109 protein-coding genes, 2 tRNA genes and 3 pseudogenes (1 of these 114 only partly in view) are annotated in these 112,374 nt (G+C 67.6%); 66 read left to right on the top strand and 48 right to left on the bottom strand.

Annotated features, from left to right (window positions below):
* Positions 1-590: the 3' portion of a heme o synthase gene (locus B3611_RS03145; RefSeq protein WP_291313615.1), read on the top strand. 322 nt of this gene lie to the left of the window's left edge; 590 of the gene's 912 nt are visible here — the last part of the coding sequence; the start codon falls outside the window, past its left edge; its stop codon occupies positions 588-590.
* 62 nt (positions 591-652) lie between these two features.
* Here B3611_RS03145 and B3611_RS03140 read toward each other — a convergent pair whose 3' ends face one another.
* The 4 genes from B3611_RS03140 to mptB all read right to left on the bottom strand — a co-directional run bounded on the left by B3611_RS03140 (position 653) and on the right by mptB (position 5,108).
* Positions 653-1,555: a COX15/CtaA family protein gene (locus B3611_RS03140; RefSeq protein WP_291313614.1), complete on the bottom strand. Its 903-nt coding sequence runs from the start codon at positions 1,553-1,555 to the stop codon at positions 653-655.
* Between the two features lie 189 nt (positions 1,556-1,744).
* On the bottom strand, positions 1,745-2,506 hold the full coding sequence (locus B3611_RS03135) for an ABC transporter permease (protein ID WP_291313613.1): 762 nt from the start codon (positions 2,504-2,506) through the stop codon (positions 1,745-1,747).
* Positions 2,507-2,510: 4 nt separating this feature from the next.
* A complete protein-coding gene (locus B3611_RS03130) occupies positions 2,511-3,470 on the bottom strand; it encodes an ABC transporter ATP-binding protein (protein ID WP_291313612.1) in 960 nt (319 codons plus the stop codon).
* A 54-nt stretch (positions 3,471-3,524) separates the two neighbouring features.
* Positions 3,525-5,108, bottom strand: coding sequence for a polyprenol phosphomannose-dependent alpha 1,6 mannosyltransferase MptB (gene mptB, locus B3611_RS03125; RefSeq protein ID WP_291313804.1), 1,584 nt, complete (start codon positions 5,106-5,108; stop codon positions 3,525-3,527).
* A 190-nt stretch (positions 5,109-5,298) separates the two neighbouring features.
* On the opposite strand from mptB, the gene B3611_RS03120 reads away from it, so the two are divergent.
* The 8 genes from B3611_RS03120 to B3611_RS03085 all read left to right on the top strand — a co-directional run bounded on the left by B3611_RS03120 (position 5,299) and on the right by B3611_RS03085 (position 13,254).
* Entirely contained in the window at positions 5,299-6,024 is a 726-nt protein-coding gene (locus tag B3611_RS03120) for a helix-turn-helix transcriptional regulator (protein WP_291313611.1), read from the top strand.
* Between the two features lie 34 nt (positions 6,025-6,058).
* Entirely contained in the window at positions 6,059-7,465 is a 1,407-nt protein-coding gene (gene sufB, locus B3611_RS03115; protein WP_291313803.1) for a Fe-S cluster assembly protein SufB, read from the top strand.
* A gap of 3 nt (positions 7,466-7,468) precedes the next feature.
* The gene (gene sufD, locus B3611_RS03110; RefSeq protein ID WP_291313610.1) at positions 7,469-8,644 is read left to right on the top strand and encodes a Fe-S cluster assembly protein SufD; all 1,176 of its coding nucleotides are present in this window, start codon (positions 7,469-7,471) and stop codon (positions 8,642-8,644) included.
* Between the two features lie 41 nt (positions 8,645-8,685).
* Positions 8,686-9,441, top strand: coding sequence for a Fe-S cluster assembly ATPase SufC (gene sufC / locus B3611_RS03105; protein WP_291313609.1), 756 nt, complete (start codon positions 8,686-8,688; stop codon positions 9,439-9,441).
* Positions 9,441-10,700: a SufS family cysteine desulfurase gene (locus tag B3611_RS03100; RefSeq protein ID WP_414646290.1), complete on the top strand. Its 1,260-nt coding sequence runs from the start codon at positions 9,441-9,443 to the stop codon at positions 10,698-10,700. Before sufC ends, B3611_RS03100 begins: the two co-directional genes overlap by 1 nt.
* Positions 10,701-10,703: 3 nt before the next feature.
* Positions 10,704-11,156, top strand: coding sequence for a Fe-S cluster assembly sulfur transfer protein SufU (sufU, locus tag B3611_RS03095; protein ID WP_291313608.1), 453 nt, complete (start codon positions 10,704-10,706; stop codon positions 11,154-11,156).
* Positions 11,157-11,172: 16 nt separating this feature from the next.
* A complete protein-coding gene (locus tag B3611_RS03090) occupies positions 11,173-11,553 on the top strand; it encodes a metal-sulfur cluster assembly factor (RefSeq protein WP_291313607.1) in 381 nt (126 codons plus the stop codon).
* A gap of 72 nt (positions 11,554-11,625) precedes the next feature.
* A complete protein-coding gene (locus B3611_RS03085) occupies positions 11,626-13,254 on the top strand; it encodes an ABC-F family ATP-binding cassette domain-containing protein (RefSeq protein ID WP_291313606.1) in 1,629 nt (542 codons plus the stop codon).
* A 7-nt stretch (positions 13,255-13,261) separates the two neighbouring features.
* Here B3611_RS03085 and B3611_RS03080 read toward each other — a convergent pair whose 3' ends face one another.
* Together B3611_RS03080 and B3611_RS03075 are read right to left on the bottom strand one after the other, a co-directional pair.
* A complete protein-coding gene (locus B3611_RS03080) occupies positions 13,262-14,131 on the bottom strand; it encodes a hypothetical protein (protein ID WP_291313605.1) in 870 nt (289 codons plus the stop codon).
* Positions 14,132-14,144: 13 nt separating this feature from the next.
* On the bottom strand, positions 14,145-14,882 hold the full coding sequence (locus B3611_RS03075; protein ID WP_291313604.1) for a glutamine amidotransferase: 738 nt from the start codon (positions 14,880-14,882) through the stop codon (positions 14,145-14,147).
* Positions 14,883-14,938: 56 nt separating this feature from the next.
* Here B3611_RS03075 and B3611_RS03070 point away from each other — a divergent pair, with 56 nt between their 5' ends.
* Positions 14,939-15,187 (top strand): PLDc N-terminal domain-containing protein, encoded by a 249-nt coding sequence (locus B3611_RS03070; RefSeq protein ID WP_291313603.1) that lies wholly within the window; start codon positions 14,939-14,941, stop codon positions 15,185-15,187.
* On the opposite strand, the gene B3611_RS03065 is transcribed toward B3611_RS03070, so the two are convergent.
* The 5 genes from B3611_RS03065 to acnA form a co-directional block, all read right to left on the bottom strand.
* Positions 15,188-16,552, bottom strand: a complete 1,365-nt coding sequence (locus B3611_RS03065) for a PFL family protein (RefSeq protein WP_291313602.1) — start codon at positions 16,550-16,552, stop codon at positions 15,188-15,190.
* 9 nt (positions 16,553-16,561) lie between these two features.
* Positions 16,562-16,831, bottom strand: coding sequence for an ACT domain-containing protein (locus B3611_RS03060; RefSeq protein WP_291313601.1), 270 nt, complete (start codon positions 16,829-16,831; stop codon positions 16,562-16,564).
* 10 nt (positions 16,832-16,841) lie between these two features.
* Positions 16,842-17,594, bottom strand: a complete 753-nt coding sequence (locus B3611_RS03055; RefSeq protein ID WP_291313600.1) for a glutamine amidotransferase — start codon at positions 17,592-17,594, stop codon at positions 16,842-16,844.
* Positions 17,595-17,618: 24 nt separating this feature from the next.
* Positions 17,619-18,185: a TetR/AcrR family transcriptional regulator gene (locus tag B3611_RS03050; protein WP_291313599.1), complete on the bottom strand. Its 567-nt coding sequence runs from the start codon at positions 18,183-18,185 to the stop codon at positions 17,619-17,621.
* A 79-nt stretch (positions 18,186-18,264) separates the two neighbouring features.
* The gene (gene acnA, locus B3611_RS03045; RefSeq protein ID WP_291313598.1) at positions 18,265-21,045 is read right to left on the bottom strand and encodes an aconitate hydratase AcnA; all 2,781 of its coding nucleotides are present in this window, start codon (positions 21,043-21,045) and stop codon (positions 18,265-18,267) included.
* Between the two features lie 174 nt (positions 21,046-21,219).
* On the opposite strand from acnA, the gene B3611_RS03040 reads away from it, so the two are divergent.
* The 3 genes and pseudogenes from B3611_RS03040 (at position 21,220) to B3611_RS03030 (ending at position 24,880) form a co-directional block, all read left to right on the top strand.
* Positions 21,220-21,705 carry a DUF6676 family protein gene (locus tag B3611_RS03040; protein WP_291313597.1) on the top strand — a complete coding sequence of 162 codons (486 nt, stop codon included), beginning with the start codon at positions 21,220-21,222 and terminating at the stop codon, positions 21,703-21,705.
* Between the two features lie 444 nt (positions 21,706-22,149).
* The gene (locus B3611_RS03035; RefSeq protein ID WP_291313596.1) at positions 22,150-23,799 is read left to right on the top strand and encodes a DIP1281 family NlpC/P60 protein; all 1,650 of its coding nucleotides are present in this window, start codon (positions 22,150-22,152) and stop codon (positions 23,797-23,799) included.
* 30 nt (positions 23,800-23,829) lie between these two features.
* Positions 23,830-24,880 (top strand): annotated as a pseudogene (locus B3611_RS03030) (ferrochelatase).
* Here B3611_RS03030 and B3611_RS03025 read toward each other — a convergent pair.
* Complete coding sequence (locus B3611_RS03025) at positions 24,877-25,638, bottom strand: hypothetical protein (protein ID WP_291313801.1); 762 nt, start codon at positions 25,636-25,638, stop codon at positions 24,877-24,879. The pseudogene B3611_RS03030 and the gene B3611_RS03025 overlap by 4 nt on opposite strands.
* A 33-nt stretch (positions 25,639-25,671) precedes the next feature.
* Here B3611_RS03025 and B3611_RS03020 point away from each other — a divergent pair, with 33 nt between their 5' ends.
* From B3611_RS03020 to B3611_RS03010, 3 genes are read left to right on the top strand one after another with little or no spacing between them, the layout of a single operon-like run.
* The gene (locus tag B3611_RS03020) at positions 25,672-26,517 is read left to right on the top strand and encodes a DUF3097 domain-containing protein (RefSeq protein ID WP_291313595.1); all 846 of its coding nucleotides are present in this window, start codon (positions 25,672-25,674) and stop codon (positions 26,515-26,517) included.
* A gap of 9 nt (positions 26,518-26,526) precedes the next feature.
* A complete protein-coding gene (locus B3611_RS03015; RefSeq protein ID WP_291313594.1) occupies positions 26,527-26,952 on the top strand; it encodes an NfeD family protein in 426 nt (141 codons plus the stop codon).
* Positions 26,952-28,127 carry an SPFH domain-containing protein gene (locus B3611_RS03010; protein ID WP_291313593.1) on the top strand — a complete coding sequence of 392 codons (1,176 nt, stop codon included), beginning with the start codon at positions 26,952-26,954 and terminating at the stop codon, positions 28,125-28,127. The genes B3611_RS03015 and B3611_RS03010 overlap by 1 nt, the downstream gene beginning before the upstream one ends.
* Here B3611_RS03010 and B3611_RS03005 read toward each other — a convergent pair.
* The gene (locus B3611_RS03005; RefSeq protein ID WP_291313592.1) at positions 28,105-28,656 is read right to left on the bottom strand and encodes a MarR family transcriptional regulator; all 552 of its coding nucleotides are present in this window, start codon (positions 28,654-28,656) and stop codon (positions 28,105-28,107) included. The genes B3611_RS03010 and B3611_RS03005 overlap by 23 nt on opposite strands.
* 17 nt (positions 28,657-28,673) lie before the next feature.
* Positions 28,674-29,351 (bottom strand): TVP38/TMEM64 family protein, encoded by a 678-nt coding sequence (locus B3611_RS03000; RefSeq protein WP_291313591.1) that lies wholly within the window; start codon positions 29,349-29,351, stop codon positions 28,674-28,676.
* 77 nt (positions 29,352-29,428) lie between these two features.
* Here B3611_RS03000 and B3611_RS02995 point away from each other — a divergent pair, with 77 nt between their 5' ends.
* Positions 29,429-30,046 carry a LysE family translocator gene (locus B3611_RS02995; RefSeq protein WP_291313590.1) on the top strand — a complete coding sequence of 206 codons (618 nt, stop codon included), beginning with the start codon at positions 29,429-29,431 and terminating at the stop codon, positions 30,044-30,046.
* 528 nt (positions 30,047-30,574) lie between these two features.
* Here B3611_RS02995 and B3611_RS02990 read toward each other — a convergent pair.
* Positions 30,575-30,660 (bottom strand) — tRNA-Leu (locus B3611_RS02990).
* Positions 30,661-30,801: 141 nt separating this feature from the next.
* Between B3611_RS02990 and B3611_RS02985 the strand changes: the two genes are divergently transcribed.
* Both B3611_RS02985 and B3611_RS02980 read left to right on the top strand, forming a co-directional pair.
* A complete protein-coding gene (locus tag B3611_RS02985) occupies positions 30,802-31,341 on the top strand; it encodes a YbhB/YbcL family Raf kinase inhibitor-like protein (RefSeq protein ID WP_291313589.1) in 540 nt (179 codons plus the stop codon).
* Positions 31,338-31,685, top strand: a complete 348-nt coding sequence (locus B3611_RS02980; RefSeq protein WP_291313588.1) for a hypothetical protein — start codon at positions 31,338-31,340, stop codon at positions 31,683-31,685. The genes B3611_RS02985 and B3611_RS02980 overlap by 4 nt, the downstream gene beginning before the upstream one ends.
* On the opposite strand, the gene B3611_RS02975 is transcribed toward B3611_RS02980, so the two are convergent.
* A complete protein-coding gene (locus tag B3611_RS02975; RefSeq protein ID WP_291313587.1) occupies positions 31,660-32,745 on the bottom strand; it encodes a quinone-dependent dihydroorotate dehydrogenase in 1,086 nt (361 codons plus the stop codon). The genes B3611_RS02980 and B3611_RS02975 overlap by 26 nt on opposite strands.
* Before the next feature lie 15 nt (positions 32,746-32,760).
* Positions 32,761-33,783 carry a hypothetical protein gene (locus tag B3611_RS02970; RefSeq protein WP_291313586.1) on the bottom strand — a complete coding sequence of 341 codons (1,023 nt, stop codon included), beginning with the start codon at positions 33,781-33,783 and terminating at the stop codon, positions 32,761-32,763.
* 58 nt (positions 33,784-33,841) lie between these two features.
* On the opposite strand from B3611_RS02970, the gene B3611_RS02965 reads away from it, so the two are divergent.
* The 9 genes from B3611_RS02965 (at position 33,842) to B3611_RS02925 (ending at position 42,653) form a co-directional block, all read left to right on the top strand.
* A complete protein-coding gene (locus B3611_RS02965; protein ID WP_291313585.1) occupies positions 33,842-34,690 on the top strand; it encodes an undecaprenyl-diphosphate phosphatase in 849 nt (282 codons plus the stop codon).
* A gap of 22 nt (positions 34,691-34,712) precedes the next feature.
* Complete coding sequence (gene mshC / locus B3611_RS02960; protein ID WP_291313584.1) at positions 34,713-35,954, top strand: cysteine--1-D-myo-inosityl 2-amino-2-deoxy-alpha-D-glucopyranoside ligase; 1,242 nt, start codon at positions 34,713-34,715, stop codon at positions 35,952-35,954.
* Positions 35,951-36,331: a hypothetical protein gene (locus tag B3611_RS02955; RefSeq protein ID WP_291313583.1), complete on the top strand. Its 381-nt coding sequence runs from the start codon at positions 35,951-35,953 to the stop codon at positions 36,329-36,331. The genes mshC and B3611_RS02955 overlap by 4 nt, the downstream gene beginning before the upstream one ends.
* On the top strand, positions 36,324-37,010 hold the full coding sequence (locus tag B3611_RS02950; RefSeq protein WP_349676568.1) for an HAD family phosphatase: 687 nt from the start codon (positions 36,324-36,326) through the stop codon (positions 37,008-37,010). The genes B3611_RS02955 and B3611_RS02950 overlap by 8 nt, the downstream gene beginning before the upstream one ends.
* 6 nt (positions 37,011-37,016) lie before the next feature.
* The gene (locus tag B3611_RS02945) at positions 37,017-37,280 is read left to right on the top strand and encodes a phosphoribosyl-ATP diphosphatase (protein WP_291313582.1); all 264 of its coding nucleotides are present in this window, start codon (positions 37,017-37,019) and stop codon (positions 37,278-37,280) included.
* A 10-nt stretch (positions 37,281-37,290) separates the two neighbouring features.
* The gene (gene hisG / locus B3611_RS02940; RefSeq protein ID WP_291313581.1) at positions 37,291-38,139 is read left to right on the top strand and encodes an ATP phosphoribosyltransferase; all 849 of its coding nucleotides are present in this window, start codon (positions 37,291-37,293) and stop codon (positions 38,137-38,139) included.
* A 32-nt stretch (positions 38,140-38,171) separates the two neighbouring features.
* Positions 38,172-39,602, top strand: coding sequence for an aspartate ammonia-lyase (aspA, locus tag B3611_RS02935; RefSeq protein WP_291313580.1), 1,431 nt, complete (start codon positions 38,172-38,174; stop codon positions 39,600-39,602).
* An 80-nt stretch (positions 39,603-39,682) separates the two neighbouring features.
* A complete protein-coding gene (locus B3611_RS02930) occupies positions 39,683-40,993 on the top strand; it encodes an anaerobic C4-dicarboxylate transporter (RefSeq protein ID WP_291313579.1) in 1,311 nt (436 codons plus the stop codon).
* A 4-nt stretch (positions 40,994-40,997) separates the two neighbouring features.
* A complete protein-coding gene (locus B3611_RS02925) occupies positions 40,998-42,653 on the top strand; it encodes a formate--tetrahydrofolate ligase (RefSeq protein WP_291313578.1) in 1,656 nt (551 codons plus the stop codon).
* Here the strand turns inward: B3611_RS02925 and B3611_RS02920 are convergent.
* Genes B3611_RS02920 through B3611_RS02910 form a run of 3 tightly spaced genes read right to left on the bottom strand, consistent with a single transcriptional unit; the run spans position 42,650 to position 44,930 of the window.
* Positions 42,650-43,396, bottom strand: coding sequence for an ABC transporter permease (locus B3611_RS02920; protein ID WP_291313577.1), 747 nt, complete (start codon positions 43,394-43,396; stop codon positions 42,650-42,652). The two genes, B3611_RS02925 and B3611_RS02920, sit on opposite strands and share 4 nt — an antisense overlap.
* Entirely contained in the window at positions 43,393-44,115 is a 723-nt protein-coding gene (locus tag B3611_RS02915) for an ABC transporter ATP-binding protein (protein WP_291313576.1), read from the bottom strand. The genes B3611_RS02920 and B3611_RS02915 overlap by 4 nt, the downstream gene beginning before the upstream one ends.
* On the bottom strand, positions 44,112-44,930 hold the full coding sequence (locus B3611_RS02910; protein WP_291313575.1) for a RecB family exonuclease: 819 nt from the start codon (positions 44,928-44,930) through the stop codon (positions 44,112-44,114). Before B3611_RS02910 ends, B3611_RS02915 begins: the two co-directional genes overlap by 4 nt.
* Before the next feature lie 26 nt (positions 44,931-44,956).
* On the opposite strand from B3611_RS02910, the gene B3611_RS02905 reads away from it, so the two are divergent.
* The 4 genes from B3611_RS02905 (at position 44,957) to B3611_RS02890 (ending at position 50,064) form a co-directional block, all read left to right on the top strand.
* Positions 44,957-46,156, top strand: coding sequence for a M18 family aminopeptidase (locus tag B3611_RS02905; protein ID WP_291313574.1), 1,200 nt, complete (start codon positions 44,957-44,959; stop codon positions 46,154-46,156).
* Positions 46,157-46,207: 51 nt separating this feature from the next.
* Entirely contained in the window at positions 46,208-47,041 is an 834-nt protein-coding gene (locus tag B3611_RS02900; protein WP_291313573.1) for a tRNA (adenine-N1)-methyltransferase, read from the top strand.
* A gap of 9 nt (positions 47,042-47,050) precedes the next feature.
* On the top strand, positions 47,051-48,565 hold the full coding sequence (arc, locus tag B3611_RS02895; RefSeq protein ID WP_291313572.1) for a proteasome ATPase: 1,515 nt from the start codon (positions 47,051-47,053) through the stop codon (positions 48,563-48,565).
* 257 nt (positions 48,566-48,822) lie between these two features.
* The gene (locus B3611_RS02890) at positions 48,823-50,064 is read left to right on the top strand and encodes an HNH endonuclease signature motif containing protein (protein WP_291313571.1); all 1,242 of its coding nucleotides are present in this window, start codon (positions 48,823-48,825) and stop codon (positions 50,062-50,064) included.
* Here B3611_RS02890 and B3611_RS02885 read toward each other — a convergent pair.
* Positions 50,054-51,424 carry a PLP-dependent aminotransferase family protein gene (locus B3611_RS02885; RefSeq protein WP_291313570.1) on the bottom strand — a complete coding sequence of 457 codons (1,371 nt, stop codon included), beginning with the start codon at positions 51,422-51,424 and terminating at the stop codon, positions 50,054-50,056. The two genes, B3611_RS02890 and B3611_RS02885, sit on opposite strands and share 11 nt — an antisense overlap.
* Before the next feature lie 69 nt (positions 51,425-51,493).
* On the opposite strand from B3611_RS02885, the gene pdxS reads away from it, so the two are divergent.
* Genes pdxS through B3611_RS02805 form a run of 16 tightly spaced genes read left to right on the top strand, consistent with a single transcriptional unit; the run spans position 51,494 to position 68,148 of the window.
* On the top strand, positions 51,494-52,384 hold the full coding sequence (pdxS, locus tag B3611_RS02880; protein ID WP_291313569.1) for a pyridoxal 5'-phosphate synthase lyase subunit PdxS: 891 nt from the start codon (positions 51,494-51,496) through the stop codon (positions 52,382-52,384).
* Positions 52,378-52,959: a pyridoxal 5'-phosphate synthase glutaminase subunit PdxT gene (gene pdxT, locus B3611_RS02875; RefSeq protein WP_291313568.1), complete on the top strand. Its 582-nt coding sequence runs from the start codon at positions 52,378-52,380 to the stop codon at positions 52,957-52,959. The genes pdxS and pdxT overlap by 7 nt, the downstream gene beginning before the upstream one ends.
* Positions 52,956-54,446, top strand: coding sequence for a depupylase/deamidase Dop (gene dop / locus B3611_RS02870; RefSeq protein WP_291313567.1), 1,491 nt, complete (start codon positions 52,956-52,958; stop codon positions 54,444-54,446). Before pdxT ends, dop begins: the two co-directional genes overlap by 4 nt.
* Positions 54,447-54,455: 9 nt before the next feature.
* Positions 54,456-54,638 carry a ubiquitin-like protein Pup gene (locus tag B3611_RS02865; RefSeq protein ID WP_291313566.1) on the top strand — a complete coding sequence of 61 codons (183 nt, stop codon included), beginning with the start codon at positions 54,456-54,458 and terminating at the stop codon, positions 54,636-54,638.
* Positions 54,639-54,644: 6 nt separating this feature from the next.
* Positions 54,645-56,030, top strand: coding sequence for a Pup--protein ligase (gene pafA, locus B3611_RS02860; RefSeq protein ID WP_291313565.1), 1,386 nt, complete (start codon positions 54,645-54,647; stop codon positions 56,028-56,030).
* 35 nt (positions 56,031-56,065) lie between these two features.
* Positions 56,066-56,983 (top strand): helix-turn-helix transcriptional regulator, encoded by a 918-nt coding sequence (locus B3611_RS02855; protein WP_291313564.1) that lies wholly within the window; start codon positions 56,066-56,068, stop codon positions 56,981-56,983.
* Entirely contained in the window at positions 56,980-57,906 is a 927-nt protein-coding gene (locus B3611_RS02850) for a helix-turn-helix transcriptional regulator (RefSeq protein ID WP_291313563.1), read from the top strand. Before B3611_RS02855 ends, B3611_RS02850 begins: the two co-directional genes overlap by 4 nt.
* A 35-nt stretch (positions 57,907-57,941) precedes the next feature.
* Complete coding sequence (gene tatA / locus B3611_RS02845) at positions 57,942-58,217, top strand: Sec-independent protein translocase subunit TatA (protein ID WP_291313562.1); 276 nt, start codon at positions 57,942-57,944, stop codon at positions 58,215-58,217.
* A gap of 4 nt (positions 58,218-58,221) precedes the next feature.
* A complete protein-coding gene (tatC, locus tag B3611_RS02840; RefSeq protein WP_291313561.1) occupies positions 58,222-59,202 on the top strand; it encodes a twin-arginine translocase subunit TatC in 981 nt (326 codons plus the stop codon).
* Positions 59,203-59,207: 5 nt separating this feature from the next.
* Positions 59,208-61,964, top strand: coding sequence for a DEAD/DEAH box helicase (locus B3611_RS02835; RefSeq protein ID WP_291313560.1), 2,757 nt, complete (start codon positions 59,208-59,210; stop codon positions 61,962-61,964).
* A 16-nt stretch (positions 61,965-61,980) separates the two neighbouring features.
* Positions 61,981-63,069, top strand: coding sequence for a M24 family metallopeptidase (locus B3611_RS02830; protein ID WP_291313559.1), 1,089 nt, complete (start codon positions 61,981-61,983; stop codon positions 63,067-63,069).
* A gap of 33 nt (positions 63,070-63,102) precedes the next feature.
* Positions 63,103-63,825, top strand: coding sequence for an SDR family NAD(P)-dependent oxidoreductase (locus B3611_RS02825; protein WP_291313558.1), 723 nt, complete (start codon positions 63,103-63,105; stop codon positions 63,823-63,825).
* Positions 63,826-63,836: 11 nt separating this feature from the next.
* Positions 63,837-65,039: a lipase family protein gene (locus B3611_RS02820; RefSeq protein ID WP_291313557.1), complete on the top strand. Its 1,203-nt coding sequence runs from the start codon at positions 63,837-63,839 to the stop codon at positions 65,037-65,039.
* A 9-nt stretch (positions 65,040-65,048) separates the two neighbouring features.
* Positions 65,049-65,576 (top strand): FxsA family protein, encoded by a 528-nt coding sequence (locus B3611_RS02815; protein ID WP_291313556.1) that lies wholly within the window; start codon positions 65,049-65,051, stop codon positions 65,574-65,576.
* A complete protein-coding gene (gene lnt, locus B3611_RS02810; RefSeq protein WP_291313555.1) occupies positions 65,577-67,148 on the top strand; it encodes an apolipoprotein N-acyltransferase in 1,572 nt (523 codons plus the stop codon).
* A 13-nt stretch (positions 67,149-67,161) separates the two neighbouring features.
* Positions 67,162-68,148 (top strand): polyprenol monophosphomannose synthase, encoded by a 987-nt coding sequence (locus tag B3611_RS02805; protein ID WP_291313554.1) that lies wholly within the window; start codon positions 67,162-67,164, stop codon positions 68,146-68,148.
* A 58-nt stretch (positions 68,149-68,206) separates the two neighbouring features.
* Here the strand turns inward: B3611_RS02805 and B3611_RS02800 are convergent, their stop codons facing one another.
* Positions 68,207-68,587, bottom strand: coding sequence for an RNA polymerase-binding protein RbpA (locus B3611_RS02800; protein ID WP_291313553.1), 381 nt, complete (start codon positions 68,585-68,587; stop codon positions 68,207-68,209).
* A 92-nt stretch (positions 68,588-68,679) separates the two neighbouring features.
* Here B3611_RS02800 and B3611_RS02795 point away from each other — a divergent pair, with 92 nt between their 5' ends.
* From B3611_RS02795 to B3611_RS02785, 3 genes are read left to right on the top strand one after another with little or no spacing between them, the layout of a single operon-like run.
* Positions 68,680-69,018: a hypothetical protein gene (locus tag B3611_RS02795; protein ID WP_414646289.1), complete on the top strand. Its 339-nt coding sequence runs from the start codon at positions 68,680-68,682 to the stop codon at positions 69,016-69,018.
* Entirely contained in the window at positions 69,015-69,728 is a 714-nt protein-coding gene (locus B3611_RS02790; RefSeq protein WP_291313552.1) for a YceI family protein, read from the top strand. The genes B3611_RS02795 and B3611_RS02790 overlap by 4 nt, the downstream gene beginning before the upstream one ends.
* Before the next feature lie 56 nt (positions 69,729-69,784).
* On the top strand, positions 69,785-70,039 hold the full coding sequence (locus B3611_RS02785) for a DUF6968 family protein (protein ID WP_414646295.1): 255 nt from the start codon (positions 69,785-69,787) through the stop codon (positions 70,037-70,039).
* 68 nt (positions 70,040-70,107) lie between these two features.
* On the opposite strand, the gene B3611_RS02780 is transcribed toward B3611_RS02785, so the two are convergent.
* Positions 70,108-70,953: an alpha/beta fold hydrolase gene (locus B3611_RS02780; protein ID WP_291313550.1), complete on the bottom strand. Its 846-nt coding sequence runs from the start codon at positions 70,951-70,953 to the stop codon at positions 70,108-70,110.
* Between the two features lie 119 nt (positions 70,954-71,072).
* Between B3611_RS02780 and B3611_RS02775 the strand changes: the two genes are divergently transcribed.
* Positions 71,073-71,993: an NAD-dependent epimerase/dehydratase family protein gene (locus tag B3611_RS02775; RefSeq protein WP_291313549.1), complete on the top strand. Its 921-nt coding sequence runs from the start codon at positions 71,073-71,075 to the stop codon at positions 71,991-71,993.
* Here the strand turns inward: B3611_RS02775 and B3611_RS02770 are convergent.
* Positions 71,990-73,294 carry an SAM-dependent methyltransferase gene (locus tag B3611_RS02770; RefSeq protein WP_291313548.1) on the bottom strand — a complete coding sequence of 435 codons (1,305 nt, stop codon included), beginning with the start codon at positions 73,292-73,294 and terminating at the stop codon, positions 71,990-71,992. The two genes, B3611_RS02775 and B3611_RS02770, sit on opposite strands and share 4 nt — an antisense overlap.
* Positions 73,295-73,423: 129 nt before the next feature.
* On the opposite strand from B3611_RS02770, the gene B3611_RS02765 reads away from it, so the two are divergent.
* The 5 genes and pseudogenes from B3611_RS02765 to corA all read left to right on the top strand — a co-directional run bounded on the left by B3611_RS02765 (position 73,424) and on the right by corA (position 79,609).
* A complete protein-coding gene (locus B3611_RS02765; protein ID WP_291313547.1) occupies positions 73,424-74,824 on the top strand; it encodes an NAD(P)/FAD-dependent oxidoreductase in 1,401 nt (466 codons plus the stop codon).
* Between the two features lie 64 nt (positions 74,825-74,888).
* Positions 74,889-76,877, top strand: a pseudogene (locus B3611_RS02760) (pyruvate formate lyase family protein); the annotation flags it as partial.
* Positions 76,857-77,450 (top strand): annotated as a pseudogene (grcA2, locus tag B3611_RS10170) (autonomous glycyl radical cofactor GrcA2). The pseudogenes B3611_RS02760 and grcA2, both read left to right, overlap by 21 nt.
* A 63-nt stretch (positions 77,451-77,513) precedes the next feature.
* On the top strand, positions 77,514-78,389 hold the full coding sequence (pflA, locus tag B3611_RS02750; protein ID WP_291313545.1) for a pyruvate formate-lyase-activating protein: 876 nt from the start codon (positions 77,514-77,516) through the stop codon (positions 78,387-78,389).
* 146 nt (positions 78,390-78,535) lie between these two features.
* On the top strand, positions 78,536-79,609 hold the full coding sequence (corA, locus tag B3611_RS02745; protein ID WP_291313544.1) for a magnesium/cobalt transporter CorA: 1,074 nt from the start codon (positions 78,536-78,538) through the stop codon (positions 79,607-79,609).
* A gap of 9 nt (positions 79,610-79,618) precedes the next feature.
* Here the strand turns inward: corA and B3611_RS02740 are convergent, their stop codons facing one another.
* Positions 79,619-80,056 (bottom strand): PaaI family thioesterase, encoded by a 438-nt coding sequence (locus B3611_RS02740; protein WP_291313543.1) that lies wholly within the window; start codon positions 80,054-80,056, stop codon positions 79,619-79,621.
* 80 nt (positions 80,057-80,136) lie between these two features.
* Between B3611_RS02740 and gndA the strand changes: the two genes are divergently transcribed.
* The 6 genes from gndA (at position 80,137) to B3611_RS02710 (ending at position 87,825) form a co-directional block, all read left to right on the top strand.
* The gene (gndA, locus tag B3611_RS02735) at positions 80,137-81,615 is read left to right on the top strand and encodes an NADP-dependent phosphogluconate dehydrogenase (RefSeq protein WP_291313542.1); all 1,479 of its coding nucleotides are present in this window, start codon (positions 80,137-80,139) and stop codon (positions 81,613-81,615) included.
* Positions 81,616-81,684: 69 nt separating this feature from the next.
* Complete coding sequence (locus tag B3611_RS02730) at positions 81,685-82,998, top strand: DEAD/DEAH box helicase (RefSeq protein ID WP_291313541.1); 1,314 nt, start codon at positions 81,685-81,687, stop codon at positions 82,996-82,998.
* A gap of 34 nt (positions 82,999-83,032) precedes the next feature.
* Complete coding sequence (locus B3611_RS02725) at positions 83,033-84,439, top strand: hemolysin family protein (protein ID WP_291313540.1); 1,407 nt, start codon at positions 83,033-83,035, stop codon at positions 84,437-84,439.
* Positions 84,439-85,497 (top strand): hemolysin family protein, encoded by a 1,059-nt coding sequence (locus B3611_RS02720; protein ID WP_291313797.1) that lies wholly within the window; start codon positions 84,439-84,441, stop codon positions 85,495-85,497. The genes B3611_RS02725 and B3611_RS02720 overlap by 1 nt, the downstream gene beginning before the upstream one ends.
* A 1-nt stretch (position 85,498) precedes the next feature.
* Positions 85,499-86,386: a 3-methyladenine DNA glycosylase gene (locus B3611_RS02715; RefSeq protein ID WP_291313539.1), complete on the top strand. Its 888-nt coding sequence runs from the start codon at positions 85,499-85,501 to the stop codon at positions 86,384-86,386.
* Positions 86,387-86,415: 29 nt separating this feature from the next.
* Positions 86,416-87,825, top strand: coding sequence for a vWA domain-containing protein (locus tag B3611_RS02710; protein WP_291313538.1), 1,410 nt, complete (start codon positions 86,416-86,418; stop codon positions 87,823-87,825).
* A 52-nt stretch (positions 87,826-87,877) separates the two neighbouring features.
* Here B3611_RS02710 and B3611_RS02705 read toward each other — a convergent pair whose 3' ends face one another.
* From B3611_RS02705 to secA2, 5 genes are all read right to left on the bottom strand, one after another.
* Positions 87,878-88,438 carry a MerR family transcriptional regulator gene (locus tag B3611_RS02705; protein ID WP_291313796.1) on the bottom strand — a complete coding sequence of 187 codons (561 nt, stop codon included), beginning with the start codon at positions 88,436-88,438 and terminating at the stop codon, positions 87,878-87,880.
* 122 nt (positions 88,439-88,560) lie between these two features.
* Positions 88,561-89,121: a bifunctional nuclease family protein gene (locus B3611_RS02700; RefSeq protein WP_291313537.1), complete on the bottom strand. Its 561-nt coding sequence runs from the start codon at positions 89,119-89,121 to the stop codon at positions 88,561-88,563.
* A gap of 3 nt (positions 89,122-89,124) precedes the next feature.
* On the bottom strand, positions 89,125-89,871 hold the full coding sequence (locus B3611_RS02695; protein ID WP_291313536.1) for a MerR family transcriptional regulator: 747 nt from the start codon (positions 89,869-89,871) through the stop codon (positions 89,125-89,127).
* 121 nt (positions 89,872-89,992) lie between these two features.
* On the bottom strand, positions 89,993-90,421 hold the full coding sequence (gene odhI, locus B3611_RS02690) for an oxoglutarate dehydrogenase inhibitor Odhl (RefSeq protein WP_291313535.1): 429 nt from the start codon (positions 90,419-90,421) through the stop codon (positions 89,993-89,995).
* 148 nt (positions 90,422-90,569) lie between these two features.
* Entirely contained in the window at positions 90,570-92,870 is a 2,301-nt protein-coding gene (gene secA2 / locus B3611_RS02685) for an accessory Sec system translocase SecA2 (RefSeq protein WP_291313534.1), read from the bottom strand.
* A gap of 142 nt (positions 92,871-93,012) precedes the next feature.
* Between secA2 and B3611_RS02680 the strand changes: the two genes are divergently transcribed.
* Together B3611_RS02680 and B3611_RS02675 are read left to right on the top strand one after the other, a co-directional pair.
* Positions 93,013-94,191 carry an alpha/beta fold hydrolase gene (locus B3611_RS02680; protein WP_291313795.1) on the top strand — a complete coding sequence of 393 codons (1,179 nt, stop codon included), beginning with the start codon at positions 93,013-93,015 and terminating at the stop codon, positions 94,189-94,191.
* 114 nt (positions 94,192-94,305) lie between these two features.
* Positions 94,306-94,382, top strand: a tRNA-Pro gene (locus B3611_RS02675).
* Between the two features lie 59 nt (positions 94,383-94,441).
* Here B3611_RS02675 and B3611_RS02670 read toward each other — a convergent pair.
* The gene (locus B3611_RS02670) at positions 94,442-95,434 is read right to left on the bottom strand and encodes a diacylglycerol/lipid kinase family protein (protein ID WP_291313533.1); all 993 of its coding nucleotides are present in this window, start codon (positions 95,432-95,434) and stop codon (positions 94,442-94,444) included.
* A gap of 53 nt (positions 95,435-95,487) precedes the next feature.
* Between B3611_RS02670 and B3611_RS02665 the strand changes: the two genes are divergently transcribed.
* Complete coding sequence (locus B3611_RS02665; protein WP_291313532.1) at positions 95,488-96,249, top strand: class I SAM-dependent methyltransferase; 762 nt, start codon at positions 95,488-95,490, stop codon at positions 96,247-96,249.
* On the opposite strand, the gene der is transcribed toward B3611_RS02665, so the two are convergent.
* The 17 genes from der to B3611_RS02580 form a co-directional block, all read right to left on the bottom strand.
* A complete protein-coding gene (der, locus tag B3611_RS02660) occupies positions 96,246-97,787 on the bottom strand; it encodes a ribosome biogenesis GTPase Der (protein ID WP_291313531.1) in 1,542 nt (513 codons plus the stop codon). The two genes, B3611_RS02665 and der, sit on opposite strands and share 4 nt — an antisense overlap.
* Positions 97,784-98,479 carry a (d)CMP kinase gene (gene cmk, locus B3611_RS02655; protein WP_291313794.1) on the bottom strand — a complete coding sequence of 232 codons (696 nt, stop codon included), beginning with the start codon at positions 98,477-98,479 and terminating at the stop codon, positions 97,784-97,786. The genes der and cmk overlap by 4 nt, the downstream gene beginning before the upstream one ends.
* Positions 98,479-99,408 (bottom strand): pseudouridine synthase, encoded by a 930-nt coding sequence (locus tag B3611_RS02650; protein ID WP_291313530.1) that lies wholly within the window; start codon positions 99,406-99,408, stop codon positions 98,479-98,481. The genes cmk and B3611_RS02650 overlap by 1 nt, the downstream gene beginning before the upstream one ends.
* A 63-nt stretch (positions 99,409-99,471) precedes the next feature.
* Positions 99,472-100,044 carry an SMC-Scp complex subunit ScpB gene (gene scpB / locus B3611_RS02645; RefSeq protein ID WP_291313529.1) on the bottom strand — a complete coding sequence of 191 codons (573 nt, stop codon included), beginning with the start codon at positions 100,042-100,044 and terminating at the stop codon, positions 99,472-99,474.
* Positions 100,045-100,055: 11 nt separating this feature from the next.
* Complete coding sequence (locus B3611_RS02640; protein ID WP_291313528.1) at positions 100,056-100,880, bottom strand: segregation and condensation protein A; 825 nt, start codon at positions 100,878-100,880, stop codon at positions 100,056-100,058.
* Positions 100,880-101,749, bottom strand: a complete 870-nt coding sequence (locus B3611_RS02635) for a ParA family protein (RefSeq protein WP_291313527.1) — start codon at positions 101,747-101,749, stop codon at positions 100,880-100,882. The genes B3611_RS02640 and B3611_RS02635 overlap by 1 nt, the downstream gene beginning before the upstream one ends.
* A 34-nt stretch (positions 101,750-101,783) precedes the next feature.
* A complete protein-coding gene (locus tag B3611_RS02630; RefSeq protein WP_291313526.1) occupies positions 101,784-102,866 on the bottom strand; it encodes a hypothetical protein in 1,083 nt (360 codons plus the stop codon).
* A gap of 53 nt (positions 102,867-102,919) precedes the next feature.
* Positions 102,920-103,828 carry a site-specific tyrosine recombinase XerD gene (gene xerD, locus B3611_RS02625; RefSeq protein WP_291313525.1) on the bottom strand — a complete coding sequence of 303 codons (909 nt, stop codon included), beginning with the start codon at positions 103,826-103,828 and terminating at the stop codon, positions 102,920-102,922.
* The gene (locus B3611_RS02620) at positions 103,828-104,475 is read right to left on the bottom strand and encodes an NUDIX domain-containing protein (protein ID WP_291313524.1); all 648 of its coding nucleotides are present in this window, start codon (positions 104,473-104,475) and stop codon (positions 103,828-103,830) included. Before B3611_RS02620 ends, xerD begins: the two co-directional genes overlap by 1 nt.
* Positions 104,476-104,486: 11 nt before the next feature.
* The gene (locus B3611_RS02615; protein WP_291313523.1) at positions 104,487-105,338 is read right to left on the bottom strand and encodes a copper transporter; all 852 of its coding nucleotides are present in this window, start codon (positions 105,336-105,338) and stop codon (positions 104,487-104,489) included.
* 69 nt (positions 105,339-105,407) lie between these two features.
* A complete protein-coding gene (steA, locus tag B3611_RS02610) occupies positions 105,408-106,637 on the bottom strand; it encodes a putative cytokinetic ring protein SteA (protein WP_414646288.1) in 1,230 nt (409 codons plus the stop codon).
* Positions 106,638-106,711: 74 nt separating this feature from the next.
* Positions 106,712-108,439, bottom strand: a complete 1,728-nt coding sequence (recN, locus tag B3611_RS02605) for a DNA repair protein RecN (RefSeq protein WP_291313521.1) — start codon at positions 108,437-108,439, stop codon at positions 106,712-106,714.
* Complete coding sequence (locus B3611_RS02600) at positions 108,439-109,359, bottom strand: NAD kinase (RefSeq protein ID WP_291313520.1); 921 nt, start codon at positions 109,357-109,359, stop codon at positions 108,439-108,441. Before B3611_RS02600 ends, recN begins: the two co-directional genes overlap by 1 nt.
* Positions 109,359-110,186, bottom strand: a complete 828-nt coding sequence (locus tag B3611_RS02595) for a TlyA family RNA methyltransferase (RefSeq protein ID WP_291313519.1) — start codon at positions 110,184-110,186, stop codon at positions 109,359-109,361. The genes B3611_RS02600 and B3611_RS02595 overlap by 1 nt, the downstream gene beginning before the upstream one ends.
* Before the next feature lie 36 nt (positions 110,187-110,222).
* Positions 110,223-110,390, bottom strand: a complete 168-nt coding sequence (locus tag B3611_RS02590; protein ID WP_291313518.1) for a hypothetical protein — start codon at positions 110,388-110,390, stop codon at positions 110,223-110,225.
* Positions 110,391-110,395: 5 nt separating this feature from the next.
* Positions 110,396-111,379, bottom strand: coding sequence for an HAD hydrolase-like protein (locus B3611_RS02585; protein ID WP_291313517.1), 984 nt, complete (start codon positions 111,377-111,379; stop codon positions 110,396-110,398).
* Positions 111,380-111,382: 3 nt separating this feature from the next.
* Positions 111,383-112,060 carry a tetratricopeptide repeat protein gene (locus tag B3611_RS02580; protein ID WP_291313516.1) on the bottom strand — a complete coding sequence of 226 codons (678 nt, stop codon included), beginning with the start codon at positions 112,058-112,060 and terminating at the stop codon, positions 111,383-111,385.
* Between the last annotated feature and the right edge of the window lie 314 nt (positions 112,061-112,374).

The following is a 112,374-nucleotide window of genomic DNA, read 5'->3' as shown; positions in this document are numbered from 1 at the left end:
CGTGGCTCGCGGCGTTCTTCATCGCTCTGACCAACTGGTTCTACATCTTCGTCTACACCAAGTGGCTGAAGCGCCGTACCTGGCAGAACGTCATCTGGGGCGGTGCAGCAGGCTGCATGCCCGTGCTCGTCGGCTGGGCCGTCATCCGCGACAACGTCCATGACGGCACACCCGACCGCTGGTGGCAGGCCGTCGTCCTGTTCCTCATCATCTTCTTCTGGACGCCCCCGCACACGTGGGCTCTGGCGATGAAGTACCGCGACGACTACGCCAAGGCGGAGGTTCCCATGCTTCCCGTGGTGGCCTCGGCGGAGCACACGACGCGCCAGATCCTCATCTACTCCTGGGTCACCGTGGCCACCTCACTGGCGCTCATCCCCGCGGCCTCGTGGATCTACCTCGGGGTCGCCCTGGCCTCCGGCGCCGCGTTCCTGGTCATGGCGACGCGCCTGCACAACGACGTCAAGCGCGGCGTCAAGGTCAAGCCACTGAAACTTTTCATCCTGTCGAACAACTACCTGGCCGTGCTCTTCCTCGCCCTGTCCGTGGACGCGGTTCTGGGGCTGCAGACCATCGCGGACATGATGTAGGCCCGCGCCCCGATGAGGGGACACGGGCCGGGTGGGGGCGTCGCCAAGCGTGGCGCCCTTTTCTACGCCTCCTTCGCCTTGTCGGGCACCAGAAGCGGCAGCCTGCGCACGCCGTGGGCGAAGAGGAAGGAGCTGAAGGTGACCACCACCGAGGACATCGCAATGTGCATCGGAACCGTCCAACGTGGCACGCCAAGACGGAACTGGGTGACTCCGATGGCCCACTGGACCACGATCATGGCTACGAGGACAAGCGCGGTGCGGTAGGCATCCTTCGGCGCGTTGCTGCGGCGCAAAATGTAGACGGTGACGAGGGTGGAGATCAGATAGACGTACATGCACACGGCGTGCGTGTAGGCGAGAAGCCTGGTGTCCATGTTGAGGCGGCCTTCCATTCCGACTCCCGAGTCGCCGGGGTGGGGGCCCGAGCCCGTGACCATGGTGCCGGTGACCAAAACGACGCACAGCGCCAGGGCCGCCACGACGGTGAGCGCGCGGGCGCCGGGGGCGTAGCGCCGCTGCGGGGCTGCCCCGTCGTTTTCCGCGACGCGCATGTAGAGCAGGGCGGCGATCCACACGAGGATCATCGAGGGCAGGAAGTGCAGGGCGACGACCCACCAGCGCAGGTCGACGAGCACGGAAATGCCGCCGATGACGGCCTGGAGCACGATGCCCAGGACGGAGGCGACGGCGAGGGCCTTGACCTCTGTGCGGCGCCCGGCGCGGAACACCGCCACCAGAAGCGCCACCGCGACGGCGGTGAGGACGAAGGTGAGCATGCGGTTGCCGAACTCAACCGCCTGGTGCACCCACGGAGCGGCCCCGGCGACGGGGACCAGCGAACCCGGGTGGCACAGCGGCCACGTGTCGCAGCCCAGCCCGGATCCGGTGACGCGCACAAGGGACCCGGTCACGGTTATTCCGCCCTGCCCGATGAGCAGAAGGAGCGCGAGAAGGCGTTGCATGCCGATGCTCGGGTGGGCCCAGGCACCGCCTTTCGCGCGATCTTCGCGGGGTGAATGTGTCGGCGAGTTTGTCGTGGTGCTCACTGCGGTACCGGTGCCTTCCAATCCAACTTAAGTTCGAGGTCAAGCTTAACGGACGGCACCGCGAACGTCGTCATCGAATCGGCGCCGTACGCCGTCGGGTTCCCGTCAGTCGTCGAAGCGGAACCAGCGCGTCGCCGCGACCATCGCGGCCGCGGCCCACGCGACGAGGGAACCCCACGCCGCCGGGTTGAAGGCCAGGTGCAGGGCCTGGGTCAGCGCGCCCGCCAGAGCCACGGTGGGCACGGCGTTCCACCAGCCGGCGTCGGCGATGCCACCGGAGTAGGCGACCCAGCCGACCACACCCATGAGGACGAGCCAGATGAGGTTGGCCAGCGCGAGCACGAGCTCGGAGCTGAGGGTGCCGCCCATGAGCAGGCCGAGGGCGGTGAAGGCGGCCACACCGAGAAGCAGCGCGACCAGGCCCGCGAGGGCGCCGGCGATGCCGACGTGCCAGCCGAGGAAGAGCGCGATCGCGCCCAGCACCGCGATCTGGACCACCACGGTGGCCAGGACGCCGAGGATCTTGCCGGCGATGATGGTCCACGCGGGTACACCCGAGGCACCGGCGCGCTTCAGCGCCCCGTAGCGGCGGTCGAAGGCCAGTGAGATCGCCTGGCCCGTGAAGCCCGCGCTGCTCGCGGCGACGGCGAAAACCATCGGCACGATGTGGTCCAGGCTCCCCCGTGAGCCGAAGATGGGCAGCTTCGCCGCGGCAATGAGCAGGGCGGCGGGCACAACTACGTTGATGAGCAGCTGCTCGCCGTGCCGGAGCATGAGCTTCGCCTCAATCTTCCCCTGGGCGAGGGCCATGCGGGCGAGGGGGGCGCGGCGCGGGCGCGGGGTGAAGGTGCCGGTAGAGACATCCATGGTGTTAGCTCCTTAGTTCGCGTCCGGTGATGTCCAGGAAGACATCCTCGAGGTTGCGGTGGGACACGCCGAGTTCGCGGATCTGCACGTTCTGCGCGGCTGCCTCGTCGGCAATCTCGGCGATGACCTCCGGGGTAGCGGAACCACCCACCTGGTAGTGGAGCGGGCGGGAGGCCTCGGCGGTGACCCCGTGGCTGCGTAGTGCCGCGTTGAGGCGCGCCAGATCGAGCGCCTCAGCGGTCTCGACGGAAACGAGCGGGGAGCGCTCGTGGCTGGTCAACTCGGCCGGGGTGCCCTGGGCCACGACCCTGCCCTGGTCCACGATGACGACCTTGTCCGCCAGAGCCTCAGCCTCGTCCATCAGGTGGGTCGTCAACAGCACCGTCACGCCGTCGCGGCGCATCGCGGAGATGATGTCCCACACCGCGAGGCGGGACTGCGCGTCCATCCCGGCGGTGGGCTCGTCCAGGAAGATCAGCTCCGGCCGGCCGATCATGGCGAGGGCCAGGGACAGGCGCTGCTTCTGGCCGCCGGAGAGACGTCGATACGTGGTTTTTTCCACGCCCCCCAGCCCAAGGAGCTCGATGAGCCAGTCGATGTCCATCGGGTCCTCGTTGTAGGACGCGGTGAGCTCGAGCATCTCCCGGACCTTGATGCCGGAGTAGGAACCCCCGCCCTGGAGCATGATGCCGATGCGCTCACGCACCTGCTCGGGGCGCGAGACGGGGTCGAGGCCGAGCACCGAGATGGAACCGGACGTGGGGGAGAGAAACCCCTCGCACATCTCCACCGTGGTGGTCTTGCCTGCGCCGTTCGGCCCGAGGAGGGCCAGTACCTCGCCGCGGCGGGCGGTGAAGGACATGCCGTCAACGGCCGTTTTCGGCCCGAACTTCTTGGTGACGTTATCCACCACCAGCGCGTCGGACGAAGTGGGTGGCGTCTCTCCGCCAAAAGTTGTACTCATGGCGTGTCAGTCTAGACCCTTCCGGGCGCTCTACAGGTGCAACGCCCCGCCGCTTCAGTTCAGGCTCCGCCGGCCGCGGCGGATGTACCACACCCACGACAGGGCCGCGAGCACGGCGAAGCAGAGGGCCGTGGAGGCGTAGATGGTGAACACGGTGCCGGGTGGCAGCGCGAGGCCGCGGGGGAGTACGAGGAAGCTGAACGTCGCGCAGTAGGCCGCGACGGCGGCGCGGAAGGCGAAGCGGTTCGCCCACGCGGCGAGGGGGAGGATCGCCCACAGCGGGTACCAGGGGTGGACCACGGGGAACAGGACGACGAGCACCAGCGTGGCGACGCCCAACCCTCCCACCGGGTGAATCGTCCCGCGGTAGGTGGCCCAGAGCATGCGGGCCATGAACGCGGCGGCGACGAGGAGCCCCGTGCCGCGCGTGAAGGTCATCATCGCGTCAGTGTGGTCCCCCAACCCGAGGAGCATGCCCGCGAACCCCGCGGCCACACCGAGATCTGTGGTGGCCGACAGCCAGCTGCGGATGGTCGCGGCCCCGCCCTGCCCGGTGACCCAGCCGAATCCGATTCCGGTGAGCAGGGAGGCGAGGGCGACGGTGGCCACGAGAAGCAGGGACTGCACCGCCGCGGCAGCGGGCAGCGCCCACACCCCGAACCGGCGCCTCAGCGCGCGGGCGAGCACAGCGCCCGTGAATCCGAGGGCGATGAAACCCGTGACCTTGACCATTCCCCCGCACGAGATGAGCGCGCCGGACGCGGTGATCAGGAGGGTGGCGCGGCGGCGGTCGGCGCGGAGCGCGTCGATACCGCGCAGCCCCAGCTCCAGCCCGACGAGGACGAACCCGAGGAGCAGGGCCTCGTTGTGGATGCCCCCGATGAGGTGGAGCAGGGTGAGCGGGTTGAGAAATCCCAGCCACACCGCGGCCGCCGTGGCCACACCGCAGCGCCGCGAAAGGGCGATGACGGCCCACATTGCCGCCGCTATGCCGAGCAGTGAGACCGCGCGGTGCGCCAGCACGCCGAGGATTATCGAGTCGCCGGTGATCCGGGAAATCACCGCGGCGACGCCCAGGGCCACCGGACCGTAGGGGCTCGGAGAGTGGGCCCAGATGAACGGTACGGAACGGGCCAGGTGGTTTTCCGTGCCGAGGATCTCGACCGGGCCCGCGGCGTAGGGGTCCAGGCCCTGGCGCACGATCGAGCCCTGGGCCAGGTAGGAGTAGATGTCCTGGGTGAAAAGGGGGGCTGTGAACAGCAGCGGGATCACCCACGCCACGAACGTGCGCAGCAGGACACCGGTGCGCACGCGCGCCGGTGCGCGGCCCGCCCCGACAAACGGGCCCATGAGCAGCCAGGCGGTGACCAGCAGGCCGATGCCAAGCAGCACGATCGCGGAGGAGGCCTGAAGCATCCTGCCCATGAACGCCCCGCCGGGCAACTGCCCGTACGGGTTTCCCACGACGGGCAGCGCGCCACCGCCGAGCCCGCCCAGCCCCATCAGCAGGGTGCCCACCACACCCAGCCAGCGGAGCAGCGAGAAACGGTTGAGTTCGCTTATCGACGCCCGGGCGCGCGTCACCCCTCCCCGCGGCCGTTCGTGCAGCTCGGCGGATCGCGACCCGGGCCGACCCATGCGGGGGAGCACCCCGGCGACGGCGGGGGCGGCGGGAAGGCGGGGGGGTCTCACGGCAGCACAGTGTATCGGAGGGGGTGCCCCGGGAGGGTGGAATGAATAACGGCACACTAGTGTTGTAAAAAGATGGCGGTGGAAGTGTGCGGAAGAACACACCCCACCGTGGCGGGAGTCGGAGAGAGGTGAGGATATGACGCAACGGCAGGAGCAGGTCAGCCAGCCGCGCGCTGTCGGTGGCGACACCCGGCGTGAGGTCATGTCGCTGCTGCTCAAGCTCGGCCCCGTCACGGCGTCCGAGATCGGGGAGTCCCTCGGGCTCTCCGCCGCGGGCGTTAGGCGCCATCTGGACAAACTGGTTGACGAGGGCTTCGCCGAGACTTGCGGCCGCCACGCCGTCGCCGGTGAGGGCGCGGGCCGTGGACGCCCCGCGAAGCATTACCGCCTCACGGACACCGGCCGGGAGCAGTTCGGCAGCAGCTACGACTCACTTGCAGCCGATGCGCTCGGTGTGATCCGGGAGATCGGCGGCGACGAGGCTGTGCGGGCCCTTGCCCGGGAGAGGATCCGCAAGATCCTCGCCGGTGTGGAGGGTGTCGCCGACCCCGCCGGCGAGGAAGTCGAAGAGGTGGCCCGGGAACTCGCCGGGGCCCTGGACGACAACGGGTACGCTGCGACAGTGACGCGGGCCGGATCCGGAATCCAGATCTGCCAGCACCACTGCCCGGTCGCCTCCGTCGCCGCCGAGCACCCCGAGATCTGCGAGGCGGAGCACGAAGCCATTTCGGCACTTGTCGGGAGGCACGTTCAGCCGCTGGCGCTCATCGCCGACGGCAACGGCATCTGCACGACCAACATTCCCCTGGCTGCGGTTACGCCGGCCAGGTCTTTACCTGAAAGGAGCGGAGAACGTGACTGAAACACCTACTCCCGCACCCGGCCTGGAACGGCCGATGAACGACGACGAAATCATCGAGTCCATTGGTGCCTACAATTACGGGTGGCACGATTCCGACGTTGCCGGCGCCTCCGCGCGTCGCGGCCTGAGCGAGGATGTCGTCCGCGACATCTCCGGGATCAAGAACGAGCCGGAGTGGATGCTGAACCAGCGCCTCAAGGCCCTGGAGATGTTCGAGAAGAAGCCGATGCCGACGTGGGGTGCCGACCTCTCCGACATCGACTTCGACAACATCAAGTACTACGTCCGCTCCACCGAGAAGCAGGCCGCCTCCTGGGAGGAGCTGCCCGAGGACATCAAGAACACCTACGACAAGCTCGGTATCCCCGAGGCGGAGAAGCAGCGCCTCGTCGCGGGCGTCGCCGCGCAGTACGAGTCCGAGGTCGTCTACCACCAGATCCGCGAGGACCTGGAGGCAAAGGGCGTCATCTTCCTCGACACGGACACGGCTCTGCGCGAGCACGAGGATCTGTTCAAGGAGTACTTCGGCTCGGTCATCCCGGCCGGCGACAACAAGTTCTCCGCGCTGAACTCCGCGGTCTGGTCGGGCGGGTCCTTCATCTACGTCCCGCCGGGGGTCCACGTGGACATCCCGCTGCAGGCCTATTTCCGCATTAACACGGAGAACATGGGCCAGTTCGAGCGCACGCTCATCATCGTCGACGAGGACGCCTACGTCCACTACGTCGAGGGCTGCACCGCCCCGATCTACAAGTCGGACTCGCTGCACTCCGCCGTTGTGGAGATCATCGTCAAGAAGGGTGGCCGGTGCCGCTACACCACCATCCAGAACTGGTCGAACAACGTCTACAACCTGGTGACCAAGCGCGCCAAGGCCGAAGAGGGCGCGACAATGGAATGGGTCGACGGCAACATCGGCTCCAAGGTGACCATGAAGTACCCGGCTGTGTGGATGACCGGCGAGCACGCCCGCGGCGAGGTTCTCTCCGTCGCCTTCGCCGGTGAGGGCCAGTTCCAGGACACGGGCGCCAAGATGAACCACATGGCCCCGCACACGTCCTCGACGATCGTGTCCAAGTCGGTTGCCCGCGGCGGCGGCCGCGCGGCCTACCGCGGCCTGGTGCAGATCCACCCGAACGCCCACCACTCGGCCTCCAACGTCGAGTGCGACGCGCTCCTCGTGGACAACATCTCCCGCTCCGACACCTACCCCTACAACGACATCCGAAACGACCACGTGACCCTGGGCCACGAGGCGAAGGTGTCGAAGGTCTCGGAGGAGCAGCTGTTCTACCTCATGTCCCGCGGCATCGAGGAGGAGGAGGCCATGGCGATGATCGTCCGCGGCTTCGTCGAGCCCATCGCCAAGGAGCTCCCGATGGAGTACGCGCTGGAGCTCAACCGTCTTATCGAACTGCAAATGGAAGGATCGGTGGGTTAAGCAATGACCCAAGCTTCGGTAGATACCGTCAAGGCGGCAACGCCCCACAACAACAAGGGCGACCTCTTCTCCTCCTTTAACGTCGACGACTTCGAGGTCCCCGGCGGCCGCGACGAGGTGTGGCGCTTCATCCCGTTGCGCCGCATCCGCGGCCTCCACAACGGCACCTTCGCGCCCGCCGCGGAGGCGCGGATCACCGTCGAGGGCCCGTCCGAGGTCACCGTCGAAAAGGTTTCGCCCGACGACGAGCGTCTCAGGGCCGCCGGTGCCCCCGTTGACCGCGTCGCCGCGCAGGCGTGGAGCTCGGCGGCCTCCGGGACCATTGTCACCATCCCGGACAACGCCCAGCTGAGCGAGCCCGTCACCATCACGGTCACGGGCGCGGGCGCGGACGTGACCACCTTCGGCACCATCCTGGTAACTTCCGGGGCGAACTCCTCCGCCACCGTCCTTGTGGATTACGAAGGCAGCGGTACCCACGCCGACAACGTCAACTGGGTCCTCGGCGACGGTTCGCGCATCCACGCGGTCGTGGACGCGGAGTGGGAGGTGGACGCGGTGCACCTCGGCGCCCAAGCGATCGTCCTCGGCCGCGATGCCACCCTGCGCCACACCGTCACCACCTTCGGCGGCGAGGTTGTGCGCATCACCCCGCGAGTGAGCTTCACCGCCCCGGGCGGTGACGCCGAGTTGACCGGTGTGTACTTCGCCGACGACGGCCAGTACATCGAGAACCGCCTGCTGGTGGACCACTCCGTGCCGAACTGCCGGTCCAACGTCCTGTACAAGGGCGCTCTGCAGGGGCAGAAGTCCTCCGACAAGCCCGACGCGCACACCTGCTGGGTGGGCGATGTCCTCATCCGCGCCGAGGCGCAGGGCACCGACACCTACGAGACCAACCGCAACATGGTGCTCACCGACGGCGCCCGCGCCGACGCGATCCCGAACCTGGAGATCGAGACCGGTGAGATCGCCGGTGCAGGCCACGCCGCCACCGTTGGCCGCTTCGACGAGGAGCAGGTGTTCTACCTGCGCTCCCGCGGCATCCCGGAGGAGGAGGCGACCCGCCTGATCATCCGCGGCTTCTTCAACGAGGTGTTGAACCTCATCCCGGTTGAGTCTGTCCGCAAGGAGCTCATCGCCCGCGTCTCGGGCGAGCTCGAGCAGGCCAACCTCTAAGACGACACCCGATCCGACAGAAAGCAGACGGAATACCACCCATGTCCACCTTGGAAATCAAGAACCTCCACGCCAACGTCCTCCCCTCCGAGGAGGGCCAGGAGCCGACCCCCATCCTCAAGGGCGTCAACCTCACCATCAAGTCGGGCGAGACGCACGCCATCATGGGCCCGAACGGCTCCGGCAAGTCCACCCTCGCCTACACCCTCGCCGGCCACCCGAAGTACGAGGTGACCGACGGCGAGGTGCTTCTCGACGGCGAAAACCTGCTCGACATGGAAATCGACGAGCGCGCCCGCGCCGGCCTTTTCCTGGCGATGCAGTACCCCGTCGAGGTGCCGGGCGTGTCCTCCTCCAACTTCATGCGCTCCGCCGTCACCGCCATGCGCGGTGAGGCGCCGAAGCTGCGGGAGTGGGTCCAGGAGCTCAACGCGGCCCGCGAATCCCTCCAGATGGACGCCTCCTTCTCGGAGCGCTCCGTCAACGAGGGTTTCTCCGGCGGTGAGAAGAAGCGCCACGAGGTCATGCAGCTGGCGCTGATGAAGCCGAAGTTCGCCGTGATGGACGAGACCGACTCGGGCCTCGACGTCGACGCGCTGCGCATCGTTTCGCAGGGCATCAACAAGTACCAGGAGGAAACCAACGGCGGAGTCCTCATGATCACGCACTACAAGCGCATCCTGAACTACGTCAAGCCGGACTACGTCCACATCTTCTCCGACGGCAAGGTCGTCCAGACCGGCGATGCCTCCCTGGCCGACACCCTCGAGGCAGAGGGTTACGAGAAGTTCATCTGATGGCGTACACACACTCAGACGGAACACTCAACGTGGAGGCGATCCGCGCGGAGTTTCCGATCCTGTCCCGCACCGTTCGCGACGGTAAACCCCTGGTTTACCTCGACTCCGGTGCGACCTCGCAGCGACCGGAACGCGTGTGGAACGCCGAGCGCGACTTTGTGCTGGGCACCTTCGCCCCGGTCCACCGCGGCTCCTACCAGCTCGCGGAAGAGGCGACCGACGCCTACGAGGGGGCGCGCGATCGCATCGCCGCCTTTGTCGGGGCCGAGGGGCACGAGATCGCGTTCACCAAGAACGCCACCGAGGGGCTTAACCTCGTGGCCTACGTTCTCGGCGACGACCGGGCCGGGCGCTACCGCGTCGGGGAGAGCGACACCATCGTCGTCACCGAGCTGGAGCACCACGCCAACCTCGTGCCGTGGCAGGAGCTGGCGCGCCGCACCGGTGCCAGCCTGAAGTGGTACTCCATGACCCCGGACGGGCGGATCGACCTCGACTCCCTGAAACTGGACGAGACGGTGAAGGTTGTCGCCTTCACCCACCAGTCCAACGTCACCGGCGCCCACGCGGATGTCGGCGAGATGGTCCGCCGCGCGAAGGAGGTCGGTGCGCTGACGGTGCTCGACGCCTGCCAGTCCGTGCCGCACATGAAGGTGGACCTGCACGCGCTCGATGTCGACTTTGCGGCCTTCTCGGGCCACAAGATGCTCGGTCCCTCCGGTGTCGGCGTGGTGTACGGCCGGGGCAGCATCCTCGACGAGCTGCCCCCGTTCCTCACGGGTGGTTCGATGATCGAGGTCGTGGAGATGGAACGATCAACCTACGCCCCGTCGCCGCAGCGCTTCGAGGCCGGCACGCAGATGACCAGCCAGGTCGTCGGCCTCGGCGCCGCAGTGGACTTTCTCGGGGAAATCGGCATGGACGCGGTCCAGGCCCACGAGCAGGTGCTCACCCGCCGCGCGCTGGAGAAGATGCAGGAGATCGAGGGCTTGCGCATCGCCGGCCCTCTTACGGCGGACAGGCGCGGTGGGGCGATCGCCTTCACCGTCGACGGGTTGCATCCTCACGACCTGGGCCAGGTCCTCGACAGCGAGGGCGTATCCATCCGCACCGGCCACCACTGCGCGTGGCCGGCGCACCGCGGCCTCGGCGTCCAGGCGACGGGGCGGGCCAGCTTCTACCTCTACAACACGGAGGAAGAGGTCGACGCGCTCATCGCGGCGATCCACAAAGCCAAGCAATTCTTCGGGGTGTAAGCCATGAATCTGGAATCGATGTACCAAGAGGTCATCCTCGACCACTACAAGAACCCCCAGCACGCCGGCCTGCGCGACCCCTTCGAGGCGGAGGTGCACCACGTCAACCCCTCGTGCGGTGACGAGATCACCCTGCGGGTGCACCTCTCGGGCGACGGAGAGACGGTGGAGGATGTGTCCTACGCCGCGACGGGGTGTTCGATCTCCCAGGCGTCGGCAAGCGTGATGGCGGAGGAGCTCATCGGCCGACCCGTGGACGAGGCGATGGACAAGCTCGGGGCCTTCGAGACCATGGTCACCTCCCGGGGTGAGCTCGAGGGCGACCCGGAGAAGATTGGCGACGGCGTCGCCTTCGCGGGTGTGGCCAAGTTCCCCGCCCGCGTGAAGTGCGCACTCCTGGGGTGGAAGGCCTTCCAGGCCGCCACGTCCGACGCGCTGGAATCCCGCGCGAACTAGAAAGAGAATCTGAAACATGAGTGAAAGCACCTACGACGGGACGCGCGAGCGCCCGGAGCAGACGGAGGGACAGATCAAGCTCTCCAGCGATGTCGTGGAGTACCTGCACGACGTCATCGACCCCGAGCTCGGCATCAACGTTGTCGACCTTGGGCTGGTCTACGACACGTGGATCGAGCAGGAGGGTGAGACCACCAAGGCCGTCATCAACATGACGCTGACCTCGCCGGCCTGCCCGCTCACCGACGTCATCGAGGAGCAGGCAGCCCAGGCCGTCATCGGCAACACGGCCGTCGACGAGCTGGAGCTGAACTGGGTGTGGATGCCCCCGTGGGGCCCGCAGATGATCACGGAGGAGGGCCGCGAGCAGCTTCGCGCGCTCGGCTTCGCGGTCTAAACCCCCAACGTTCCAACCGGCGGATTCCTCCGCCGGTTTTGCCGTTTCCACGCAGTAGTAAGGTAGCCCGTTGTGATTGTCACCAATGATTTCGAAGTCCGGGTAGGGGCGCGCACGCTTCTCGACGCCCCCGGCCAGCACCTCCGGGTCCAGCCGGGTGACCGGATCGGTCTCGTGGGCCGCAACGGCGCGGGAAAGACGACGACGATGCGCATCCTGGCGGGGGAGACTGAGCCCTACGCCGGCACGGTGACCCGCTCCGGCGAGATCGGTTACCTTCCGCAGGACTCCAAGGAGGGTGACATCGAGCAGACCGCCCGTGACCGCGTCCTCTCCGCCCGCGGTCTGGACGCGCTGCGCAGCTCCATGGACCGGCAGCAGGAGATCATGGAGTCCTCCGACGGTTCGAAGCGCGACGCGGCGATCAACAAGTACTCCCGCCTCGAGGAGCGCTACCACGCGCTCGGCGGGTACGAGGCTGACGCAGAGGCGGCGCAGATCTGTGACAACCTCGGTCTTCCCGAGCGCATCCTCGACCAGCCCCTGAAGACGCTCTCGGGTGGCCAGCGCCGCCGCGTCGAGCTCGCCCAAATCCTCTTCGCCGCCAACGACGGGGCGGGAAAGTCGACGACGACGCTGCTTCTCGACGAGCCGACCAACCACCTCGACGCCGATTCCATCCTCTGGCTGCGCGGCTTCCTCTCCAAGCACGAGGGCGGCTTGGTGATGATCTCCCACGACGTCGAGCTCCTCGAGGACGTGTGCAACAAGATTTGGTATCTTGACGCCGTACGCGCCGAGGCCGACGTGTACAACATGGGCTTCGCCAAATACAAGGACGCCCGGGCCCTCGACGAGGCCCGGCGGCGCCGCGAGCGCGCCAACGCGGAGAAGAAGTCGGCCGCCCTGCAGAAGCAGGCCGCCAAGCTGGGTGCGAAGGCGACCAAGGCCGCGGCCGCCAAGCAGATGCTCGCCCGGGCCGAGCGCATGATGAACGAGCTCGACGATGTCCGCGTCGCGGACAAGGTCGCAGCCATCTCCTTCCCGGAACCGGCCCCCTGCGGCAAGACCCCGCTCCACGGCAAGGGCTTGACCAAGATGTACGGCTCCCTCGAGGTCTTTGCGGGCGTCGATCTGGCCATCGACAAGGGCTCGCGCGTGGTGGTGCTGGGCACCAACGGTGCCGGAAAGACGACCCTGCTCAAGCTGCTCGCGGGTGTGGAGCGCACCGACGGCGAGGGCGGCCTCGTCTCCGGTCACGGATTGAAGATCGGCTACTTCGCCCAGGAGCACGACACCATCGACGGCGAGAAGTCCGTCTGGCAGAACACCATCGAGGCCTGTCCCGATGCCGGTCAGCAAGACCTGCGCGGCCTTCTCGGCGCGTTCATGTTCTCGGGTGACAAGCTCGACCAGCCGGCCGGCACCCTCTCAGGCGGCGAGAAGACGCGCCTCGCCCTCGCCACCCTCGTCTCCTCACGCGCGAACGTCCTGCTTCTCGACGAGCCCACCAACAACCTTGACCCGCAATCGCGTGAGCAGGTGCTGGATGCCCTGAAGACCTACACGGGTGCTGTTGTCCTCGTCACCCACGACCCGGGTGCCGTGCGGGCCCTCGAGCCGGAGCGGGTGATCATCATGCCCGAGGGCGACGAGGACATGTGGAGCGACGAGTACATGGAGATCGTCGAGCTCGCCTAACGGCCCGCTAGGGCCTCGGGGCGGGCATGGGATGGTGGCACATTTCCATGTACTCGTCAGGATCCGTTCCCTCCGGAGGGTAGAGCCCGCCGCACATGCCCTCGGCGCGAATCGCCCTCAGCTTCTCCGGGCTTCCCTCGCACTCCGGGGCGAGGCGCTGCACGCCGTCGGAGTAGAGCGCTTCTGCGGGCCCGAGGGTGCCAAGGCACTTCACGACGGTCGGCGACGCAGCCGTCGGCACAGCCGGCGCCGCAGCAGCTCCTGCGCCGTAACCGCCGTTGAGATAGGTGTGCACGGAGTAGGTCACCATCACCGGGGAGCCGCTCTTTACGCGCACGGAGGGGGTGGAGCAGTTGGTGGACCAGGTCCAGGCCCCGCCGGAAACGGGAGATGTCGTCTGGGGGTTGCCGAGCGCGTCGATAAGCGCGACCTCGAGCCCCTCGTCGCTGCGGAGGGTGGTGAGGTTCATTGCTATTCCGCACTTGTTTTGGCTGGCGGGGAACCCGGTGCCGGCGGGCCCCTCGAGCGGCTGCCACTCAGTACCCACGGGAACGGACATCGACCGCTCCCACGAGTCCCGCAGGGTGTATGGGCCGAACTCGTCCAGCGGGTCGGGGAGGGGAGCGGGGTGGATCGAGTCGATGGCCGCCGCCGAGATGAGTGCCGCGGAGTCGACGGGCTCGGGCCGGCCAGAGCTGCTTTCGGTGGTGTCCTCCGCTGTGGTCGACAGGCTCGGGGACGCTGTCGAGGTGGCGGCGGGCGGCGCGGCGTGTTCGGGGGCGGGGCGGCGGCCGATGAGGATGCCGATGGCGAGGACGGCGGCGAGCAGGGCGAGGGCAAGGACCGTAATCGTCGCGACCATGGCACGTTTGGACATGGGTACAGCGTACCTAGCGGGCGTAGAGGGCGGCGAAGTTTTCCAGAACGCGTTTGTTGGCGGTGTAGTCCCCCGCGTACGAGTGTTCCAGGATGGCTGCCAACTCGTCGGCCTGGAAGTAGCCCTGGTCGGCATAGACGCGCAGCCGCAACTCCAGGGAGGCAGCCGTGAGCTCGGGGTGGAACTGGGTGGCGTAGACGTTGCGTTTGACCCGGAACATCTGTACCGGGCAGGAGGCGCCCTCGGCGAGGACGGTCGCACCTGGCGGGAGCTGGGCCAGGGCCTCCTTGTGCCCGACAATGGTGTCAAAGCGGCCGGGAACACCGGAGAGGAGTGGGTCTGAACGGCCGGCGCCGGTGAGCGAAACCTCGATCCTGCCCGCGTCCTCGGCGAACCCCGTGCCCAGGCGCGCCCCGATGGCGGTGCCGATCGCCCCGATCCCGTAGCACGCGCCGAGGAGCGGAAAATCGCAGTCGATAATGCGGGCGACGAGCGTGCCGATTTCACGCTCGACACGAAGCTGAAGCGGCGATTTCGCGGTTGCGGTGTTGTTGAAGGGACTGCCCCCGAGGAGGACACCCGAATAAGAGTCGAGGTCGATGCGCCCCAGCGGGGCGGACTCGAGACGGCGCTGCTGGATGTCGCCTTCCGCTAGGCCCATGGCCTCCCGGAAGCTCACCAGCTCGGCGGCCGCCGCCTCGTCCTCGGGGCGGGTGCTGAGCAGGAGGAAGGGCCGCGTGATCGACTGCATTGGCTAAAACTAGCAAACGCCCGCTCGCCCGGGCTTGAAATCCCTAGGATTGTGGCATGGCTACGAAAACAAACGGAATCATCGGTAAGCTGAGCCGCTCCTGGGGCCGCGTGGGAAAGCGCGAGCGCGTCCTCATCTCGATCCTTGCGGCGGTGGACACCGCCGGCAAGAGCGCGGCGATGGCGAGCCTCGCGCGCACCCCGAAAGAGAAGGTGCGCGGCCCCAAGCTCGTGTGGACGCCCATCATTGCGTCCGTGAACACCCTCGGCTGGCTCGCCTGGTTCCTCGTCGGGCGTAAAAAGTAGCTAGTTGCGGAAGCCGTGGACGGGGGCGGGAATGAACCCTCCGCGGTGAATGAACGCGTCATTGCCCTTCGCGTTGACGGGTATCACCGGCGCATAACCCAGGAGCCCGCCGAAATTCACCTCGTCGCCCGGCCGGGTGCCGGGCACGGGAATGAGCCTCGCCGCCGTGGTCTTGTGGTTCATCACGCCGATCGCCGCCTCGTCCGCGATCATCCCGGAGATGAGCTCGGCGGAGGTATCCCCGGGGATGGCGATCATGTCGAAGCCGACGGAGCAGATGGACGTCATCGCCTCGAGCTTGTCCATCGTTATGGATCCTGCGCGGACGGCGTCAATCATGCCCTGGTCCTCGGAGACCGGGATGAAGGATCCGGACAGCCCTCCGACGCGGGAGCACGCCATCATGCCGCCCTTCTTCACCGCGTCGTTGAGAAGTGCCAGAGCCGCCGTCGTGCCGTGGGTGCCCACCTGCTCCAGGCCCATCCGCTCAAGGATGTGGGCCACGGAGTCGCCCACCTCGGCGGTGGGTGCCAGGGAAAGATCGACGATGCCGAAGGGAACCCCGAGCCGCTCCGCGGCGAGGTTCCCCACGAGCTGGCCAGCGCGGGTGATCTTGAAGGCGGCCTTCTTGATTTCCTCCGCGACCTCGTTCAGGCTCGCCCCCTCAAGCGACCCGATCGCGTGGTCGACGACTCCCGGTCCCGAAACACCCACCGACACGACGGTGTCGGGCTCCTCGATCCCGTGAAACGCGCCAGCCATGAAGGGGTTGTCGCCCACGGCGTTGGCAAAGACCACGAGCTTCGCGCACGCGATGGAGGAGTTGTCTGCGGTGAGCTCCGCGGCTTCCTTAACCACCCGGCCCATGAGACGCACCGCGTCCATGTTGATGCCGGCGCGGGAGGTGGCGACGTTCACGGAACCGCACACGGCGCCCGTCACGCTCAGGGCCTCCGGGATGGAGCGGATGAGGCGCAGGTCGGACTCGGTGGCGCCCTTCTCCACGAGAGCGGAGTACCCGCCGACGAAGTTGACCCCCAGCTCCGCCGCGGCGCGGTCAAGTGCTTTCGCGATGTCCACCGGGTCGCCGTCCACACCCGCGGCGACGAGCGAGACGGGGGAGACGGAGATGCGCTTGTTCACGATGGGAATACCGAGCTCGCGCTCGATGCCCTCGCACACCTCAACGAGGCGCGCGGCCCGGGTGGTGACCCGGTCGTAGACGGCTTCGCAGGTCTCCGCCATCGTGTTGCGCGTGCACCCGATGAGCGAGATGCCCATGGTGACGGTGCGGATGTCGAGGCGGTAGTCCTCGATCATCTGGATCACACCGAGAATGTTCTTTGAGGCCAGGCTGAAGTCCACGGTCGCCGCCTAGATCTCGTTCATCGCGGTGAACAGGTCCGTGGACTGGATGCGCACGACCACACCCAGGCGCTCGCCCACGGAGGCCAGGTGCTCCTGCAGCTCCGCGAGGTCGACGTGATCGCCGGGGATCTCAACCCGCATGATCATGGTGAAGAACTCGTCCATCAGTGTCTGGGAGACGTCGAGGATGTTCAGGTTTCGCTCGGCCGCCGCGCCCGAGACTCCGGCGATGATGCCCACGCGGTCCTGGCCCGTGGTGGTGATGATTGCGTGCATACGCCGCAGTCTAGTAAACGCCTCCCGGCGCCCCTCCGCCCGGTTCGCGGCAGAACGCAACGAACCGCCTGAGGAGCTCGTTCGACCAACGCACGTCCACGCTCGGCAGCATCGCCACGATCGTGTCGTACTCCGCCAGCGGGAAATACCCGTAGTCGTAGTAAAAGTCCATCCGCACCCGCATTGCGTCGGCATCCATTTCGGCGTGGAATTGCGTCGCCCACACACGTCCACCCCAACGCGCGACCTGGACGGGGCACGTCGGGCCCGTTGCGAGCACCTCCAGGTCCGCGGGCAGCGCCGCGGGATTCTCCGTGTGGCCCGTCAACGCACGGAAGGAGTCGGGGAAACCGCGCATGAGGGGGTCGCGTCGCCCAGCATCGGTCAGCTCCACGAGCGTTGGCCCGGACGCCTCTGGCGCCGAGTGACCGATGGAACCGCCGAGGGCGTCGACCAGCCAGCTCATGCCGAAGCAGATAAAGAAAACGGGCACGCGGGAGTCCAACAATCCGCGCAACTGCGCGTGGACGTGCTTCTGCCACGGGCTGTATTCCGGGGATGTGATGCTGAGCGAGCTGCCCCCGACAATCACGCCCGCGAACTTGTCGACGCCCCCGATGCTCACACCGGTGTCCGCCAGGACGCGCAGCTCGACGTCCGTCGCGGCGAGGCCGGTGGCGCGGAGGACGTCGCGGTGCTCGGCGGCGGCCACCTCGGGCCCGAGAGGGCCGTTGCGGAGGGAGACGAGCAAAAATTCAGCCATGCTGCGCAGTCTATACCGCTTGGTCTACTTTGCGTCCCCGGGGCGCCTTACCGACTGTTCCACCAGGTCAAGCATCGCCTCAAGCCGCTCCCTGGGCTCACCCGCGGCCATCTTCACCACCAGCCCATCCAGCACCGTGGACAGGTAGGTCTGCACGACCTCGAGCGGGATATCGTCGCGCATGGCGACGTTGTGCTCCAGGCGGGAGTGGACCGCCTGATCAAGAACCCCCTGGTGCTCGCGCCACCGCTCGGCGAAACCGGGGTCGGTGCGCAGTTTGCGCACAATCTCCGCCCTGGTGACGTACCAGCTGTGGGCCTCCGGGTGGGTGAGTAGGGTTCGCATCACCTCGATGAGCCCGTTTTCCGCGACCACCGCCGCTTGCCTCGCGGCATCCTCCCGCGCGACCGCGAGGAAAAGCTCTTCCTTGTCGCCGAAGTGGTGGAAGATGGCGCCGCGGGTCTTGCCGGTGGCCTTTTCCAGGCGCGAGACCGTCGCCCCCTCATAGCCGTATCGAGCGAAACAGCCGCGGGCGGCGTCGAGAAGCTCCTGCTTGCGCCTGCTCAGCTCGGAGTCGGGGACGATGGGCATGTGAACAACCTCTGGTGGGGGATGGAATGGAAAGAGGGGCCGCCCGGCCAAAGCCGGGGACCCCTCATCGGATGGTCAGTTAGCTCTTGACCATCTGGCGCAGCACGTACTGCAGGATGCCGCCGTGGCGGTAGTACTCGGCCTCACCGGGGGTGTCGACGCGGACAACCGCGTCGAACTCGACGGTGTCGCCACCGTCCTTGGTGGCCGTGACCTTGACGGTCTTCGGGATCGAGTCGCCCTCGTTGAAGGCGGTGATGCCGCTGATGTCGAAGGTCTCCGTGCCGTCCAGGCCGAGGCTCTCGTGAGATTCACCCTCCGGGAACTGCAGGGGCAGGACACCCATGCCGATCAGGTTGGAGCGGTGGATGCGCTCGAAGGACTCGGTGATGACGGCCTTCACGCCGAGGAGGTTTGTGCCCTTCGCGGCCCAGTCGCGCGAGGAACCGGTGCCGTACTCCTTGCCCGCGAGCACGACCAGCGGGATGCCAGCCTTCTCGTAGTTCTGGGCGGCGTCGTAGATGAACGCCTGGGGGGCGCCGTCCTGGGTGAAGTCGCGGGTGTACCCGCCCGCCTCGTCCACCAGCTGGTTGCGCAGGCGGATGTTGGCGAAGGTGCCGCGGACCATGACCTCGTGGTTGCCTCGGCGGGAACCGAACGAGTTGTAGTCGTTGCGCTCGACACCGTGCTCGTCGAGGTAGTTCGCCGCCGGGGTTCCCGGCTTGATCGAGGACGCCGGGGAGATGTGGTCGGTGGTGACCGAATCGCCCAGCTTGGCCAGCACGCGGGCGCCGGTGATGTCCTCGACCGCGTTCGGCTCCTCCGGCATGCCGTCGAAGTACGGCGCCTTGCGGATGTAGGTGGAGTCCTCGTTCCAGTCGAAGGTCTTGCCCTCGGGGATGTCGAGGCCCTGCCACTGGGCGTCGCCCTTGAACACGTCGGCGTAGTCGGACTCGTACATCTCGCGGGAGATGGTGTCGGCGATGGTCTTCTCGATCTCCTCCGAGGAGGGCCAGACGTCCTTGAGGAAGACGTCGTTGCCGTCCTGGTCCTGGCCGAGTGCCTGGGTTTCGAAGTCGAAGTCCATCGTGCCGGCGATCGAGTACGCAATGACGAGCAGCGGGGACGCGAGGTAGTTCATCTTCACGTCCGGCGAGATGCGGCCCTCGAAGTTGCGGTTGCCGGAAAGGACGGCGGTCGCGGTGAGGTCGTACTCGTTGATCGCCTCGGACACCTCGTTGGGCAGCGGGCCGGAGTTGCCGATGCAGGAGGCGCAGCCGAAGCCGGTGAGGTAGAAGCCCACCGCCTCGAGGTCCTTCCAGAGGTCAGCGCGCTCGTAGTAGCCGTCGACGACCTGGGAGCCCGGGGCCATGATGGTCTTGACCCACGGCTTCGCCTTCAGGCCCTTCTCGGCAGCCTTGCGGGCGAGCAGGGCGGCACCGACCATGACGGACGGGTTCGAGGTGTTGGTGCAGGAGGTGATGGCCGCGATGGCGACGGCACCGTGGTCGAGGGTGTACTCGCCACCCTGCGGGGACTCGACGATGACCGGCTTGGAGGCGCGGCCCTCGGCGCCCTCGGCAGCGGACTCACCGTTGCCGGGCCAGGACTCGTTGTAGGAGACGGACTCGGTCTTCGGGGCGCGCACCGGGTCGAAGGTCTCGTCGCCAGCGTCGTTGTAGTCGGGAAGCTGCTTGCGGAAGGTCTCCTTGGACTCCGAGAGCAGAATGCGGTCCTGCGGACGCTTCGGGCCGGCGAGGGAAGGCACAACGGTGGAGAGGTCGAGCTCGAGGTACTCGGAGTACTTGGCCTCCGGGGCATCCTGCTCGAGCCACATGCCCTGCGCCTTGGCGTAGGCCTCGACGCGGTCCAGGGTCTCCTGGTCGCGGCCGGTGAGGTGCAGGTACTTGATGGTCTCCTCGTCGATCGGGAAGATCGCGCAGGTGGAGCCGAACTCGGGGGACATGTTGCCGATCGTCGCGCGGTTGGCGAGCGGGATCTCCTTGACACCGTTGCCGTAAAACTCGACGAACTTCTGCACCACGCCGTGCTGGCGCAGCATCTCGGTGATGGTCAGCACCACGTCGGTGGCGGTCACGCCGACCGGGATCTCACCGGTGAGCTTGAAGCCGACAACGCGCGGGATGAGCATGGAGACGGGCTGGCCGAGCATCGCCGCCTCGGCCTCGATGCCACCGACGCCCCAACCGAGGATGCCGAGGCCGTTCTCCATGGTGGTGTGGGAGTCGGTGCCGATGCAGGTGTCCGGGTAGGCAACACCCTCGTTGTCGAAGACGACACGGGAGAGGTACTCGATGTTGACCTGGTGGACGATGCCGGTCCCGGGCGGAACGACGCGGAAGTTGGAGAAGTTCTCCGCACCCCAGCGGAGGAACTGGTAGCGCTCCTCGTTGCGCTCGTACTCGATTTCGACGTTCTTCTCGAGCGCGTCGGTGTTACCGAAGGCCTCGATGATGACGGAGTGGTCGATGACCATCTCGGCTGGGTTCAGCGGGTTCACCTGGTCGGGGTTGCCACCGAGGGTGGAGACGGCCTCACGCATGGTGGCGAGGTCGACGACACACGGAACACCGGTGAAGTCCTGCATGAGGACGCGGGCGGGGGTGAACTGGATCTCGACGGAAGGCTCGGCCTCCGGGTCCCAGTTGGCGAGAGCCTTGATGTGCTCTTCGGTTACGTTCTTTCCGTCTTCGGTGCGCAGCAGGTTCTCACCCAGCACCTTCAGGGAGTAGGGAAGCTTCTCCATGCCTTCGACGGCGTCGAGGGCGAAGTAGTCGTAGGACTTTTCGCCGACCTCGAGCGTCTTCTTGGCGTTGAAGGAGTTCTTGCTTTCAGCCATAGTGAGCTCCATTTCTCGTCGTTAACCAAGTCCGGGGATAATGGCCCCGATGGTGGTCAACTATCCATATTAAGGGACACCACCAAATCCCGCGGGTGTTTCAACGTAACGCGCGTTATGTTCAGCTTGTGAGGTGCGTCTCAGGGCGTGCCCGAGCCCCAGAGAAGGAGAGCAATGATTCCCGCTGACGTGGACATGAATTCGCTGGCGACCCAGCTGCGGGCGGGCGAGGTGGCCTTTGGCACCGCCAACCCTGCCAACCCGGCCCTGGGGGAGCACATCAGCGCCACCCTGCACTCCGTCGACACCGCGGGAATGGGTCCTGTTGGAGTGGTTGTCCTGGAGAGCACCCCGGCCCATCCCGCCGACCTCCGCGACATCGCCCAGGATCTCGCCGACGCAACGGAAAGGGACACGGTGGTCGTACGCACCCCGCAGGCGAGCGGGGCGGTGAGCCACAGGCTGACGCGCGCCGAGGTGGAGCGTGGCCAGCGGGCGATGATGACCCAGCCGGATTACGGGGACGGGATCCGCGCCTTCGCGGAAGACGCCCATGCCGGGGGCATGAACTGGGCGGTGGTTGCATTCGCGACTGTGGTGGCGCTGGCAGTGGTGGCCGCCGCCACAGCGGCGCTCACACGGCGAATGGTCAGGGACTGAACCTTGACATTTTCGGCCCCTAGGTAACGGTTCGCTAACTGTGTCGAAGGTCACATACATCTGACGGCGTGTCAATTCCCCAGCATGGGAGCCTTGTGAGTCACGTTAGGCAGCTTGACTGCTGTGAAAATTGGTAAAGATTGGGCAACGGACTAACAAAGTGTCGTAAGGTTTCGGTGTCGGCTCGTGAGTCGAAAGCAATTTCATACCTAACCGACGTATCAGCGACGCCGACCAGTTCGGCGGGTCCGGGCCTGTGGGGAAGCATGCCAAGCACCGTTGATTGCCTCGGGTGGGTCAGCTTTCGGCTTGCGCGCCCGCGTCAGTAGTCAATCAACCGTCCGCACGTCAAGCCCACGAGCTTGTCTCATGCCGGGTCGCGGCCGCCTAGTCAGTGGCTGTATCCCGGTGTTGGTTCGGCGTGTGGTGTGAGGAGCACCTTCAGTGGGCAACCCAAAGAAGGGCACCCGAATCCGCTGGGTCCGTACGGCCACCAGCGTCATCGCGTGCTCGACAACCCTCTCCCTCGCCGGCACCCTCGTCTCACCCGCGGCGCGCAGCCAGGACCTCGGCTCGTCAGCCTCCAACCTCGTCTCGTCCCTGACAGACGCCCAGTCCCGGGTCAACGCTCTGGATCTGAAGCTCGGCGACCTCCGGGAAGCCGTCAACCGGGCCCTCGTGGATCTCTACGACGCTCAGTCCCGCGCGGAGCAGGCCCGCCGGGGTGTCGACGAGGCCCGCAAACGCCTCGAGCAGTCCCAGTCGGAGGTGGACTCCGCCCGTCGGGAACTCGCTGAGGTCACCCGGTCCCAGTACCGCTCCCGGGGCACCCCCTCCGCCCTCACCGGCGCAACCGCGCTCGAGGGCGGGGACAAGCAGAAGGACGTTCTCGACCGCTCGCTCTACCTGCGCCAGCAGGTGGAGGAGAAGCAGTCGAAGCTCGCGGATGTCGAGCGTGCCCGCACGGAAGCCGCCAACGAGGAGTCCACACTCCGGGAGACCAGCCGGCTGGCGGAGCAGACGGCGGCGGACGCCTCGGCCGCCGAGCAGGAGGCCCGCTCCACCCTGGAGTCCAGCCAGCGAACGCTCGACCAGCAGCTGGAGGAGCGCAGGAAGGCCGAAAGCGAGGTGGCGAAGGCGCAGGAGCAGCTTCACGACGCCCGCCCGGCCGCCGACACCAAGCCCAGCGACACCAAGCCCAGCGACACCAAGCCGGCAGACACCGGGGCGCCGGAGAAGAACGTCGCCAAGCAGGAACCCGCCGCAGAGCCGGAGAAGGTGAGCCCCGAGCTCGCGAAGACAGTGCGCGAGGAGGTCGCGGCCAAGGCCCCCGAGACTCCGGAACCGAGCGACGAGGTCATCTCGAACGCCGTCAGCACCGCAAAAGCGGCGGTGGAGGAGTCGAGCACGACCGGTTCCGGGAAGGCGGAGGCCGAGGATCCGGCCAAGCTGGCCGCCTCAATCGCCGCGTCGTCCGCGCTTGTCGAATCCTCGCAGACCAACCACGGCTCGCTCGACAACCCTTACAGCGGTACCACCGCCGCCGACACCATCGCGGCGTTTTCCAACGGTCTGGCCAGCGTGCTCAAGGCGGCGGACACCAGTACGTCAATGACTCCGGCTGTCGAAGAGGTGCTTCCCAAGGTCGACTCCGCCGAGACGGTGAGCGCGAAGATCTCGGACGCCGTCGCTCCCGCAGCGAACGCATCCGCAGTGGAGACCGTGATCGCCCGCGCCAAGTCCGCCATCGGCACCCCGTACGTATGGGGCGGCGGCGACGCCAGCGGCCCCACCTCCGGGCTCGAGGGCGGCGCCAAGGGCTTTGACTGCTCCGGTCTCGTCCTTTACGCCTTCGCCGCCGCCGGGGTGTCGCTGCCCCATTACACCGGCTACCAGTACACGCGCGGCAACCAGATCAACCCGAGCGATGCCCGCCGCGGGGACCTTCTTTTCTGGGGCCCGGAGGGTAGCCAGCACGTGGCCATCTACCTCGGCGACGGCACCATGATCGAGGCGCCCCAGTCCGGCCAGAACGTGCAGATTTCCCCCGTGCGCTGGTCCGGTATGGCCGACAAGGCGGTGCGGCTGCTCTAACCCGGGGTGAAAGTGCTCTACCATCGGGGCATGGCTCTCAACGACTACGACGCACTGCTCGTCCTCTCCTTCGGTGGCCCCGAAGGGGAGGACGAGGTTATTCCGTTTCTGGAGAACGTGACCCGCGGCCGGGGCATCCCGCGCGACCGGCTCGCCGAGGNNGGGGGAGCACTACTTCCACTTCGGTGGCGTGAGCCCCATCACGGAGCAGAACCGGACCATTATCGCCAACGTGGAGGCGGAGCTGCGCACGCGCGGCATCGATTTGCCCGTCTACTTCGGAAACCGCAACTGGCACCCCTACGGTGAGGATGCCGCAAAGCAGCTCAGCGCCGACAGGCACCGCCGCGTCCTGGTCTTCGCCACCTCCGCCTGGGGCGGTTACTCCGCCTGCCGCCAGTACGACGAGGACATCATCCGCCTACGGGAGGTGGCACCCGAGGTGGAATTCACCAAGTTGTGGCAGTTCTACGGTCACCCCGACTTCATTCGTCTCAACGCCGAGAATCTCCGCGAGGCCTGGGCGAAGGCGGACCAGGGGGCGACCAAGGTTCTCTTCTCCGCCCACAGCGTCCCGTCCGTGGCCGACGAGGCATCGGGCGGCCCCGAGGACGCCCACCTGTACTCCCGCCAGGTGGCGGAAGCCGCCCGCCTGATCGCCGACGCCGCGGGTGTCGACGACTACGAGGTCGTCTGGCAGTCCCGCTCCGGAAACCCGGCGACCCCGTGGCTCGAGCCGGACGTGGTCGACCGCTCCCTCGAGCTGCACGAGCAGCAGGGCACCGGCCACGTCATCTGTGTTCCCGTCGGCTTCATCACCGACCATATGGAGGTCGTGTGGGACCTCGATACCGAGCTCAAGGAGGCGCTCCAGGAAAAGGGCATGACGCTCGACCGCCTTCCCACCGTGGGCCTGACGGAGGACTTCGCCAAGATCGTCGTCGACCTCGCGGAGAACGTCGCCCAGGGCGCCGAACCCGCCAGCTTGTCGACGGTCTCCGTGCAGGGTTGTACCGTCAACGGGGCCCCCTGCACCCCGGGATGCTGTGCCCCGCGGCGCCCGGCGCCGGCCGGCTCCTAGGCCCCCCGGTTCGCCTCGCGCCACAGGTCGTGCACGGCATCGGCCACGCCCGCCATGCGGGCGGTGCGGATGTGGCGCCACAGCGCGAAGAGGTGGGGGTCGAGGCTGTGGTCGCCGACGCGGTCGGTGACGGTCTCGATGATCGCCGCGACCCGGTCGGCCCGCGCGAACAGCTTCGCCGCCCGCGGGGTGGTGCTACCGGGCAGGCCGGGGGTGTCGTAGAAATCCGATAACGCCCCCACCGTCAGCCGGGGGTTCGGCACGTCCGCACTGGTGCCCCCGAGTGCCTCGATGAGCGCCGCCGCCTGATCCGTCGCCGCCGAGAGCAGCGCGTCCGCTTCTCCAGGGGTGAGCCACTCCGGCTCCGGGAGGCGCTCCGTCTCCTCGAACCAACGCCACTCCACGCCGCCCGCCCCGTAGGTGGGGACGAGGATATGGGTGAGCGCGTCGCTCTCCCGGACGGCAAGGGCTCCGGCCGGGGTTAGGGCATCGGCGGCGTGGGAGCCTGCCGGGATGCCCGCCGCCTGGCCGGGTCCCCACAGGATGAGACGCACGACCGGGTCGGGTGAGGAAAGGTCCGCAGCGGCCCGGACGTCGCCAAGCAATGCCGTGACCGGTGACCCGCCGTAGGTGTGCGCACCCCCGAGGTCGGCGAGGGCGTCGAGGAGGTTGTCCGTCGCTTCCGCCCCGTAGAGCCAGGCAGCGAGCCACACCGCGGTGTTCTGGAGGGGTGAATAGACTTCGGCGCGCGTGTACACCGCGGCCATCATAGCGGATAGAATCTGCGCACTATGGGCTTCGATGATCGGTACGGCGGGGACATTCTCAAGGGGCACGCGCGGCAGAAGGCGCCGGTGTACCCCCAAGTTCCGGCGCAGCCCGGGATAGTCGCGGAGGTGGTCGGGGACGATTTCGTCGGTGCCGTGGTGGGTTTCGAACGGACCTACGACGGGGACTTCATCCGCCTGGAGGACCGCCGTGGGACGCAGCGGCTGTTCAAACTTCTGCCCGGGGCCTTCCTGGTTGAGGGGCGGCGGGTCACACTTACGCGATACGTGGAGAAGCCCGCCGAAACTCCCCGCATCTCCAATTCGGGTTCGCGGCGCGTGGAAAACGTCACGGCCAAGGTCGCCATGCCGAGCAGGATCTGGGTGGAGGGTATTCACGACGCCTCCATCGTGGAGAAGGTGTGGGGCCACGACCTCAGGGTCGAGGGCGTGGTGGTGGAGTACCTCGAGGGGTTGGACAACCTGGAGGAGCGCCTGGCGGAGTTCGGGCCCGGCCCCGGCCGCCGCATCGGTGTGCTGGCCGACCATCTCATCGAGGGGACCAAGGAGTCGAGGCTCGTGGAGCACGTCGGGCCCCACGTCCTGGTCACGGGACACCCGTACATCGATATCTGGGCGGCCGTGAAACCGTCCAGTGTGGGTATCCCCGCGTGGCCGGAGGTGCCGTACGGGGAGGACTGGAAGACGGGAGTGTGCTCCCGCCTCGGCTGGTCCGACCCCAGGGAGGGGTGGCGCCGGGTCTACGGGTCGGTGTCGAGCTTCCGCGACCTCGATTACACGCTCATCGGGGCCGTCGAGCGCCTCATCGACTTTGTCACGAACCCGGATCTGCGCAAGGAGGACATGTAGCCTGGTGCTGTGGGAGCACTCATCTGGTTTATCGCAGCGGTTGTACTGGCGGGTCTCGAGCTGGCCGCCGGAGAATTCACCTTTCTCATGCTCGCGGCAGGGGCGCTCACCACAGCCGCGGCGGCGCTGGCCGGGTTGACCCTTGGTGCCGAGGTGGCGGTCTTCGCCGTCTCATCAGCGGTGTTCTGGTTTTTCCTTCGGCCCTACCTGCACAAGCGCTTCCTGCGGCCCACCTCCTACGACGATTCGCCCCGCGCCCTCGTCGGCACGCGGGCGGTGGTGATCGAAGGCATCACCCCGGGCGGCGGACAGGTCCGGCTGGATGGCTCGATCTGGTCCGCGCGCTCCCTCGACCCCGCGGTGGCCATCCCCGCGGGTGACACCGTGACCGTTTCCGACATCGACGGCCCGGTTGCGGTCGTCTGGAAGGACTAATGATGGGTTCACTTATTGCCCTGGCCATCGTCATCCTGGTGGTGGCGGTACTGTTCAGCTCCATCAAATTGATCCCCCAGGGTGAGGCCGCCGTGATCGAGCGCCTCGCCCGCTACACCCGCACCGTCTCCGGCGGAGTGACCCTGCTCGTCCCCTTCGTCGACCGGGTACGCGCCCGCGTTGACACGCGCGAGCGCGTCGTCTCCTTCCCGCCCCAGGCAGTGATCACCCAGGACAACCTCACGGTTGCCATTGACATCGTGGTCACCTTCCAGATCACCGACCCCGCAAAGGCCATTTACGGTGTGGACAACTACCTCGTCGGCGTGGAGCAGATCTCGGTGGCGACGCTTCGCGACGTCGTGGGCGGCATGACCCTGGAGGAAACCCTTACCTCCCGCGAGACGATCAACCGCCGGCTGCGCGGGGAGCTCGACGCCGCCACCGCCAAGTGGGGCCTGCGCATCAGCCGGGTCGAGCTCAAGGCGATCGATCCGCCGCCGTCGATCCAGCAGTCCATGGAGATCCAGATGAAGGCGGACCGGGAGAAGCGCGCCATGATTCTGACCGCAGAGGGCAAGCGCGAGTCCGACATCAAGACCGCTGAGGGCGAGAAGCAGGCCCGCATCCTCTCCGCTGAGGGCGAGAAGCACGCTTCCATCCTCAACGCCGAGGCGGAGCGCCAGGCGATGATCCTGCGCGCAGAGGGCGAGCGCGCGGCGAAGTACCTGGAGGCCCAGGGTGAAGCCCGGGCGATCCAGAAGGTCAACGCGGCCATCAAGTCCTCCGGTGTGACACCTGAGCTCCTCGCGTACCAGTACCTGGACAAGCTGCCGAAGATCGCGGACAACGAGGCCGCGACCATGTGGATGATCCCCTCCACCTTCGGCGACTCCCTCGAGCAGTTCGCCAGGGCCTTCGCGCAGAAGGACGACGACGGCGTCTTCCGCTACGAGCCGGGGCGTGTCGACGAAGCCACACGCGACATGGCCGGACGGGAGGACACGGACCAGTGGTTCGACACCTCCACCGACCCCGAACTGGCCAAGGCCCTCGCCGAGGCCCGCGCGGTGGCGAACAAGCACGTGGATGACCCGGACCCGACCGCAGTCGCCTCCAACGCCATCGCGGAGGCCGGACCCGAGCGCGGGATCAGCGCCCCGCGGCCCGAGTAACCAGGTTCAGAACCAGTTTCCAGCCGGCCTGCTCCGCCCGCCAGCCGGCGGCGCGGAGGCGCTGGCTCATCGCCTGCTTGGTGATGCCCAGCTCAGCCGCCGCCTCGTTCTGGTTCAATCCGCTGCGCAGCAGTGCCGTGGCCTCGCGCCCCTCCAGGGTGCGTTTGTGCACCACGTGGCCAAGCAGGGCCAGCGCGGCTGCGATGTCATCGGCGTCCGTCCCAGCGTCGGGTGCGTCGACCTTGACGGCCACCGTCGCGGGCCGCGTTCCCGCGGCGTCCGTCGCGGCGTAGAGGGCCGCGCCCTCGTTGGTGATACCAAGGCCGATGGCCCAGTTGCCGTCAGACAGGAGAGCCATGATCACGCTAAGCGCGGCTTCGGGGTCTTCCACGTGGGCGCGGATGTCCTCCACGCCGACCACCTCGAACGCACCCACGCCCGGCAGGGTCGAGAGGGCCTCGGCGGAGCGCCGCACCACGTCGGCGCGTCGTTTCTCCCTTCCGCGGTAGCGGGCGTGAACGGCGATCATGGGAAAGACATTAACGGTTAACCCGCACGGCTTGACCCGCCACGCCCAGCCGTTTCCCGGCGCGTGGGCAGGAGGGCGTCGAGAAGCAGGCCCCCGAGGCCCAGGAGGGCGAGGATGATTGTTAGCGCAAGGACGGCTGGGTTGGCTTCACCCGTGAGCGTGTCCCCGAAGAGGACCGTCCCGATGGTCCCCGGCAGCGAGCCGGCGAACGTCGCTGCGGCAAAAGGCACGACGCCCACCCGGGTCAGCGCTGACGCGTAGTTCATGATGGAGAACGGAACGGCCGCGATCATCCTGAGACTGGCGACGGCGAGCCAGCCACGCTGCTCCAGGTGGCGGTTGATGAGCTCGAGGGACGGGTGGGTGAGTCGTGGCTCGATCCAGTCACGCAGGAGACCCCGGACAATGGTCAGCGAGAGGGTCGCGGAGGCCGTCGTGGCGGTAATCGCGAGCACGACACCCCAGAAGCTGCCGAAAAGCACCCCTGCCGAGAGCGTCATGATGGTCCGCGGGACGGGAAATTGGGTGACTAACACGTACAGGAGCCAGAAGACAACGGGGAACCAGGCCCCGGTCTGATCGGACCACTCGCGCAGCACGGACAGGGGAGGGACCCTAAGAGAGTGCCACGCGGCGAGAAACGCGGCGGCGGCCACCGCGAGGAGGAGGATCCGGGGCGGGGAAAAATTCTGCATGGCGACCCTCCTTTCTGAACCGTTCTCGGGGTCCGGCACAATTAAGCTACCCGACGCCCCCGACGAAGAGAGATCCCGTGCTGGCCGACATCCTCAGCTGGGCCACAATCATGGCCATTCCCGGCCCGGACATCGTGGCCATCGGATCACAGGTGACGCGCCACGGATATCGGGCAGGCTTTGCGACGGCCTTCGGCGCTACTCTTGGCGTCGCCACCTGGTCCCTCGTTTCGCTGGCGGGCATCTCCGCGCTTCTCCTCGCGGTGCCGGCGCTGTCGTTTGCCCTTCCCGTCCTCGGCTCCGGCGTTTTGGTTCTCCTCGGGATCATCACTCTCCGCGATGCGGCCCGGCGAGACGGAGATCCGGTGCCGGGGACATCCCTGGAGACCGGCCCGGTATCTTCGCGCAGTGCGCTGCGCCTCGGGCTGATGACCAACCTCTCCAACCCCAAGGCCCTCGTGTTTTTCACGTCTTTCTTCACCCCCCTGATGAACCACTACAGCGGACTCGCACACAAAGGGGGAATGCTTGTTCTCCTCCTCGGGGTCTCCGCTGTCACGTTCGCGACGATGTCGGTTGCTCTCCGGGCCGCCGCCGTCTCACCCCTGGCGCGAATCGCGGGCATCCGCTTCCTGCCGGGTCTCGCCTTTGTCGCTATCGGCAGCTTCTACCTGTGGGAGTCGCTAGGGGGGTAGCCGGGCGTTCCCGTAAAAGAGTCCGCATTGCGGACTCGTTTTCGGCCGCCGGGGGGCACCAGCCACGAAGCTGCCTGGAAAAGTCCGCAATGCGGACCCCGCGCGGACATCGGGGGGCGGCACCGCGGGCACGTGGCGCAAAAAGTCCGCATTGCGGACTCGTTTTCGGCTACCGGGGGGCACCCGCCACGACCAGCAGCACGCCCGCCCGCGGTGGCAGGCCGGCGGGCGCCGCCTTGAGGTTGCATACGCGAAGTCCGCAATGCGGACCCCGCGCGGACATCGGGGGGCGGCACCGCGGGCACGTGGCGCAAAGACTCCGCATTGCGGACTCGTTTTCGGCTACCGGGGGGCACCCGCCACGACCAGCAGCACGCACGCCCGCGGAGGCAGGCCGGCGGGCGCCGCCTTGAGGTTGCGCGGGGAAAGTCCGCAAAGCGGACTCCCGAACCCGCAAACCCACCCGCCACAGAGCATTCCGCGCAACAAAAAACTCGGGACACCGTGTAAACGATGTCCCGAGACTTGTGCCCGAGGGGGGACTTGAACCCCCACGTCCGTTAATAGGACACTAGCACCTCAAGCTAGCGCGTCTGCCATTCCGCCACCCGGGCCGGGTAGTGTTGTCAGCCTCTCGGCTGGGCACCTGCATTACTATAGGGGGCACCGCTAAAACTTCACAAATCGCCAGGTGAAGCCCGCTTTTTTACGAAAACGCACCCGCCAGCCCCCCGCCTTCCGGTAGAAAGGTTTCCATGACCACCTACGACTTTGACTCCCACCGATTCCCTGGGCCCGACCCCTACGCTCCGCTGAAGGATCTCCCACCCTTTGAACTCACTTCCGACGATCTCGTCAATGGTGAACGGCTCCCCGCGGCCCTGACCGGCGAGAGCGCATCCTCTCCGCAGCTTTCCTGGTCCAGTCTTCCCGAGGGGACCAAGTCCCTCGCCGTCACGTGCTACGACCCCGATGCCCCGACCGCGTCCGGATACTGGCACTGGGCCGCCTTCAATATCCCGGCCGAGACCACCGGGCTTCCGGCCGGTGCCGGTGCTCACGAGAATCTGGGAGTTGGCGCCGTAACTCTGCGGGGAGACTCGGGGAAGCGGGCGTTCTACGGGGCCAACCCCCCGCAGGGCCACGGCCCGCACCGCTACATCTTCGCGGTGCATGCGGTGGATGTCGATAAGCTCGATGTGCCCGAGGATGCAACCCCCGCGGTTCTCGGCTTCAACCTTTACTTTCACTCGCTCGGGCGCGCCGTGCTCTGGGGCTGGCACGAGAACCAATGATCCCCGTTCAGTTGCGCGCGGGGGGAGCCTTCCTCGCCATCGCCCTGGTCCTGCTCATCTACACGGCCCTCGCTTTCTTCCGCTCCGAACCGACGTTCGCGTTCACGGCGCAGGTCATCACGATCATCGTTGCGGCCGCGATCTTCGGTGCGAACGCCACGTTCGTGCGCGGTCAGCGCCATACGCGCGCGCAGGTGGGGGCGCTCGCGGGTGCTGTGGCGTTGGTCATCATCGGCATTCTGCTCCCCGCGACACCCCTCTTCGTCACCCAGACTTTCTGGCTGATCCTCTGGGCCGTCACGGGCATTCTCTGCGCCCTTATTCTGCGTCGGAGCGCCATGTAAGGCCGCTGCCCACGGCCTCGCTTATCGACGCCAAACCATGCGCCCTGACCTGTTGCGCCAGACCGGTGTGGATGCCGCGAATCCACCCGAGCCCCCCGTAGATGAGCGGGGTATAACCCTGCAGGAGGCTCGCCCCAGACGTGATGCGTTCCCACGCCTGCTCCGGGGTGGAGATTCCCCCCACGCTCACCAGCACAAGCTGCCCGCCCACTCGCGTGTGGAGGCGGCGCATGACCTCGAGGGAGCGCTCGTTCAGCGGGGCACCTGATATCCCGCCCGCGCCCATCGCCGCAACCTCCGCCGGGTCGGTTTTCAGCCCGTCCCGCGAAATGGTGGTGTTGGTGGCCACTATGCCGGCCAGCCCAAGCTCCACGGCCAGGTCGGCGACTGCGTCGATGTCTTCGTCGCTCAAATCGGGGGCGATCTTCAACAGAACGGGCGTCGTGGTGCTTTCCTTGACCACTGTGAGGATCGGCCTCAGCTCCTCGACAGCCTGCAGGTCGCGCAACCCCGGCGTGTTCGGCGAGGAGACGTTGACCACAAGGTAATCGGCGAGGGGGCCGAGCACGGTCGCGCCCGCGCGGTAGTCGGCAACAGCATCCTCGGCGGTCTTGTTCTTGCCGATGTTGATGCCCACCACGTCGCCCGACTTGCGCCCGCGCAGATTCATCGCGACGGCCAGGGCACCCTCGTTGTTGAAGCCCATGCGGTTGAGGATCGCCTTGTCCGCGGGTAGGCGGTAGAGCCGCGGAGCCGGGTTGCCCGGCTGGGGGCGGGGAGTCACGGTGCCCATCTCGGCGTAGCCGAATCCGACGGCCCCCCAGGCGTCGACGGCCGAGGCGTTCTTGTCAAAGCCCGCCGCAAGCCCCAGGGGGGCGGGGAAGTGGACCCCGAAGAGGTCCTGGGAGAGCACGGGGTCGTGGACGCGCACGACCTTCTCCATTGCGCGCGCCGCGGGTCGCGCAACGTGGAGCACCCTCAGGCCCGCGCTGATGATCCCGTGAATGCGCTCCGGAGGGATGAGGAACATGGCTTTGAGGGCGGCGTCGTAGAGGCGCATGTGGGGGCCTTTCGGTTAGGAAGTGGTCGTGTCACCGGGAGTGACCACCTGCAGGCCCTCGCCGCTCGCGGAGGCAAGCAGGAGGGTGCCGTCTGGAAGTGAAACCATGCTCTGGGCGTTCGCAACCGTTGCGAAATTCTCCTTCAGCACAGGCACGCCGGTGGACAGGGAGTAACCCTCGGCGGTGTTGGTCGCGGTGGAGGATGCCCACGCGAGCATCTTCGGGTTGTCCCAGGCAACTGCCCAGGGGCTCTGGCCGACGGGGGCGCTCATCTGCAGGCGGATGATGTCGTCCGTGTTGTAGACCAGCAGCTGGCCCCCGGTGGCGTCCGCGGCGAGGATGAGACCGTGGGGCCCCGCGGCGACTCCGCCAACCCCGAGCCCGGCGCGCAGCGTGCCACCCTGCCGCCCGTCCTTCCAGTCGAGGTCCTGGATGGTGGTGTCGAAGTTGTTGAGGCGCACCACCGCGTCGTCGCGGTTGCCGCCCCGGGGTGCGGTGAGGATGCGGTCGGTTTCCCGGGCAGCGTCGAAGTCCCCGGTCTGCTTCCCGTCCCGGAACACGCGGATGGTCTTGTCATCGTGCGAGCCAGCCACGATTTCCCCGCTTGCGGTTAGAGCGGCGGCGGTGACCGGGGAATCGGAGTGGACGGTCTGCTCCCCGTCGGACGTGATCAGCTTGATGTCGTTGCCGCAGGCGGCGACAAAGGTGCCGTTGTTCGCGGTCACGTCGCCGCAGGCGTCGTCAAGCGTGTGCTTCCTTCCCCTGCCGGAGGTGATCTCTTCGAGGGTGCCCACCGTGAGTTCGCCGCCAGAGCGCACCGCGATGAGATCACCCGTGGCATCGAGGTCGCGCACCGCGTCAAAGGGGTGGACGGTGCCCGCGGGCCGGCTGGAGGCCGGGGAGGCGGCGGCGGTGGCGTTGCCCATGTAGACGTCGCCGCCGTTCCCGGAGTCCTCGGCGGGGTTGGACTGGCAGGCAGCGAGCAACGCAGCTGCGGACAGGGCGGCCGCGGCCACCGTGAGTTTTCTCGCGGGCACATTCACGCCTTCCAAGCCTAGCAACGCACCCAATCCTCCCGGGGTAGGGTTTCAACCCATGAATCAGGTTGCGGAATCCATGAGCTGGGTTCAGGTTGTCGTTCTCTCCGTCGTCCAGGGGCTCACCGAGTTCCTCCCCGTCTCGTCCTCGGGCCACCTGCGCATTGTCTCGCAGCTGCTCTGGGGGGAGGACGCCGGCGCAAGCTTCACGGCGGTGATCCAGCTCGGCACCGAGCTGGCGGTCCTGGTCTTTTTTGCCAAGGACATCTGGCAGATCCTCACCGGGTGGTTCGCGGGGCTGTTCAACAAGGACAAGCGCGGCTTCGACTACCGCATGGGTTGGATGGTCATCGTGGGTACGCTGCCCGTCGCCATCCTCGGGTTCCTGCTCAAGGACCTGATCCGCGAGAACCTCCGCAACCTCTGGATCACCGCCGCGGTGCTCATCCTTTTCTCCCTCGTTTTCATCCTCGCCGAACGCCGGGGCGGAAAGCAGCGCGGGTACGAGGATCTCACGATGAAGGACGCCGTCATCATGGGCCTGTGGCAGTGCCTCGCCCTGGTGCCGGGCGTGTCGCGCTCCGGGGGCACCATCTCCGGCGGCCTGTTCCGCGGCCTCGACCGCGCCGTGGCCACCCGGTTCAGCTTCTTCCTCGCCATCCCCGCGGTGCTTGCCTCCGGAATCTTCTCGCTTCCCGACGCCTTCGCACCCCAGGCCGGCCAGGCCGCGTCCGGGGTGCAGCTGCTGGTGGGCAGCGCCATCGCTTTCGTTCTCGGCTACGTCTCCATCGCATGGCTGCTGAAGTTCGTCTCCAACAACTCCTTCGCCTGGTTCGCCGCCTACCGCATCCCGCTGGGCCTGGTGGTCATGGTGCTGCTCGCGCTGGGGGTCATGAGCCCCGCCTAAGGGCCTGGGTAGGGTAGGGGCCATGCATTCTTGGCCTACACCGCCCGTTCCCGCAGTCGCGGGCACCCCCGTGGAGCTGCGCCTCCACGACACAGCGGACCAGCGCACCAGAACCGTCGACGTCACCCCCGGTGCGGACGGCGATGTGGGCATGTACGTCTGCGGGATCACCCCCTACGATTCGACCCACCTCGGCCACGCCGCAACGTACCTCACGTTCGACCTCATCAACCGCCAGCTCCTGGCCAACGGCCACGGCGTGCACTACGTGCAGAACATCACCGATGTCGACGACCCGCTGTTCGAGCGCGCCGAGCGCGACGGCGTGGACTGGCGTGACCTGGGCCGGGAGCAGACCGACCTGTTCCGCAGCGACATGGAGGCGCTCGGCGTGATCCCGCCGCGCGAGTACGTCGGAGCGATGGAATCCGTCGGCGAGGTCGTGGAGATGGTGTCCACCCTCCTCGAGCGTGGTGCCGCCTACCAGCTCGACCGGGGCGACATCTACGCCTCCATCGAGGCGACGCGGCAGTTCGGCTACGAGTCCAACCTGGACCGCGCCACGATGGAGGCCTTTTTCGCCGAGCGCGGTGGGGACCCCGGCCGCCCGGGAAAGCGCGATACCCTCGACGCCCTCGTCTGGCGGGGCGCCCGCGAAGGTGAACCTTCCTGGGACGCGCCCTTCGGGGCCGGCCGCCCGGGTTGGCACGTCGAGTGCTCGGCCATCGCCACGAACCGTCTCGGCCGGCACTTCTCCATCCAGGGCGGCGGTTCGGACCTGGCGTTCCCGCACCACGAGTTCTCCGCGGCCCACGCCGAGGCCGCCTACGGCATTCCGCGGATGGCCGGCCACTACGTCCACTCCGGCATGATCGCCCTCGACGGGACAAAGATGTCGAAGTCGCTGGGTAACCTCGTCTTCGTGCACAAGCTCACCGCCCGTGGCCACGATCCCTCGGCCATCCGCCTCGCGCTCTTCGCGGGCCACTACCGCAGCGACAGGGACTTCTCGCAGTCGCTTCTCGACGACGCCGAGTCGCGCCTCGCCCGTCTGCGGGCCACCCTGTCCGCCGACGTGGACCGGGAACGCGCGCTCGAGACCGTCGACAAGCTGCGGGCGGCCCTCGCCGACGACCTCGACACCCCGCGGGCGCTGGAGATCCTCGACGCTGCGGGGGGCGACAACGATGGAATCGTCGCCGCGGCTGTCGACGGCCTGCTCGGCGTGCATGCGGGCGCGAAGTCGCGCACAATGAACGCATGAGTATCCGCGCCCAATTCCAGGATGACATCGACGAGTTCATCGCCGACCTGACCACTTTCGCCTCCGGTTCCTACCTGCAGGAGGAGGACAAGGAGCTGTGGGACGAGCCCTTCGACCCGTCGGTCCTGCCGGATTTGAAGAAGCTCCTCGAGATGTTCCTCGACGCCCTCGAGCTCCTCGGCGACGACCCGGACGGTGAGAGCCTGAACAAGGTGGTCGCCCCGTTCTACGCCAACCTCGCCGACTTCAACGCCGAACACGCGGACGCGGTCCTCGAACCGGAGGAGAAGGCCGACATCGAGTCGCTCGTCCACCGGGCGGCCGCCGCCACGGGCGCCGACGACGAGGCGCTGAACAATCTCCCCGAGTTTGAGTAGCGCCGGGCCCCGCGCCGTCTTCTGGGACATGGACGGCACGATGATCGACACTGAGCCGGTGTGGGGGATTGCCACCTACGAGCTGGCTGACATGCTCGGGCGGCCCCTGACCCCGGAGGTGCGCGCGAAAACGATCGGGGGCAGCTTTGAGAACACCCTGCAGATCTGCGCCGACCACGCAGGGCGAACTCTCGCGCCCGGAGACTACGAGCGCTACCGCGCGTGGATGTACGGGCGGATGGGTGAGCTTCTTTCCGGCAATCTGGAACCCAACCCGGGTGTGCGCCCGCTTCTGGCCTCGCTGCACGCCGCGGGCGTGCCCATGCTCGTGACCACCAACACAGAGCGCGAGCTGGCGGACCCCTGCATCGACGCGGTGGGGCGTGGATACTTCGCCGGTTCCATCACCGGTGACGAGGTCGCGCACGCCAAGCCCGCCCCCGACATGTACCTGGAGGCGGCCCGCCGCGTGGGGGAGGACCCCGCCGACTGCCTCGTCTTCGAGGACTCCTGGGCCGGGATGAGCGCCGCGGCCGCCGCCGGATGCCGCGTCCTGGGGCTGGCCGCCGAGGTACCGGAGGGGGCCACGCCCTTCGACCCGGCGCGTTTCGTGGGGGCGGACGCGGCCGCGGTCGCGTCGTGGTTCCGCGGAATCGCGCCGGCAGATGGGTTAGAGTAATCCCCCGTGAAAAACTTCGATGACCTTTTTGCCGAACTCTCCAGCAAAGCGAGCGAGCGCGCCGCCGGTTCCGGAACCGTCGAGGCCCTGGACAAGGGGGAGCATTTCATCGGCAAGAAGATCATCGAGGAGGCCGGTGAGGTGTGGATCGCCTCCGAGTACCAGTCCGATGACGAGCTCGCCGAGGAAATGAGCCAGCTGCTCTACTGGACGCAGGTGATGATGCTCAAGCGCGGGCTTTCCCCGGACGACATCTACAAGTACCTCTAGGAGCGCCGCCGTGATCAAGATCGCCGTCCCGAACAAGGGATCCCTGTCCGAGAAGGCCGTGGAGGTCCTCACCGAAGCCGGGTACAAGAGCCGCGGTATGCACAAGGCCCTCAACGTGCCGGACGAGGACAACGGGGTCGAGTTCTTCTACCTGCGCCCGAAGGACATCGCCATCTACGTCGCCCAGGGCCACCTCGACCTCGGCATCACCGGGCGCGACCTGTACCTGGACTCCCGCGCGAAGGTGAAGGAGGTCCTTCCCCTCGGCTTCGGCCGCTCCACCTTCCGCTTCGCCGCGCCCCGGGGCCGCGAATGGGGCGTCGACGAGCTGCAGGGAAAGCGCATCGCAACCTCATACCCGCACCTCGTGGAGGACCACCTCGCCGCCCGTGGCATTACGCCCGCCGAGGTCATCCGCCTCGACGGCGCCGTGGAGATCTCCATCAAACTCGGGGTCGCGGACGTCATCGCGGACGTTGTCTCCACCGGCGCCACCCTGCGCCAGCAGGGCCTCGTTCCGTTCGGCGAGCCGATCACGCGCAGCGAGGCGGTCGTGGTCAAGCGTGACGGGCTCGAGCTCGATGCGCGTCACGACGTCGTGATCAAGCGCATTAAGGGGATCCTCAACGCGCAGACCTACCTGATGATCGATTACAACGTCGCCCGCGACAACCTCGACGTGTCCTCGGCCATCACCCCCGGCATCACCGGGCCGACCGTCTCCCCGCTGTCGCGCGAGGGGTGGGTCGCGGTTCGGGCAATGGTCCCACGCGCCGACGCGAACAAGGTCATGGACGATCTCGCGGCGGTCGGCGCGGAGGGCATCCTGGCGACGGAGCTGCGCATCGCGCGCCTCTAACCGCGTGCCCGTCCTTGCGTATGATGGCGCACATGGATACCCGCAAAGAAGTAGACCTGCTTGGCACGATGGAAGTCCCCGCTGACGTGTACTACGGCGTACACACGATGCGCGCGATGGACAACTTCCACATCTCGAGCTCCACCATCAATGACCTGCCCGACTTCATCCGCGGCATGGTGCAGGTCAAGAAGGCCACCGCGATGGCCAACCGCCGCCTCCACACCCTCCCGAAGTCCAAGGCCGACGCCATCATGTGGGCGTGCGACCAGGTCCTCGAGGAAGGTCGCTGCATGGACCAGTTCCCGGTCGACGTCTTCCAGGGCGGCGCCGGCACGTCCGTGAACATGAACACCAACGAGGTGGTCGCCAACCTCGCCCTGGAGCACCTGGGCAAGGAGAAGGGCGACTACGACGTCATCAACCCGAACGACGATGTCAACATGTCCCAGTCCACCAACGACGCGTACCCGACCGGCTTCCGCCTCGGCGTGTACTACTCCGTGCAGGGTCTGCTGAAGGAACTCGATGAGCTGCAGAAGGCGTTCCGCGCCAAGGGCGACGAGTTCCAGGACATCATCAAGATGGGCCGTACCCAGCTGCAGGACGCCGTCCCGATGACCCTGGGCCAGGAGTTCACCGCCTTCGGGGCAAATCTCGCCGAGGAGCAGCGCACCATTCAGACGGCCGCCGAGGCCCTCCTCGAGGTCAACCTGGGCGCCACCGCGATCGGCACCGGCATCAACACCCCGACGGGTTACCGCGACCAGATCGTCGCGGCGCTGCGCGAGGTCACGGGCCTCGACATCCAGGCCTCTCCGGACCTCATCGAGGCGACCTCTGACACCGGCGGGTACGTCATGATGCACTCCGCCATCAAGCGCGCCGCGATGAAGCTCTCCAAGATCTGCAACGACCTGCGCCTGCTGTCCTCAGGCCCGCGCGCCGGCCTGAACGAGATCAACCTCCCCGAGCGCCAGGCCGGATCCTCCATCATGCCGGCGAAAGTCAACCCGGTCATCCCCGAGGTGGTCAACCAGGTGTGCTTCAAGGTGATCGGCAACGACGTCACCGTCTCCATGGCCTCCGAGGCCGGCCAGCTCCAGCTCAACGTCATGGAGCCAGTCATCGGTGAAGCCCTGTTCGGCTCCATCTCCCTCCTGCGCAATGCCGCGCAGACCCTGCGCGAGAAGTGCGTGACCGGAATCACCGCCAACCGCGAGGTGTGTGAGAATTACGTCACCAGCTCCATCGGCATCATCACCTACCTGAACCCCTACATCGGGCACCACAACGGCGATGTCATCGGCAAGGAGGCTGCGGCCACCGGCCGCAGCGTCCGTGAGCTGGTACTGGAACGCGGCCTGATGAGCCAGGAGGAGCTCGACCGCGCCTTCAGCAAGGAAAACCTCATGCACCCCGAATTCCGGGGCAAGCTCTACCTCGATGAGGACGAAAGCTAGGGAGGTCTCCGTTTGCCGGCAGCAGGCGGGTGAAGGATACTGATAAGTATCACTTGTCCCACCAATCGGGAGACACTCCAATGCTGTTAGCACTCCATCTCATCATCCTCTTTGGCGCCATTGTCCTCGGCGCAAGAATGGGCTCCATCGCCATCGGTTTCGCCGGTGGCCTTGGGGTCATTCTTCTTGGCCTGACGGGCATGAACGTCACCGCCAAGGACATCCCCTTCGACGTCATCGGCATCATCATGTGCGTCATCGCCGCCATCTCGGCGATGCAGCTCGCCGGGGGCATGGACTACCTGGTCCACCTCGCCGAGCGCGTCCTGCGCAGCAACCCGAAGCGGATCACCCTCTACGCGCCCATCGTCACCTGGCTGATGACCGTCCTGGCCGGCACGGGCCACACCTCCTTCTCCACCCTCCCCGTCATCGTGGAGGTGGCCAAGGAGGGCAACGTCCGACCCTCGCGGCCGCTTTCCGTGGCCGTCATCGCCTCCCAGATGGCGATCGTCGCCTCGCCAATTTCCGCGGCTGTCGTGTTCATGGCATCCGCTCTCGAGCCCCTTGGCGTCGGGTATCTGCAGCTGCTGGGAGTCATGATCCCGGCGACCTTCCTCGCCATTTTCCCCACGGCCTGGCTGGCCAACCGGCTGGGCAAGGACCTTAAGGACGATCCCGTCTACCGCGACCGCGTTGAGCACGGCCTGGTGTCCCACCCGACCCCGGCCGCCGAGTACTCCGCCCCGAAGGGTGCGAAGGCTTCCGTCGGCATCTTCCTCGCCGCGATCGTCGTCGTCATGGTTTACGCCACGATCATCTCCGACCAGATCGGCCTGATCAAGAACCCGACCGTGCCCCGCAACGAGGCCATCATGGCCATCATGCTGGCGGCGGCGGCCATCATCGTTCTGGTCACCCGCAGCAAGTCCGCAGAGATCCTCAACACCCAGGTGTTCCGCTCGGGAATGTCGGCATCCGTGTGCGTCCTCGGCGTGGCCTGGCTGGGCACGACCTTCATCAACCACTACATCAACGACATCCAGTCCATCGCCGGCAACGTCCTGCAGGCCCAGCCGTGGATGCTCGCGGTGGTCCTGTTCTTCGCCGCGGCGCTGCTCTACTCGCAGGCCGCGACCGCCAAGGCGCTCATCCCGGCAGCCCTCGCGATCGGTGTCAGCCCCCTCACCGCGCTCGCGGCCTTCCCCGCGGTGTCCGCCCTGTTCATCCTCCCGACCTACCCGACGCTGCTCGCGGCCGTGGAGATGGACGACACCGGTTCGACACGCATCGGCAAGTACGTCTTCGACCACCCGTTCATCGTGCCCGGCACGGTGTGCGTCGCCCTTTCCGTAATCATCTCCTACCTGATCGGAGCCGTTGTAGTCTAGGGCCATGACTACCGACGTAGAGATCGCCCAGGCCCACACGCTCGAACCCATCACCGACATCGCGGCCCGGGCGGGGGTCCCGGATGACGCCCTCATTCCCTACGGCAGGTACATGGCCAAGGTGGACACGACCAAGCTGTCCCCGGCCAGCCCCGGAAAGCTCGTCCTCGTCACCGGCGTCTCTCCGACGCCGGCGGGGGAGGGGAAGTCCACAGTCCTCATCGGGCTCACCGACGCCCTCGCGAAGCTGGGAAACAACGCTATGGTGGCGTTGCGCGAACCCTCCCTCGGCCCCGTGATGGGCATCAAGGGAGGTGCCGCCGGCGGCGGGTATTCGCAGGTGGTGCCCATGGAGAACATCAACCTCCACTTCACCGGCGATTTCCACGCAATCACCTCGGCGAACAATACGCTCGCCGCCCTCATCGACAACCACATCCAGCAGGGAAACCAGCTGGGCATCGACCCCCGCCGCGTCACGTGGCAGCGCTGCCTCGACGTCAACGACCGTTCCCTGCGCGGTGTGGTCACCAGCCTCGGCGGCCCCGCCAACGGTGTCCCCACCGAGACCGGGTTCACCATCACCGCGGCATCGGAGATTATGGCCATCCTCGGCCTCGCATCCGACCTCGCCGACCTGAAGCGGCGCCTGGCGGCCATCACCATCGGCCTGACCTACGACAAGCGCCCAGTAACCGCCGGCGACCTGCACGCCGAGGGCGCGATGACCGCCCTTCTCAAGGCCGCGATCAACCCCAACCTCGTGCAGACCCTCGGAGGGACCCCCGCGTTCATCCACGGCGGGCCGTTCGCCAACATCGCCCACGGTTGCAACACGCTGATCGCGACCCGCACGGCCCTCAACTTCGCCGACATCGTCCTCACCGAGGCGGGCTTCGGTTCCGACCTCGGCGCGGAGAAATTCTTCGACATCAAGGCCCGCTACGGCGACCTCGACGTCGCCGGGGCGGTCATCGTCGCCACCATCCGCTCCATGAAGTACAACGGCGGCGTGCCCAAGGACAGGCTCACGGAGGAAAACGTCGACGCCGTCCGGGCCGGGATCGTGAACCTGGAACGTCACGTGGAAAACGTCGCCAAGTTCGGCGTAACTCCCGTTGTGGCCATCAACCTCTTCACCTCGGACACTGATGCAGAGCGGCAGTTCGTCCGGGACTGGGCGGCCGAGCGCGGGATCAGGGTGGAGGAGTGCGAGGTCTGGGCCAGGGGAGGCGCCGGGGCCCTCGACCTCGCCCGCACCGTCATGGAAACCCTGTCCGAGGGGACCTCGCGGCCGCTCTACGACCCCGCCGAGGGCATCGAGAACGCGTTGGAGACGATTGCGCGGGAGGTCTACCGCGCCGAGGGCGTGCAGTACTCGGTGGGGGCTCTGCGCGACCTTGAGACTCTGAAAGCCAACGGCTTTGACACCCTGCCCGTGTGCGTCTCCAAGACGCAGTACTCGTTCTCGGACGAGCCCTCGCAGCTCGGTGCGCCGACCGGCCACACACTCCACGTGCGCAACCTGATCCCCCGCACCGGCGCGGGGTTCGTCCTCGCCCTCACCGGTGATGTCATGACCATGCCGGGCCTGCCGAAGAAGCCCGCGGCGAACAACATCGACGTGGACGAGAAGGGCGTGGTGACGGGCCTGTTCTAGGCGGTCTTCCGGGGCATCGACGCGGCCGCGGCGATCAGCGCCACCACCACGGCCACCCCCAGGGCCCCGATGCGCCACCAGCTACCCGAGCTGACTTCAGGGGAGCGCAGCGTCTCCAGCGCGACGTCGACCGCCCAGGTCATCGGCAGCCACGCCGAAATAACGTCGAGCACTTTGGGCATGTTTTCCGTGGGCACGAAGAGCCCGCAGAGAAAGATCTGCGGGGCCACAAAGACGGGCATCAGCTGCACAGCCTGGAACTCGTTGCGGGCAAACGCCGAGGCCAGCAGCCCGAAGGCAATCCCGATAAGAGCGGAGAGAAAAGCAAGGAGAACCAGAACGGACCAGTGCCCCACCACGCTCACATCAAAGGCCCAGAACAGAAGCGCGGAAAGGATGAGGGACTGGATGACCGCCAGCGCGCCGAAGACGGCTGCGTAGGAGAGGAGAAGGTTGAGGCGTGTAATCGGGGTGGTGAAGATTCTCTCGAGGGTTCCGGAACCCCGCTCTCTCAGCATGACAACAGAGGTGACGATGGACATGAGGATGAGGGGAAGGATTGCGAGCATCAGGGGCCCAATCCGGTCGAACACGGGCCGTTGCCCCGGAGCCACGGGCGCGTCCATGAAGACGAAGTAGAGCAGGCTCAATAGGAAAGCCGGGACCAGGAGTATCAGGGCGACGGTTCGGGGGTCGTTTTTCAGCTGCGCGAGAATCCGCTTCACTGTTGCTGTTTTCTTCATTGGTCCTCCTTGATGAGCGCCACCAGCGCTTCCTCCGGGGTGGCCGTACCCGTCCTCCGCATCGTCTCCGTGATCGGTTCGTGGGCGAGGAACCGGCCTTCGCGCATGACCAGGGTGGACCCGCACCGCAGGGCCTCATCCATGACGTGGCTTGAAATGAGCAACGTGACCCCGCCCCCGGAAAGATTGCGGAAGAGGTCCCAGAGCGCGGCGCGGGTAAGCGGATCGAGCCCGACCGTAGGCTCGTCGAGAACAAGGAACCGCGGATTGCCCACGAGTGCGCAGGCGAGGGATGCCCGCCCGGCCTGGCCACCCGACAACTGCGAGACGGGGCGGTCCAGATAGTCGCCGAGCTGGACCCTCTCGCACGCCAGGCGGGCCTCGTCCTCACCGGCACCGACGAGGCGGCCGAAGTACCGGACGTTGTCAAGGACGGATATTTCCCTGTAGATCGACAGGGACTGGCTCGTGAACGCCACCTCCTGGCGCAGCTCCGGGTCCCCGGCGGGCCGGCCGAGGACGGAGATGGAGCCGCCCGTGATGCGCTGCACACCCATAATCGCGCGCATGAACGTGGACTTTCCGCACCCGGACGGGCCGATGAGTCCGGTGATGGTGCCGGGTTCGAGGGTGCAGTTCAGCCCGCGCAGCACAGGCGTGCCTTTGCGCCCGACTTCGAGGTCGCGCACATCAAGGGCACGAAGGGGTGGGTTGGTCACGCGTCCACGTTATAGTCCGCCACAGACCCGGGCCACCCGGGGTACGGCGGCGGGGTCCCGCCCCAGGCCGGGCACAGCTCCTGGAAGGAGCACCAGCCGCAGAGCTTGGACTTCTGCGGCCGGAAGGTGCCGGCCTTCCCGTCGCCCTCGATCTTCGCCCAGAGGTCGCCGAGATCCCGCTCGAAGTACTCCAGCTCCTCCCTGGACGGGGCCAGGAACATCGAATCGATGACTTTGAGGTACATAAGCCGCAGCTGATGGGGGATCTCCCCGAAGAGGCGCCAGTACACCAGCGCGTAGAAGCGCATCTGGAACTGCGCATCCCCCGAGTAGCGGGGCAGCGGCTTCTTGCCGGTCTTGTAGTCAACCACCCGGATCTCACCGGTGGGTGCGACGTCCACGCGGTCAATGAATCCACGCACGGGAACCCCGTTGGGCAGTACGGCGTCGACGTACATCTCCTGCTCGGTCGAGTCGAAGCCGAGGGGGTTCTCCATCTCGAAGTAACCGCGAATCAGGGTCCGCGCATCGACGAAAAGCTGATCGGTGCTGGTGATCGGCTCCGCGACGGTGGGGTCGTCATCAAGCATCTTCTCCCACGCCGGCCGGATGCGCTTGACGGCGGCCGGGTACGTACGTTCCTCGCGCGGCCAACCGTGCATCTCCTCCAGCACGGCGTGCACGAGGGTGCCCTTGACCTGGGCCTCCGTCTTTTCTTCGGGCAGCCTGTCGATCGCACGGAAACGGTAGAGCAGGGGGCACTGCTTGTAGTCGGACGCGCGGGAGGGGGAGAGGGCGAGAGGTCGTGGAGTCATCGTGCCCCACATCATAGAGTGGGGGCATGACACCCGAGGACTTCATCTCCTTCATCGCCGCGAGCCCCAGCCCGTTCCACGCCGCGGAAAACGTCGAAAGCACGCTTCTCGACGCCTCCTTCCAGCACACCTCCACGGCCAGCCCCGGCGGGCACGTCCTGGTGGACGGGGGCGCCGTTATCGCGTGGTGGGTGCCGGAGAACCCGCGGCCCCGGTTCCGCATCGTCGGTTCGCACACCGACTCACCCGGCCTCGCCGTGAAGCCACTGCCGGACATCGAGCGCGAGGGGTTCCAGCAGATCGCGGTGGAGGTCTACGGCGGGCCGATCCTCCAGACGTGGCTGGACCGCGACCTCACCTTCGCCGGCCGCGTGGTGCTCGACGACGGCACGGTGCGCCTCGTGAACACGGGGCCCGTTGCGCGCGTGCCCAACCTGGCGATCCACCTCTACCGCAGTGATGCACCGACCGTGGAGAGACAGGCGCACACCCAGCCCGTCCTCGGGGGAGCCAAGCCGTTCTCCGCCGTCCTCGCCCATGCCGCCGGAGTCGAGCCCGGGCGAATCCTGGCCCACGAGCTGATCTCCGCCGACACGCAGCGCGGGGAGTTGCTGGGTGACATGCTGGCGGCGGGCCGGCTGGACAACCTGAGCAGCGTGTGGGCGTCGTTAAGCGCGCTACTTGAGGCGAAGGACGTGGCGCGCGACGTGCTGGTACTGGCGGCGTTCAACCACGAGGAAATCGGCTCCGCCACCCCGACCGGCGCCGCGGGCCCGCTGCTCGAGCGGGTCCTCACGTCGCTCGCGACGCAGCTCGGGGATCCGGCCGAGGTCTTCGCGGGCTCCCTGTGCGTCTCCGCCGACGCTGCCCACTCCGTCCACCCGAACTACCCGGGAAAGCATGACCCGACCCACCGCCCCGTGATCAACGGTGGCCCGGTGTTGAAGGTCAACGCGAACCAGCGCTACGCCTCGGACGCCGTTACGGAGGCGGAGTGGATCCGCGCGTGCCGCGCCGTGGGGGTTCCGGTGCAGACCTTCGTGGGCAACAACGACGTTCCCTGCGGGAGCACAATCGGGCCGATCTCCGCGACGCGGCTGGGTATTCCCACCGTCGACGTGGGCGTTCCGCTGCTGTCCATGCACTCCGCGCGTGAGCTGTGCGGCGTGCGCGACATGGAGTGGTTCACCACGGCGCTCGCGTCCTTCTACCGCGGCGAGTACTGAGCCCGCCCGCCGGTGGGGCATACTTGGGCGGCACAGACAACAGGAGGTCTCATGTATTCCGGTCCGTTCCAGGCTGGCGACAAGGTGCAGCTCACCGACGCCAAACGCCGCCACTTCACCATCGAGCTCGTGCCGGGTGGGCAGTTCCACTCCCACAAGGGCATCGTCTACCACGACGACGTCATCGGCTCGGACGAGGGCTCGGTGGTGAAGTCGACCCTGGGAGCGGACTACCTCTGCTTCCGGCACCTGCTCGTGGACCACGTCCTGTCGATGCCGCGCGGCGCCGCCGTGATTTACCCGAAGGATGCCGCACAGATCCTCGTCGAGGGCGACATCTTCATGGGCGCGCGTGTCCTCGAGGCCGGCGCGGGCTCGGGTGCCCTGTCCATGTCCCTGCTGCGCGCAGTCGGGCCGGAGGGCCACGTGTTCTCCTACGAGATCCGCGACGACCACCTCGAGTACGCCCGCAACAACGTCCGTGACTACTTCGGGTCGGAACCGGAGTGGTGGAGCCCCCGGCTCGGGGACTTCGGCGCGGTGACGCAGGAGGACCTGGGCGGGCCCGTTGACAGGCTGATCCTGGACATGGTGGAGCCGTGGCACTTCATCGACACCGTGAAAAACCTGCTCATCCCGGGCGGGGTGTTCATGACCTACGTCGCCACCGTGCCCCAGCTGATGAACATCATGGAGGGCATTCGCGAGGCCAAGTGCTTCACCGAGCCCCGCGCGTGGGAGACGCTCCTGCGCGAATGGAAGGTTGATGGGCTGGCAACCCGCCCGGAGCACCGGATGAACGCCCACACGGCGTTTCTCGTGTGGACCCGCCGCCTCGCTGACGGTGTCACGCCACCGCGCCCGCAGCGAAAGGCGCGTCGCTAGGCTGGACCCATGATCCAGGATGATGCCTTCGGCCCGGAAGTGCGCGAACTCAAGCGTGAGAACCAGGCTCTCGGTTCGCGGAACAAGAAGCTCGCCGAGCTCCTGAAGGCCAGCCGCGACAAGCTGACCGACCTCTACGCCCAGCTCGAGGAGCTGGAGGAGCCCGCCTCCACCTACGGCATCTACCTCGGTAGCGGCGGGCGCGGCCTCGATGCTGAAGTCCACACCTCCGGGCGGCGCATGCGCGTCAAGGTATCGCCGAACGTGGAACCGAGTGCACTGAAGCCCGGTGCCCTGGTTCGCCTGGGCGACGGCACGGTCATCGTCGAGGTGTGCGGGTTCGAGGACACGGGTCAGCTCGCCACGGTCGTCGAGAACATCGGGGCGGGCCGCGCCGTGGTGGCCGACCAGCAGGGCACCGAGTCGCTGGTCCACCTCGCGGAGCCGCTTCGCAGCGCCGCCCGGGCCGGGGACACCGTCATCTGCGACACGCGCGTGGGTTACGCCTACGAACGCGTGGCCAAAACGGAGGTCAACCAGCTCTCGCTGGAAGAGGTCCCGGATGTGACGTACCGCGACATCGGCGGGTTATCCAGCCAGATCGAGACCATCCAGGACTCCGTCGAGCTGCCCTTCGCACACCCGGAGCTGTACCGCGCGTACGACCTCCATCCGCCGAAGGGAGTGCTGCTGTACGGCCCGCCCGGGTGTGGCAAGACCCTCATCGCCAAGGCTGTCGCGAATTCGCTGTCCGCCCGCATCGGTGACGGATCCACCGCGCACTTCATCAACGTCAAGGGCCCTGAGCTTCTGAACAAATTCGTCGGCGAGACGGAGCGCCGCATCCGCCTGATCTTCGAACGCGCCCGGGAGCTCGCCTCCGACGGGAGGCCGGTGATCATTTTCTTCGACGAGATGGAATCCATCTTCCGCACCCGCGGCTCCGGTGTTTCCTCCGACATGGAGACCACCGTCGTGCCCCAGCTGCTCACCGAAATTGACGGGGTGGAGGACATCGCCAACGTCATCGTCATCGGCGCCACCAACCGCGAGGAACTCATCGACCCCGCGATCCTTCGCCCGGGCCGCCTGGACATCAAGATCCGCGTCTCGCGCCCCACCCGCGAGGAGGCCACCGACATCTTCACCCGCTACATCACGGAGCGCATCCCGCACGCTGAGCCCGTCGCCGCGCTCATCGACGCCGCGACCGATGCCCTGTTCACGCCCCGCCCGTACGTGCGCCTCGAGCTTTCCGACGGCACCACCCAGATCCTCTACTACAGCGACTTCGTTTCCGGCGCGATGATCGCCAACATCGTCGACCGCGCAAAAAAGCTCGCGATCAAGGACCACATTTCGGGGGCGTCGACAAGCGGCGTGAGCGCGACTCACCTGCGAGCTGCCGTGCGGGCGGAGCAGGACGAAAGCGAGGATCTGCCGAACACCGCGAATCCGGATGAGTGGGCGCGGATCACCGGCCACCACGGGCGCCGGGTCGTGTCGGCCAAGATCGTGGGGTAGGGGCGTCGGGAGTCCGCAATGCGGACTCGGTGACCCGGTGGTGAACCGGGTGCGGGTGGTGCCGGAAAGTCCGCAATGCGGACTCGGTGACTGCATCTTACCCCGAGCCGATTGCGCGCATATGTTCTAGTGTCGGCTCAAAAATGAGCAGTTTCCGCATGTAACAAGCGCGGGTATTGACCCTTCATCGAACATCGGGTAGATTTATGTTCGAAAGCAAAACTGGTTTCGGGGACCGCACGCTTTAGGGGGATAGAGTGACGACCGCCATTGACGAAAGACTTGACGATCTAGACGAGGCCACACCCAGCGACCTGGTTTCGACCATCGTCGACGGCTTCGGGACGTTCTCCAGGAAAAAGGCCCAAATACTTCACGCTATTGCGCTTTTCGACGCCCTTGCGCTCGCACCCGGGCTCGGATCAAGTTCCACCGCCATGTGGATGATTGGAAAGTTGGCGATCCCCAACTCCACAGCCCACGAATACGTCAAGGTCGCGCGCGCCATGCTGCAGTTCACGTTAATGGCCGATGCCTTCTTGGCGGGACGGACCAATTACTCACGGGTTCGGCTAATTCTGCCGCATCTGACCACCGCGAACGAGGCGGAGCTGGTTGAGCTCGCATGCACCATGACCTACCACGAGCTGGAATTGGCGCTACTGAGGTTTCGCTCCAGTAAGGAGGACCCTCGCCGGTCATCATATGTGAGGCTCTCGACACGGCGTGACGGCCGGGTTGGGCTCTGGGCTGAATTCAACCCCGCGGAGGGGGCACGCGTCATGGCGGCCATGAAGGTGGGGGAGTTGGCCTGGTACGACACCGAGCTGGAAAACCTGGTCGGGGAAGACGGCCGAGTGGAGGAAACACGCGTGGAGGCGGAATTCGCGCGCCGGGAAAGAGTGTCTTCGGGCTCGTCCGGGTACGGTCTGCCGCTCGGGGAGGCGCTGCTCAGCTCGTTCATGGGGCTTGTGAACATCGCGCTGACCAAGCCCAGGAACGCGCTGCGATCGCCCGGCGCGCACGTGAATGTGGTGATGACAGCCGACGGGAGGGCCTACCTGCCAAACAACCCGGGCGCACCATCGGACGCGGTGAAAAACTTTCTGGACGGCGCTGAGTACAGAATCAACCGAGTCGATGAAAAAGGCCTCATTCTTAACACCGGCAGGAAGTTCCGGCTCGCCAGCGACGCCCAAGTTAACGCGCTCATGGTGATGTGGCGCGGTACGTGCGCGATGCCCGGGTGCACCCACAGCCGGTTCATGGAAATGCACCACATCACCGACTGGGTTGACGGGGGGCCGACCGACCTTGATAATCTCCTGCCCCTCTGCTCCGCCTGCCACTCACTCGTGAGTGACGGGTACGTAAGGATCCTGAAGGAGTGGGGCGACGTCCACTTCCTCTATCCGGACGGAACCCGTTACGTCAGCCACGACCACGGGCTTCCGGTCCGTGATGATGAGGCAATGACCCTCGCGGAATTCACCGCGTAGAGATGGTGCACAGCAAATCGACAGCACAGGTAAATTCCTCGTCTTTGAGATGGGCGAAGCTTAAAATGAAGCCTTCTTCCCGCCCGGTCCCCCGTGCTGGCAGGGAGGAGCAGATCAACCCGCAACTTGCGAGAAATCGCTCAAACCGGGCTTTCTCGCCCGCTCCGGTAAAAGCGATGGCGACATCTGCGCCAACCCCCTCGGAGGCCCCGAGCACCGTCGCCCCTGCGGTGAGAAGCGCAGGAAGCACCCTTTCCCGAATCACTTCGCGCCTGCGGAGGAGCTGACTGTGAACAGATCTGGTGTTGCGGCGAACGTACCCACCCGCGAGCAGGTGGGCAATTGCCCGCTGCGTAACCGCGGAGACCGGCATACCCAGGAGCTCCCGGGTCTCCCTCAGCATGTCAATGGTGTCGGCGTCCGCAACCACGTACCCCGCGGCGAGCTGACGGCTCAGCAGGGTCGAAAACGTCCCGAGGGTGACCACGGCGGCCTCACCCGCGACGGTCGACAGCGTGGGCTGCGGGGAAACCCGGTAGCGCAGCTCAGCATTGAAGTCGTCCTCGATGAGAACTGTGCCAGACCCGGCGGCCCATTCGATCAGGGCCGATCGGCGTGGCGCCGGCATCGGCCCGCCGAGGGGGTAGAGATGGGAGGGGGTGACAAGAAGCGCGTCGAGGTCTTCAGGGAGCTCCGCCACCACCACACCCATCTCGTCCGTCCCACATGTCACCGCCGAATGGCCCGCCAACGGAATGACGCTGCACAACCCGGGATGCCCAGGGTCCTCGACACCAACGCGCAGACCGTGGCCGAGAGCCATCAGGATCAGCAGCAACCCCTCCCGGGAACCGCCGGTGACCAGGACATCATCCGGGTCCACGGCGAGGCCGCGGGAGAGTCGAAGGTGATCGGCAATCGCATGGCGCAGAGCCGGCTCGCCGGACTTGTCCACTCCGGATGCCGGCTCCGCCGCAGCCACCCGCCACGCCCGTCGCCAGGCCGCGGGCCGGATGGTCCCGGCGTTTGCGGAGGACGGCTTCAGGGAGATGCGCGCCGGGCCCCGTGCCGGCCGCGGGCCGGTGGTGCGTGGGCGGGGCGTCGGGAGGCGGGGGCCGGCAACAAGCTCAGGGTGGATGATGGTCGGGGCACCCTGCGAGGACAGAAGGAACCCCTCGGAGAGAAGCTGATCGTAGGCGGAGACGACGCTTCCGCGGGAGACCCCCAGGCGCGCGGCGAGGTCGCGGGTCGACGGGACCCGGTCCCCGGCGGCCAGGCGGCCGGTGGAAACGAGTTCGCGCATGCCCGCGGCGATCTGGACCGGCAGCGGGGTGGGGAGGAGGCGATCTACGGTGAACATGACTGGTCCAAAATAATAGCCGCAAACTGGCCCTGGGAATTTACCAGTTCGAGCGGTTGGATGGACCCCATGGCTGACAACACACATACCGTAAAGTCCGGACTCGCCCAGATGCTCAAGGGCGGGGTGATCATGGATGTCGTGACCCCGGAGCAGGCGCGCATCGCCGAGGATGCGGGGGCGGTCGCCGTCATGGCGTTGGAACGCGTTCCGGCGGACATCCGTGCGCAGGGCGGCGTGGCCCGCATGTCCGACCCGGACCTGATCGAGGGCATCATCGACGCAGTTGACATCCCGGTGATGGCGAAGGCGCGCATCGGGCACAGCGTCGAGGCCCGCATCCTGGAGCACCTGGGCGTCGACTACATCGACGAGTCCGAGGTGCTGAGCCCGGCCGACTACGTCAATCACATCGACAAACGTGAGTTCACGGTTCCCTTCGTTTGCGGCGCAACGAATCTTGGAGAGGCTCTGCGCCGGATCAACGAGGGAGCCGCGATGATCCGCTCGAAGGGGGAGGCCGGCACGGGCGACGTGTCTGAGGCGACCAAGCACATGCGCACCATCACGGCGGAAATTGCGGGTCTCCACGCGCTGTGGGAAGCGAACCGCGACGAGCTTTATGTGGCCGCCAAGGAACTGCGCGCACCCTACGACCTGGTTGCCTGGGTCGCCGAGCACGGCGAGCTGCCGGTTGTGCTCTTCACCGCCGGTGGGGTGGCCACCCCCGCGGACGCGGCGTTGATGATGCGGCTCGGCGCGGACGGAGTGTTCGTGGGCTCGGGAATCTTCAAGTCGGGCGACCCCGCGGCGCGTGCATCGGCGATCGTGAAGGCAACCGCCGCCTACGATGACATCGAAACCGTCACGGAGGCCTCCCGCGGCCTGGGTGAGGCGATGGTGGGGATCAACGTGGCGGACCTGCCCGCCCCGCACCGCCTCGCCGAGCGCGGATGGTAGCCCCGCGCATTGGTGTGCTCGCGCTCCAGGGCGGGGTGCGCGAGCACACCGGCATGCTGGCGTCACTCGGTACCTCCGTGACACCGGTACGCCGCCCGGCCCACCTCGAGGGGCTCGACGGCATCGTGATTCCGGGCGGGGAGTCATCCACCATCGACAGGCTTCTCCGCACCTTCTCGCTTTTCGACGCTCTCCGCGACGCCCTGACCGGCGGCCTCCCAGTTCTGGGCACCTGTGCCGGACTGATCACCCTCGCCGCCCGGATCGAGGACCCCGCCCCGGGTCAGGGTTCGCTCGGCGTTGTGGACATGGCCGTGAGGCGCAACTCCTTCGGCCCCCAGGTAAACAGCGCAGTCGAGCGGGTCGAGACGGATTTCGGCCCGGTCGAGGGAGCGTTCATCCGCGCCCCCGAGGTGGTCTCGGTGGGCGGGGGAGTGGAGGTGATCGCCCGCCGCGGCGACGCGGTGGTCGGGGTGGAGACGCCCACGGCGCTGGCGGTGAGCTTCCACCCGGAGCTGACGGGCGACACCGCGGTGCACGAGCGCTTCCTGGCGAAAGTACCCTGGGGCGCATGACGCGCTACATGGGAACCGAGACGGAGTACGGCATCACCTGCCCGGGGGATCCGAGCCTGAGCCCGATCGTCACCTCCACCCACGCCGTTGTGGCCTACGCCGCGATGCACACCGGTGCCCGGGCGCGGTGGGACTACGAGGACGAGCACCCCCTGAAGGACACGCGGGGCTTCGACCTGAAGCGCTACCACACGGTCCCCGTCGTGGATGCGAACGCGATCGGGGTGGCCAACGTGGTCACCTCCAACGGCGCCCGCTTCTACGTCGACCATGCCCACCCCGAATACTCCAGCCCGGAGGTCTCCAACGCGTGGGACGCCATGGTCTACGATGCCGCCGGGGACATCGTCCTGGGCCGCGCGGCCGAAAACATCGCGCGGTTGCACGGGGAAGGGGTGAGCGTGCTCAAGGACAAGGCCCCGTGCCCCCCGCTGAAGTTCTACAAGAACAACGTCGACGGCAAGGGCGCCTCCTACGGCTCGCACGAGAACTACCAGTACTCACGCCACACCGACTTTCCCGCGCTCGCCCAGGCGCTCATCCCGTTCTTCGTCACCCGCCAGGTAATCATCGGCGCCGGCCGAGTCGGCATCGGGCAGGAGGGGGAGCGTGACGGCTTCCAGATTTCGCAGCGCGCCGACTACATCGAGCAGGAGATCAGCCTGGAAACGACGCTCAACCGCGGCATCGTCAACACCCGTGACGAGCCGCACGCGGACGAGCGCGAGTTCCGCCGCCTGCATGTCATCGTCGGCGACGCCAACATGGGCCAGTACCCGAACTTCCTCAAGCTCGGCATGACCAAGCTCGTCCTCGACGCCATCGAGGCGGGCACCGACTTCCGGGACCTGCGCCTGGCCGACCCGGTCGCGGAGATCCAGCGGGTCTCGCACGACCCGGGCTGCACGCACGAGCTCTCGCTTGCCGGCGGCCGCCGCCTGCGCGCCACCAAGATCCTGCGCGAGTACAGAAAACGGTGCCGCGCCGAAGATGGCGTCGACAAGCGGGTGCTGGAACTGTGGGGGGAGATCCTCGACGACCTCGAACGCGACCCGCTCTCCACGGCCGACCGGCTGGACTGGACCGCCAAGTGGGCACTGATCCGCGGGTTCCTTGCGCGCGGCGTGGACATCGCGGATCCGAAGCTGAAGGCGATCGACCTGCAGTACGCGGACATCGACCCGGAACGGTCGCTCTACCACGCCCTCGTGCGCAAGGGGAGCATGCGCACGCTGGCGGTAGCGGAGGAGGTTGCCGCCGCCGCCGACAACCCTCCCTCGGACTCGCGGGCCTGGTTCCGCGGGGCGCTGAGCAGGAAGTTCCCCGAGGACGTGCTCGCCTCGAACTGGCAGGCCGTGGTGCTCAGGTCATCGGCGGGGCCGCGGCGCGTGGAGATCGACGCGGTCGACGGGTTCACCGAGGCAGCGGTGGGGGAGATTCTGGAACGCAGCGGCAGCGTCGACGAGCTGCTTGCCGCGCTGTTATAGGGTTGGACCATGGTCAACCAACAACAGATTCACGGATCCGGCGGTGGTGAGGAACCCGCGGAGGACACCGGCGCGGGGCAGGCGCAGATCAACACGGCGGGCACCGACGACCTCCTGGACGAGATCGATTCCCTCCTGGACAACAATGCCGAGGAGTTCGTCCGCTCGTACGTGCAAAAGGGCGGCGAGTAGGCAGCGATGGCCACCGTTTTCCCGCGCCGCATCATGGGCGTTGAGACCGAGTACGGAGTCACCGCCTTCCGTGACGGCCAGCAGGTGCTCACCCCGGAGGAGGTGGCGCGCTACCTGTTCCGGCCCGTCGTCGCGCAGCACCGCAGCTCCAACATCTTCACGGAAAACGGTTCCCGGCTTTACCTCGACGTCGGCGCGCACCCCGAGTACGCGACCGCCGAGTGCGACTCGCTGACCCAGCTGCTCACCTACGACAAAGCCGGTGAGCTGATCTTCGAGGGCCTGTCCCGGCGCGCGGAGGAGGCACTGGAAGCCGACGGCATCGGCGGCGAGGTCTACCTGTTCAAGAACAACGTCGACTCCCGGGGAAACTCCTACGGCACCCACGAAAACTACCTGATCAGCCGCGAGTTGATCCTGAAGGACCTCTCGCGCCAGCTCCTGCCGTTCCTGGTCACCCGCCAGCTGATCTGCGGCGCCGGGGTGATCAGGGACGGACGGTTCCTCCTCTCGCAACGGGCCGACCAGGTGTGGGAGGGAGTGTCCTCGGCGACGACGCGGACGAGGCCGATCATCAACACCCGCGACGAACCGCACGCGGATTCCCACCGCTTCCGCAGGATGCACGTCATCGTCGGGGACTCCAACATGTCGGAGACGTCCTTCGCGCTCAAGATCGGCTCGACTCTGCTGGTGCTCGAGATGCTGGAGGCGGGTTTCGACCTGCCCGACCTCGAACTCGCCGACCCCATCGCCGACATCCGCACCGTCGCCGCCGATGATTCCGGCCGCGCCCCTCTCGCACTGAAGGGCGGGGGTTCCACCTCGGCCCTGGACCTCCAGTGGGCGGCGTGGCAGGCCGCTGGCAGGTGGTTGATCCAGCGCCCCGACGAAGGCACTCCCAACGCCGAGCTGCAGCGCGTGGTCGAGCTGTGGGGCCGCGTCCTGGACGCGTTGGAAAGCGGCGACCACTCCGGCGTCGACCGCGAGGTGGACTGGATGATCAAGCGCCGCCTGCTCGAGCAGTACCGCGACAAGCTCGGATGCGGGTGGGACCACCCCAAGCTGGCCCACATCGACCTCGCCTACCACGACATCCGCCGGGGTCGCGGCCTCTTCCACCTCCTGGAGCGCAAGGGCGCCGCCGCCCGCTGGACGAGCGATGAGGCCATTCGCGCCGCCGTCGACACCGCGCCGCCCACGACCCGGGCGCGGATGCGCGGGGAGTTCGTGCGGGAGGTGCGTGCGGCCGGGGCGTCCCACAGCATCGACTGGGTGCACCTGAAGGTCAACCGGCCGGAGCCGCGGACCGTCGATTTGCTCGATCCCTTCGCCACCACCGACGGGCGGGTCGACGATCTGATCGCCTACGTCCGCGAAAACGCGGGTTAAGCTAGGCCCGCACCAACTACCGAGGGAGAAAGCGCGTGGCAGACACAGAAAAAGCCGCCATCGAGCGGCTCACCAACCTCACCTTCGCCCTCCTCGGTGCGGAGCGCCCGCGCGACTACGACTGGGTGTACAGCCACGTCTCGGGCTACGCGCCACGCACCCGCGACGCTTTCCAGCGCCAGCTCACCCGCGACGTGCAGACGATCCGCCGCGCCGGTGTGCCGGCGCGCATGGAAAACGGGCTGGTGTGGGTGGACAAGGACGCCTACGAACTGCCCGCCATCGAATTCACCGACGAAGAGGCGACCGTGCTCGGCCTGGCGGGGGACCTCGGGCGGCGGGGCAGCCTGGGCGCCTTCGCCCGTTCCGGGTGGACAAAGCTCGCGGCTTCCGGCGCGACGAGGACGTTCGACAGCCCCGCACTGGCGTCGGTGGACAACGACGTCCTGCGCCTCGACGCGGAGACCGTGAAGAACGTCACCGCCTGCGTGCGGGGACGGAGGCGCATGGCCTTCGATTACCGGCCCTCACCGACGGCGGAGCCTAAGAAGCGGACGATGGACCCGTGGGGGATCGTCGCTCTCAACAACCGCGCGTACGTGGTCGGCTTCGACACTGACAGGCAGGAGGTGCGGGCGTTCCGCGCGATGCGGGTCGCCAACGTGCGCCAGGCGCCCGGTGGGGCGTACCGCGGACCTGACCGCCCGCTGCAGGAGGTCGTTGAAGAGACCCTGCGGGGGCCGGTCACCGATGCCCGCGTGACGCTCGCCACCGGGGCCGGGGCCGAGCTGGCGGAGCGCGGCGAGCTCGATGGCGGTGACATCGTCCTGCGCGGCGTGGAGCGCGACTGGCTCGTGCGCACCCTGGCCAGCCTGGCGCCGCACGTGACCGCGGTGGAGCCCGCGGACGTGAGGCGGGACGTCGTGAAGCTTCTCGGGGAGGCCTGCGCGTGAAGGACAACCCGGCCAAGCTCGAGGGCCTCGTGCGCTCGCTGAACCTCATTCCGTACCTGCGGCAGCACCCCGGGGCCACCCCGATGGAGATCGCGCGGGATCTCGGCTACGGCCACGAGGACATCATGGCGGATCTGACGCGCCTCAGCCTGTCCGGCGTGGGCAACGGACCCGGCGAGCTCATCGACCTTGTCGCGTCCTGGACCGGCATCACGCTTATCGACGACCAGGGCCTGAACAAACCCCTGCGCCTGACCCCCACGGAGGCCAACGCCCTGCTGCTCACTCTCGAATCTCTGGAGACCATGCCGGGGCTGGTGGACCACGAGGCGGTGAACTCCGCCGCCGCGAAGCTGCGGGAGGTGACACGCGGCCGCGGGGTGGACGACGCCGCGCACCCGGTGGGGCAGGAGGCGGGCGCGATGGCGACGGTATCGGACGCGCTCGCGCGGGGCCGGCGGGTGCAGCTGGTCTACTACTCGGCTTCCTCCGACACGACCACCCGGCGTGTCGTTTCGCCTGTCGCCCTGTTCCACCGCAACGGGGAGACCTACCTGCGCGCGTTGGAGGACGGGACGGAGAAGAACTTCCGGCTCGACCGCGTGCGCACCGCGGAGGTCACGCGTGAAGCCGCGGAGCCGTCGGCGGTCCGCGTCAGCGAGTCCGATCCCTTCGGTTTCGGCGATTCCGCCCGCGCGGTCCTGGAGATCCACACGGACGCCACCTGGCTGGTGGATTACTGGGAGATCGAGCTCCTCGACCGCGAGGGGGAATGGGTGCGCGCGGAAATGCCCTACGGCAGCGAGGAGTGGCTCGTTCGCTTCTGCCTCAGCCAGGCCGACCGCGTCCGCCTGCGCGAACCCGTAGAGCTCGCTGGCGAAATCGACCGGCGGGCTCGCGCAGCGCGCGAGGGGTTAAGATAAGCCGATACCGCGACACCCCCTGTGAAAGGAACGCCATGCCGAATCTTGGTTGGTCCGAGATCCTCATCATCCTGGTCATCATCCTGCTGCTGTTCGGCGCGAACAAGCTCCCCGATCTCGCCCGCTCCATGGGCCGCTCCGCGCGCATCTTCAAGTCCGAGGTCAAGGAGATGCAGAACGACGACAAGCCCGTCGCCGAGCCTCGCGCCGAGATCACCCGCGGGACCGTGACCCCCGAATCGCAGAGCGTCGCCCAGCCCCAGGACGGGTTCTGGGATCGCCCCGAGAACCAGCCGCGCCCGCAGAACTAGACAGATGCCCACGCTGAAGCCGCGGAGGAAGCGCCGCTCCAACCCCGAGGGGTACATGTCCCTCGTGGAGCACCTCACGGAGCTCCGCCGGCGCGTCATCGTCGCGCTGGCGGCCGCGTTCGTCGGCACGGTCATCGGCTTCCTCTGGTACCAGAGCGCCCCGTGGGGCATCGCCCCGCTGGGTGAGATCATCCGCGGGCCCTACTGCAACCTGCCGGCGGACCTGAGAGCCGACTTCACGGGTGACGGTCAGTGCCGCCTCTTGGCCACCACGCCGTTCGAGATGTTCATGCTGCGCCTCAAGGTGGGGGCGCTGGCCGGTGTTGTGCTGTCCTCGCCGGTGTGGCTCGGGCAGATCTGGGGCTTCATCACCCCGGGGCTGCTACGCAACGAAAAGCGCTACACCTTCGCCTTCGTCAGCTTAGCCGTCACCCTCTTCGTCGCCGGGGCGGTGCTGGCCTACTTTGTGCTGGACAAGGGCCTCTACGTCCTTATGTCCATTGGCGACGAGGTGCAGATCGCCGCGCTCACCGGCCACGAGTACTACAGCTTCCTCCTCGCCCTGGTCACGATTTTCGGTGTGAGCTTCGAGCTGCCGCTGGTCATCGTGATGCTCAACCTCGTCGGTCTCCTGCGCTACGAGCATGTGAAGGACAAGCGCCGGCTGATCACCGTAGGCCTGTTCATCTTCGCGGCCTTCATGACCCCCGGGCAGGACCCCTTCTCCATGATCGCGCTCGCCCTGTCCATGACGCTCCTGGTGGAGCTCGCGTTCCAGTTCTGCCGTATCAACGACAAGCGCAGGACGCACACCCGGCCGGCGTGGATGGACCTCGACGACGAGGAGTCCTCCGGCCCGGTGCTGTCCTCCGGGCCCCTCGACTCCCCGGCACCCGTGGGAGTGAGCACCACACCCGCCCCCTCCGTGCAGCCCACGCCTGCGCCCGGCCCGCCGCCGGAGGATCACTTCCGCGACGTACTCTAAGGGGCATGGCTTCCGAGCACCTCCACAGCTTCCGCGCGTCGCGTCCGTTCCCCCTCGACCCCTTCCAGGTGGAGGCCTGTGAGGCGGTGGAGGCGGGCAGGGGAGTGCTCGTGTGTGCCCCGACCGGCTCGGGCAAGACGATCGTCGGGGAATTCGCGGTCTCTCTCGCCCTGAGCCGCGGCACGAAGTGCTTCTACACCACGCCCATCAAGGCGCTGAGCAACCAGAAATACCACGACCTCGCCGCGGAACACGGTGAGGGCGCGGTGGGGCTGCTCACCGGCGATGTCAGCATCAACGCCGGGGCCGAGATTGTGGTGATGACAACCGAGGTCCTGCGCAACATGATTTACGCGGATTCCCCCCAGCTCCAACGCCTTTCCCACGTGGTGATGGACGAAATCCACTACCTCGCGGACCGCGACCGCGGCGCGGTGTGGGAGGAGGTCATTCTCAACCTCGACGATTCCGTCGCCCTGATCGGGCTTTCGGCCACCGTGTCCAACTCGGAGGAGTTCGGGGAGTGGCTGGGCGCGGTTCGCGGTGAAACCACAGTCATCGTCTCCGAGGAACGCCCCGTTCCACTGAGCCAGTACGTCATGGTCGGGAGGAAAGTCTTCCCGCTGTTCGAGCCGGGAACCGATGGCCGCGTGAACCGCGATCTCGAGCATGCAATCGCCCGCGTCGAGGAGGGTCGTTCAGAGGAGGGCCGGCGCGATTACGAGGAGGGCCGAGGGTTCCGTGCCCGCGCCGCCGGCCGGCGAAGCGGCCGCGAGCGCGGAGCCGACAAGACCCGGGCGGTGGGCAGGCCCGAGCTGGTGTCGGTTCTCCAGGGGCGTGAGATGCTGCCCGCGATTGTCTTCATCTTCTCCCGCGCCGGCTGCGACGGCGCATTGTTCCAGTGTCTGCGCTCGCGCAAGGAACTGACCACCCCGGAGGAGCAGGAGAGAATCAGGCGCATCGTCGACGAGGGGGTCAAAGACATCCCGGAGGAGGATCTGCGGGTCCTCAACTTCGGGCAGCTGCGCACGGCGTGGACCAGGGGGTTTGCGGCGCACCACGCGGGACTGCTCCCCGCGTTCAAACACATCGTGGAGGAGCTCTTTGTGCAGGGCCTGGTGCGCGTCGTTTTCGCCACCGAAACGCTGGCCCTGGGTATCAACATGCCGGCGCGCACCGTGGTGCTGGAAAAGCTGGTGAAGTTCAACGGGGAGACGCACGCCGATCTCACTCCCGGCCAGTACACCCAGCTCACCGGGCGCGCGGGGCGCCGCGGAATCGACACCCTCGGCAACGCCGTGGTCCAGTGGGCGCCCGCGATGGACCCCCGGGAGGTCGCGGGACTCGCGTCGACGCGGACCTACCCCCTCATATCGCCGTTCCAGCCCGGTTACAACATGGCAATCAACATGCTCAAGATGAACGGCTACGACGCGTCGATCCGGCTTATCGAGCAGTCCTTCGCCCAGTTCCAGACGGACCGCTCGGTCGTCGGTGAGGTACGCGACATCGAGCGCCGCCAGGCCCGGGTGGACAAGCTCCGCCAGCAGCTCGAGCGGGACATCTCCTCCTTTTCCCCGCCCGCCGAGGACCCGGCAGCCGAGCTGGTGGAATACCTCCGCCTGCGCCGCGACCTCACCGAGGCCGAGCGCGAGGCCCGCGCGCAGGCAATGGAGGACCGCGTGACCGAGGCCCGGCGGGTTCTCGCCCGCCTGGAGGTGGGCGAGGTCATCGCGCTGCCGGGGAGGAAGAAGCCCGAGCTGGCTGCGGTGGTGCAGGTGGCCGGCCGGAAGAACGACCCCCGCCCGTGGGTGACCACCGAGCGCGGCTGGTCCGGACGCATCGACGCAGGAGCGTTCCGCAACCCGCCGGTGGTGGTGGGACGCATCAAGATCCCCCGCCACATACAGGAACAACCGCGCCGCCACACGCGCAAGGTGGTGAGCATGCTGCTCGGGGGCACCTTCCACGGACCGAAGAAGCTGCGTGAGCAGGCCCGCGTCCGCCCGTCGAAGAAGGTCACATCGCTGCGTGTGGCCATCCGCAACCACCCGGTCCACTCCTGGCCCGCCGCGGACCGCGAGCTGCTCGCCCGCGTGGGCGAGGAACTGGTGCGCGAGGAGCGCAAGCTCGCGTCGCTCGAGCGGCGGGTGGACTCCTCGACGGATTCGCTCGGGCGCACCTTCGAGCGCATCATCGGGTTGCTCACGGAGATGGACTACGTGGAGCTTCGGGACGGTGAGCCCGCTGTCACCGGGGAGGGTGAGCGCCTCGCGGCCATCCACAACGTCTCCGACCTGCTCGTCGCGCAGTGCCTCAAACGCGGGGTGTGGGACGGCCTCGACCCCGCGGAGCTCGCGGGCGTCGCCTCCATGTGCGTGTTCGAGAATCGCCGCGCCACCGGCGGCTCCCCCGATGCCGCCACGGAACGCATGGCGGATGCCATGAACGCCACGATGCGCATCTACGGCGAGCTCGCCTCTGACGAACAGCGCCACCACCTCACCGTCACCCGCCTGCCCGACCCGGGTTTCAGCCTCTCGATCCACCAGTGGGCCGCGGGCGCGCCCCTCGGTTACAGCCTCGCCGCCGCCGCGGAGTCCGGCGCCGAGCTCACCCCGGGCGACTTCGTCCGCTGGTGCCGCCAGGTCATCGACCTTCTGGAGCAGGTGGCCAAGACCGGTTACACCGACGACGTGCGCCGCAGCGCCAACCGCGCGATCGACGCGATCCGGCGCGGGGTCGTCGCGATCGGCAGCTAGTACCTACCATGGGCGCATGGCACCGACTACCTTCCCCGCCCACGTGTACGCCCGCCGTCTCGGGGAGGTGGGCCGGGCGGTCGTCGACAAGCGCCTCGGCGGAGTGGTCATCGGGACCGGACCGGAACTGGCGTACCTCACCGGCTCGTGGGCCGACACCCACGAGCGCCTGACCGCCCTCGTGGTGGGCCCCGGTGGGCAGGCGAGGCTCGTGGTGCCCTCGACCGATGCCGGCAGCGTCAGCGTGCCGGGTGTCGACATCGTCGGGTGGCGCGACGGCGAGAACCCGTACGCGCTTGTCGCCGCGGTGCTGGGGGAGGGACCGGTGGGACTAGGGTCCTCGCTCACGGCAGACCACGTCCTGCGCCTGCAGGAGCACGCGGGCCCGACGGTGCTGGCCGCCGCGGCCCTGGAGGGGGTCCTCACCGCGAAGGATCCCGCCGAGATCGGGCAGCTGCGCGAGGCGGCGAGCGCGATCGACCGCGTCCACGCACAGGTCCCGGGCCTGCTTGCCCCCGGGCGGACAGAGAACGAGGTCGCCCGCGACATCGAAGAGCTCATCCTCGCCGGGCACGACACCGTTGACTTCGTCATTGTCGGCTCGGGACCCAACGGGGCCAACCCGCACCACGAGCATTCCGACCGCGAACTGCGCCCGGGGGACCCGGTGGTCGTGGACATCGGTGGCAGCCTGGGAGCCGGCTACCATTCCGACTGCACCCGTACCTACCAGGTCGGGGTAACCGAGGATGCGGACTTCCTCCGCGCCTACTCCGTTCTGCAGCGCGCACAGGATGAGGCGGTACGCGCCGCGCGGCCCGGGATGCGGGCGGGCGAGCTCGACGCGGTGGCCCGGGGGGTCATCGAGTCCGCCGGATACGGCGGGTACTTCACGCACCGGCTCGGCCACGGCATCGGGCTCGCGCTCCACGAGGCTCCCTTCCTCGCCCCCGGTGAGGAGATGGTGTTGCGCGAGGGCATGGCGTTTTCCATCGAGCCCGGAATCTACGTTCCCGGAAAGTGGGGGATGCGCATCGAGGACATCGTCGTGCTCGGCCCGGACGGTGCCCAGCGACTCAACAGCGCGCCCCGCCACCTGCGCTGAGGTGGGGCGCTTCACTGCAATACACTTGGGGCCATGACCAACGGCACCCTTCTCGTCCTCGGCGGCACCAGCGACATCGGCGGCGAGGTGGCGCTGCGGATGTGCGCGGGGCGCGAGGTGGTGCTCGCGGTGCGGGACCCGGCGCGGGGGAGGGACGTCGCTAAGCGGATGCTGGAAGCCGGGGCCGCGGGAGCGCGCTGCGTGGCCTTCGAGGCGGCCGACCTTGAATCCCACCGGCGCGTGATCGCCGAGGCGGGGGATGTCACGACCGCCGTCGTCGCTTTCGGGGTGCTCGGTGACCAGGAGCTCGCGGAGCACGACGAGCGGGAGGCGGCGCGCATCGCGACAATCGACTACCTCGCGCAGGTCAACGCCCTGACGGTACTGGCGGACACGATGCAGCGCGGGGAGATTTTCGCGTTCTCCTCCATCGCGGGGTGGCGCGCGCGCCGGGCCAACTACGTCTACGGATCCACCAAGGCGGGCCTCGACGCCTTCTGCCAGGGTCTCGCCGACCGCCTCCACGGCACCGGCGTCAAGCTCATCACCGCGCGTCCCGGATTCGTCATCGGGTCCATGACGGAGGGGATGAAGCCGGCCATCATGTCGGTCACCCCCGACGCGGTCGCGGACGCGGTCGTCGCCGCTGCGGTGCGGAAGGGGAGCGCCACGGTGTGGATCCCCCGGCAGCTGCGGCTGCTGGCCTGGGTCATGCGGGCCGTGCCCCGCCCGATCTGGCGCCGCATGCCGCGCTGACGGAGGGCGCGATGTACTCCTTTGTCGCCCGCGCGAGCGCGCCCTACCTCGTGGACGCGTTGAACTTCTCGCCCCGCACGGACCCCGACTTCGGTGCCTCGACGTGGCTCACCGGCGTCACCCCGGGAACGCTCCTCGACGCCACAGAGGTCACCCCCGTTGGGCTGCGCACCCGCCTCAACCCGGCTGTCGCGCACCGCATCACCTACGCCACCTCCGAGACACGCAACCGCTGCCTCACCGCCACCGGCGCCGTCATCCGCTCGCGGGTCCCGTGGGCGGGAAGGGGGCCGCGGCCCACCGTCGCCTTCGCCCCGTCCACCCAGGGTGTCGCGCCGCGCTGCGATCCCTCCTACTCCTGCACCGTCGGCCTGGCCGTGCGCACCCGGCCCCTCGACGCCATCGCCGCCTACGAGCAGCCCGTGATCAGCCTGCTCATCGCCGCGGGGGCGGACGTGGTGCTTACCGATTACCCCCGTGACCCGCAGGAGAACGTCCAGCTTTACTGTGACCACGCCTCCGGGGCCCGCGCCCTCGCCGATGCGGTGCGGGCGGCCGGGGAGCTCGGTGTGGGCACCGAGAACCTCGGTTTGTGGGGGTACTCCCAGGGGGGCGGGGCAATCGGCGCCTGGCTCGAACGGCCCGAATACACCCCGGAGCTCCAGCCGCTCGCCGCCGTCGTGGGCGCGCCCCCGGCCGACCTCGCCGCCGTGCTCGCGCACGTGGAGGGTTCGCTGGTGGGGGTGGTGGCGCTCTACGCGGTGGCTGGCCTGGTTGCGTGGAGCGACGACATCGCCCGGGAACTGGTCACCCACCTGAGCCCGGAGGGGATCGCGGCGGTGAGCGATGCCGGACGCGTCTGCGCCATCGGCGCCGCGCTCGGCGGGCGCTGGGCCAGGACGGAGAAGTGGACCTCTTCCGGGGTGCGCATGACCGCCCTGTTGGAGAGCCTGCCCCACACCGGGGCGCGCCTGGACGAGATGGACCTCGGGCACCGACGCCCGCTCGCGGTGCCCACGCGGTTGTGGGGTGCGCTCAACGACGACGTCATCCCCTACCGCAGTGTGGAGCGCCTCTCGCGGCAGTGGGGTGTCAGCCTGCAGACGCGTCGCCTGCCACGCATCCCGGGGCGCACGGGCGCCAACCACATCCTCCCGTACTTCTCGCACGCACCGGCAGACGTGAAATGGCTCATCGCCAAGCTCGGCGGGTAGTCTGGCCGCATGCCGCTCGTACTTTTCGCGTACTTCGCCATCGAGGTGCTCGCTTTCATCGGAGTCGCCCATTTCATCGGTATCGGCTGGGCCTTCTTTGCGGTGTTCGCGCTGTCCGCCCTGGGCGGCCTGGCGGCGAACGTCTCGCTGCGCAATGCGCTGAGCCGCACCGCCGGCGGCCGCGAATCGCTGGGCAACCTCGCCGGCGACAGTGCCATCCTGATGACGGGCTGGGTCCTGTGCATCCTGCCGGGGTTCGTCTCCTCCGCGCTGGGCCTGCTGATGATCTTCCCGCCGACGCGTTCCCTCATGCGTCGCAGCCTCACCGCCCGGGCCCGCGCCTCCGTGGAGCGCTTCGGCATGCGCGTGTATTCCTCCACGCCGATGGCGCAGCGCCGCACCACCTATGGTTCCTTTACCGGGGCGGGGGACCCGCAGGTCATCGATGCCGACGAGCTCGAGCAGTGGTACCGCGCGGACAGCGCGACCTATGAGGACCGCCCGAACCGCGGGGACGAGTCCGGGGGAAAGCGCTAGGTGGCCGCGCTCCTCCGCTTCACCCTCGCGGCCGTATCGGGCGCGCTCGTCTACTACTCCTATGAGCCCCACGGCCTGTGGGTTCTGGGAATCGCGGGCGTCGCGGTGTTCCTCTTCTCCCTCGCACCGTGGCCGGAGGAGTGGACGCGCCTGTTTGCGCCGGCATCGCGGCCCACCGCCGGATGGGGAGCACTGCTCGGCTTCACCCACGCACTGTTCCTGTACCTGTTCCTCCTGCCGTGGATAGGTGAGTTCGTGGGCGCGGCCCCCTACATCGCCCTCGCGGTTTTCCTCGCCCTCTACTCCATACCGGTGGGGATTTTCGGGGTGCTCCTCACCCGGCGCCCATTCGGATTCGCGATCTTCCCGCTGGTGTACCTCGCGTGGGAGTTTCTCCGTTCCAGCGCTCCCTTCGGCGGGTTTCCGTGGGTGCGCCTCGCGTGGGGCCAGATCGACGGCCCGCTGCGCCACCTCGCCGCGTGGGGAGGCCCCGCCCTCGTCACCCTCGCAGCCACCTTCACCGCCTGCGGGGTGGTCGCGCTCCTTGCTTCGCGACGCCTCACCCAGCGCCTCACCGCACTCGCGTGCGCCCTGGTGCCCGCGGTTCTCTCACTCGCCGCCGGCGTGTCGACCCCGGGGGCCGAGCACGAGACGGGACGCGCCACGGTTTCCGCTGTGCAGGGCAACGTCCCCCGCATGGGGCTCGACTTCAACTCCCAACGCCGCGCGGTCCTGGCCAACCACACCCGAGAGACGGAGCGCCTGGCCAGTTCCGGGATGAAGCCCGACTTCGTGGTCTGGCCCGAGAATTCCTCGGATGTCAACCCCTTCACGGACTCCGACGCCGCCGCGCTCGTCCGCGAGGCCGTGGACGCGGTCGGTGTTCCCGTTCTGGTGGGCACCATCACCCGCGACGAAGTGGGCCCGCGCAACACAATGGTGGTGTTCAACCCGGACGGTTCTACGGGGGATTACCACCACAAGAAGTTCCTCCAGCCGTTCGGGGAGTACATGCCGATGCGCGACTTCTTCCGGCGCCTCTCGTCCTATGTGGACCTGGCGGGGGACTTCAAGCCCGGAACGGGCGACGGGACGGTGCACATCGCGGGCACAACCCTTGGCATAGCCACGTGTTACGAAGTTGCCGTCGACGCGGCCTACCGCAGCGCGGTGGATGCCGGGGCCCAGATCCTCGCGACGCCGACCAACAACGCCACCTTCGGGTTCACCGACATGACCTACCAGCAGATGGCCATGAGCCGGATGCGCGCCATCGAGACGGACCGCGCCGTCGTCGTCGCGGCCACCTCGGGGTCGTCGGCCATCATCCACCCCGACGGCAGTCTCTCCCGGCGTACCGGCATCTTCGAGCCGGCGCGCATCACGGAGGAGCTGCCCCTGCGGGACTCGGTCACTCCGGCGGTGCGCCACGGCGCTGCCCTGGAGTGGGCGCTGGTTGCCGCCGGGGTGGCTGCAATGGCGTGGGCCGCGCTCGGAGGCGAGTATGCTGCCAGGAAGACGTCCTGGGTGGGTCGGCGGTTCCGTCGCGCCCGCCGTGACCGCATGAATTAAAGGAGAAGCACCCATGGCGAACACCACCCTGGTGATCATCCCGACCTACAACGAGGTGGACAACCTCCCACTCATCGTCGACCGCGTCCTCACCGCCCAGTCCGGGGTGGATCTGCTGGTCGTCGACGACAACTCCCCGGACGGGACCGGTGCGAAGGCGGATGAGCTGGCTGCAGCCCATCCCGAGGTCAACGTCGTGCACCGGGCCGGCAAGGAGGGGCTCCTCGCCGCCTACCGCGAGGGTTTCCAATGGGGCCTCGGCCGCGGGTACGAGGTCATTTGCCAAATGGACGCGGACGGCTCCCACGCCCCGGAAGAACTCGGGCGGCTGCTCGACGGGATCGCCCAAGGTGCCGACCTGGTCATCGGCTCGCGCTACGTCAAGGGTGGGGAAGTGAAGAACTGGCCCCGCAACCGTTACCTGCTCTCCAAACTGGGCAACCGCTACATCGCGCTCGCCCTGGGTGAGGATGTCGCCGACATGACCGCCGGCTACCGCGCCTTCCGCCGCGAGGTCCTCGAGACGATCGACCTGGGTTCGCTGTCCCGCAAGGGCTACATCTTTCAGGTCGACCTCGCGCGCAAGGCGGTCGAGCAGGGTTTCGATGTCCGCGAGGTGCCCATCACCTTCGAGGACCGCACGCTGGGCGAGTCGAAGCTGGACGCGAGCTTCGCGGGTGAGTCCCTCGTCGAGGTGACCAAGTGGGGAGTGGAGAAGAAATCCACCTTCGTCCGCGAGGGGGCGAGGGAGGCGGGCAAGCTCCTGCGCTACGAGGTGGACCACTCCGGGTTGTGGAAGCTGCGTCGCCGAGCCGGCGAGGTGCCTGAGCTCGTGATAAACATGATCGCCGAGGGCGGCAAACTGGCCGGTTACGAACTCCGGCACGCCGGCGCGGGGGACCTGCCCCGCAAGGCTGCCCGCGCCGCGGACGCGGCCGTGGAACTTGTGCGCGAGGGAGTGCGCCTCGGTGAGCACGAGGTGGGCGGCCACACCCGGTAGTCCCTCCATGAACGCCGAAAGCCCGGACCCTGCGGGGATCCGGGCTTTTATCTCGCGCTTAGGCGTTCTTCTGGGCTTCCTGCTGTTCCTTGGCCAGGCGGGCGGCGGTCCGGCGGCGCTTGCGCAGCTGCTCCAGGCGCTCCTCGAGGAGCACATCAAGCTCCTCGATGGTGCGGCGCTCCCGCAGCATGTCCCAGTGCGTGCGCGGGGGCTTCACGGGCTTGGCCTCGACGCCCTCACCCTCAATGAGGACACCGACCTGCCCGTTCTTGCACATCCACTCGCCGGGAATATCGGCGTCGTCGGCGAAGGGCACGTCGAAAATCTCACCGCTCGGGGTGCGGTACTTCGCCATCTGGCGCGGCGCGAGATCGTGGTCACGGTCAGTCTCGTAGCTCACGGCGCCCATCCGACTTCCGCGCAAAACACGATCAGCCATGCTGTTGAATCCCTTCCCTCGGTTAACCAGTCGTTCCAGTATAACGCCCGCGTGGCTCGAATTGTTCCCGCCGCCTGTACTAGGATGAGCCCGTGTCGGGCTATGGAACGTCAGGGATCCGCACCTGTGAATGGTGCGGGGCCGAGCTACCCGAGCAGCAGGGAAGAGGGCGCAGGCGGCGTTTCTGCGGGAACTCGTGCAAGCAGCGCGCCTACGAACAGCGCCACAATGTCGCGGGAAGCTCCATCCCGCAAAACGCCGTGATACTTCACCCCGACAAAGCCGCCGCCATGAGCGATAGACTGTTTGAATTACGGTGCGCCGCGGAGGATATCGCCACCGCTCACGGCGAGGGCGCGAGCACCGAGGAAATTCGTCACCTCTGTGACGAATTGGTCACGATTGCCAGGAAGTTGGAGAAAATAAGGTGAAACCGGTTGACAGCCCCCAGCGCTCGCGCAGGCCGATCATTATCGCGGTCCTGGTGGCCATCGTCCTATTGGTGGGTATCGCATTCTTCCCGCTTGCCCGGGCGTTCTTCGCCGGCGGCCACGGAGTCAAGACCGAGGGCATCGACGCGTCCAAGCTCCATGCGGCATCCACGGATATCGACGGCACGTGGGAGGTGACGAAGAAACCGGGGTCCAACGAGTCCTCGGCGGGATTCACCTTCTTCGAAATCCTGCCGGCCGAGCGTCGCGTCACATCGGGTTCAACGCGCAACGTTTCGGGCTCCGTCGTCATCGACGGCGGCACGCTGCAGTCCGGTGACATCAAGGTCGACGTGTCCACTCTGACGACGGACAGCGATGTCCGCGACAAAAACGTCCGCACCAAGATCCTCACCACCGACGAGTACCCGGACGCAACCTTCACGCTGACGCAGCCCGCGGATGTCTCGGCACTGCCGGACGACGGTACCGTCGCGCCCGTCGATTTGACGGGCGATCTCACCATCCGTGGTCAGACGCGCGGCGTGACCCAGCAGTTCGATGTCGCACGCTCGGGCAAGGACATCATCGTCGCGGGCACCATTCCGATCAAGCGTGCGGACTACGGGGTGGAAACTCCCGAGTTCGTCGCGGCGAAGATCGCGGACGAGGGTGAGGTCAACATTAGGGTGAAACTCGAGAAGAAGTAGCAGACCCGAATTAGGGCCGTTAATACGTCACGTTACTAAAAGGATCGGTGGAAACGATGGTGGGGACGGAGATTATTGCCCGCCGGACCTACCGCGACAGCTCCGGGGAATTCTCCGTCGGGTTGCGTCAGCCGTACCGCGACGGAGATGACTGGTTCTGCGACGTGTTCACTGAGGGGCTCGGCGACGAAGCGGTAAGCGTCGGTGGCGTTGACGCACTCCAGGCGATCCGCTTGACGCTTGAGGTCGTGGACGCGATCGTGGAGTCGCGCCCGGGCGCAGAATCCATGGGTATTAACGGAATCTTCTGAAATTGTCCGATAATGTACATTATGTCAAGTAAACGGCCGTGGCGCACTCCCCCCGCACCTCGGCCCCGCTAGTTCTCCAGGAAATCCAGCAGGATCCTGTTGAACTCGCCGGCGTGGCTCACAGCCAGCCCGTGGGGCGCATCCTTGATTACCTCAAGGCGGCTTCCCTCGATCGCCTCGTGTGTGCGCTTGCCGGATCCCTCGAACGGAACCGTCTGGTCACCGTCGCCGTGGATGACGAGGGCCGGGACGGTGACGGCCCCGAGGTCACTTCGGAAATCGGTCGTGCCAAAGGCATCGAGGCACTGGAGGGCGGCTTTCTGGTCGGATTCGAGAGCTTGGGCGACAGCCTCCTGCCGCTGCTCCTCACTCACCTTGAGGCTGCTGGCCAGGCCCGCGAGTTTCGGCGTGGAAAAGAACTCCCTGGAAAAGCTCTCGAAGAACTTTTCGCGGTCCTTCTCGAGGCCCTCCCGCATTTTAACCGCCGTCTTCTGGTCCAGCGGGCCCTCCGGGTTGTCCGGCATCTTGGCGAGGTACGGCGGGACGGCCGCGGCGAAGACCACCGAGTGGATGCGGTCGGAGCCGTAGCGGGACATGTAGCGGGCCACTTCCCCGCCGCCCATGGAAAATCCCACGAGCGTGACATCGCGCAGGTCGCGGGCCTCGAGGAGACCGTGGAGGTCGCTGGCGAGGGTGTCGTAGTTGTACCCGTCGGCGGGTTTCTCCGACGAGCCGAAACCGCGGCGATCGTAGGTGATGACGCGGTAGCTCGGTGTCAGGGCCTCCACCTGCGCCTTCCATGATTGGGCGTTGAGCGGCCAGCCGTGGATCAGAACCACAGGACGGCCCTCGCCCTTTTCTTCCACGTTGAGGTTGAGGGCCCCGGTGTCGGTTGTCACGGTGATGAGGGTCATTGGGCGTCTCCTTTGTTGGGTGGTGCGCCGCGCGAAGGGCACTCCCGCCCACGGTAGCGTAATGCACCCGGTGGTAACGGGGCCTACGCTCGGAGACCCAGAATCGAAAGGACTTACCTATGCAAACCATCCTCGGAGCCGGCGGGCCCATTGCGGACGAACTCGCCCGGGAGATCCACGCTCGGTTTACACCGGAACTGCGCTTGGTCAGCCGCAACCCCTCCAAGGTCAACACCTCCGATGAGCTGGCGCCCGCCGATCTCACGGACGCGGCAGCCACGTCTCGTGCCGTCGCGGGCAGCGACATCGCCTACTTCACAGCGGGACTGCCCATGGACTCCGGGGCGTGGGAGGAAAAGTTCCCCGCGATGATGCGCAACGCCATCGACGCGTGCGCCGAGCACGGCACCCGGCTCGTCTTCTTCGACAACACCTACATGTACCCCGGCACCCCAACGCCGCAGACCGAGGAGACCGCGTTCGCGCCCAACGGACGCAAGGGGCGGGTGCGCGCCCGCCTTGCGACGATGCTCCTCGATGCCATGGGCAAGGGCGAACTGGAGGCCATGATCTGCCGCGCCCCGGAGTTCTACGGCCCCGGCAAGACGAAGAGCCTTACCAACCAGATGGTCTTCGACAGGATCCGCGGCGGCAAACGGCCTTTCGTGCCGCTCAACGCGCATGCGAAGCGATCCCTCATCTGGACCCCCGATGCATCGCGCGCCATGGCGCTGCTGGGCAACACCCACGACGCCTTCGGTCAAACGTGGCACCTGCCCATTGACACGCAACGCAGGACCTACGCAGAGCTCGTAGCCATCGCCTCGGAGGTGACCGGCCGCTCCATCGGCTACACCGTCCTGCCGTTGCCGGTGTTCACAATCGGTGGGCGGTTCGCCCAACCACTGCGGGAAGTACGGGAGCTTCTCCCCCGGTACAGGGATAACAACATCTTCGACACATCAAAGTTCAACGCACGCTTCCCGGATTTCCGCGTCACCACCTACCGCGAGGGCGTGGAAAGCCTCTTCGCCGGCTAACGGTGCCGGCTGCGCGGTGCGAAGGTGAGCTGGACCAGGTCGGTCATCGCGCACCGCGCCAGCGCCTCGCGTAACGCGAACTGCCACTGCCACAGGCGGCGATACACCACGTCGAAGCCGTCCGCGGCCGCCTCCCGCAGATGCGTGTCAAACGTCAGGCGCTGCAGCCGCAGCGACGCCGCGAGGTGGTCCGGGGCGTGGGTCTCCCCGATCACGCGGAGGCCCGTGCCGCGATCGATCATCCGGGCGATTTCCTCGGGCGTCGAGAAGCTCAGGCCCGGCCAGACATAGGCCCGCATGCTTTCCACCGCGGCATCGGCGGCGGCGTTGTAGGCCCCCGTCCGCGTGACAGTCTGCAGGACCGCGCGCCCTCCCGGCTCGAGCAGGTTGCCCAGGATGGCCAGGTACCGGGTTTTGTCGCGCGGGGCGAGGGTCTCGAGCTTCTCCACCGACACTGCCGCGTCGTAGTAGCCCCGCCGCCTCGTGCCGGCTGCGGCGTCGCGCTCAACGCGGACGGCGTCGCGCACCCCGGCGAGGGTCAGCCTCTCCTCGAGGGCCCGGGCGGTGCCGGGGTCGGGTGTGATGCAGTCCACCGTGGCGCGCCGCCGGGCAGCCTCGATGGCCACCGCCCCGCCGGAGGCCGGGTACTCCACCAGGTGCGTTCCGGGGCCGGCGGAGCTCGAGTCGAGGAGCATCTCCACCGTTCGGTGCTGCGCGTGGGCGAGGTCCTCGCGTCCCGCCTCCAGGGGCGCGCCGATGGAGGTCACATCGACGAAGTGGGCGGCGGGCCTGTTGCCCCTCCCCGCCCCCGGGGCAAAGGACTTCACCCGTGTGCGCTCCGTCGTGGGCACGCCGGTGGCGAAGTGGCCGGTGAACGCGCTCATTCCGTCACCGGCGTAGTGCTGCACCAGCTCCGGGGGCACGTCGCCCCCCGCACTCTCGGCGAACCCGGCCTTGGCCGTGTTCCGCGGGCGGTAGCCGGCGGAGATGAGGGACGCGAGGACGTCGACAAGCGAATCCGTGCTCCCCGTCGACCACTCTCCCGCCATGTACCCCTCCGCGAGCCCCACCCAGCCGCTCTCCCCGATCCGGGCAAACAGCTCGGCGCGCTCCACCACGACATCCGCCCCGGCTTCGGGATCCAGCTCGATGCCGGCCTGGGCGCAGGCCTTCGCGAAGGCCCTCTCCGCCGCCCGCGCCTTCACACCCGCCATCCACCCCGAGGGCACCGTCGCCACACCGGGCCACGCCGCCTCGTCGACGGCGGTCAGGTGCGGGGAGGACAGGCGCGCAGAAACCACGCAACCACCATAAACCCCGCCCGGCCGCGGGTCGGTGAGGCACGTCGGGGCCAGGAATAGACGATTTCCACCCGGGGCGTAGGATGGTCCCGGCAGATCTAGTACTTGACGATCAAGGAGACAACATCCATGGCTGATTCGGCCGTACGCCCGGCGGGCAACCGCCACCATGTAGTGATCATCGGCGCCGGTTTCGGCGGCATGTTCGCGGCCCGCGAGCTGGCGGACGCCGATGTGGATATCACTCTCGTTAACCGCACGAACCACCACCTCTTCGCGCCTCTTCTCTACCAGGTGGCCACCGGCCTGTTGTCCACCGGCGAGATCGCGACCTCGGTCCACCAGATCCTCGCCGACCAGGACAACGTCTCCGTCGTGCGCGGTAACGTCACCGACATCGACGTCGACGCCCAGACCGTGGCCTTCAGCGAGGGCGAGTACTCGCGCGAGCTCGCCTACGACTCCCTCATCGTCGCCGCCGGCGCGGGCCAGTCCTACTTCGGCAACGACCAGTTCGCCGAGTTCGCCCCCGGCCTGAAGACGCTCGACAACGCCCTCGAGATCCGCGCCCGCCTCATCACCGCCTTCGAGCGCGCCGAACTGGCCGAGACCGCCGAGGAGCGCGATCGCCACCTCACCTTCGTCATCGTCGGCGCGGGCCCCACCGGTGTCGAGCTCGCCGGGCAGATCGCGGAGATGGCCCACCGCTCCTTCGACGGGCAGTACTCCAACTTCGTCCCCGCCCAGGCCAAGATCGTGCTTATCGACGGCCTCCCCCAGGTGCTTCCCCCCTTCGGCAAGCGCCTCGGCAAGAAGGCGCAGCGCGAGCTGGAGAAGAAGGGCGTCACCGTCGTGCTCAACGCGATGGTGACCAACGTGGATGCCGACACCGTGACCTACAAGGACACCAAGTCCGGCCAGGAAACCACCCTGGAGTCCAAGACCAAGATCTGGTCCGCCGGCGTCCAGGCCTCCCCGCTGGGCAAGCTCGTTGCTGAGCAGGTCGGTGTCGAGGCCGAGCGCAACGGCAAGGTCCCGGTCAACGCCGACCTGACCGTGGGCGACAAGTCCAACGTCTTCGTCATCGGCGACATGATGAGCCGCGACCGTCTCCCCGGTGTGGCCCAGGTGGCCATCCAGTCCGGTGAATATGTGGGCAAGATCATCAAGGAGCAGGTCGAGAACGATGTCGCTCCCGCCGACCGCGATGCCTTCCAGTACTTCGACAAGGGGTCCATGGCCATCGTCTCCCGCTTCAACGCCGTGGTGAAGATGGGCAAGGTCGAGATCGCCGGCTTCCTCGGCTGGGTCATGTGGCTCCTCGTCCACGTGTCCTTCCTGGTTGGCGCCCGCAACCGCCTCGTCTCCATGTTCACGTGGACCCTCAACGCGCTCAGCCCGAAGCGCTACAACCTGGCCACCACCCTGCAGCAGATGCACGGCCGCACGGCCCTGGAGAAGCTGGGCAAGCTCTCCGCCGACGAGTCCCGCACCCTCGACGAGACCCGCGACACCAACGGCGAGAACTAGTCCCCCGCCCCAACCCGGTTCCGGACCCCGGAGCCGGGTTTTCGCGTGCCCGCCCGCCTGGCAGATGGAAAACCACAGTCCTACACTGGGAGGAGAAGTGGTTGTCACCTTCCCGTTCCCGCGGGGTTCTGACTGCGAGAAAAGTTGGGTCACCCGCCCGCCGGGTGCCCGCCACTTCCGGATTCTCAAAGTGGAAAGGACGACACACCCAGTGACAGAAACAGACACGGACACACCGCGCCAGCAGGCGCCCGAGGCCCGGGATGCCTGGGAGGGTTTCACCCCCGGCCCCTGGATGGACTCGATCAACGTCCGCGACTTCATCCAGCGCAATTACACGCCCTACGACGGCGACGCCTCCTTCCTCTCCGGGCCGACGCAGAAGACGCGCGACCTGTGGAACCACCTCGACTCCACCTACCTGTCGGTGGAGCGCGAGCGCCGCGTCTACGATGTCGATACCAACACCCCGGCCGACATCGACGCCTTCCCGGCGGGCTACATCTCCCCGGACGACGACGTCATCGTGGGCCTGCAGACCGACGTCCCGACCAAGCGCGCCATGATGCCCAACGGCGGCTGGCGGATGGTGGAGCAGGCCATCAAGGAGGCAGGCAAGGAGATCAACCCGGAGATCAAGAAGGTCTACACCACCTACCGGAAGACCCACAACGACGCCGTCTTCGACATCTACACGCCCCGCATCCGCGCGGCGCGCTCCTCCCACATCATCACCGGCCTGCCCGACGCGTACGGCCGCGGGCGCATTATCGGCGATTACCGGCGCGTGGCGCTGTACGGCGTCGACAAGCTCATCGCCGAAAAGCAGGCCGCCAAGGATGCCCACATTGACCAGCCCTTCTCGGAGCACTGGGCGCGTTACCGCGAGGAACACTCCGAGCAGATCAAGGCGCTGAAGAAGCTGAAGAGGATGGCCGAGTCCTACGGGTTCGACATCTCGGGGCCCGCGCGGACCGCGCGCGAGGCCGTGCAGTGGACCTACTTCGGCTACCTCGCGTCGGTGAAGAGCCAGGACGGTGCCGCCATGTCCATCGGGCGTCTCTCCCCCTTCTTCGACATCTACTTCGAGCGGGACCTCGCCCGCGGTGAACTGACGGAGACCGACGCGCAGGAGATCATCGACGCGCTGATCATCAAGCTGCGCATCGTCCGGTTCCTGCGCACCGAGGACTACGACCAAATTTTCTCCGGTGACCCGTACTGGGCCACCTGGTCCGACGCCGGTTTCTCCGAGGACGGGCGCCACCAGGTGACCAAGACGTCCTTCCGCCTGCTGCAGACGCTGCGCAACCTCGGCCCGGCCCCCGAGCCCAACATCACGATCTTCTGGGACCCGACCCTTCCCGAGGGGTACAAGGAATTCTGCGCCGCGATCTCTATCGAGACCTCCTCGCTGCAGTACGAGTCGGACAAGCAGATCCGGGACAAGTGGGGCGACGACGCCGCCATCGCGTGCTGCGTGTCCCCCATGAAGGTGGGCAAGCAGATGCAGTTCTTCGGCGCCCGCGTCAACGCCGCGAAGTCCCTGCTCTACGCCATCAACGGCGGCCGCGACGAGGTGACCGGCAAGCAGGTCACGCAGGGCCACACCCCCATCGAGGGCGACGGGCCGCTCGACTTCGACGAGGTGTGGGAGAAGTACGAGCTCATGCTCGACTGGGTCATCGGGACCTACGTCGAGGCGCTCAACATCATCCACTACAGCCACGACAAGTACGCCTACGAGTCCATCGAGATGGCGCTGCACGACTCCGACATCGTGCGCACCATGGGTTGCGGCATCGCAGGCCTGTCCATCGTGGCGGACTCCCTCTCCGCCATCAAGTACGCCACCGTCACACCGGTGCGGGACGAGACGGGGCTGGTCGTGGACTACATCACCGAGGGTGACTTCCCCTTCTACGGCAACGACGACGACCGCGCCGACGACATCGCCGCGACGATCGTCCACACCATCATGGAGAAGATCAAGTCCATACCGATGTACCGCGACGCCATTCCGACCCAGTCGGTGCTGACCATCACCTCCAACGTGGTCTACGGCAAGGCCACCGGCTCATTCCCCTCCGGGCACAAGGCCGGAACTCCCTTTGCGCCGGGCGCCAACCCCGAGAACGGGACGGACAGCCACGGCATGGTCGCCTCCATGCTCTCCGTGGGCAAGCTCGACTACAACGATGCCCTCGACGGAATCTCGCTGACGAACACCATCACTCCGTCCGGCCTCGGCCGCACCAAGGACGAGCAGGTGGTGAACTTGGTCGGTGTCCTCGACGCCGGCTTCATCATGGACAACGCCGACGCCATCACCCAGAACGCATAACCCACCCACCACAATCAAGGAGTAACCAACATGTCCGCACAATCTTTCGACGACCGCCTCACCGCCATGCGCGCCTCCCGCGCCGAGCACCACATGGACTCCGGCCTCTACCACGCCAACATCAACGTCCTCGATGAGTCCACCCTCGAGGACGCGATGGAGCACCCGGAGAACTACCCCAACCTCACCGTCCGTGTTTCCGGCTACGCCGTGAACTTCGTCAAACTGACGAAAGAGCAGCAGCGCGACGTCATTTCGCGCACCTTCCACCAGGGCGCGTAAACTCGCGCGGACCCACCGAGCAACCCACAGACCAGCAACCCACAGAGAGGCGGTGCCACGCGCATGGCGCAGGACGGCACAACCGGATTGGTCATTGTCCAGCCCGAGCACGGTGAAAGGCACCGCGGTGTCGCGGCGGGTCTCGGTGGCCTGTCCACGGACGATCTCGAGATCACCCGGCCGGAGCTGCTGGAGGCCCGGCGCACGGGTGACATCGGGCTCGTCCACTCGTGGGAGCTGGTCACGGCCGTCGACGGCCCGGGGACGCGCATGACCATCTTCCTGTCCGGGTGCCCGTTGCGCTGCAAGTACTGCCACAACCCGGACACCATGGACATGAAGGAGGGCACCCTGGAGCGGGTGGAGGATGTCGCCAAGCGCGTCATCCGCTACAAGAGGGTCTTCGACGCCACCGGGGGCGGCCTGACACTTTCCGGCGGCGAACCGCTGTTTCAGATCGCGTTCACGCGCCGGCTGCTCAAGCTGGTGCACGACGCGGGGGTGCGCACCGCGGTGGACACCTCCGGGTACCTCGGGGCGCGCCTGACCGAGGAGGATCTGGAGAACATCGACCTCTTCCTCCTCGACGTCAAGTCCGGCGACGAGTCCACCTACAAGCGCGTCACCGCCCGCGAGCTGCGCCCGACGGTCGAGTTCGGCAACCGCCTGAACGCGGCCGGAAAGAAGGTGTGGATCCGCTTCGTCGTGGTACCCGGGCTGACGGACGCGCCGGAAAACGTGGAGAACGTCGCCGACATCGTCGGCCGGTGGACCAGCAACGTTGAGCGCGTCGAGGTCCTGCCCTTCCACAACATGGGGGCCGACAAGTGGAAGAAGATCGGTCTGCCCTACGACCTGGATGGCGTAAAGCCCCCCTCGCCCGAGGAAGTCGAGGCCATCCGCGACGTGTTCCGCCGCAGGGGGCTCACCGTCTTCTAGGACCCCCGCACCGCGCCCCTTTCCGCCCCAACCCGCTTTTTGCGGCGAGGGAGGGAAAGGGGCGTAGTATTTCCATGGTCTTCACGCTTGCCTGCCCCGATCGGGGCGCTAACCCCCAAGCTCGGACGGAAGGAGGGCACACCATCATGCCGCCACTCATCCCGCTGCCGCGTCAGCGCATCAAGCGACCCGCGGAGTCCACAGCCCCCACGGTGCCCGTCCCCATCGAGCGCTCCACCGACTTTTGCCGCGTCTTCGTGGACGGGAAGCGCCTTCCGGGCGAGGCCCGGATCACCCACTCCCTCGAAATCGCCCGCCAGCACGACAACGCTTTCGTCTGGCTGTCCCTGAGGGAACCGACAAACGCTCAAATGGAGCGGCTCCGGGAGATTTTCGACCTGCACGAGCTGATCGTCGACGACATCATCGACGCCCACCAGCGCCCCAAGGTCGAGCGCTACGACGACCAGCTGTTCATGGTCGTACGGTCGGTCTACTACCGCGATGACGAGGAAGTCCTTGACGCCCGCGAGATCATTTCCACCGGTGAGGTGCAGATTGTCATCGGGCCGAAATTCGCCATCACCATCCGCCACAAGGCACCGCTCCCCGACCTTTCCGCGCAGCTGGAGGAGGACGAGGAGCTGGCCATCCTGGGGCCGCCCGCCGTGGCGTGGAAGATCTCGGACTACGTGGTGGACAACTACCTCCGCGTCGCCCAGGCCCTGAGCCGGGACGTCGACGACCTCGAAAACGAGGTGTTCACGCCGCGCCGGTCGATCAACATCGACAAGATCTACATGTACAAACGTGAGGTGCTCGAGATGCGCCACGCCATCGATCCCCTCGGGCCGGCGCTGCGCAACGGGCTGCTTAACAACAAGGACATGCTGCGCAAGACGCTGCGCTCCTACATTCGCGACGTGCAGGACAACGCGATGATCGTCAGCGACCACGTCTCCGGCTTCGACGAGCGGCTCTCCTCGCTCTTGGACGCCTCGGTGGCCAAGGTCTCGATGCAGCAGAACAGCGACATGCGCACGATCTCGGCCGTGGTCGGCATGGCTGCGGCCCCCACCATGATCGCGGGCATTTACGGCATGAACTTCGAGTACATGCCCGAGCTCGGCTGGAAGTGGGGCTACCCCGCGGTGCTGCTCCTCATGGTCGTGGTCACGGGCGCGATGTACCTGTGGTTCCGGCGAAACCACTGGCTCTAGGGCACACGCCTATCGCGGCTTGAGGATCATCAGCTTCAGGTTCGTGGTGGCCACGAGGTTCCCCTCCGCCTTCATTTCGATGCGCCACAGGTGGGTCGTGGAACCGAGGTGGACCGGTTTGGCCACCGCGTTGAGCCTGCCCTGGCTGACCCCGCGCAAGAAATCAGTGCAGTTGCTCATTCCCACTGCCGGGGCACCGGACGCCGCAACGGCGGCCATCGAGCCGAGGGTTTCCCCCACGCTGCAGTAGAGGCCCCCGTTTGTCAGCCCCATGGGCTGGTGGTGTTGGGGGCCGATCTCGACGTAGCCCTCCACCCTGTCGCGTGCCACGTAGGTGAGCACGATACCGAGGGTGTGCGAGAGGCCGGTGTCGGCGGCCCGGAGCTGGTCGAGCTCCTCCGCGGTCAGGGGTTCCTCCAGGATTTCACTTCCGAGTCGGTGCTTCATGCCGGGAAAGTTTACGCGCGGTCCCGGGCCACGGCGCGGGAATCGGCGGCCAATGTGGCCGCCCGGGGCCCGTGCGTACTATGAGGACCATGACTTCTGGAGATTTTTCCGCTACTCCCCCAGCCCAGATCGGTGTCGTCGGCATGGCCGTGATGGGGTCGAACCTGGCGCGCAACTTCGCCTCCAAGGGCCACACCGTGGCGGTGTACAACCGCTCCCCGGAGAAGACCCGCGCGTTCATGGGGCAGCACGGGTCCGAGGGTGCGTTCGTCTCCTCCGAGACGATCGAGGACTTCGTCGCCTCCCTCGAACGGCCCCGCAAGGCGATCATCATGGTCCAGGCCGGGCCCGCCACCGATGCCGTGATCGCCCAGCTCGCAGACGCCATGGACGAGGGTGACATCATCATCGACGGTGGCAACGCCCTGTTCACCGACACCATCCGCCGCGAGCGCGAAATCTCCGCCCGGGGCCTGCACTTTGTCGGCGCCGGTATCTCCGGCGGTGAAGAGGGCGCGCTCAACGGCCCGTCGATCATGCCCGGAGGACCGGCTGAGACCTGGGAGACCCTCGGGCCCCTCCTGGAGGACATCTCCGCCAAGGTCGACGGAGTTCCGTGCGTGACCCACATCGGACCCGACGGCGCCGGGCACTTTGTCAAGATGGTGCACAACGGCATCGAGTACGCCGATATGCAGGTCATCAGCGAGGCCTACCACCTGATGCGCTACGCGGCGGGGTTGGCGCCCGAGCAGATCGCCGATGAGTTTGCCGAGTGGAACCGCGGCGACCTCGACTCTTACCTCATCGAGATCACTGCCGAGGTGCTGCGCCAGAAGGACCGTCGCACGGGCAAGCCGTTCATCGACATCATCGTCGACGCCGCAGGTCAGAAGGGTACCGGCCGCTGGACGGTCAAGGAGGCGCTGGACCTGGGTGTTCCCGTCACCGGTATCGGCGAGGCTGTCTTCGCCCGCGCCCTGTCCTCCGCCCTGGCCCAGCGCCAGGCGGTGCAGGAGGAGCCCCTGCCGTCCGGCACACTGACCACCCTCGCCGACCTGGGAGTCGACCCCGCATCCTTCCTCGAGGATGTCCGCCGCGCCCTCTACGCCTCCAAGCTGGTGGCCTACGCCCAGGGATTCGACGAGATCAACGCCGGTTCGATGGAGCACGGCTGGGACATCCGACCAGGCGATCTTTCCCGCATCTGGCGCGGCGGCTGCATCATCCGCGCGAAGTTCCTCGACCGGATCACCGAGGCATACGAGAAGGAGCCCACCCTTCCCACGCTGCTTCTTGATCCCTATTTCAAGGGTGAGTTGGACACCCTCGTGGATTCGTGGCGCCGCGTGGTCGTCGTCGCTACGCAGCTCGGTCTTCCAGTCCCCGTCTTCGCCTCCTCCCTGTCCTACTACGACTCCCTCCGCTCCCCGCGCCTTCCCGCCGCGCTGATCCAGGGCCAGAGGGACTACTTCGGCGCCCACACCTACAAGCGCGTCGACATGGAGGGCACCTTCCACACGGCGTGGTCCGGCGACCGCGAGGAGCTCGGCTACTAGCAGGCTTGCCGACGTCCGCCGCGGCGCGCTGGTTCCTCCCTGGGCCGCGGCGGGGGTAGACTGCGACAAATGACTTCATTCGCCGAGCTCGGCCTGCCCCAGCCAATCGTCAACGTCCTGGGCAGGCAGGGGATCACCGATGCCTTCCCCATTCAGGAGGCGGCCATCCCCGACGCGCTGGAGGGCCGGGACGTCCTCGGGCGCGGCCCCACCGGTTCCGGCAAGACCTTTACGTTCGGGTTGCCCATGCTCACCCGGCTGGCGGGCGCGCCGTCACGGCCCGGGCACCCGCGCGCCCTCGTGCTCGCGCCGACGCGCGAGCTGGCGGCGCAGATCCGCGAGCGTCTCGACGACCCCGCCGCCGCCCTGGGGCTGCGGGTGCTCGACGTCGTGGGCGGGGTGAACATCAACCACCACATCCGCTCCCTCGCCGCGCCCGTCGATCTCCTGGTGGCCACCCCGGGCCGGGCCGAGGACCTGATCAACCAGAAGAAGCTCCACCTTGATGCGGTGGAGATCGTCGCGCTCGACGAGGCGGACCAGATGGCGGACATGGGTTTCCTCCCCCAGGTGCGCAAGCTGCTCAACCGCGTGCCCCGAGGCGGGCAGACGCTGCTGTTTTCGGCGACGCTGGACGGTGACGTCGAAAAGCTTGTTTCGGCCTACATGAACAATCCCGTCACCCACTCCACCGCTCCCGTGGAGGCCTCCGTGGACACGATGGAGCACTACGTGCTGCACGTGGGGGGCCGCGACGAGCGCAACGACACCGTCCTGCGCATCGGGGCGCGCGAGGGCAGGACCATCATGTTCATGCGCACCAAGCACGGCGTCGACCGCCAGGTGAAGAAGCTGCGCCGCGTCGGCGTCAACGCGCAGGGCCTGCACGGCGACAAGGGACAGGGTGCCCGCACCCGCGCACTCGAGGGATTCTCCGACGGCACCACGCCCGTGCTCGTGGCCACCGACATTGCCGCGCGTGGCATCGACATCGATGACGTCTCCCTGGTGGTCCACGTCGACCCGCCGGCCGAGCACAAGGCATACCTGCACCGCGCCGGGCGCACGGCGCGCGCCGGCACTTCCGGCACCGTGGTCACGCTGGCGCTTGACGAGCAGGAGAAGGAGGTCGCGCAGCTGCTGCGCAAGGCCGGAGTGGAGGCGAAAACGGTTCGCGTCACGCCGGAGTCGGACGCGTTGGCTAAGATCACGGGGGCACGCCAACCCTCGGGCAGCCCCCTGTCACCTCCCGGCCAGCAGTCGCCGGCCGGTGGCGCGAAAGCTGCCAGGGGTGCGCAAGGGGCACGGAGCAACGCTGCCCCCCGTAGCCGCAGTGGCCGCCCCTCCGCGGGTCGCCGACAGAGAAGGAGTAACGGACGCTAGCCCCCGCCCGCGGTAACGCGGCGTCCCGGAAGAGATGGACATAGTCATATCGATCGTCGCGCTGCTCGGGTTCGTCCTCCTGACAGCGTCCACCGGCCTGTTCGTGGCCGTCGAATTCGCCATGACCGGCCTGGAACGCTCGACGGTCGAGGCGCACGTCCGCCAGAAGGGTGACAAGACCGCCCGGGCGGTTGCGCGCGATCACGCGAGCCTGTCCTTCGTCCTCTCCGGCGCCCAGCTCGGCATCACCCTGACCACGCTGGCTGCCGGATTTCTCGCCGAGCCCGTGCTCGGCACGTTCTTTACCCCGCTGCTCGAGCTCGCGGGGTTGGGCGCGTCCGCCTCGCGGACTGTGGCACTCATCCTCGCGCTCATTATCGCGACATTCCTCTCCATGGTCTTCGGTGAGCTCGTGCCCAAGAACGCGGCGATCACCGAGCCCCTGGGCACCGCGCGCCTGGTCGTTCCCCCCGTGAATGCGTTCAACACGGTGTTCAAGTGGTTCATCAAGTCGCTCAACACCTCGGCGAACTGGTTCGTGCGCAAGCTCGGCTTCGAGCCCGCCGACGAGCTCGCGTCCGCGCGCTCCGGCCAGGAGCTCGGGGCGATGGTGCGCAACTCCGCCGAGGCCGGCGGGCTGGACGCGGAAACCGCCCGCGTCATCGACCGCTCCCTCCAGTTCGGCGAGACCACCGCGGAGGAGGTGATGACGCCGCGGTCGAAGATCGACTCGCTCGACGCCGAGGACACGGTCCAGGACCTCATCGCCATGGCGCACGAGACGGGACACTCCCGCTTCCCCGTCCGCCGAGGCGATTTGGACGACACGATCGGTGTCGTGCACATCAAGGATGCCTTCTCCGTGGCTGCCGAGCTGCGCCCCTCCACCCGCCTGGCCGAGCTGGCCCGGCCGGTGCCGTTCGTCCCCGGCACCCTCGACGGCGACTCCGTTTTGAACCGCGTGCGCTCGGCGGGTTCCCAGGTTGTGCTCGTCGCGGACGAGTACGGCGGAACCCAGGGCCTGGTCACCATCGAGGACGTGGTCGAGGAGATCCTGGGCGAGGTGTACGACGAGTACGACGACCGTGAATCCGAGCGGGATTTCCAGCGTTTCGGCAACTCCTGGGAAATCTCCGGCCTCGTGCGCCTGGACGACGTGAGCGCGCGGACCTCGTACACGGCGCCCGAGGGCCCCTACGAAACGCTTGGCGGGCTGATCATGTCCACCCTCGGACGCATCCCCCGCGTGGGCGACAAGGTTCTCCTTCCCGAGGGCAGCGGTGACTTCCAGGAGGACTTCGGCGCGGGAAACGCGGGCCGCTGGCTGGCGCGCGTGGCCGTGATGGACGAGCGCCGCGTGGACAGCGTCATTCTCACACCGGTACCGCGCAACACCGCGGCCCCCGCAGCCGACGCAGCAGCAAAGGACGCACGCGCATGATGGACATCCTGCTCACCGCTCTCCTGATCGTGGCGCTGCTCGGGGCGAACGCCTTCTTCGTCGCCTGCGAATTCGCCCTCATCTCCTCGCGCCGCGACCGACTCGAGTCGCTCCTGGCGCAGGGAAAGAGGGAGGCCACGGGCGTCATCAAGGCCATCGAACACCTCTCCATCTACCTCGCCGGCGCGCAGTTCGGCATCACCATCGCCTCCCTGGTGCTGGGAAAGGTCGCCGAGCCCGCCATCGCGCACTTCGTCGAGGAGCCCTTCGAGATGCTCGGCGTGCCCGAAAACCTCCTCCACCCCGTCTCCTTCGTCATCGCCCTGGGCCTCATCTCCTACCTGCACATCCTCTTCGGAGAGATGGTGCCCAAGAACATCGCCATCGCCGGGCCGGAGTCCCTGGCCCTCTGGCTCACCCCCGCGATGACGCTGTGGGTGAAAGCGACCCGCCCGTTCATCGAGTTCCTCAACTGGACGGCGCGCACCACCCTCCACGCCTTCGGCATCGAGCAGCGCGACGAGCTCGAATCCACGGTGGACCAGGAGCAGCTCGCCACCATGATCCAGGAGTCCAGGGAGGAGGGCCTTCTCGACGCCGAGGAGACCGTGCGCCTGGCCAAGGCACTGCGCTCCGACTCGCGCAGCCTGAAAGAGGTGATGATCCCCCTGGACAAGGTGAAGACAATCCCCTACTCCGGGCGCGGCATCCCCCTGTCCGTGATCGAGGAGGCGGTCCGGGAAACCGGTTTCTCCCGCTTCCCCGTCGAACGCTCCGCGGGGGTGCTGGTCGGCTACCTCCACGTCAAGGACATCCTCGATCTGATGGGGCCCGAGCAGGAGGCGGCGGACCCCCTGATCCCGAGCTCCCGCATCCGCGCCCTGAGCATCGTCGACGGTGCCGGCAGCCTCGACGACGCGCTCACCTCGATGCACCGCCGGTCCGCCCACATGGCCCAGGTGCGCGACGAAGGCGAGCTCGTTGGTGTCCTGGCCCTCGAGGACATCATCGAGGAGTACGTGGGCACAGTTTCCGACTGGACGCACGAGGGTGCCTAGCGTGGCCGTCAGCCTGACGCGCGGGGAGTGGGAGGCGGCTCAGGCGCAGCACGAGGCGCGCGCCCACGCCTGGATCGACCCCCACCTCCGCCGCCGCAGCGCCGGGGAGACGCACCCGGTGTGGGACTTCCTCTTCGACTACTACCGCCTGCGCCCGAGCCACCTCGCGCGCTGGCACCCCGGGCTGGGCACGGAGCTCCTCGATGCCGCCCGCACCCCCGCCTCCCCCGTCACCGGGATGCGCCACTACACCGTGGACAGCCGGGGCACCGCGCGCCTCGACGTGGAATCCTTCCTCACCAGGCGCGGCGCGGCCATGGAGGAGGTGCGTGTGCTCCTGACGTCGATAAGCGGTGCCCGCCCCCACTTCGGCTGCTTCGGCCTGCACGAGTGGGCCATGGTCTACCGGACGGAGGAGCCGCGCCACGGGTTGCCGCTGCGTCTCGGAGTGGACGGCACGAACGAGGTGGTGGATGGCCACCCCATCAGATGCAGCCACTTCGACGCGTACCGCTTCTTCACGCCGGCGGCCAGGCCCCTCAACGCGAGGGTGCTCTCCCGCGCCACCCAGGCCGGCAATGACCAGCCCGGGTGCGTGCACGTCAGCATGGACCTGTACAAGTGGGCCGCGAAGATGGGCCCGGTCGTACCCGGTGACCTCCTCCTCGACTGTTTCGAACTCGCGACCCGCGCGCGCCGGTTGGACATGGAGGCCTCCCCCTACGACTGCACCGCCCTCGGCTTTGGGGTCGTGGCCGTGGAGACACCCGAGGGCAAGGCCGAGTACGTGCGGCGGCAGCGTGAGCTGGAGCGGGATGCCGCGCCGTTGCGCGCCCGGCTTGTCGCCCTCTTGGATGAGCTTGCGGCGGATAAGATGACCCCCAGGTAAATTCCTGAGGTTTTAGAGGTGGTCTCTGCATGGGTCGGCACTCCAGCGGCACAAACAACTACTCCCTGTCCACCGGTGCGATAGCCGCGCTCACCGCCGCAGTCGTAGCGGTGGCGGCAGGGGTGTGGTTCGCCGCCGAGAGGCCCGACAGGGGCTCCGGCGGGCAGCAGGCCGCCACCTGCGTCTCCGGTGACCTCGAGCTCCCCGTCAGCGGCGCCGACGAGCAGGTGGCCCGCGCGCTCATCGACGCCTACGCCGGCTCAAACCCCGTCGTGCGCGACTTCTGCGTCAAGCCGGTGTACGTTGACTCGCTCAGCCAAGCCGCCGTCTACGTTGCGCCGAACACGCCGGTCTCGCACCAGCAGCTCGCGCAGGCGAACCGCACCGCCGCGGTCTCCGACCCCTCCCCGGCAGCGGCGCAGGAGGTCGGGGTGACGGGACGCGACGCTCCCGCCGCCAGGGAGCAGATCTCCCCCGAATCCGTGGTCTACCCCGTCGACGAGGAACCCTCCGCCTCGGCCCTCGTCGCCTCCCTGCTCGCCGGCAATGACCGGGATGCGGTCACCGCGCTGACCGAGCACCGCGTGGCCCACGTGCGCGATGTCGAGAACGCCACCGGCGGCGCGCGCTACGCCGCCACCACCCGCGATGCCGCCCCGGAAGGTCTCGGGTTCACCGGGTTCGGAGCCTCCGTCGTACACGCCGCCATTCCTCTCAACCAGGGGACGGGGATCTCGGAGGATCAGTCGCGGGCGGGTCAGGACTTCGCGCGTTACTCCGCCGACCACTTCGACGGCAACGCCGCGTCCCAGCCGACCATCTCGGAGCTCGTCTGGGCAGCGGCGACCCCGTCCGGCGGAACGGAGCTGACACGGGACACGGGCTCTGCGGCCGCCTCGTCCGGCGCGGTCTCGGACACCCTGTTCCTTTTGGATACCTCTGATGCGATGGCTCCGTACCTGCCCCAGGCCTCCGACGCCATCGGCGCAGCGGCGCGGCGGGTCGCCGCCGAGGGCCACCGCGTCGGACTGTGGAACTACTCTTCGCCGCTCTCCCCCGGTGTCACCCGCGGTTACCGGGAAAACGTCGCGCTGACCCCCAACGCCGACGAGGTCGCAGCGGCGGCGGGACGCTTCCTCACCGGCGGCCAGCCCCGCACCCGCGAGGCCGTGTCCGCCGCAGTGGATTACGCCCGCTCGGCTGGTTCGCCCGTGCGCGTCGTGGTGATCACCACGGGAACCGCGGACGGCGGAGCGGACGACGATTACGCGAACGCCCTCAAGAATGCCACCGGCAGCGATGTGACCGTGTCCGTGGTCCACGTCGGCCCGGATCAGGAGGATCCCGCGCTGCGTAGGGTTGCGGCCTCCGAGGCGGTGGCTGCCGACGGGGGCAAAGTGGGTGAAGCGGTGACCTCGGCCGTCGGCACGCAGGACTAGAACGCGGCAAAGCCCCGGCCCACTCGGGGCCGGGGCTGGGGTATGCCGGGCGTCAGGAGGTCTTGCGGCGGCGTGCTGCCAGCTCGTCCAGGCCGATGACGTTGTCCATCGGGGCCTCCTCCGCCACGCGCTCGGCGGGGAAGGCAGAGATTGTGCCCGTCAGATCGCGCATGATCTGGGGCACGGCGATGCCGAACACGCCCTGCCCGCCGCCGAGCAGATCGATGATCTCCTCGTTACTGCGGCACTCGTACACAGTGGTCCCGTCGGACACCAGGGTGATCTCGGCGATGTCGTTGACTCCGCGGTCGCGCAGCTTGTCGACGGCCAGACGGATGTTCTGGAGCGAGATCCCGGTGTCCAGCAGGCCCTTGACGATCTTGAGGACGAGGATGTCCTTGAAGGAGTAGAGGCGCTGGGATCCGGAGCCGCGGGCGCCGCGGATGGAGGGGCGGACCAGGTTGGTGCGGGCCCAGTAGTCCAGCTGACGGTAGGTGATGCCCGCCACCTGGCAGGCGATGGGCACGCGGTAGCCGACCTCGTCCGAGGGTCCGACATCGAATAGCGTCTCCTGGACTGCTGCCTCGGAGGTGGTGTCCTGGGGGGTGTGGATGCTCACGTAATTACTCCCATGAAGTTTTGCGGTGCGCGCTAGTGCTTATTAAATGCCAAGCATAGGCCGGGGTCAAGACCCGCACGCGGCAACACGCCGAACTCTAAACCTTTAGTTCAGATTTAGTCGAGATCCCCCGGCTCCCCCTCATCGGGGTCCATGAGCTCGCTCTCCTCCACGCCGAGATCGCGCATGAGCTGCGCGAAAGCGGTGTCCGCGGCGGGGTCGGAGCCAGCGGTGTCCTCCTCCGCCTCCGCGATATCCAGGTCGAAATACTGCTTCGCGTCCGCCGGCGAGATCCACAGCCCCGCCTGCGCAACGACCGACTCGTCCATCTCGACGGCGATGTCCAGGATGACGGCCAAAGCCAGCGCGTCGGAGGCCCGGGCGTCCAGTTCGGAGCCGTCCTCCATCGTGACCGTCGCCATGAAGGTGCCATTGACGTAACCCGATATTTCCACCGACTGCACCCCCTGGGCCGACTCGGTGATCACGTCGGCGAGGAGGTCTTGGGTGGTGGGGCGCGAAGGCGACCAGCCGTTGAGCCGCGCCAGGAGCTGAGTGCCCTCCAGAGGAGGAAGCCAGACCGGAACAAAACGGCCCTTCTCCTCCCAGTGAAGAAGAGCGCAGAGGAAGTTCTCGGGACCGATGGCGTAGACCCCGACCAGGGAGACGGGAACCATCCTTTAGCTGCCCAGCCGGTTCCGCAGCTCGTTCTTGACCAAATCGGCGTGCAGGGAGACAACGAGGGCGGTCATCTGGTGCCCGATCTCCTCCGCCTTCTGGGTCGCGCTCGCCGTGCGGGACTTCGCCACAGGCTCAGTGACCTGCGAGATCAGGTCGGCCTGACGCCCGGCGGTGGTGCGCAGGGACTTCAGGTGGCGAATGTCCAGACCGAACTCGGTGAGAGCGACAGCGGTGGTGACCACCCGCACATCGTCCGCGCTGAAGTGCCCCGACGCGTCGGGAGTGAGCAACCCGGCTGAGACGAGTTGGTCCACCGTGTCCTGGTCCGTGTTGGCCTGCTCGGCCAGGTCCGTATCCGTCATGCGGGTGACCGCGGGGGCGCGGAAGGCCTCCGGGGAAACGATCGGTTCCGCGTGCGTTGCGGACATGATGGCCGTGACGTGGCCGGAGTCCATCGCGTCAAGCTGCTCGCGGATGACCTTGAGGGGGAGGTAATTGTCGCGCTGGGTGACCAGGATGTAGCGCAGACGCTCCACATCCTCCTCGGTGAAACGCCGGTAGCCGGAAGCGGTTCGTTGCGGGGTGATCAAGCCCTCGGACTCGAGAAAACGGATCTTGGAGACCGTGACATCCGGGAACTCCTCCCGCAACCGGTTCAGAACGACGCCAATTGACATGGTCTTGGCACCTGCTTTGGAACCCGCGCGGGAGGCGGGCTGCGGGGAGGTCTTTCGAATTGCGCTCACGATGTTTGCTCGGGTTTTCTCTGTAAAGGGATGACCGCACCGGCGGCTGACGGGAAAAGTTTAGCCCAACGCGGCGGGAAATTTAGCGGGTTTTCCTCACGACGTCGGGCCGGGGCGTCCGTTACTTCTCGTCGGCCAGGAAGACGAGGCGGAACTTGCCGATCTGGATCTCATCACCGGTGGACAGCGCCTGGGAGTTGCGCGGCTCGCGGTTGACATACGTTCCGTTCAGGGAACCCACGTCGACGACCTCGAAGCCACCCTCGTTGCGGCGAAACTCGGCGTGACGGCGGGAGACAGTGACGTCATCCAGAAAGATGTCGGCCTCCGGGTGGCGCCCGGCGGTGGTGGTTTCCTGGTCGAGCAGGAAACGCGCGCCAGCGTTCGGCCCGCGCTTGACCACGAGGAGCGCGGCACCCTCGGGAAGGTTGTCGGCCCCACCCGCCGCGTCGGAGGCGGCTGCACCGGACTCCATTTCCTTCAGCAGGTCCGCACGGAACACCGAAGTGGTTTCTACTTGAGTCTCCGGCGTACCAGTGTTCTCGCTCATGAATTTCTCCTGACGCTGTCGAGGGATTTCAAATCAACTGTTAGCCATAGTAGCGGCTGGCCCCCGCCGTCGGGGACTCAGGCGCTCGCTTAGCGGCCAAACCGCAGCATACGCCGCGGCCGCGGGGCCCACATCCCGCCCGCGCCGCTCAGCGGAACATGTTCACGACTCCCGAAACGAAGGATTTTCCTGCCCCGGACAGGGGATTGTCCGAAACCATGTAGGTCCACGTGGCGCTCGGGCGCTTCCAGCCTGCGTCCTCGAGGTGGGCACCCTCGGCGTCGATGGGCACCGTGGCGAAGGTCTCCACCGCACGGTCCACCGCCCTGTTGGCGAGGTCCTTGAACTCCCGCACCGCGATGCGGTGGTACTCGTCGATGGGGGTTTCGCGGGCGATGGCGCGCAGGTGGATCGACTCCCTCACGTCATCCATGAGGGCGAGGTGCTCGGACCACTCGTCATCGAGGTGAAAAAGCATGATCTCGCGCGCCGCCTGCTCCCGGGTGGGCCTGTCGACTCCGCCCGGCCCCTCCAGCTCAGCGGCCCGTCCGGGGTTGCGCTGCGCCAGCTCGCGCCACGCGAGGTCAGTGTCGAGGAGGGCATCCCGGCGCTCGTCGACGATGGCGCGGTGATCGGCGAGCAGCTTGTTGTACTTCCACGTCTGCGAGTGAATCTCGAGGAGCTGGCCCTCCGTGACACGCTGACAGTGCTCCACGAATCCCTGGACACGCTCGGACGTGATCCGCCCATCGGCCCCCGGCCGGGCCGTGACCTTCTCCCCCGCCCCGCCGGTTGCCACGATGTCGTCCTCGAGGGAGACGAAGAACACGCTCAGGCCGGGGTCCCCCTGGCGGCCCGCGCGCCCGCGCAGCTGGTTGTCCAGACGGGCGGTCCTGTGCCGGGCGGTGCCGATGACGGCGAGTCCTCCTAGAGCCGCGGCCTCCTCCCTGTCCGCCTCGTTCGCCCCGCCCAGCCGGATGTCGGTGCCGCGGCCGGCCATTTGCGTGGAGACGGTGACTCTGCCGAGGTCGCCCGCCTCGGCGATGATCCGCGCCTCCTCCTGATCGTTCTTCGCGTTCAGGACGTTGACGCTGATGCCGCGCCCCTGCAGTGCCGCGGCCAGCGCCTCAGACTCCGCGACGTCGTGGGTGCCCACGAGGACCGGCTGGCCCGACGAGTGGAGGTGCTCGATCTCGTCGACGATCGCGTCGTTCTTCTCCTGGGTGGTGGCGTAAATCCTGTCGGCCTCATCGAAGCGGCGCAGCTCGCGTGCCCTGTCGATGACGGAGACGCGGAGCCCGTAGAAGGAGCGCAGCTGGTCGGTGGCCTCCACCGCGGTGCCGGTCATTCCGCACACCCGCGGGTAGCGGCCCATCAGTGCCTGGAGGGTGATTGAGTCGAGGATCCGGCCCCCCTCCGAGACGGAGAGGCCCTCCTTCGCCTCCACCGCCGCCTGCAGGCCGTCGGGCCAGCGCTGGAGCTCGGCGACGCGGCCGCGGGAGGCGTCGATAAGCGAAACCTTGCCCTCGTCCACGATGTAATGGATGTCCCGGATGAGCAGGGCCTTCGCGTGGAGCGCCAGGTTGACGCGCACGAGGGTGGTGCCGATGTGCTCGTCGGAGTAGAGGGAGTCGATGCCGAGAAGCCTTTCGACGCGCCGCGCCCCCTCCTCGGTGAGGAAGGCGTTGCGCCCCTCCGCGTCGATGGTGTAGTCCTTCTTCTCCCGCAGCTGCGCGACGGCTTCGGTGATGAGACCGGTGGCCTGCTCACCCGCCTGCGAACCGGCGAGGACGAGCGGGACCAGTGCCTCGTCCACGAGGACGCTGTCGGCCTCGTCCACCAACGCGACATCCGCAGGCGCCTGGACGGTCTGGTCGCGGCGGGTGATCTGGTTGTCGCGCAAGTGATCGAAGCCGATTTCCGCGACTGGGGCGTACACGACATCGCACCGGTACGCGCAAACCCTCTCGGTGCGGGTGGAGGACTCGGTCACCGCGCCCACGCTCAGGCCGAAGAATTCAACGAGGGGACGCATCCACTCGGCGTCGCGCTGGGCCAGGTAGTTGTTCACGGTGATAACGTGCACCCGTTTGCCTGTCAGGGCGTAGCCCGTGGCCGCCATGGCGCCGACGAGCGTCTTTCCCTCACCCGTGGCCATCTGGATCACGTCACCCTCGAGCAGACGCAGAACTGCCTGGTTCTGCACCTCGAAGGGGGTCATCCCCAACGTGCGGGCGGACGCCACCGAGAGGATCGCCAGAAAGGCCGGCTTGTCCTCGATCCCCTGGCCGGCCACCGTCGCCCGCGCCGCGGCCGCCAGCTCCGCGTCGCCCATCGCCCCGTAACGGTCGAACAGGCCGTGCGCCTGGGACACAATGCTTTTCGACGCCTTGTCGTTGCGCTCCGAACTCGACCCCATGGCCTTCCAGAACCAGTCAAAAGCACCCATCTGCCGAATGTCCTTCCGTTGACGTTCCGCGCGCGGCGGCGTGTCCCCCAACTTTACGGCAGCCGTATGGGCGCGAGGCCCGCACCTGCAATATCCTTGAGTTTTGTTTCCTTCCCCCATGGCCCAGGAGGTCCTCTTCCCCATGCTCTCCCTGAACGTCAAGGTTCCGTCCTCCACCGGAACCATGATGGCCGGCACGATCGACCAGCCCGACCACCCGGCCGAGGCGTACGCGATCTTCGCCCACTGCTTCGCGGGCTCGCGGCACACGCCCGGCGCCTCGCGGATCTCCAAGAAACTCACCGAGTACGGCATCGCCACGCTGCGTTTCGACTTTCCGGGCCTCGGCCAGTCCGAGGGCGACTTCCGCGACACCTCCTTCAGCCAGAACGTCGACGATATTGTCGCCGCGGCCCAGTGGCTCGCCGAGAACTACCAGGCGCCGCAGCTGCTCATGGGGCACTCCCTCGGCGGGGCGGCGGCACTCAGGGCGGCGACGCGGCCCGAGCTGAAGCGCACCCTGAAAGCCGTCGCCACCGTCGGTGCCCCCTTTGACCCGGCGCACTCCGTCCTCCACTACGCCGACAAGATCGGCGAGGCCGACGCGAGCGGTTCCGTGACCGTCACGCTGGGAGGGCGCGACCTGGTCATCTCCCGCGAGTTCCTCCTCGACCTCGCCGACACCAACCCCGAGTCCTACCTCCCCCGCCTGCGCAAGCCGCTGCTTCTGCTGCACTCCCCGATCGACCAAACGGTCGGCATCGACAACGCGCAGAGCATCTTCCAGCTCACCCGCTACCCGAAGTCACTCATGGCCCTGGATAAGGCGGACCACCTGCTCACCCGCCAGGGCAGCGCCCAACGGGCCGCCGACATCATCGGCTCCTGGGTCCGCCAGTACATCAACCCGCAGTTCGTGCCCGAGCCCACCACCGACACAAACGCGGTGTCGTACAGCGCGCGGGGCACTCGCTACGGCGATGTCGTGCGCACGTCCAACCGCGCCATCACCACCGACCGCGCCAAGAACTCCGGCGGCAAGGGCCAGGGGATGACGTCGACCGGCCTGTTCATGAGCGCGCTCGCCGTTTCCAGTTCGCAGGCCATTCGCGAGGCCGCGAAGGGCATGGAGCTTGACGACGTCCGGGTCGAGGTGGCCCACACGGGAGAAGCTTCGTTCACCCGGCAGATCTCCCTCTACGGCCATCTGACGGATGAGGAGCGAGCGAAGCTGATGGAGGCGGCCACCCGCTCGCGCATCGACGGTTTCATCGGCTCCAGCACCGTTGTGACTACGCTGACGAACCAACCCGGGCGGTGAATGACGTGCCTCCACGCCCGAATATCGGCGCCTGAGCTGGGGATTAACTGTTCAACCGGGAGGTCATGTAATCTATCCGAGTCGCCGGAGAAGCCGAGAGGCGGAGACGGCAGGCGGGCTGTGGCGCAGCTTGGTAGCGCACTACACTGGGGGTGTAGGGGTCGCAGGTTCAAATCCTGTCAGCCCGACCACGTACAGGCCAGAGAATGTTTTCAGGACATTGTCTGGTCTGTTTTTTCGTCTCCCGGTTTTACACCCGCACCAGCAGCGCGCCGGGCTCGATTTCCAGGTCGACGCGGTTGACCACTCCAACCGGGTCCCCGTCCAGTTCGAAGGGGTGCGGCGAGGCCATTTCCACGGTCACCCTTTCCCCCCACGCGTACTCCATGGCCCCGACCGCGCGCGGGATGGACACCCTACGCTGACCCGCCTTTTCCTCCGCCGGCCGGGGTGGAACCCCACGCCAGGAGTTCAGCGCCGTCCGCGCAGAATTGACGGCGAGACGGTTGAAGATGGCCACCCAACCGATGAACCCCCGCGGCGCCATTGCCACGACATCGATCACGCCATCGTCCGGGCGCGCGGACGGGAAGAGCGGGAAGTCGTTGATGAGATACCCGCAGTTGCCGAAGATCAGCGTGTGCAGGGCGGTTTCGGCAATCCTGTCGCCGTCGACGGTGTAGGTCACTTTGACGCTCCTCCCCCGCATAAGCGAGCGCAAGATCCCCTGGCCGTACGCCAGCGGCCCGATCCGCTTCTTGAGCCGCTCATCGGTGTGTTCGATCATTCCCGTGTCCAGACCGAAACCGGCCATGACCACAAAGCCCATGCGCTCGTTCGTGCCGTCGGGCCGGCCCAGCTTGGCGTGGCAGAGATCCACCCTGCGGTCGTTGCCCGTGAACGCCCGGCGCACGGACGCGTCCAGCCCCAGATCCATTCCCAGGTTGCGGGCCAGGAGGTTGCCGGTCCCGGAGGGAACGATCGCCATGCTGACCCCGGAGCCGGCGAGGGCGGAGGCGATGGTCCGGACGGTGCCGTCACCGCCGGCGACGATCACCAGCTCGATGCCGGGGCGTGTCGCTGCGGCGGCCTGTTCCTGGCCGTCGTCCTCGGCGGTCGTGCGCACCCATTCGATGCGCCGCCCCTCGGGCGCGTGGGCGTAGACGCGCTCGCGGAGCTTCTGCTCGTTGACCTTCACGGGGTTGAAGACCACCAGGACAGCACTTCTCGTCGTCTCGCTCACCGTTCCCATCATATGGGCAGCGCCCCCGGCCGGGGTTGCTACATTGAACCCCCATGAGGCCCAGCAGGAAGGACACCCCCGCGTTCCGCGACGCGGAGCACCGCCTCTACACGGCCCGTTCCTTCCACACCGGCGCGGACACCTACGATGTCGCCCGCCCGTCCTACCCCTCCGAGGTCGCGGAGCTTCTCGACGCCCCCTCCACCGTCCTCGAGCTCGGCGCCGGAACGGGAAAGTTCACTTCCCTCCTCGCGCGATCGGGCCACACGGTCCTCGCCTGCGACCCCTCCCCCGAGATGACGCGGGTGCTGCGTCGCAACTGCCCGGGTGTACCGGTGTGGCGGGCGAGCGCGGAGCGGACCGCGGTGCGCAGCGCGAGCGTGGACGCCGTCGCCGCCGCCCAGACATGGCACTGGGTCGACGCGGCCCGGGCGAGCGCGGAGGCGGACAGGGTGGTGCGCCCCGGCGGCGGTCTCCTCCTGTGCTGGAACACCCTCGACGTCTCACACCCGTGGGTTCTGCGGCTCAGCCGCATCATGCACTCGGGGGACGTGCAGCGCGAGGGCTTCTACCCCGACGTCCGGCCCCCGTGGGGCCTGGCCGCCGAGCGCCGTCTGCGGTGGTTGCAGCCCGCGCCGGCCCAGGCACTGTTCGACCTCATGGCAACGCGTTCCTACTGGCTTCGTGCGTCGGAAAGCACGCGGGCAAAAATGACGGCGAACCTGACCTGGTACCTCTACGACCGCCTCGGCTTCGAGCCGGGGCAGGTCCTCCCCCTGCCCTACCGCACGGACGCCTTCCTGTACCTGCGTTAGCGCTTCTGGCGCCGCTCGCGCACGCGCACCGCGACGCGGATCGGCGTGCCGTGGTAGCCGAAGGTCTCCCGGAACTTGCGCTCCAGGTAGCGGCGGTAACCCGCGTCGAGGAACCCCGTGGTGAACAGGACGATTGTCGGCGGGCGGGTGGAAACCATGGTGGCGAACAGCACGCGGGGCAGGCGGTTGTTCTTCATGGGCGGCGGGTTCGCGGCGATGGCGTCGCGCATCCAGTTGTTCAGCTGGCCGGTGGAGATCCGCTTGTCCCAGTTCTCCAGCGCCTCCGTCATGGCGGGCTCGAGGCGGTGGAGCCCGCGCCCGGTGTCGGCGGAGATGTTGAGCTTGGTCACCCACGGCAGGTGCCCCACCATCTCGTCGAATTCGCGGTCGAAGTAGTAGCGGCGGTCCTCGTCCATGAGGTCCCACTTGTTGAAGCAGATGACCATGGCCTTGCCCGCCTCCAGCACCATCGAGATGACGCGCTGATCCTGCTCGGAGATCTCCTCGGAGGCGTCGATGAGCACCACACAGACCTCGGCGGCCTCGATCGTGCCGCGCGTGCGCAGGCTGGCGTAGTACTCGTGACCCTGCGCATTCTTCACCTTCTTGCGCAGGCCGGCGGTGTCGATGAACTTCCACATGGATTGGTCCAATTGGATTAGCTCGTCGACGGGGTCGACGGTCGTGCCGGCGACGTTGTCCACCACGGAGCGGTTGGACTTGGACAGCTTGTTCAGCAGGCTCGACTTGCCCACGTTCGGTTTGCCCACCAGCGCCACACGCCGGGGGCCGTCCGTGATCGAGTTTGCGGCGCGGGGGACCTCCGGAAAGACGCGGAGGATCTCGTCGAGCACATCCGCTCCGCCCCTGCCGTGCAGGGCGGAGACGGGCCAGGGGTCACCGAGGCCGAGCGCGTAGAACTCGGCGACATCCGCCCACTGGGACTCGGACTCGAACTTGTTGGCCACCAGTATGACCGGTACATCGGAACGCTGCAGGTTGCGCGCCATCACGGCGTCGGTCTCCGTCACACCGGTGTGCGAGTCCACCACCATGACGATGACGTCGGAGGTTTCCATGGCAACCTCGGATTGGCGCGCGATGGCGCCGTGGATGCCCTTTGCGTCGGGGTCCCACCCTCCGGTGTCCTGCACCCAGAAGCGGCGCCCGCCCCAGTCGGCCATGTAGCTCACGCGGTCGCGGGTCACACCGGGGTGATCCTCCACCACCGCTTCGCGACGACCGATGAACCGGTTCACCAGCGTCGATTTGCCCACGTTGGGGCGGCCGACAATGGAGACCGTGGGCAGGGCCTCCTCAATGTGGCCGGACGCGCCTATGCCGAAGGCCTCCTCGACCTCCTCCCAGTCCTCGTCCGAGAAGTCCCCCGTGTTGTCGAAGTCGCTCTCGCCGTAGTCGGCCTCACCGTACTCCGTGTCATCGAAATCGGAATCATCGAACTGGGCGTCGTCGTACTCCCCGCCGCCGGTGACGTAGAACTCCGGCTCGCCGTACTCCTGTTCGTTGTTGTCGCTCACTGGGCGCTCCTCTCGATGAGCGCGACGAGTGCGTTGAGCACCTCATCGCGGTCCATGTCGGATGTGTCAATGATCTCCGCGTCCTCGGCCGGGCGCAGCGGGCTCACGGCGCGCGAGGAGTCCATCTCGTCGCGTCGTTGAACGTCGGCGAGCACGGTCCGGAAATCGGCGTCGCGCCCGGCGGCGACGTCCTGGTCGTAGCGCCTCTGCGCGCGGACCTCGGCGGAAGCCGTGAGGTATGCCTTTGCCGGGGCATCGACGAGCACGACGGTGCCGATGTCGCGGCCCTCGACGATGGCGCGGTGCGCGTCGGCCGCGAGTCTGCGCTGCAGCGCGACGAGGTTCTCGCGGACCTCAGGGATCGCCGAGACCGCGGAGACGGAGCGCGTCACGTCCGCACCGCGGATCTCACCGGAGACGTCCTCCCCGCCGAGAAGCACCTCCGTGGAGTCCGGGTCGTCCGAGACGGTCAGCGGGAGGTCACGGGTAGCCTCGATCACGGCGGCGGTGTCCCGGGGGTCCAAACCGGCGCGGAGCACGGCGAGCGTGGCCACGCGGTACATCGCGCCGGTGTCCACGTATTTGGCGCCCAGGCGCTTGGCCAGCCGGCGGCAGGTGGTGGATTTGCCGGTGCCGGACGGGCCGTCCACGGTGAGAATCAACCCGTTGCCGGGCATATTGGAAAGCTCCATCACATCTCCACCGCCTTGAACAGGGAGGTCAGCTCGGCGTTGTTCAGCGCGCGCATGGAGCCGGGCTTCATGTCCCCGAGCTGGACGGTGTGGACCTTGGTGCGCACGAGCCGCTGCACCGGGTACCCCGCCGCCTTGAGCATGCGACGCACCAGGTGCTTGCGGCCCTCGTGGATCTCGAGGCGGATGATGGATTGGCCGTTGTGCACGTCGACGATCTGGACGTAATCGGCGGCGGCGGGGCCGTCGTCAAGCTCGATGCCCTTCTTGAGCTGCTTGACCAGGCCGGGCTTTGCCTCACCGAGGACCGTGGCCATGTAAGTCTTCTTTACCCCGTACCGCGGGTGCATCAGGCGGTTGGCCAGCTCCCCGTCGTTGGTGAGCAGCAGCAGGCCCTCGGTGTCGGCATCGAGGCGGCCGACGTGGAAGAGGCGCTGGCCGGAGGCGGTGCGCTCCGCGACGTAGCTGCCCACGGAGGTGCGGTCCATCTCGTCCTTCATGGTGGACTGCACCCCGCGCGGCTTGTTGAACGCGAAGTACTCCAGGTCCTCGTTGACGTTGATGCGGGTGCCGTCGACCCGGATGATGTCCACCGACGGGTCGACGCGCAGGCCCTGCTGGGACACAATGGTGCCGTTGACCTCGACGCGGCCCTGGTCGATCATGATTTCGGCGTGGCGCCTCGAGGCGACACCGGCCTGGGCGAGCACCTTCTGCAGGCGCTCGCCGCCGGATTTCTTCGGTGCTGCTGCGGGGGTGTCGGGCTCGTCCCACCAGTTGTCGTCGAGCGGGTGCGGCTCGCGGCCGTCCGCTTCCCGGCGCTTGTCCAGTCGGACGTTCTGCTTCTTCGCCGGCTTCGCATAGGAGATGTAGAACGTGTCGTCCTTGTCTCTATCCGGTGTGCCGTCGCGGCGAGCGGGAGGGGTCATGGAAGATTCCCTTGCTGTTGTATGCGGTTATGTACCCGCCCCACGCTACCAGCAGGGCCAGCGCTACCAGGCATCCTCGATCGCGTCGATGTCGGGCAGCAGCGGGGCCAGGTCCGGGAGGCGCTCCAGGCCGTCGATCCCGAGAAGCTCCAGGAACAGCTCGGTGGTGACGTAGCGGTGCGCCCCGGACTCCTCATCCGGGTCCACCTCGGCGATGAGCCCGCGCAGCGTCAGGGTGCGCATCACCCCGTCGACGTTGACTCCCCTGACCCCCGCCACCTGGGAGCGTGTCACGGGTTGGCGGTAGGCGACCACCGCGAGGGTCTCCATCGCCGCGCGCGATAGCTTCATCTGGGTGCCGTCAAGCAGGAACGCCTCGACGGCCTCGGCGTTCTCCGGCCGCGTGTACAGCCGCCACCCCTCCGCGGTCTCGCGCAGCTCGATCCCGCTGCCCCGCGCATCGAGCTCCCCGCGCCATTCCACGAGCAGCTTTTCGACGTCCCCCTCCTCCGCTCCGAGAGCCCGAGCGAGAGTCCCGCCCGCGGCGGGGGTGTCCAGGACGAGCATGATGGATTCGAGCCGCGAGCGGAGCTGGGAGACCATCGGGAGGCTGTCTCGGGCGGGAGTGTCGTTCATGTGGTCAGATGCTAGTTCCAGTTGGCCGCGGCCACGACGGCCGGGTCGACGTCCACGCCCGTCCACGCAACCTCGAGGGGGCCCAGCGCAACCTGCTGCTCGGTGTCCACCGCCCGCGCCTTGTACAGCTCCAGGAGGGCGAGAAACCTGCCGACAACCTCCATCGAGCGCAGGCAGTCCTTTGTCAGCGAGGCGAAGGTGACCCACTGGCCGGGACCCACGATCCGCAGCGTGTCGAGGATCTTGCCCGCCTGCTCGGGGACCGACACTGCGACGGCGTGGATGTGTTCGGTGCGCACCCCCTCCGGGGGGCGCGGCCGGAACACGCTCGCAGCGAGCTGGGCGAAGCTCGCCGGTGTGTGGCCCAGGGCCACCGGCGGCAGCAGGTCGGCGAACTGCGGTTCGATGGAGGTCGCGCGGGGGTAGCGTCGTGAAGCGTGCTGCTGCCACTCGGCAAACAGGTCGGCGACCTGCTGGTACGCGCGGTACTGCAGGAGGCGGGCAAAGAGGAGGTCGCGCGATTCGAGCAGCTCGAGGTCCGCCTCCTCGTTCATTTCACCGCGCGGCAGGAGGCGCGCGGCCTTCAGGTCGAGCAGCGTCGCGGCGACGAGCACGAACTCGGTCACCTCGTCCAGCGGAGCCGTCTCGCCGAGCGCGCGGGTGTATGCGATGAACTCGTCCGTCACCTCCGCGAGGGCCACCTCGGTCACATCGAGCTTCTTGGAGTTGATGAGGTTGAGCAGCAGGTCGAACGGGCCCTCGAAATTGTTGAGCACGAGGGTGAAGCCCGTTATTTCCGGCTGTTCGGGCGCCCGGTCCTGCCCCGGGGCGGCCACTACTCCGTGCGCTCCAGAACTTCCAGGGCGAGGTTGCGGTATTGCTGGGCACCCTGGGAGGACGGCGCCCACGTGATGATGGGCTCGCCGGCGACGGACGTTTCCGGGAAGCGCACCGTCCGGGTGATTACGGTGTCGAAGACAGTGTCGCCGAACACCTCGAGCACGCGTTCCATCACCTCCCGCGCGTGGGTGGTGCGGCGGTCGAACATCGTGACGAGGATTCCGACAATCTCGAGATCGAAATTGATCCGGTCGCGGACCTTCTCCACGGTGTCCGTCAGCAGCGCCAGGCCGCGCAGGGAAAAGTATTCGCACTCCATGGGGATGATCACGCCGTGGGAGGCGGCGAGGGCGTTGACGGTGAGCAGGCCGAGGGAGGGCCCGCAGTCGAGGATGATGATGTCGTACTCTTTGAGAACCGGGCGCAGGGCGCGGGTCAGGGTGTGCTCCCTGCCCACCTCGTTGACAAGCTGGATCTCGGCGGCGGACAGGTCGATGTTGGCTGGGACGAGATCGAGGCCTGAGACATTTGTGTGCCGGACCGCGGAGTGGATGCTCGCGGTGTTGTCGAAGAGCAGGTCGTACACCGTCGTCTGGTCCTCGTCGTGGGACACCCCGAGTCCGGCCGACAGGGCGCCCTGGGGGTCCAGGTCAACGAGGAGGACTTTACGGCCCTGCTCGGCGAGGCACGCGCCGAGGTTGATCGTGGAGGTGGTCTTGCCCACCCCGCCCTTCTGGTTGACCATGGATATCACTGTCGCCGGGCCGTGGCTGTCCAGCGGTTTCGGCTGCGGCAGCTCCCGGACCGGCCGGCCGGTCAAGCCGACCTCGGCCTCCTTGGCCTCAAAAAGTGAACCGTCCGACATTCGACACCTTCCCCTCGCACGCCATACGTCTACCCTAGCGGGTTGACTTCGAGCTTACACGCCTGTGATTCCTTCGCCTCCGGGCGAGCGCGACAAAAGCCGCGAGGAGGGCCACTGCCGCGACACCGGCGAGCGCCGCCGGGCCGAACCAGCTGCGGGGGGACCCGGAGTGATTGGCCGGCGTGTTTCCGTCCGAATTTTCCGGCGTGCCACCGAAAGCCGCGTACGGGGTGCCCGGGTCCGACGCTACTTCGACGGGAGCGTTGCGGGCCGTGATCACGGCCAGGAATTCCGCCGTGGTGTCGTCGCGCACAACCTCCATGATGAACGGGTTGTCCGGCGTTTGCCCCTCGGGATACGTCAGGGTCAGGGTGCGGGAGACGGCATCGATGTTTCTCTGCACGCCCTCGATGATCCGCCCGTTGACGTCAACGTAACGCAGCTTGGCGCCATCCTGCGGCATCCCGATGTACTGCATGAGCTGTTGCGCCTTCGCCAGCGACACCCTGACCGTGAGGACGTTTCCCGCGATCGTGCCATCGAAATTCAGGCGCACCGCGTTGGAGGTGTTCACAGTGCTGGCTGGCTTGCGCTCCGGGTGCTGCACCTGCGCGGGGCGCACTTCACCCGGGCTGGTCGCGCTCCCGCTCCCCACCGGGCTGTTCTGCCCTTCCGGCCGCCCCTCCCCCGGGTTCGGGCGGCCTGGGTCGGGCTGCCCCGGCCCACCCGCATTCGGACCGGGTTCTCGGGCCCCGGCTTCCGCCTCACCCGCGCCCACGGCAACCAGCGTGACCGTGGTGCTGTAACCCCCGGCGCTGACCGGAACGCTTGCCGTCGCCCCCGGCTGGTCAGGGGCTGCGACGGTGACCGTGGAACCAGCGGCGGAGATGTTCCACCCGCCTGCGGCGTACCCCACGCTCACGGGCACCCCCACGTCGACGGACGTGCTCTGCCCCGCGGGGACCTCGATCTGGGAGGGAAGCATGTGTTGCACCTGCGCGGGGTCGATGCCCCCGGGGATCTGGGCGAGCGCGGGGCCGGCACCGGTCAGGTCCGCTCCGGCCGCGCCCAAGGCGACGGCGATGGCGAGGGGTACAGAGAACCGGGTCCGGCGCACGTTGTGTCCTTTCGCAGACGACCCCGCCCGGGCGGGCGAGTGTCGGGAGGAGTCTACAGCGCCCGCGGGTGGGCTCCGCGCCACACCTCCCGCAGGTTATCCGCTGTGACGTGGGTGTAGATCTGTGTGGTCGTCACCGACGAGTGGCCCAGTAGTTCCTGCACGGTCCGCACGTCGGCCCCTCCCTCGAGAAGGTGGGTGGCGAAGGAGTGCCTGAGCGTGTGCGGCGAGATGTCCTTCTCCACTCCCGCACGCTGCGCGGCTTCCTTGATCACCGTCCACGCGCTCTGCCGCGAGAGCGCACCGCCCCGCTTGTTGAGGAAGAGCGCATGCGATTTCCCGGTGGCCAGCGCGGAGCGCCCGCGCACCAGGTAGGCCTCGACTGCCTCCCGCGCCGCCCGCCCGACGGGGACGAGGCGCTGTTTATCCCCTTTGCCGGTCACGGTGAGAACCCCCGCGTCCCCCGTCACATCATCCACGGCGAGCCCGAGGACCTCCGAGACCCGCGCGCCGGTGGCGTAGAGCGTTTCAAGGAGAGCCTTGTCCCGCAGTTGGGTGGGGGTGTCCGTCGGGCAGGCGTCGAGAAGCGATGCGACCTCGCCGATGCTCAGTGTGTCGGGGAGCTTCGTACCCGCTGCTGGAGGCGGGACCCGCGCGGCCACGTCCGCCCCGAGGATTCCTTCAGCGACGGCGAACTTGTGCAGGCCGCGGGCGACGGTGAGCGCGCGCGCCGCGGAGGACGCGGCGAGGGGTGCGCCTCCGGAGGTGCCTCGGCGGAGATCCGCAAGGTAGGACTCGAGGTCCAGGGAGGTGACCTGCGCGAGGTCTGTCTTGCCCGCCCTCGCGAGCCAGGTGGTGTAGCGGTCGGCGTCGCGTCTGTAGTTGCTCAGGGTGTTGGCGGAACGTCCCCGCTCGACCGCGAGGTGGTTGAGCCAGACGTCGACGACCTCGGTGGGCCGCATCAGATCTTCTTCAGGTCCCCGCTCAGACCCCGGGCCTTGCGCCGGTCCGCGAGCTTGGTCGGGCGGTACTCGAAGGGCTCGTCCGTACCGCGCGTGGTCGCGCATCCGGCGGAGACCGCGCTGGCGGCGAGTAGCCCGGAGGCGGCGATTGAGTTGACGATCCGCCCCTCGAGGACGGCCCGCCGGGCATCGTCAAGGAGGATCCACTCCAGCGACATGTCCGCCTCCTCGTCCTCCGCTTCGGGTCGCTGCACCTCCGTCAGGCCACGCGCCAGAAAAACCCGCACAGCCTCGTCGGCGAAACCGGGCGAGGTCACCAGGTCAACCAGCACCTCCCACCGGGCGGCCTCGAGTCCCGCTTCCTCGCGCAGCTCGCGCCGGGCGCACTCCAGCTCCGGCTCATCCGCCTCATCGAGGATGCCGGCGGGGAGTTCCAGCAGCCGCTTGCCGACGGAGTGCCGGTACTGCTCCACCATCGCCACCCTGCCGTCCCCGTCCAGCGCGACTACGGCGACGGCGCCGAAATGCTCCACGATCTCGCGTTTCGCCTCCCTGCCCCCGGGCATGGTGACGGTGTCGCGCCGGAGGGCGAGAATGGGTGCCTCGACGAGCAGCTCGGAATCTGTGACGGTGAATTCGTGGGACATGGAACCCGAATCTACCCCTGCCGGGCGTCGATGGCCGCGCGCACGTCACGCACGGTGAGGACCGCCCCGGCATCGGTGTCGACCACCCCCCGGTAGGGAACACTGTCCCCACCACGCCCGGACAGGGCCGCCGCGATGCCACCGTCCCGGCCCGAGTCGGGTGAGGCGACGACCACGGGCGCCATCTGTCCCTGCAGCGCCGCGGCGAGGTCCGCGAGGACACCGTCGGCAAAGGTGGGGCCGTCCCCGTCAGCGGCGGCGGGCCCCGTCACCAGAACGGCCGCATCCGCAGCCATCAAACCCGCGTCCGGCCGGGAGATGAAACCGGCGTCAGCCAGGGTGCCCAGCACGAAGTCCCGGTCCTCGGGGGTGGCGCGGGGCTGCCCCGCCGCGTCGGTGAACAGTGCTGCGGAGAGGGACTCCCCCGCATGGGTTCCGGGTGAGCGGTTCTCCACGGAAAGCTGTGTGCCTGCGGGGAGCGTGTTCGCCACAACCGAGCTGAGCTCGTCGGCGCCCTCCTGGGATGTGAACTTCTCCGTCAGGTCGAGCTCGCCAGCGTTGTCCGCTCCCGCAGCGTCGAGAAGGCGACGGACCCGGTCCACGTCGGCGGGTTCGGCATCCGGTGCCCGGAGTACGACGACGGCCGAGCCCTTCAGCGTGCCCGCGACGAGCTTCTCCGATTCCTGCGCCAGCAGGTCGCTCGCCGCATCGGCCCGGGCCTCCGTCTCTTCGGCGCGCGTGTCACGCGCCTCGGGCTGTTGTTCCGGAGCCGCACCACCCCGGGCGTCGTCAATCGCGGGCGCCACCACGAGTGCACCGAGGGCGAGGCCCAGAGCCGCGCCCCATCCCAGGCCGGCTGCCACCAACGCACCGCGTCCGCTTTTCCGTGTCACCGTCGGTCCCTCTTTCCTGCTCACGTGTTGTGCCCGCCCCTACCTGATCGCGTTCTGGAATTTCTCCGCGATGACGTTCCAGGTGTCCACCAGGTTGCCCACGAAATCCCCGTCGCCGCCCAAGCCCACCACCAGCACGATGGTCGCCAGAAGCACCAGGAGACCGAGCACCGCCCATGCCCACGCCACACCGCCGCGCGCCTGCACGGCGTAGAGATTCTCGATCACGCTCGAATCCACGAGTTTCGGGCCCGCCTTGAGCCGCGTGAGAAGCGCCGCCGGGCTGGACTGGTGAGCTCCCGCGAAGATGGAGTCGAGGTCGACCCGGTCCCCCACCGTGACGATCATCTCGGCATCGTGGAAGCTCGCGAGGAGCACCGCCAGGTCGACCGGGGAATCAGTCGCCGCGGGGAAGGTCATCGCCCCCACGCCGAGATCCTGGATCCGTTCGAGGCCAGCGGCGTGCCCGTCCGGGTCCGCGGGGAGGATGACGCGGGCGCCGCCACGCAGGTTCTCCGCGGCGACGTCGGCCGGGTCGCCGACGATGAAGTCCGGCGCGTAGCCGAGGTCGGCCAATGTGTCCGCGGCCGAGCCCACGCCGATGATGACGGGTGAATACTCGCGGATGAAGTTGCGCAGCCGCTCCACCTTGCCCCGCGTTTCCGGGCTCGGCTCGACGACGAGGACCTTGCGCCCGGCCATGGAGGAGCCCATCTCGGGAACCCCGACACCGTCGATGAGCAGCGGAGACTCGGAGTGGATGAACTCGATGGTGTTGCCGAAGTACGCCTCCATGTGGTCGAGCAGGCTGCGCTGGGCCGAGGAGAAGGACTCGTCCACTCCGGCGCGCTGCACCACGGCCGCGCGGGCGACGGGCTTCCTGCCCACCAGAACGTCGCCCTCCGGGGTGACGGCACCCTTGCGTCCGTCGCGCATCTCGGAGCGCAGCGCCTCGCCGGCGTCCTCGAACATGGGGATTCCGGCGTCGAGGAGCAGGTGCGGGCCGTAATTCGGGATGGATCCGGTGAAGAAACGGGAGATGTTGACCACCGCGGCAGGCTGGGCTTCGATGAGCATTTCCGCCTCACGACGCGTCATGTCCGGCGCATCCACCACCGCGATGTCACCCCGTCCCAGCCTCGACTGGCCGCGCCCGCGCGCGGTGCAGTCGCGCAGGGTGCCCCGCACGCCCTCGTCGGGGGAGGTGGCGGGCCCGGGAGTTCCCTCGGCGCCGCCGGGGGTGCGAGAAAAGACACTCATGCGAGACATTGTGCAGGTAAAGGCGGTCCCGCCGGCGGAGGCGCGCGGGAAACCGGCGGCAAATTCTGCCGGGCCAGCCTCCGTCAGCCGCGCAGGTCGGCCACCTCGCGCTGGGCCCTCTCAAACAGCTCCTGGGCGTGGGCCCGGCCGGTCTCCGAGTCCTCCATGCCGGCCAACATGCGCGCGAGCTCCTCCACGCGGGCTTCCGCCGTCAGGCGGCCCACCCCGGAAGTGACGGACTCGTCGCCGACGTTCTTGGCCACGTGGAGATGCGTGTCCGCGTAGGCGGCCACCTGCGGCAGGTGGGTGACCACGATGACCTGGTTGTTCGTTGCCAGCCTGGCGAGCCGGCGCCCGATCTCCACGGCCGCGCGCCCGCCCACCCCGGCGTCGACCTCGTCGAAGACGAGCGTCGCCCCGCTCGTCGAGGCGCTGAGGATCACCTCCAGCGCGAGCATGACGCGCGAGAGCTCGCCACCCGAGGCGCTCGTCGCCAGCGGCTGGGGCTCCATCGTGTCGTTGGGGGCGAGCCGGAGCTCCACCGCGTCCGCACCGTCACGGGAGTAGGGCTGGGAGTCCACGACAACGCTCAAGCGCGCCTTCGGCATGGCAAGCCCGCGCAGCTCCCCCGTCACGGCTTCGCCGAGCGCCTTCGCGGCGCGTGTGCGCACCTTCGTCAGCGCCCCCGCCCGGGCGGCGAGATCCTTCTCCAGCCCAGCAACCCGCTTCTTCAGCTTCTCGACGGCCTCGGCCGACGTGTCGATTTTGTTCAACCGCTTCTCCGCCTTCGCCCGCCACGCGAGAACTCCCGCGATGTCGGGAGCGTACTTGCGGGTCAGCGCCTTGAGCTCCTGCTGGCGCTGGAGCTGCCTCTCCAGCTCGGCGGGGTCGCTGGGCAGGCCCGCGGCGTAGCTGCCCAGTTCCGCGGAGACATCGGACAGCACTCCAGCCACGCCCGTGAGCTGCTCGCCCAGCTCCTTGAGCTGCGGGTCGCTGGATCCACCCAGGGCGGCGGCGGCTTTGCCGACCAGCGTGGAGGCGGCCTCGTCGTCGCCGCCAAACTCGCCTGCGGCATCGGGCCCGTCGATGGCCACAAGGGCGGTCTCGGCGGCTTCGCGCAGGGCATCGACGTCCTGCAGGCGGTTGATGCTCGCCACCAGTTCCTCGTCCTCACCCTCGACGGGGGCAGCCGCGTCGATTTCCCCGATGGCGAACTGGAGCCGGTCGACCTCCTGCGCGAGCTCGCGGCGCTTCTCCGTGCGCTCCCTCAGATCACGGCTGGCCTCGCGCCAGGCGGACCACACCTCCCGGTACGCCGCGAGCGCCTTGGCGGCCGCTGGCTCGAAACGATCGAGCGCCGCAAGCTGCTGGTCGGGGGACATGAGCCGGAGCTGGTCGTTTTGCCCGTGGATCGTGAGCAGGTGCCCGGCGAGCTCCGCCAGGGTCGCCGCGGGAACGGTGCGCCCGCCGAGGTGCGCCTTGGAGCGCCCGGTGGACCTGACGGAGCGCGAGACGATGTACTCGTCGTTCTCGTCCGCCTCCGCCCCGGCCCCCGAGGCAATTACCTCGACGGCACCACGTGTTTCGTCCGGGAGCCCGTCCAGGCTGAAGGCACCCTCGACGAGCGCCTGGTCCGCCCCTGTGCGCACGCGCGAGGCGTCGGCGCGCCCGCCCGTCAGCAGGCGCAGGCCGGTGACGACCATGGTTTTGCCGGCACCTGTTTCACCCGTGAGTACCGTCAGACCCGGGCTGAGCTCCGCCGTCGCGTGGGGGATGACGCCGAGGTTGCTGATCGAAATTTCAGTGAGCATTACTTCGTCGCCGGCCCCCTCCACCCGGAGACGGGCAGCTTGAACTTGTGCACGAGGCGGTCGGTGAAGGGGTGCTCGTCCAGGCGGACCCAGCGCACGGGGCGGCGCCCGCGGACGATCTCCACACGCGACCCGGGGGGCATCTCCATCGACCGGAACCCGTCGAGGACGACGTTGGCCTCACCCGTGTTGGACTCGGACTCGATGGCCACCGTTGAGCGCGGTGACACCACCAGGGGCTTGGTGAACAGGGCGTGCGCGTTGTTGGGCACCACGAGCAGCGCCTCCACCTCCGGCCACATGACCGGGCCCCCGGCTGCGAACGCGTAAGCGGTGGACCCGGTTGGCGTGGAGACGAGCACCCCGTCGCAGCCGAAGGAGGACACCGGCCGGAAATCCACCTCGAGGGTGGCATCCATGACCTTGGTGCGGTTCACGTTCTCGATGCTCGCCTCGTTGAGCGCCCAGCCGGTGCCCAGGACGTTGTCCTCCGAATCGAGGAGCACAACGTCGATGGTCATCCGGTCCTCGATGCGGTAGGTCCTGTCGATGACCCTCCCGATGGCCTCCTGCAGGCTCTCCTGCTCCCACTCGGCTAAAAAACCCACGTGGCCGAGGTTGATCCCCAGCACGGGCACGTCCTGCGCGTGCGCGTAGTTCGCCGCCCGGAGGAACGTGCCGTCGCCGCCGAGAACGAGCACGAGCTCGCACCCGGCCGCAGCCTCGGGCCCCTCCTCCACCCGCTCCAGCGACCGCAGGGATGCCTCCTCCTCGACCGGGCCCATGTTCTTCTGGTCCAGCAGCCGCACTTCGATGTCCGCCTCCGTGAGCAGTTCAGCGGCGCGCGCGGCTGCCGAGATGTTTCCGGCGCGGTAGGTGTGCGGCACGAGCAGGATCGCGCGGTTATTGCGTGCAGTCATCAGGTTCGTGGTCCTTCCTCGACGGCTCGGGTGACAAGGGCGCTGAGGGTGTCGTCGTCAAGCGAGGACGCACCCGCATCCTTGACGAGCCACAGGAAGTATTCTACGTTGCCGCTCGGCCCGGGAAGCGGCGAGGCGACGACATCCTTCAGGCTCAACCCGAGCCCCTGCGCGAAGCGGGCGACGTCGGCCGTGACCTCGGCGCGCAGCGCACCGGACCGAACGACCCCACCGCTGCCGAGGCGGTCCTTGCCCACCTCGAACTGCGGCTTGACCATCGGCAGGAGATCGGCGCCGTCGCTCAGGCACTCAGCAATGGCCGGCAGGACGAGTCTGAGGGAGATGAACGACAGGTCCCCCACCATGAGGTCGGCGGGACCGCCCATCATGTCGGGGGTCAGCGTGCGGATGTTGGTCCTGTCCAGGACAGTCACCCGGGGGTCGTTCTGGAGCCGCCAGATGAGCTGCCCGTACCCCACGTCGACCGCAACGACCTCGCGCGCCCCCTTCGACAGGAGCACGTCCGTGAAACCACCGGTGGACGCACCGGCGTCGAGCACACGCCGCTTATCGACGTCCAACCCCCGCGGCCCGAAAGCATCCAGCGCACCGAGCAGCTTGTGCGCCCCGCGCGAGGCCCAATCATCGGCATCATCGGTGCTCACCCTGATGGAGACCCCCGGTTCAACCACCGTCGCGGGCTTGGTGGCCGCGAAACCGGCCACCTCCACCCGGCCCTCCTTGATCCATGATTGCGCCTGCTCACGCGAGCGAGCGATCTTGCGGCGCACGAGCTCGGAATCGAGTCGACGGCGGCCAGGTGCCATCAGGCGTCTCCTTGGTGTTGTGCTCTGGTTGAGGTATCAGCCCTTCTGCAGGGCCTCGTGCAGCACCACGTGGGCGCGTGTGAGCTGGTCAAGCTCCTCGCGAAGGCTTCCGGACGGCTCGGCCAGGATATCCCGGATCTGCGCGGAAAGCGTGTCCCCGTCGATGCGGGGGGCGCGGGGGTCGTGTGGGACGGGGGCTCCCACTCACCTCACCACCATTCGGCACACGCCTTCTCGGCGGCGTCGGAGTCGGGGCGGACCAGCGCCGGGGGCTCGGGCATGTGCCACGCGACCTGGAGCGCCGTTCGCAGCGCCTGCACCGGGGTAGCGTCAGCAGTGCCGCGACCGAGAATCAGATCCCCCTTGTCCACGCGGGCGGTGAATCCCCCCTGGGGCCCGGGGGCGAGCTCGGCCGCGTCCATCCGCAGGGCGGAGAGGTCTTCCCCGATGAACGTCGGGCGCTGCTCCTTCGGGGCCTCGAGAAGGGCGAGCGGGCCGGACACGCCGGTGAGCACGTGGAGGGACGGGATGCGCGCGGCGACCGCACCGGCTATGTCCGTGTCGAGCCGGTCTCCCACGGCCAGCGGGCGCGAGGCACCCGCGGTGCGCGTGGCCTGAATATACATCGCGGCCTCCGGCTTACCCGCCGCCTTGGGCGTGACACCGGTGGCGGACGTAACCGCCGCCACCATCGAGCCATTCCCGACGAGCAAGCCCCTCTCCGTCGGTAGGGAGGTATCGAGGTTCGAGGCGAAATAATCAGCGCCGCGCTGGATGGCGAGGGCCGCCTCGGACAACTCGCGCCACCCGGTGTCCGGGCTGTGGCCGTGAAGGACGGCCCGGGGCTCGTCCTCGGCGGACGCGACGACCTCGTACCCCGCCTCGCGGGCGAGACTCCTGAAGGATTCCGACCCGAGCACCAGGAGCTTCGCCCCGGGCTCGATGTGTTCGCGCGCCATGGAAAGGGCTGCCTGAGCGGAGGTCAGGACATCCCCGGGCTCCGCACGAATCCCTAGCCCGTGGAGCAGCTCCGCAACCTCCCCGGGCCCGCGGTAGGCGTTATTCGTGATATACACGGCGGGAACGTCCAGCCCGTCGATGGTTTCCACCGCGTTCGGAAGAGCCGTTCCCCCCGACCAAACGGTTCCGTCGAGGTCGAGCAAGACCACGTCGCATGCATCCACGAGTGCCATGATCTAATCCCCCAGCTCGGCGAGACGAGCCGCCGCGTCCGTGACGCCGTCGGTATCGATGGCGGAGGCGTGCCCGAACCACGTCCGCGCCTCCGTCTCGCGCCCCAGCGCCAGAAGGGCCTCGGCATAGGCGTAGGACAGGCGCGCCTGTTCCGGACCCTCCGACTCGAGAGACGGGCGGAGGCGCTCAAGCGTGGCGAGCGCCGCCTCGTGCTGGCCCAGGTCGTGGCGTGCTCCGGCGAGAACAATGCCGAGCTCAACTTTGGCGTCGTCATCCAGCTGACGGACCTCGGGAGCCCGACCGATCTCCAGGGCCTTCTCCGGCCGGCCGAGGCCACGCTCCGCGTCCGCCATGACCGCAAGAAGACCCGGCCCGCCGGACATGCGGCGGGCCGCGCGGAGCTCCGAAAGCGCTTCCTTCCACTCACCCGCGTGGTAGGCAACAATGCCGTTTGTCTCGCGGACAACACCGACCCTGCCAGCGCGGTTCTTCGCCGCGCGCGCGTGACGCAGCGCCAGCTGGGCATCGTCCTCGAGAAGCGTGCCGGCCATGATCATGTGTTTGGCCACGCGATCAGCGTTGTCCTTGGAGAGGACACGGAGGTCCTGCAGGACGGAAGGATCCAGCTCGTTTACGTCGAGATCGGCGGGCAGATCCGGTTCCGAAAGTCGCTGATTCATTCGGTCTTCACGGAAGCCGTGCCGCTGCGGGTTCGACCGATTGTGCCGCACGCTTCCGTCCTCCCGGCGTCCGGCTCCGCGTCCACCTGACCGGCCCCCCTGGCCGCGCTCCCCGTCCCCATCACGACGACGGTCGCCACCACGACGTTCATTCCGGCCGGCAGCGGGACCCTCATTGCGGGTACGGCGCGGACGCTCGTCCCTGTTGCGGGAATACGACTCTTCGGACATGGAGACCCTTTCTACTTGGACCCGACCAGTATAGGGGCAGGAGGGAACAACGCTCACATGCCCATGAAAAAACGCACCCTCCG

This window comes from Corynebacterium sp. UBA2622, assembly GCF_002339505.1.
Lineage (GTDB): Bacteria > Actinomycetota > Actinomycetes > Mycobacteriales > Mycobacteriaceae > Corynebacterium.
The sequence above is the reverse complement of the archived record's forward strand: the minus strand, read 5'-3'. Positions and strand labels throughout refer to the sequence as shown.

What these genes read in the sequence shown, in the direction of transcription:
- B3611_RS03100 (WP_414646290.1), top strand. Translation starts at nt 9,441, where the DNA reads ATGGCGTACACACACTCAGACGGAACACTCAACGTGGAGGCGATCCGC.
- cmk (WP_291313794.1), bottom strand. Translation starts at nt 98,479, where the DNA reads ATGGAGCTTTCCAATATGCCCGGCAACGGGTTGATTCTCACCGTGGAC.
- B3611_RS02830 (WP_291313559.1), top strand. Translation starts at nt 61,981, where the DNA reads ATGGCACCGACTACCTTCCCCGCCCACGTGTACGCCCGCCGTCTCGGG.
- sufD (WP_291313610.1), top strand. Translation starts at nt 7,469, where the DNA reads ATGACCCAAGCTTCGGTAGATACCGTCAAGGCGGCAACGCCCCACAAC.
- B3611_RS02710 (WP_291313538.1), top strand. Translation starts at nt 86,416, where the DNA reads ATGGGTCGGCACTCCAGCGGCACAAACAACTACTCCCTGTCCACCGGT.
- B3611_RS02600 (WP_291313520.1), bottom strand. Translation starts at nt 109,359, where the DNA reads ATGACTGCACGCAATAACCGCGCGATCCTGCTCGTGCCGCACACCTAC.
- pdxS (WP_291313569.1), top strand. Translation starts at nt 51,494, where the DNA reads ATGGCTGACAACACACATACCGTAAAGTCCGGACTCGCCCAGATGCTC.
- mptB (WP_291313804.1), bottom strand. Translation starts at nt 5,108, where the DNA reads ATGGGTCGGCCCGGGTCGCGATCCGCCGAGCTGCACGAACGGCCGCGG.
- B3611_RS03010 (WP_291313593.1), top strand. Translation starts at nt 26,952, where the DNA reads ATGATGGGTTCACTTATTGCCCTGGCCATCGTCATCCTGGTGGTGGCG.
- B3611_RS02975 (WP_291313587.1), bottom strand. Translation starts at nt 32,745, where the DNA reads ATGCGCCTCTACGACGCCGCCCTCAAAGCCATGTTCCTCATCCCTCCG.
- scpB (WP_291313529.1), bottom strand. Translation starts at nt 100,044, where the DNA reads ATGAACGACACTCCCGCCCGAGACAGCCTCCCGATGGTCTCCCAGCTC.
- B3611_RS02650 (WP_291313530.1), bottom strand. Translation starts at nt 99,408, where the DNA reads ATGACCCCTCCCGCTCGCCGCGACGGCACACCGGATAGAGACAAGGAC.
- B3611_RS02740 (WP_291313543.1), bottom strand. Translation starts at nt 80,056, where the DNA reads ATGAAGCACCGACTCGGAAGTGAAATCCTGGAGGAACCCCTGACCGCG.
- sufC (WP_291313609.1), top strand. Translation starts at nt 8,686, where the DNA reads ATGTCCACCTTGGAAATCAAGAACCTCCACGCCAACGTCCTCCCCTCC.
- B3611_RS02980 (WP_291313588.1), top strand. Translation starts at nt 31,338, where the DNA reads ATGATCCCCGTTCAGTTGCGCGCGGGGGGAGCCTTCCTCGCCATCGCC.
- B3611_RS02930 (WP_291313579.1), top strand. Translation starts at nt 39,683, where the DNA reads ATGCTGTTAGCACTCCATCTCATCATCCTCTTTGGCGCCATTGTCCTC.
- steA (WP_414646288.1), bottom strand. Translation starts at nt 106,637, where the DNA reads ATGTCTCGCATGAGTGTCTTTTCTCGCACCCCCGGCGGCGCCGAGGGA.
- tatA (WP_291313562.1), top strand. Translation starts at nt 57,942, where the DNA reads ATGCCGAATCTTGGTTGGTCCGAGATCCTCATCATCCTGGTCATCATC.
- B3611_RS03020 (WP_291313595.1), top strand. Translation starts at nt 25,672, where the DNA reads ATGGGCTTCGATGATCGGTACGGCGGGGACATTCTCAAGGGGCACGCG.
- B3611_RS02920 (WP_291313577.1), bottom strand. Translation starts at nt 43,396, where the DNA reads ATGAAGAAAACAGCAACAGTGAAGCGGATTCTCGCGCAGCTGAAAAAC.
- tatC (WP_291313561.1), top strand. Translation starts at nt 58,222, where the DNA reads ATGCCCACGCTGAAGCCGCGGAGGAAGCGCCGCTCCAACCCCGAGGGG.
- pafA (WP_291313565.1), top strand. Translation starts at nt 54,645, where the DNA reads ATGGCCACCGTTTTCCCGCGCCGCATCATGGGCGTTGAGACCGAGTAC.
- B3611_RS02865 (WP_291313566.1), top strand. Translation starts at nt 54,456, where the DNA reads ATGGTCAACCAACAACAGATTCACGGATCCGGCGGTGGTGAGGAACCC.
- B3611_RS03080 (WP_291313605.1), bottom strand. Translation starts at nt 14,131, where the DNA reads ATGTCCAAACGTGCCATGGTCGCGACGATTACGGTCCTTGCCCTCGCC.
- B3611_RS02635 (WP_291313527.1), bottom strand. Translation starts at nt 101,749, where the DNA reads ATGTCGGACGGTTCACTTTTTGAGGCCAAGGAGGCCGAGGTCGGCTTG.
- B3611_RS02905 (WP_291313574.1), top strand. Translation starts at nt 44,957, where the DNA reads ATGACACCCGAGGACTTCATCTCCTTCATCGCCGCGAGCCCCAGCCCG.
- B3611_RS02955 (WP_291313583.1), top strand. Translation starts at nt 35,951, where the DNA reads ATGAGTATCCGCGCCCAATTCCAGGATGACATCGACGAGTTCATCGCC.
- B3611_RS02825 (WP_291313558.1), top strand. Translation starts at nt 63,103, where the DNA reads ATGACCAACGGCACCCTTCTCGTCCTCGGCGGCACCAGCGACATCGGC.
- B3611_RS03135 (WP_291313613.1), bottom strand. Translation starts at nt 2,506, where the DNA reads ATGGATGTCTCTACCGGCACCTTCACCCCGCGCCCGCGCCGCGCCCCC.
- pflA (WP_291313545.1), top strand. Translation starts at nt 77,514, where the DNA reads ATGGCGCAGGACGGCACAACCGGATTGGTCATTGTCCAGCCCGAGCAC.
- aspA (WP_291313580.1), top strand. Translation starts at nt 38,172, where the DNA reads ATGGATACCCGCAAAGAAGTAGACCTGCTTGGCACGATGGAAGTCCCC.
- B3611_RS02765 (WP_291313547.1), top strand. Translation starts at nt 73,424, where the DNA reads ATGGCTGATTCGGCCGTACGCCCGGCGGGCAACCGCCACCATGTAGTG.
- B3611_RS02580 (WP_291313516.1), bottom strand. Translation starts at nt 112,060, where the DNA reads ATGAATCAGCGACTTTCGGAACCGGATCTGCCCGCCGATCTCGACGTA.
- sufU (WP_291313608.1), top strand. Translation starts at nt 10,704, where the DNA reads ATGAATCTGGAATCGATGTACCAAGAGGTCATCCTCGACCACTACAAG.
- pdxT (WP_291313568.1), top strand. Translation starts at nt 52,378, where the DNA reads ATGGTAGCCCCGCGCATTGGTGTGCTCGCGCTCCAGGGCGGGGTGCGC.
- B3611_RS03120 (WP_291313611.1), top strand. Translation starts at nt 5,299, where the DNA reads ATGACGCAACGGCAGGAGCAGGTCAGCCAGCCGCGCGCTGTCGGTGGC.
- B3611_RS03040 (WP_291313597.1), top strand. Translation starts at nt 21,220, where the DNA reads ATGATTCCCGCTGACGTGGACATGAATTCGCTGGCGACCCAGCTGCGG.
- B3611_RS03055 (WP_291313600.1), bottom strand. Translation starts at nt 17,594, where the DNA reads ATGGCTGAATTTTTGCTCGTCTCCCTCCGCAACGGCCCTCTCGGGCCC.
- B3611_RS03060 (WP_291313601.1), bottom strand. Translation starts at nt 16,831, where the DNA reads ATGCACGCAATCATCACCACCACGGGCCAGGACCGCGTGGGCATCATC.
- B3611_RS02910 (WP_291313575.1), bottom strand. Translation starts at nt 44,930, where the DNA reads ATGACTCCACGACCTCTCGCCCTCTCCCCCTCCCGCGCGTCCGACTAC.
- B3611_RS03140 (WP_291313614.1), bottom strand. Translation starts at nt 1,555, where the DNA reads ATGCAACGCCTTCTCGCGCTCCTTCTGCTCATCGGGCAGGGCGGAATA.
- B3611_RS03090 (WP_291313607.1), top strand. Translation starts at nt 11,173, where the DNA reads ATGAGTGAAAGCACCTACGACGGGACGCGCGAGCGCCCGGAGCAGACG.
- B3611_RS02775 (WP_291313549.1), top strand. Translation starts at nt 71,073, where the DNA reads ATGCAAACCATCCTCGGAGCCGGCGGGCCCATTGCGGACGAACTCGCC.
- xerD (WP_291313525.1), bottom strand. Translation starts at nt 103,828, where the DNA reads ATGCGGCCCACCGAGGTCGTCGACGTCTGGCTCAACCACCTCGCGGTC.
- recN (WP_291313521.1), bottom strand. Translation starts at nt 108,439, where the DNA reads ATGCTCACTGAAATTTCGATCAGCAACCTCGGCGTCATCCCCCACGCG.
- B3611_RS02595 (WP_291313519.1), bottom strand. Translation starts at nt 110,186, where the DNA reads ATGGCACCTGGCCGCCGTCGACTCGATTCCGAGCTCGTGCGCCGCAAG.
- B3611_RS02730 (WP_291313541.1), top strand. Translation starts at nt 81,685, where the DNA reads ATGACTTCATTCGCCGAGCTCGGCCTGCCCCAGCCAATCGTCAACGTC.
- B3611_RS03000 (WP_291313591.1), bottom strand. Translation starts at nt 29,351, where the DNA reads ATGCAGAATTTTTCCCCGCCCCGGATCCTCCTCCTCGCGGTGGCCGCC.
- B3611_RS02585 (WP_291313517.1), bottom strand. Translation starts at nt 111,379, where the DNA reads ATGGCACTCGTGGATGCATGCGACGTGGTCTTGCTCGACCTCGACGGA.
- B3611_RS02805 (WP_291313554.1), top strand. Translation starts at nt 67,162, where the DNA reads ATGGCGAACACCACCCTGGTGATCATCCCGACCTACAACGAGGTGGAC.
- B3611_RS02900 (WP_291313573.1), top strand. Translation starts at nt 46,208, where the DNA reads ATGTATTCCGGTCCGTTCCAGGCTGGCGACAAGGTGCAGCTCACCGAC.
- B3611_RS02835 (WP_291313560.1), top strand. Translation starts at nt 59,208, where the DNA reads ATGGCTTCCGAGCACCTCCACAGCTTCCGCGCGTCGCGTCCGTTCCCC.
- B3611_RS02665 (WP_291313532.1), top strand. Translation starts at nt 95,488, where the DNA reads ATGAGGCCCAGCAGGAAGGACACCCCCGCGTTCCGCGACGCGGAGCAC.
- B3611_RS03130 (WP_291313612.1), bottom strand. Translation starts at nt 3,470, where the DNA reads ATGAGTACAACTTTTGGCGGAGAGACGCCACCCACTTCGTCCGACGCG.
- mshC (WP_291313584.1), top strand. Translation starts at nt 34,713, where the DNA reads ATGCATTCTTGGCCTACACCGCCCGTTCCCGCAGTCGCGGGCACCCCC.
- B3611_RS02800 (WP_291313553.1), bottom strand. Translation starts at nt 68,587, where the DNA reads ATGGCTGATCGTGTTTTGCGCGGAAGTCGGATGGGCGCCGTGAGCTAC.
- B3611_RS03050 (WP_291313599.1), bottom strand. Translation starts at nt 18,185, where the DNA reads ATGCCCATCGTCCCCGACTCCGAGCTGAGCAGGCGCAAGCAGGAGCTT.
- B3611_RS02985 (WP_291313589.1), top strand. Translation starts at nt 30,802, where the DNA reads ATGACCACCTACGACTTTGACTCCCACCGATTCCCTGGGCCCGACCCC.
- B3611_RS02965 (WP_291313585.1), top strand. Translation starts at nt 33,842, where the DNA reads ATGAATCAGGTTGCGGAATCCATGAGCTGGGTTCAGGTTGTCGTTCTC.
- B3611_RS02680 (WP_291313795.1), top strand. Translation starts at nt 93,013, where the DNA reads ATGCTCTCCCTGAACGTCAAGGTTCCGTCCTCCACCGGAACCATGATG.
- B3611_RS02925 (WP_291313578.1), top strand. Translation starts at nt 40,998, where the DNA reads ATGACTACCGACGTAGAGATCGCCCAGGCCCACACGCTCGAACCCATC.
- B3611_RS02720 (WP_291313797.1), top strand. Translation starts at nt 84,439, where the DNA reads ATGGACATCCTGCTCACCGCTCTCCTGATCGTGGCGCTGCTCGGGGCG.
- B3611_RS02785 (WP_414646295.1), top strand. Translation starts at nt 69,785, where the DNA reads ATGGTGGGGACGGAGATTATTGCCCGCCGGACCTACCGCGACAGCTCC.
- arc (WP_291313572.1), top strand. Translation starts at nt 47,051, where the DNA reads ATGATCCAGGATGATGCCTTCGGCCCGGAAGTGCGCGAACTCAAGCGT.
- B3611_RS03075 (WP_291313604.1), bottom strand. Translation starts at nt 14,882, where the DNA reads ATGCAGTCGATCACGCGGCCCTTCCTCCTGCTCAGCACCCGCCCCGAG.
- secA2 (WP_291313534.1), bottom strand. Translation starts at nt 92,870, where the DNA reads ATGGGTGCTTTTGACTGGTTCTGGAAGGCCATGGGGTCGAGTTCGGAG.
- B3611_RS02820 (WP_291313557.1), top strand. Translation starts at nt 63,837, where the DNA reads ATGTACTCCTTTGTCGCCCGCGCGAGCGCGCCCTACCTCGTGGACGCG.
- B3611_RS02780 (WP_291313550.1), bottom strand. Translation starts at nt 70,953, where the DNA reads ATGACCCTCATCACCGTGACAACCGACACCGGGGCCCTCAACCTCAAC.
- acnA (WP_291313598.1), bottom strand. Translation starts at nt 21,045, where the DNA reads ATGGCTGAAAGCAAGAACTCCTTCAACGCCAAGAAGACGCTCGAGGTC.
- B3611_RS02700 (WP_291313537.1), bottom strand. Translation starts at nt 89,121, where the DNA reads ATGGTTCCCGTCTCCCTGGTCGGGGTCTACGCCATCGGTCCCGAGAAC.
- B3611_RS02885 (WP_291313570.1), bottom strand. Translation starts at nt 51,424, where the DNA reads ATGTTCACCGTAGATCGCCTCCTCCCCACCCCGCTGCCGGTCCAGATC.
- B3611_RS02620 (WP_291313524.1), bottom strand. Translation starts at nt 104,475, where the DNA reads ATGTCCCACGAATTCACCGTCACAGATTCCGAGCTGCTCGTCGAGGCA.
- gndA (WP_291313542.1), top strand. Translation starts at nt 80,137, where the DNA reads ATGAGGACCATGACTTCTGGAGATTTTTCCGCTACTCCCCCAGCCCAG.
- B3611_RS03070 (WP_291313603.1), top strand. Translation starts at nt 14,939, where the DNA reads ATGGCTACGAAAACAAACGGAATCATCGGTAAGCTGAGCCGCTCCTGG.
- B3611_RS02725 (WP_291313540.1), top strand. Translation starts at nt 83,033, where the DNA reads ATGGACATAGTCATATCGATCGTCGCGCTGCTCGGGTTCGTCCTCCTG.
- B3611_RS03005 (WP_291313592.1), bottom strand. Translation starts at nt 28,656, where the DNA reads ATGATCGCCGTTCACGCCCGCTACCGCGGAAGGGAGAAACGACGCGCC.
- dop (WP_291313567.1), top strand. Translation starts at nt 52,956, where the DNA reads ATGACGCGCTACATGGGAACCGAGACGGAGTACGGCATCACCTGCCCG.
- B3611_RS02815 (WP_291313556.1), top strand. Translation starts at nt 65,049, where the DNA reads ATGCCGCTCGTACTTTTCGCGTACTTCGCCATCGAGGTGCTCGCTTTC.
- odhI (WP_291313535.1), bottom strand. Translation starts at nt 90,421, where the DNA reads ATGAGCGAGAACACTGGTACGCCGGAGACTCAAGTAGAAACCACTTCG.
- sufB (WP_291313803.1), top strand. Translation starts at nt 6,059, where the DNA reads ATGAACGACGACGAAATCATCGAGTCCATTGGTGCCTACAATTACGGG.
- corA (WP_291313544.1), top strand. Translation starts at nt 78,536, where the DNA reads ATGCCGCCACTCATCCCGCTGCCGCGTCAGCGCATCAAGCGACCCGCG.